The following is an 82,890-nucleotide window of genomic DNA, read 5'->3' as shown; positions in this document are numbered from 1 at the left end:
AGGCCCTCGTACTGGACGTACTTGGGGCTTCGGCCGGTGCGGCGAGGGTGCGTGCCGGGCGCCGTGGGTGCTGTGCGGGACTTTCAAAACACCCCCTAGGTGTATTGACCCGCAGGGTTGTTGACGCGGCTGCCCGGGGCGGGGCCGGACGCTGGTGCCGGCATCCCCCGAGGCTGCCGCGACCAAGAAGGCGACGCAAGACGCCCGGCTCACCCAGGCACCCCAGGTGCCTCGTCCAGATCGACAGGAACGAGCAGCGTGAAGGTAGCCGGGTGAGCAGTGGCCAGGGAGAGCCTGCCGCCGAGCGAGACGGCCAGGTCCCGGGCGAGATCCAGGCCGATGCCGGCTCCCTGTCCGCCCCCGCTGTGCCCGCGGTCGAACAGCAGGGCCGGCTCGCCCGCCAGGCACCCTCGTCGCTCACGTCGAAGGCGAGGGCGTCCTCCAGGTCCCGGATGGCGACCCGGACGGTGCCGCGCCCGTGCGCCCGGGCGTTGTCCAGCAGGATGCCGAGCACCTCCGACACGGGCGCGCCCGCGACCAGGGCATCGGCCGGTGCGTCCCGTGCGGCGCACTCCAGGCGTCTGCCGTCCCGGGCGAACAGGCCGTGCCAGCGTTCCTCGGCCTCCCGCAGCAGCTGCCGTACTGCCCCGCGCACCGTTCAGGTTGCGTTCATGCTCGACGTGCCATCGTGCGGATCATGACCGCAGAGCACGTCCTCGACGAGCACCCCGTCGCCCCCGTACGCCAGTTGGCGAACAAGGTGCCGGAGGTGACCATCTGCTTCTGGATCGTCAAGCTCCTGACCACCGGCATGGGCGAGACCGCGTCGGACCTCCTGGCCCGGACCCTCGGCCCGATTCCGGCGGTCGCGCTCGGCGGCCTCGCCCTGATGGCCTCCCTCGTCGTCCAGTTCACGCTCCGCCGCTACGTCGCCTGGGCGTACTGGACGGCCGTCGCCATGGTCAGCGTGTTCGGCACGATGGCCGCCGACGTCCTGCACGTCGGACTCGGCGTGCCCTACGCCGTCTCGACACCGGCCTTCCTCACCGCACTGGCCGCGGTCTTCGCCCTCTGGTACGCGCGCGAGCGCACCCTTTCCATCCACGCCGTCCGGACCCGCCGCCGCGAGGCGTTCTACTGGGCGGCCGTCCTGGCGACCTTCGCCCTCGGGACCGCCGCGGGCGACCTGACCGCCACCATCGGCTTCGGCTACCTGGGCTCGGTCGCCCTCTTCGCCGCCGCCATCTGCGCACCCGCCCTGGCCCACCGCTTCGGCGCCCTGGGCTCGGTCACCGCCTTCTGGACCGCGTACGTCATCACCCGCCCCCTCGGAGCCTCGCTCGCCGACTGGATGGCGCTCCCCGGCACCCGCGGTGGCCTCGGCCTCGGCCTGGGACCGGTCACCCTCGCCTGGACGGCCGCGATCATCGGATTCGTCGGCTACCTGGCCGTGCCACAAAGGGACAGGGGCGCGCATGCCGCGGCATGAGGCGAGGACGTGCTGGGCCGTTTCCTGTACGGGCCGTTGTCACGGCACGAAGAGCACCAGACGGCACTTGCGATTCCTCGCGTCCTGCCAGGATCCAGAACCGTGCGTCCAGCCCCTCGAAAACGTCGGCTCCCGAGGGGTGTCCAGCACCCGGGCCATAGCATCAGAGCAGGTCAGCGCGATTCGAACTAACGCCTACGGTCCCAGAGTTGAAGTCACGAGCAGCGGATTCCGTCCGTTGACACAAACTCCTGAATCCGTCCCCCGGATGAGACGTTTCCGCAGGCCAGGGACGTGCACAATGGGGCGGGTGGGGCTCGAACCCACGGCCCACGAATTATGAGTCCGCTGCTTGCTCTACGCCGAATCCACCCTGGCAGCACCTTCCCGGTCTCGAGATGCGGCTGGCCGCAGACAGATGAGGACCCTCAGCGAGCCTGGCCGTTCAAGCGACTGGCTGTGTCACAAGCTTGTTGCTGCTCCGCTGGATGCCCGGGGGTGTCTTACTCGCCGAAGAAGCTGGGGCTCTTCTGGACGCAGAAAAAGGGCGCACGGGCAGGCAGCGATACGACATGGCGCTTCGCCCGGCTGGGCCGCGGGCGCACCCGCGGACCAGCCTCGCGTCGTTCGTGTCAGCCTCCGCTGGACGCCGACCACTTCTGGTTGGTGGCGCCGGTGCAGCTCCACAGCTGGATCTTGGACCCGTTCGCCGTGGCCGTGCCGGTCACGTCCAGGCAGAGGCCGGACAGGTCGTTGGTGATGCTGCCGTCCGCGCGGAAGGTCCACTTCTGGCTTGCGCCGCCGTTGCAGTCCCAGGTAACGACCTTGGTGCCGTTCGCGGTGCCGTTCCCGAACGCGCCCAGGCACTTGCCGGCGACCTGGAGCTCACGGCTCGCCGAGTACACGTGCTGCTGGTCGGCGCTCCCCGACGCGCAGTCCCAGATGCGCTGCTGGACTCCGTTTGCCGCGTTGCCGGTGTCGTCCAGGCACCGGTGCGACCCCTGGCCGACGATCTGGCCGGCGGCCGTCTGCGCGCCCCGGGTGAAGGTGACCGTGGCGTGCGGGGGCAGCGTGTAGGAGAACGATCCGGCGTTGTTCCAGGTGGTGGTGAACGTGGTGGCGGAGGAGTTGTTGTTGTAGGCGACCAGCACCTCGCCGCCGTCGGGGTTCCGGTAGACCTGGGCCCAGACGCCGCCGCCGTCGCTGTAGCCGATCCGGGTCGCGCCGGGGACGACGAACTTGGAGAACTGGCCCAACTGGTAGTAGTTGTCGGTGTACGTGGCCTTCCCGGTGGCCTGGTCGACGGTGACCAGGCCGGTGCAGTTGTCGCAGCCGACACCCATCTTCGGGCCGCCGTTCGTGTCGACGGCCAGGTTCCACAGCAGGGCGCCGTTGGCCCAGTTGAAGGTGGACTCCAGAGCGAGCTGGGAGGCGTTCATCGGGGCGATGCCGGGCCCGGTGGAACACTCACTTTCGTAGATCCGCTTGTCCGGGTAGGAGTTGTGGATGGTGGTCATCCTGCCGAGGTCGTTCTGATAGCAGTGCCACGCGGTGCCGTACATGGCGTCGCTGGCCGTCTGGTTGCCCATCAGCGTGTTGGCGTAGTTGGTGTCCACGTGGTCGGCGTCTCCGCCGAGGATCTTCGTGCCGGCGAGGCCCGCCTGCTGCAGTGCCGGAGCGAGGTTGTCGGCGATGAAGGTCGCCTCGTTGCCCGCGGGCCACAGCATCGCGGAGTACGTGGACGGTGAGATCGTCGGCTCGTTCTGCGGGGTGACGCCCCAGACGTCGACGCCCTTGGCCTTGTACTCCTGGAGGAACTTCACGTAGTACTGCGCGAGCGGGCCGTACATGTCCGAGCGCAGGGTGCCGTTGCCCTGGCCGAGCATCGTGTTGGTGGTCTTCATCCAGGCCGGCGGGCTCCAGTTGTTGGCGAAGAGCTTCATCGACGGGTTGAGTGCCTGGGCCTGCTTGATGACCGGGATGACGTAGGCGTCGTCGTGAGCGGTGGAGAAGTTGGCGAGGCTCGGGTCGGCTACGCCGCCGTTGTCGTCGTAGGAGTAGGTGGCGGGGCTGCCCGCCGGTGTGGCCGTGTAGTCGGAGGAGCCCATCGGCGTCCGCATCAGTGACAGTCCGATGCCCGCGCCGCGGGTGAACAGGTCGCGCATCACCCGGTCGCGGGTGGCCGCGCCGAGCTTGTTCTGCAGGAGGTACGCCGAGGTGTCGGTGAAGGCGGCGCCGAAGCCGTCGATGGTCTGGAACGACTGTGTGTCGTCCACCTTCAGGTTCACACTGCCCGAGGACACCGGACCCAGGGCGATGCCCGGCTGCGGGGTCAGCGCCTGGCTCAGGTCGGACGTCGTCAGGGTCACGCCGATCGTGCCGCTCGCGGCCTGCGCGGGCGACGCGGCCAGGGCCGCCACCCCGCCCGCGACGGCCAGCGTCAGCGCCACGGCCTGCGCGCTCAGTCGGCGGACCGGTTGTCTCATGGTCATGGAGGTATCCCTGTTCACTTGTGGTCGGGTCGTCTGCCTTCGGCGCGGGCCGGAGTTCGACACCGCGCGGGGTCATGGGCTCTGAGAAGGGGTCAGACGGGGCTGACGGTCCACTGCATGTTGGTGCTGTTGCCCCAGGCCCACTGCTTGGCGACGGAGCCCTCGGACACGTTGCCGCCACCGTCCAGGAGCCGGAACTGCCGTCTGTTGATCGCTCTCGGCATGACGAGACCTCCATGGCAACTGATGTGCCGAATGGTTGACCGGGGAGATCGCGGGAGCGGAGCTCCGGCGTGACTGTCCGGCACCCCGGGCGGGGCTCGGGGGCGAGCGGTGCGGGGGTGGGCGTTCGGTCGAAGAGGAGACGACGGCTCCGCATCGAGGGAGACGAAGTGTGCGCGGGGCCCGTCGACTCCGATTGCTGGGATGTTTCCGGGTTGCGAGGACGTTACGGCGCCACGGCATGAAATGACAAGGTCCCTTTCGCCACGATTCCAGTGACAGGGGAAGTCGAGAGCGGAGAGAGAGACAGGGGGGTGCGACCCTGCCGCAGCCGTCACGGCATCAACCCCTCGGACTCCGATTTCGCGCTATTACCCGTGCGTAGCACAGCTATTGGCTGCATCTTGAGATTCCGCAGCGCCAACCCAAAGTGCCTTACCCACGCTCCCGGGACCGGCAGGTGGGACACATCTCGAGTCCGTCGGCGAGTCGCCGTGCCCCCTGAGGAGCATCGCCGGGTACCGGACACAGGTGAGGCTGGGATCGCCTCATACATCCCAGCAATAAGTCGCCAGCCCGGACCCATGACATCCACGGTCGCCGCAGCACCAGACCTCTATCGCTGTGGTCCCGCCCCGTCCTCGCCGCCCTCCACGAGGACACGGACGTCCCACGGACCCAAGTCGAGGGACTCGCCCTCCGCGCAGGGCCGACCGCTGACGGCATCCCGGAACGCCTTGGGAAGCCGTACGGGCTCCGGTGCCCAGGACCAGTTGTGCAGGAAGTGGACGCGACGGCCGGCGGTGGCGGTCGCGCTCGTGCGGGTCACGCTCGCGGGCAGGTCCGACCAGGCGTCGAGGGACGACGGACACGCCCACGCCATCAGAGCCTTGGCCAACTCCTCGTCGGGCACGGTGCCGACGCAGGTGATGCGCCCCTCGCCGACCCTGCGTGTGGTGACGGCGGGCCACTGACCCAGGTGGGGGTGGTCGTACCGCGCCAGGACGGTGGCGTCGTCGACGACGAGGCTGTCGGCCCATCGGGTGGCCGCGACCGCCGCGCCGATCGCCAAAGCCGCGTGGACGGCGATGACGGGCACCGCCTCGTTCAGATTGCAGAACTCCGCGTAGTGCACGCCCGAGGCGGTGGCCAGCCGGGCCGGCAGGACGTCGGTGCGCGCACGGCCCTCCTCGTCGCCGTACCCGGTGCGCGGCCCCAGGACGAGGTGACCGCCCGCCTCGGCGTAGGCCCCGAGCCAGTCGAGAGTCCGGTCGTCGGTGAGGTACAGGCCGGGTACGACCAGTACTCGGCGCTGCCGCGCTGCCTCTTCGGGAGGCGTGTCGGCGAGTGTGCGGGCGTGCAGGATGCGCGTCTGGAGCCGGGCGTCCAACGCGCCCCGGTGGAAGGGGTCGAACAGGGCGTCGTACGAGTCGGGGTCGGGGTTGCCGTCCGGGTGGGCGAGTGGCGGGCACTTCTCCATCAGCCACTTGGTCGGGCGGGAGTACACCAGGGTGACGTCCGCGTCCGGGACCAGGTCCACCACGAGGTCTCCGGCAGCTTCGAACTCGGCGCCGATACGGGCCACTTCCGCATGGATCCGTCCGGGCCGGCCGCTGTGCGGCAGCACACCGCCCCAGTAGGTCTCGCCGCCGAAGTGCAGCGTGTGCCAGTGCCAGTACTCGATCATCCCCGCGCCCCGGGACACGAAGGCCCAGGCGGCCTGGCGCAGTTGTCCGTCGTACGGAGGCCGGTTCTCGAACGGGCCGCCCACGCCGCCCGCGTTCGTCTCGGTGACGAGGAAGGGCTCCTGACGGGAGGAGTACATGCGGTCAGCCCTCAGGTACAGCCCCCGCGGGCCCATGACCTTCCACGGGTGACGGACGGGCACGTCCGTGCCGGGCAGTGCCAGCGCGTCCTGTGTCTCGTAGTAGGCGTTGCCCGAGGAGACGTCGAGGGCATCGGTCATCGTGTCGTCGTCGACCGCGGGGCGACCGTAGTCGATGCACGTGGTGACGAACTGCTCCGGGCGCGCGTACTCCCGCACGATGCCGGCCTGCCAGGCGATGTACTCGTTCACCTGCCGGGCCTGGAACTCCCGCCAGGCGATGTCGTACTGAGGTTGTGCGTTGCCGTCGGGCGTCCACAGGTCGGCCCAGGTGGACAGCCGGTGCGACCAGTAGACCAGGCCCCATGCGCGGTTGAGGGTCTCCACGTCGCCGTACTTCGCCCGCAGATGGTCGACGAAGCGCTGGAACACACCGTGGTTGTACAGGAGTTCGTTGCCGGGTTCGTTGTCGACCTGGAATCCGATGACCGCCGGATGGCCTGCGTACCTTTCGAGGATTCTGCGGGTCACCCGCTCGGCGTGGAAGCGGAACGCCGGGTGGGTGATGTCGGCCTCCTGCCGGGCGCCCCAGGGGATGCGCCGACCGGTGCCCCGCTCCCCCGCGATCTCCGGGTACTGACGGGCGAGCCACGGCGGCACCGCGTACGTCGGGGTCCCCAGGAGGACGGAGATGCCGCGCTCGTGGGCGCCGTCCAGGACGGGCTGGAGCCAGTCGAGGTCGAAACGGCCGTTCGCCGGTTCCCAGGTGGACCAGACGGACTCGCCGACCCGGATGACGGTGAAGTGGGCCTCGGCCGTCAGATCGAGGTCGTCCTTCAGGCGGTCGTACGGCTGATACTCGTGGTATTAGGCCGCGCCGAACAGGACGCGGCGCGGCAGCGAGGTCACGACAAGCCCTCTCCGTGGTAGCGGAAGTCGGTGAAGTGGACGGTGCCGCGCTCGGCGAACACACCGGTCACGCGGCCGGTGAAGGGTGACGCCAGTTCGACGGACCAGAAGCGGCCGTCCAGTTCGGCGAGGACTTTCTCGGTGCCGGACTCGTCCACGACCACGAGCCTGATCGTGTCGCCCGGCGGGAGCCAGGCATGCATGTCGACGCCGGCCTTGGCGAGCGAACGATCGGCATCTCCGTCGACCAACTGCGCACCGTCCCGCGCCGCATCGCCGTCGCCGGCGGTGAGCGCAAGTACACGGCCGTACGCGCCGCGGTGCGCGGCCGCTGGATCACCGCCCTGGTCACCGACATCGCCACGGCTCGACACCTGCTCGAGGAGCCCTGAGACACCGCGCCCGCAGTGCACGACGACGGCCTCGACCCGGCCGCCAAGCGCTACGGCATGCGCGCTCCATCGGAGCTCTTCGGCCTCCGAGCGCCATCACGTCGGCTTCGTACGGCGGTGTCGTCACGGCGTCACTCCATCTCCCGCGTAGAGGTAACCGCCGGGGTTGGCGGGGTCCGCGATCAGGAGTACCTGATCACCGGCGCGGGGGATGCGCAGTTTCGAGACGATGGTCTGGAGCGTGACCGGGTCGGCGGTGACCCCGGTCAGCTGGAGAACCAGGTCGACGACCGGGTCGTAGTTGACCAGCTTGCCGGTGTCGCTGAGCGACACGACGACGGCGGGGATCGTCGGTACGCCCATGCCGAGCAACTGCCGCACGGTGGCACCGGAGTTGTACGCACCGATCGACTGCTGGAGCCTGGCGTAGTCCTCGCCGCCGAGCGTCGCGCGCGTCATACGGCCGTAGAAACCCTTGCCGCCGGCCACCTGCTCCACGATCTTGGCGGCCTTCTCCTCGCGGCTCTTGCCCTTGCCGAAGATTCCCATGCTGTGCCTGCCCCTCTGGTCCGTTCTGCCTGGTGGTGTGGACGTTAGGAGGCGGGCAGCGCCTACCGATCCCAGGTTCGACCACCAGTTCCCCCAGGACGTACGCTCTGCCCATGCCGTCCCCGAGCCAGCCGTCGACCGGTGAGCGCCGTCCGCGCGCCATGGTCATCGACGGGGCTTGGCGCGGCCTCGGGCCGGGTCCCCAGGCGCTGAGCGGGCCCGGTGGCGCGCCGCTGACCCGGACGGTCAAACTGATCGTGCTGCCGCTGATCGTCCGGCCCGCGCTGCGTCCGGAGCTCGCCGCCGACTTCGTCGACGCGCAGGGGGCGGAGCAACTCGACGCGCTGATACGGGAGTCCGGCGCGGTTCTGGAAGCGACGGCACGGTGGTTCACGCTGCTGAAGAAGACCCGCCGGGCGCTGGGGATCGTGGCAGGCAACCCCCAGGACCTGTATTTCCAGCGGTGCTTCGAGCTGGCGAACGAGCACGGGGCGCCGGGGCCCGGCGCGGACGCGGTGGCGAGGGCGGTACTCGAAGACGTCGTGGACGCTTCCGGCGGACGGACGGTGGAGGCGCTGAAGGAGCATCTGGCGGACGCCGTCCGGCGCGCCCGGCTCGACGCCGAGCTGGCAGCGGCGTGGGACGGACGCGAAGCGGTACCGGGCGCCGCCGATACGGGCCTGGCGGCCGAGGTTCTCGAGGCCTGCGGTGCGGCGGGGGCTGATTCGCCGGCCTTCGCAGCCATGGTCCGGGCCGGGCAGGGCAGCCTGCTCGGGCGAGCCCTGTGGGCGGCGCACCCGGCCGACGTCTGGGACCGCGCCGACGTACCCCCGCACCTCGGACTGACCGCACACCACGTGCCCCCACGCCCCGAGGTCGGCCGGAGCGCCTCGACCGCCACCCTCCCCGCGCCGTTCGACCGCACGCTCTTCGAACGGCTCTTCACCGTGCTGCAGGCGTCGACCCACCGCGAGCAACTGCCGACCGTGCCGGAGCTCGTCCGGCGGGAGGTCGAGCGCAGCTGCGCCCCGCTGGGCCTGTACGACGAGAGCCTGCGCGTCACCGTCGTGCTCGGCGGCCGACTCGCGGTGGGCCTCGATCCGCTGGGCGCCGGGACCTCCGTGGCGGGGTCGACAGCGGCACACCGCATCGTCAACAGCCGCTGGCAGCGGGAGGCTTCGGTCCTCCGAGCCCGCAGGATGACCGTCTCCCCCCGCCCCGACCCGGACGGCGGTGTGCTGAACGCCCTCGCCCAGGACCTGCGCACCCCGTGGGCCGCGTACATGCGGCGCCTCTGGGTACGGCTGCACGGGCGCGACGTCCGCGACGCGGCACTGCCCGACGCGGCATCGGCCTGGGGCGTGCTCGACGGGGTGGCCCGCTCGGTGATGATGGACCACCGCGCACGAGTCCGTACGGCACTGCGCACCCTGTCGGCGACCGCCGAGCCCGCCGCCGAGCCGAGGAGCGCGTGATGCCTGAACGGCGCTGTGCCATCACGCGAGCCGAGGACGGCACCGTGCACATCGCGGGCCCTTCCGCCGGTCCCAGCTTCACCCGGGCCGTTCTCGAAGTCGCGGGCGCCGTCCTGACCTGGCCCGTTCTCGACCCAACAGGTTTTCCGGCAGCGGAGATTCACGACGTGGGGCTGGCCCAGCAGTGGCTGTGGGCGGTCTACGGCGAGCGCACGGCCGCCGCTGTCGACACCCTCGCGTCGGAAACCTCGGCCGCCGAGCTGACGCTGCCCGAGCAGCCGACCGCTCTCGCCGAGGGTGCCGCCCGCCTCGCTTTCGGGCACTGGGCGGCCCGCTGGTGGCCGACGTCGTACCTGGACGGGATTCCCGCGCTCGAACGGGACGTGCTGGGGCTGGAGTTGGCCGCACTGACCCACGAATGCCAGCAACTCATCGACGAGTCAGCAGAGTTGGAGGGCGCCGATCTGCTGGAGGAGCATCTGGCCGCGCTCGACTCGCTGATCCGTTGGCGGCAGTCAGCGGCCCCGCCTCGCCAACTGGACCGAGTCCTGGAGCTGATCGACGACGCGGCCGACAACGTCGGGCTGGACGGGGAGGCGCTACGGCGCCTCCGGTCGGCCCTGGAACAGGACCATGGGCCGACCGCCGCGCCGCTTCATCTCACCGAACTCTTCGTACAGCAGCAGGAGTTCGCTCTCGCAGCAGGTAGTCTCCGCCCCGCGACCGGCCGCGTGATCGCCCGGGGCTCGGGGACCAACGACTGGTGCCGCTACCCTCCCGGCTTCGTCGACGCGGCCGAGGAAGCCGTGTCCTGGACGGCGTACGCGCTCGGCGCCGGGCGGCGGATCGAGGTCGAGGTCGTCGCCGACATCGCGGCCCCCGTGGGCGGGGTGCACCTGGCGGCGGAGGTCCAGGTGGACGGCAGCCCGCCGAACCGCGTTGCGCTGGCCAGGCGGGACGACGTGTGGACCGGCCGGGCGGACCTGGACATCCCGGCCTCGACTGCACCGAGCATCGAAGTCGGTGTCCTGCTGCCGGGGTTCGACCCGGGACCGGGTGCCGATGACGGTGCGGCACGGGAGGCAGTACGAGCCCTGGCCCGGCACCGGCTCAGCATCGCGGCGGCACCGCACGACAGCACGGCCGCACACCCGGCCCCGTTCCTCGCCGAGATCGCGGCTGCCGCTGCCGTGGAGGAGGACTTCTAGCCCATGCCGGAAGACCTGCAAGAGCCGGAAGACCCAGAAGACCCGCAAGACGCAGCGGAACAGCAGGAGCAGGCGGCGGGGCTCAGCTACGGCGAGCCCTTCGACAGCGGCTTCGCGCTCGCCGAGCGCCATCAACTTACCCCGGATCTTCCGGCAGCGCTGGCCGTCTACGGCGAACTCCTCGCCCTGGCCGAGTCGTTCGAGGACTCTCCCGACGTACGACTGCTGCGCGGGCACCTGTTGTCCGACATCGGGTCGGTGCAGCTCGCGGTCACGGATCTGCCCGGGGCGGCCCTGTCCATCGGGCGGTCCCTCGATCTGGTGCGGGGCATCGCGTCCGTGCCGATGGGACCGAACGGCCGTCGGCTGTGGCTGGAGGTCCTGCTGAAGACAGTGCTGGCCAGGGTCGAACTGCTGCGCAGGACCGGGCAGTTCGACGAGGCGCAGAAGGCGATGGACGAGGCGACGGCCCTGTTGTCGGAGTTCGACGACATCGAGGGGCTGCGCACCGCCGAGATCGGCCTGAGCCGAGTGCATCTGCTGATGGACCGCAGCGCGTGGGGCGCGGCCGAGGAGCTGGCCTCCGCGCTGCTGGCCGACGCGCCGCCGACTGAGCCGTATCTGCTGGACTGTCTTGGGGTCGTCTGCGCCTCGACCGTGCGGTTCGAGCAGGCGGAGGACTTCTTCGCCCGCGCGGAGGAGGCCCATCTGAGACTGGGACACCACGCGGGGCGCCAACAGGTGCTCTCCCACCGGGCGTACGCGGCGCTGCAGGCCGGCAACCTCGACCGCGCGGAGGAATTGTACGCCGAGGCCGCCGAGATCTTCGAACGGCAGGGCCAGGCCGCGGACTTGGCGGTCTGCGAACAGGCCCGTGCAGCCATCGCCGCATACCGCGGGGACGCGGCCGGCGCCGCCGCTCTGACGGCATCCAGTCTGGCCCGCTTCCAGCAGGTCGGCGCCTCGATCGCCGCCGCCGACACCATGCTGATGGGCGCCCGGCACGCGTACGAGAGGGGCGACATCGACGAGATGAAGCGGCTCGCCCAGGGCGCGCGGGACGTGTACCAGGAGCGCGGGGTGTTCGAGCGGTGCGCCCAGGTGGACCTGATGCTCGCGCGAACCCTTGAGGACAACCTGAACCGGACCGACCACGGCGTCCACGAGCGCGCTTCGCTCGCCAATGCGCTCTCCCTCGCCCTGCCTGCCGCCCTGACGCTGGAAGCGGCCCGCTACGACTTCGCGACCGCCCACGCCCGCAGCCAGTGGCTCCAACTGGCGGACGAGGCCATGCAGTTGGTCTTCCGTCTGGCCCTCCGCAGCAACGACCAGGGGCTGATCTTCGAGCTTGTGGAACACCGGTGCGCGGGCGCCTCCCTGGCGCTGAGCCGTACGTCCACAGCCGGCAAGGCGGCGGCGGTCTTCCCGGACGCCGCCATGAAGACGTACGCCCCCGATGGCGACGCTCCCCTGGCACTGGGCGGCATCGCGGCCGAGGCCGCCGCCTCCGTCGGCCTGCGAGTGGCACCACCGCCGAAGATCGTGATGTCGGCGGAGGCGGGCGGCCGTACCGCGCTCCAGGAGTACGTCCAGGCAGCCGAGTTCCGCTATCACCGGCGGATCGTGAGCGAGGATGAGGTGCCGTTCTGTCCGCCGACGATCTGACCGACGCGAGCCGTCCGGTGGTCCAGGTCCGCCTCGCCGACGCCGGTGACCTGCACATGACCTGGACGTGGGCCCGCGGGGCCCAGGGCTTCGGCACCGGGTACACCCCGGGGCAGGACGTGGACGAGGCCATCCGCGCGCTGGCCGCGGAACTGCCGGGCGGCGGCACGGAAGGCATGCGGCGCGCGTTCGGGTCCGGCGCGCTGGCCACGTACGAGGAAGAGCGCCGCCTCTCCCGCATGCTGGCCGAGGTGCTGTGGCCGGCGGGCCTGACCGACCAGATCCGCCAGGTGTCCGCCCACCTGGGCCGTCCGCTGATGCGGCTCCAGCCCTCGCCCCGGGTGGCCCAGGTCCCGTGGGAGCTGCTCGCCGTGGACGGTGACGACAGCGACGAACGGCTGATCGACCTCGTGGACATCGCCACCACGGCACCGACATCGCTACGACGGGCCGGCACCACCCCGACCGGTCAGAACCCGCACTCGGACGCCGTGGTGCTCGTCCTGGACCCCCGCGTCCCCGGCTTCCGCGCCGATTCCCCGCTCGGCTCGGTGCTGGGGCAGCCCGGCTCGGACCCGGCGCTGCTGTCCCTCGTACGGCGCAGGTTCGACGCGGGCACCGTCGTACCCTCCGTCGCCACCCCCACCGAGGCCTTCCGCCGCACCGACCTCGACCGCGACTGGCTGGGCGAGGCGCTGCGCAAGGGCGCCCGTCGCCTGATGTACGTCGGTCATGTCAGCGGCGCCCCCGTCGAGGGCGGGCAGAGCGAGGACGTCACCCTCCATCTGTGTTGCGGCCCGGAGACCACGGGGATGACCGAACCGGTGCGCACCCACCGCCCGTTGTCCGCCAAGGACCTGCTTCTGGGTACGCTCCCGCTGCGCGCGGACGGCGTGCCGGGCGCTCAACTCTGGCCCGCACCGCCGCGCGTCGCGCTGATCGCCTGCGAGAGCGGCGGCGATCTCCGTTTCGCCGAGTCCTTCGGCCTGGCGACGGCGATGATCCACAACGGTGCCCAACTGGTCACCGCCACCCGCTGGGTGCTCCCCACCAGCTTCGCCTTCCACCGCCTGGCCGGCCTGCCGGAGTCCGTACGGCCACTCACGGAGGCCGTGGTCGCCGTGGACGCGGCCCACGAGGACCACGACCCGGTCCGCCATCTCGGCGCCTGGCAGCGACAGCAGCTCGACCAGTGGCGCGCCGGCGGCCGGATCGAGCACTCGCCCCTCCTGTGGGCGGCCCTGACCTGCATCGTCAGGTGAAGGGCCAGGGGTGGTGGAGGCAGTAACCGCCCAACCCGATCGCGGCGATCCCGGTGGCCAGCAGGGTGACGACGAACCTGATGTGGAACGTGCGCTCGCGGCGTTCGTGGTCGGGATCGGCGGTGAGGAGGGACGGGTCGGCGGGCGCGTAGCGGAGGGGAACGTCACGGCCGAGGGATCGTGCGACGTCCCGGATGCCCTGCGTGCACAGCGCGGTGACCTCGACGCCTTCGTGGGTGGTGAAGGCGACGACACTGGCGTGGCTGACGCTCTCGCCGCCTTCGCCGTCGGAGTGGACGTCCCTGGTGACGGCGACCACGCGGCCCTGGACGGTGACGCCTGCGGCCAGTTGAGCGGCGCGGGTGCGGGCGTACTCGCCGTCCCGGCTCAGCGCGACGACGAGGAGCAGCAGGCCACCGGCACAGATCAGCCCCCACTGCCAGCCCCACGCGAAGAACGACTGGACGACCAGGCCCAACACCAGCAGGATCACCATGCAGTTCGGCCCGCCGGTCCCGGAGGTCCGCCCCTCGCTGTCCAGCATGAGTTGGAAACGCTCCGGCCGCCGCCGCGGAAACCGGACCGGGAACTCCTGCCCCACCCAGGCCGCCAGTACCCGGTCGCCGCGCTTGTTCTCGTGGCGCAGCCTGAACTCCCGCCCGGTGCCGGGGTCCTGGTACACGATCGTCACCGGTATCCCGTGGTTCCCTGACTCACCGTGTCCCGGCGGATGCACCTCGACGACCCGAGCCGTCGCCCACACCGCCCGCTGCGGCCGGGTCAGTCCGGCCAGGGAACACGCATAGCCCACCAACGCCAGCCCAGCGGGCACCGTCCACCACAGCCCGAGCATCTCCTGCAGGTCCATGCGGCGAGGCTCTCGCTGCCGGGACTCCTACCGATCCCAGGTTCGGGTCGGCCGGCCATCCCTTTCGATCCGGCCGGCCGACGCGAGGCAACAGCTCATCACTGCACCGAGCGAGCAGATCGTCGAAGCGCTTGTCGATCGGCAGCGCAGGGGCCCGGAACGGGAGCCGGTCGAAGGCGGCTGGGGACGCGGAACCCACGAGGAAACCCCTAAGTAGGTGAGCAGGGTGAGCGCACTGATCGAAGCGCTTCGACGCTGCCACCGCGCCCCGCGAACTGTCAACGGCTTTGCGCCAAGCAAATTTCCCACTTGTTGTCCCCTTGTTTCGCGAGAAACATGTCATTAACGTTCGCCGCCAGGTGAAGCGCTTCGATAGCACCACGCCCAACAAGTCCCCCCGCCCGAAGGGCCAGTCATGACCTCACCCCGTCTCCCCGACCGCCTGGGCGGACTCGCGTTCGGTGGTGACTACAACCCCGAGCAGTGGGACGAACCGGTCTGGAAGGAGGACGACGCACTCATGCGCCGGGCCAGGGTCAACCTGGCCACTGTCGGCGTCTTCTCCTGGGCCCTGCTCGAACCCGAGGAAGGGCGCTACGACTTCGCCTGGCTCGACGCCCACATCGAGCGCCTGCACGCGAACGGCGTGGCCGTCGACCTCGCCACCCCCACAGCCTCCCCGCCGCCCTGGTTCACACTGGCGCACCCGGACGCACTGACGGTCCGGCCCGACGGAACCCGTCTCGTCCACGGCAGCCGGGACACCTACTGCCTCACCGCGCCCGCGTACCGCACCGCGGCCCGTCGGATCGCCGCAGCGCTCGCCGAACGCTACGGCGACCACCCCGCCCTCGCGCTGTGGCACGTGCACAACGAGTACGTCACCCTGTGCTACTGCGACCACACGGCCGCCGCCTTCCGGGTCTGGCTGCGCTCCCGCCACGGCTCGCTGGACACCCTCAACGAGGCCTGGGGGACGGCCTTCTGGAGCCAGGGCTACACCTCCTGGGAGCAGGTCCTGCCGCCGCGCGCCACCAACTGGCACAGGAATCCCGGCCAGGCACTGGACTTCCACCGCTTCTGGTCCGACGAGGTCATCGCCGCCTACCGCGAGCAGCGCGACGCCATCCGTGCGCACAGCGACCGGCCGGTGACGACCAACCTGATGCTGCCCGCGTACCAGAACATCGACCTGTGGGCCCTCGCCCGCGAACTCGACGTCGTCAGCTCCGACCAGTACCCCGGCTCGCCCGGCGTGGACGCGGCCGCCGATGTCGCCTTCCACGCGGATCGCGCCCGCTCACTGGGCGGCGGCCGCCCCTGGCTGCTGATGGAGCAGGGCACCAGCACCGTCTACGACGGCGACCGGATCCTCGCCAAGGACCCCGGTGACATCCTGCGCCACACCCTGGGTCACATCGCGCGCGGCTCGGAGGGCGCCCTCTTCTTCCAGTGGCGGCAGTCCCGGGCCGGCGCCGAGACCTGGCACTCGGCCATGGTCCCGCACGCAGGACCCGACAGCCGGATCTTCCGCGAGGTCGCACAAACCGGGGAGGCGGTCGCCCGGCTCGGCGAGCTGGCGGGCTCGACCGTCTCCGCGCGGGTCGCCGTCCTGCACGGTCCGGACGCCTGGTGGGCACTGGGCGTGGACGGCCTTCCCTCGGCGGAACTCGACTATCCCGCGGCCCTGGAACGGGCGCACCGAGCGCTGTGGGACTCAGGGGTGACGGTCGACTTCGCCCACCCCGACGACGAGTTGGGCCGCTACCCGCTCGTCATCGCACCGGCGCTGTTCCTGCTCTCCGACCGGTCCGCCGACAACCTGCGCCGCTATGTCGCAGGCGGCGGAACGCTCCTCGTCCAGCACGCGAGCGGTTACGTGGACGACCGCCTCCACGCCCGCCTCGGCGGCTATCCGGCCGCTCCCCTGCGCGAGGCGCTGGGCATCCGTGTCGAGGAGTACCGGCCGTTGCGGCGCGACGAGCGGATCACTTTGTCGGACGGCACTCAAGGCACCGCCTGGAGCGAGTCCCTGCACGCCGAGGGCGCCGAGACGCTCGCCACGTACACCCACGGCATGCTCACCGGCAGCCCTGCGGTGACCCGGCACCGCTTCGGCACCGGGCAGGGGTGGTACCTCTCCACCCTCCTCGACGACACCGGCTACGGCGCGCTGGTCGCCCGGCTGCTCGACGAGGCCGGGGTGGGCGCCGAGGCGCCCGGGCTGCCTCCGCACGTCGAGGCTGTCACCCGGCACGCCGCGGACGGCCGTCGCTGGCGCTTCCTGATCAACCACGGCACGGAACCTGTGGCCCTGTCCGAGCCGGCCCACGACCTGCTCACGGGCGGCTCGCTCGCCGAACTGCCCGTCGGCGGCTGCGCCGTTCTTCGCCTCACCTGAGCTCAGTCCGTCTTCTCCCTGCCCGCGGCCCCGTCCGCAGTCCTGCTCCGGCCCGCCCATCCGGCGCCGGAGCCGAGGTCGGTCACGGCGTTGCCGTCCGACCTGCCCGCGCCCGCCTGGTGCACCACCAAGGAGTGGTCCGGCCTGTCCGGCCATCTGTCCGCACGCCTCCCCACGGGCGGAACCTCCGCTCGGCCAACAGAGAAGAGTCAAAGATGAAGGGAACGCATCACCTCACCGAGCGCCGCAGAAGTGGCCCCGGTCGCCTGCTCGGCCTCCTGGTGGCGCTGGTCGCCGCGATCGGGCTGACCAGCACCACCGCCTTCGCCGCACCGCCCCACAACGACGCGGCCACGGCACTCACGCACAAGGCCCTGAGCCCCATGGGCACGGTGGCCGCGATGCAGCCCAGCTGGAACCTGGGCAACACCCTGGACGCCATCCCCGACGAGACCTCCTGGGGCAACCCGGCAGCCACCAAGGCCCTGTTCGACACCATCAGGGCCCAGGGCTTCCGTAGCGTCCGTATCCCCGTCACCTGGACCGACCACCAGTCCTCCACGGCCCCGTACACGATCGACGCGACATGGATGAACCGCGTCAAGCAGGTGGTCGACTGGGCGCAGGCCGACGGTCTCTACGTCGTGATCAACGTCCATCACGACTCGTGGCAGTGGGTCGCCAAGATGCCCACCGACCACGACAACGTCCTGGCCCGGTTCAAGGCCTCCTGGACCCAGATCGCGTCCAAGTTCAGGGACTCCTCGAAGACCCTGCTCTTCGAGAGCAACAACGAGCCGCAGTTCGACAACACCACCGATGCCCAGGGCATCCAGTACAACGACGAACTGAACACCGCGTTCCACACCGTGGTGCGCCAGTCCGGCGGCAACAACGCGACCCGTCTGCTCGTCCTGCCCAGCCTCCACACCAACTCGAGCCAGATCTTCCTGGACGCCCTGTCGACCGAGATGAAGTCGCTGGCCGACCCCAACCTCGTGGCCACCGTGCACTACTACGGCTACTACCCGTTCAGTGTGAACGTCGCGGGCGGCACGCGCTTCGACGCCACCTCGCAGCAGGACATGACCGACAACTTCAACCGGATACGCGCGACCTTCACCTCCAAGGGAATCCCCGTCTACCTCGGCGAATACGGCCTGCTGGCGTACCCCGACAGCAACCACCCGTCCCGCATCGAACGGGGCGAGGCCATCAAGTACTTCGAGCAGTTCGGCCACGACGCCCGCGCCGCCGGAGTGACCACGGCCCTGTGGGACCCGGGAACCTTCGCCTTCCTGAGCCGCGCCACGCTGCAGTGGACCGACCCCGAGCTGTTCAACCGGATCAAGTCGAGCTGGACCACCCGCTCGGGCACCGCCTCCTCGGACCAGGTGTTCCTGGCGAAGTCCGGTGCGATCACGGCCAAGACGCTCACCCTCAACCCCAACGGCCTCACGTTCCGAGGCCTCTGGCAGGGCAACACACAGCTCGCCCAGGGCCGGGACTACACGGTGTCCGGCAACCAGCTCACACTCACGGCGACCGCGCTGACCCGCCTTGCCGGCAACCGCGCCTACGGGACCAACGCGACGATCGAGGCCCGGTTCTCCCGCGGTCTCCCGTGGCAGATCCATGTGATCACGTACGACAGCCCGGTCCTCTCCCCAGCGACCGGCACCACCAGCGGTCTCACCATCCCCACCCAGTTCCGCGGTGACCAGCTGGCGACCATGGAGGGCAAGTACGCCGACGGCACCAACGCCGGTCCGGTCAACTGGAGTTCCTACCAGGAGTTCAACGTGTCGTTCAGCCCGGACTACCCGGGCAACGGCCTCGTCCTCACTCCTGCGTTCCTCAACTCACTGCGTGACAACACGCAGGCGACGCTCGTCTTCCACTTCTGGAGCGGAGCCACCATGACGTACCAGGTGACGAAGTCCGGAAGTACGGTCACAGGCACCGTCGGCTGACGATTCACTCGCCCCGGGTGCCGAGCACGGCACCCGGGGTCCACTCCTGCATCGGGAGGAGCGTGCAGCAGGCTCAGGCGGTCAGCTGCTCGTAGCCGAACCAGTCGAAGTGGACGACGCCCTGGGCCGCGTACAGGCCGATGACACGGCCGGTGAAACCGCCGGCCACCTCGGTCGACAGGTAGCGGCCGTCTAGCGTCGCGAGCGGGGCGAAGGTGCCGTCCGGCCGCTCCACGCCGAGGGAGACGAGATCAGGTCCGGTGCGCGGGTCGTACCGTTCCGGCGGCTCGGTGATCCGCACACCGAGAACGACCGGGCCGGCGGGCACCGGCAGGGTGGCCACGACGGCGCGCACCGAGCCGACGCGCGAGACCACCCGCACCTCGGTGCCGTCCGCCTCGATGTCGTAGTGGTGTTGCTCGTCGAGCCGAACGGCGAGCCCGCCGCAACCCTGCGCCGGATCGACCGAGGCACGCGCCTGGCACGCGTGATGCTGCTGGCGCCGACCGATGAAGACGGCGTCCGGCTCGTCGAGGGAAGTGCCGCGTGCCCGCAGTGTCAGCGAGCCGGGGCGCTCCTTCGTGGTGCAGTGCTCGGCGGACCGGTCGCGTACGGAGATCCAGGACGCATGCAGTTCGGTGAGGTCGAAGTCGTCGTGGTAGGGATCGCCGGGCCCGTCGTCGCCCGGCGCCAGGATGTCGCCGACGACGGGCCAGCCGTCCTCCCAGGTGACCGGAGCGAGGAAGGTCTCGCGGCCGAGGACGTGCCAGCCGGGAGTGCCGCCGTGCGGGCGCGCCCCGAGGAACACCATCCACCAGGAGCCGTCAGGGGCCTGCACCAGGTCCCCGTGCCCGGTGTTCTGGACGGGGTGGTCGGTACCGCGGTGGGTGAGGATCGGGTTGGCCGGACACGGCTCGAAGGGGCCGTTCGGAGAGAGCCCACGGGCGATGGAGATGCCGTGGCCGCGCTCGGTGCCGCCCTCGGCGATGAGCAGATACCAGTAGTCGCCGATGCGGTAGAGGTGGGGCGCCTCGGGGGCCTTGGCGCCGGGCCCGCCGGACCACAGCCTGCGGGGCTCACCGAGGGTGCGTCCTGTGTACGGGTCGAGGGCGACCTGCGACACCCCGGCGACTGTGCACCAGCAGGTGCCGTCCTCGTCCCAGGCGAGGTCCGGGTCGATGCCCGGGACGTCCGGCAGCCAGGTCGGGTCGGACCAGGGGCCCGCCGGATCGGTGGCGGTGACGAGCAGATTGCCGCCGCCCTCGCTGCAGTTGGTGACGATCAGCCAGAAGCGGCCGTCGTGGTGACGCAGCGTGGGGGCGTAGATCCCGCCGGACGACGGCATGGAGGTGGGCAGGCGCAGTTGCTCCGGGCGGTCGAGGGCGTTGCCGATCCGGGTCCAGTGGACCAGGTCGCGGCTGTGGAAGAGGGGGATGCCGGGGAAGTACTCGAAGCTGGAGCACGCGAGGTAGTAGTCGTCGCCCACACGGCAGACACTGGGATCGGGGTGGAAGCCGGGGACGACGGGGCCGGCGAAGCTCGCGCCCGCCGGGTGCTGGTCGGACACCTGGGATCCTTTCATCGGTGGGTCGGTCGGATCGTGCGGGAAGTTCGCGGCGCCTTACGGCAGCACTGCCGGACCAGGGGGTACACGGCGACCACTGACACACCCTCGAGGACTCCCCACCGGCGCTCCCCTGTCACCTTCGCGTCGAAGCGCTTCACACAACAACGAAAGCTAATGCGACGCTTCCAGCGAAACAAGAGGTTGAGTCAGTAGAAGCGCGCTGAGGTACTGGTTGTTGACGCCTCAGCGCAAGCGATGGTGGCGTCGAAGCGCTTCAACTCCGCTCCTCCCACTCGCCGATGGGCTCCGCGGATCACCCGAGGTTCCGGTCGGACCCTACGGCGGTCCAGTGAGCGTGACCCACGTGCACAGACTTCACCAAAGATGTACGAGGTGATTGACGCGCACATGGCCACGCCTTAACTTCTGACCGATTCACCGAACCGTGTTCGATATACCGATCGCCGTTGGCTGTCCTTGAGGGCCCCCGCACACATCCCTTGGAGCACGCATGGCCACCTCCCGCCGCCACTTCCTCGGCCTCGCAGCCACCACGCCGCTGGCCGTGACCGGCGCACTGAGCCTCGGCGCCGGCACCGCGTACGCCGCCGACTCGGCGTACGTGATGGGCTACTTCACCGAATCGACCTCCCTCGGTGAAGGCACCGACTACGGACTCCACCTGGCCGTCAGCACCGACTCGCTGAACTGGACACCGCTCAACCAGAACAACCCCGTCGTCACCCCCACCGAAGGCGACCTCGGCCTGCGCGACCCCTTCATCCTGCGCAAGCAGGACGGCACCTTCGTCGTCATCGCCACCGACCTCAAGGGCACCGACTGGAACTACGTAAGCCAGTACGTGCACGTCTGGAACTCCACCGATTTGCGGACCTTCACCGGTTACCACCGACTCAAGCTGCACGACATGAACACCCACTCCTGGGCGCCCGAGGCGTTCTGGGACGCGGGCCGGGGCCAGTACGCGCTCATCTACTCCGCCGTCAACTCCAGTGGCCACAACGTGATCATGGTCAACTACACAACGGACTTCCTCACCGCCTCAGCGCCCCAGGTCTTCTTCGACCCCGGCTACGACGTGATCGACGGCGACATGGCCGTGGGCGTCGACGGCGTCAACTACCTCTACTTCAAGAAGAACCAGACCCTGGTGGGCGCCCGCTCCACCTCCCTCGACCCAGGCAGCTTCACCGAGTTCAGCACCGGCGTCGCCCACGGCGGCACCGAGGCCCCGACCCTGGTCAAGTCCCTCACGTCCAACACCTGGTACCTGTGGGGAGACACCTACACCCCCAACGGCGTCTTCTACGCCTGGCAGACCACGAGCCTCGCGTCCGGCACCTGGACCGCGCTCGACCAGAAGACCTACACCCAGCCGCTCAACTCCAAGCACTGCGGTGTCGCCACCATCAGCACGACGCAGTACAACAACCTCATCGCCAAGTGGGGTGCCCCGGCCTGGAACCGGCTCAAGTCCTACAACTTCCCGGCCCGTTACATCCGCCACTCCAACTACGTCGGCCGTATCGACGCGTACCCGATCGACCCGCCGACCGACTCCCAGTGGAAGCTCGTCCCCGGCCTCGCCGACAGCACGGGCGTCTCCTTCCAGTCGGTCAACTACCCCACCCGCTACCTGCGCCACTACAACTACGCCCTCCAACTCGACGTCAACGACGGCACGTCGACGTTCGCCGGGGACGCGACCTTCTACCGCACGGCGGGCCTCGCGGACGCGACCTGGGCCTCCTTCCGCTCGTACAACAACCCGACCCGCTACATCCGCCACTCCAACTACGTCCTGCGCATCGACCCGATCTCGACCACGACCGAACGGCAGGACGCGACCTTCCGCGTCGGCTACTGATCACAGACACACGGCCGGCGAGGTGCCCCCACACCTCGCCGGCCGTTCACCTGCCTCTGCCGGGTGTCACCGCGCCGTCGGCGCTCCGGTGTCGTTGCGGACCGTGGACCGGGCCGGTTCGGGCCGGTGGACGCCGCGCGGGCGGTAGCCGAGGGAGTCGGCGCGGCCCAGGAGGTCGGCGAGGTACCAGATGATGGCGAGCCACATCTCGGTGCCCTGGAGCCCTGCTTCCGGGCCGGGGCCCGCCGGTCCGGAGCCGAAGCCGAACCCTCGGCCGTCCTGCCAGCGGGGCAGGATCGCGGCCAGCCGGCTCTCGGCCCAGGAACGTATGTCCGCCGACCGGTAGCCCTCGCCCCGGCTCCCGTTTCCCAGCTGCCGGGTGCACAGCCACAGAGGGTGGGCCACGTCCAGCACGTTGCACGCGTTGTCCCGGCCGGCGCCGAAGTGCCGGGGATCGCGGGCGTGGTCCAGGACCGCGTCCACCACCCGTTCCGGATGCGGAACCGGCAGCCCGAACTGGGCGAACGAGCCGCGGGTGAGCCGGTAGTAGCCGTTGACGACCTGGAGGCGGCCGGTCTCGGCGGACGGGCTGCCCCACATCCCGGTCCACGGGTCGACCCGGGTCAGCAGCCAGCCGAACAGTGACTCCAGCGCACCGGGATGCACACCGCCCTCTCCCTCGTGCCGCAGGTTCCAGTGTGCCGCGGTGGCCCATGCGTCGATCCAGGCCCCGGCTCCCCAGGCGCCGTCCTGCCACGGCAGCCCGTCAAGCCGGGTGACGAGTTGACGACCCGTCATTTCCTTTATGCCGCGCACCGGATGGGGAAAGGACAGGCCCAGCAGGTCGAGGGCGTAGCCGGCGGACAGGAGGTGGTAGAGCGCGGGACCGTCCCCGACGAAGCCGTCCTCGTCGGGCGCCGGCAGCACTTCGCCGAGCTCCGGCGTCAGTCCGGTGTCCGGGTCCTGGGCGGCACTCAACCGCTTGCCGTGTTCGTCCGCGGTCAACTGCTCCGGGGCCGAGCCCGTCAACACGTCGGCGATCTCCACGGCGTCGCAGTGCGCCCGGAGGGTCGGCGTCGCCCCGGGCCGGTCAACGTACCGGTCGCCGTCCCAGCACCGGGCGAGGATGTCGGCGGCCTGAGCGCGGGCGGTGTCCGCGAACCGGGTGAGAGGGTCGGCGCCGGAGGGCGCGAGGGATGCCTTGGCACCGCGGCGGTCGCGCAAGGGACGTGCCGGGTTCCCGGCGGCCACTGTCCAGGCCGGCAGGTCCCTGGTCACCACCGCACCGGCGCCGATCACACAGTGGTCGCCGATGGTGACACCGTCCACCACGACCACGTGCGAGCCGATCCACACGTCGTCGCCGATCGTGATCCCCCGGCTGGTGTGGGGCTGTTGGAAGACGGGACGGTCGGGTGCCATGGAGTGGTTGAAGCCGAGCAGCGAGGTGTGCGCGCCGATCCGCACGCCGTTGCCCAGGGTGACGGTGCCCCGCACGGTGGTGAACGGGTTCAGCGTGCAGTCGGTGCCGGTGGTCAGCTCATCGGTGACGTAGGCGTGAGCGGCGATGTAGGAGTCGCCGCCGAGCCGCAGCCGGTCCGGGAACACCGCGGCGGACTCGGCGACGTAGCACCGCTCACCGACCTCGCTGTCCCCACCGATCGCCCGCTGCCGCTCCCACTGGGCGGCTCGCTGTTCCTCGGTCGCCTCATCGGCGAACAGCCAGGGGCAGTGGTCGAAGTGCCGCACGCCTGGTTCCTCCTGGTCAGTGCTCAACTCGGCCTCAGGACCACGGCCTGGCCCCCCGCGGCGGCCATCGCCACACTCAGTGTGCTCGCCGAGGTGACGGTCCGTGTGCTCACGACGACGGGCGTCTGGTAGGGGCTGCTTCCCGGCGTTCCGTCGGCGTAGACCGTGGCGGTGTAGGTGCCGCTGCCGCTGCCGAGGAAGGTCAGCGGGATCGAGAGGGTTCGGGCCGTCTCGTCGGTCATCGCCCCCAGGTACCAGGTGCTGCCGCTGCGCCGGGCGACGGCGATGTACTCGCCGATCGAACCGGCGAGGGTTCGGCTCTGGTCCCACACGGTGGGGACGGCGTCGAACCAGGGCAGCCCGGGCCACTTCGACGTGGTGGCGTACTTCGACGGAGCGTCGTACCAGTACAGGAAGTTCAGGGGCTGGTAGTACACCGCGGCCATCGCCATCTGGTGGGCGTTGGTCGTCTGGTCCCGGGACTGGCCGTAGCAGATCGTGTAGTCCATCGGACCGCCGACGTTGCGAGCGAAGGGCAGCGTCACGTTGTGGCCGGCGGTCGGGAAGCGCTCGTTGCCCCGGACGCCCTCCAGGCTGATCCAGTTGGGATACGTGCGTTCGTAGCCGAACGGGCGGACGTCGTCGTGCATGTCGATGAGCAGCTTGTACTTGGCCGCCGTCGTGGCCCAGGTGATGATCTGGTTCGTCATCGCCTGGGTGCCGTCGTTGATGAAGCCCAGCTTGACTCCGGCGACGCCCCAGCTGCGGTAGAGGGCGAACAGGGTGTCCGGGCTGCTCAGGGCGATGCGGTTGACGTAGAGGAGGACGCCGATTCCCTTGCCGGCCGCGTAGGACAGGACCGTGGGCAGGTCGATCGCTGAGATCGGCTGCGTCGCGTCGGTCGTGCTGTTCTCCGGCCCGTACCACCCTGCGTCGTACTCGATGTACTGCAGCCCCCGGGCGACCGCGAAGTCGACGCCCGCCAGTCCGTCGGCGGTGGTCAGGTTGCAGCGGAACACCTTCCCGGGCTTGATCCAGGAGGTGTCGGCGAGGGCGCCCGCCGGGGCCAGGTTGAGCACCAGTTCGGCGTTGTCGACCAGTTCGGCGTGGGTGGAACCGATGACCACGGCGCGCCAGGGCGTGGCGAACGGTGCGGTGACGGTGGAGGTCGTCTGGACCGTTCCGGAGCCGCGCGCCGTGTGCTGCATCAGGTACGCGGCAAGGGTGTTGGCGTTGCCGGAGACGGAACTGAGCATCAGGCGGGGGTAGTTGATCCGGGCGGACTCGCAGACGCAGGCGATGAGCCCGTCGGCGTAGGTGGCGGTGAGCGGGAGGTCGGTCAGCGGGCCGGTGTCCGTGGAGGAGGTTCCGGTGGACGGGACGGACCCAGGTGCCACCGGGTTGTAGGCGTCCTCGTCCCGCGCACTGTAGACGAGCGTGCCGTCGGGGAAGACGAAGGTCGTCAGTTCGCCGGCGACGGTGACGGGGCCCCGGTCGAGCAGGACGTAGCGGAACGCGACGCCTGAGGCGTAGGCCCGGATCTGCACCCCGAAGTTGACGGAGGTGGCGGTGTCCCGGAGGTTCCAGCGCATCTCCTGGTAGGTGTCGGAGACGGTCGCGTTGCGTCCGTACACGGGGTTCCACGTCGTGTCGACATGCCAGTGCTGGTAGTTCGTCACTGCGACGTCGGTGCCGAGAGTGGTGCCGTCGCTCAGCCGCAGGCCCATGGCGGAGGTGTCGACCACCGTGACGCCGTCGCGCCTGGCCGACCACGTCAGCGCACCGCCGGTCAGCGACATCGTGATGCTGGTGGCGCCGTCGAGCGAGGTGGCGGTGACGGAGGCGTCGGCGGCCTCGGCCGGATGCGTGGCCCCGACGCCCAGGGCGGCCGCCGCGGCGGTGACGGCGGCGCCCTTGAGAATCCCTCGGCGGGAGGGCTCCCGGCGTTCTGGAACGGTCACGGCGTTCTCCTCGCTACAGCAAGCCCATTCAAACAAACTCGACCAGCAAGTAACAGATTCTTGCTGCGGCGAAGTTCTAACGTCTCATCATCCGCAGCGTCAACCCCTCATACACACAGGACGGATGGTCGAAATTTCGGACAGAGCGGATGGGAGTCAAGAACAAACAAAATCGATCGAAGTTCTTGACGTCATGGCTCCTTCACCTCTCTCATTGGTCCCCGCCAGGTGGCAGGGACCCGCCTGCTCGGATCGGAGAGGGAACAGCATGTTCAAGGGAACATCTCGTCGGCCGGACGGCCGATGGCGCAGAGCCGGCGCCGCCCTTCTGGCGCTGCTCGGCGGCGTCGCGGCCCTCCTGCTTCCGGCGACCGAGGCGCACGCCGCCACGGTGTCGTTCACCACGGGTGCCGCACGCACCGACCAGAACGGCAACACCCTGCAGCTGCACGGCCTCGGCATCATCAAGGTGGGAGACACCTGGTACGGCTTCGGCGAGGACAAGACCGGCGAGACCTCGTCGGACACGTCCTTCCAGGACATCACCTGCTACACCTCGACCAACCTCGCCGACTGGAGCTACCAGGGCCAGGCCCTGAGCAGGCAGAGCAGCGGGGACCTCGGCCCCAGCCGCGTCGTGGAGCGGCCCAAGGTCATCTACAACAAGTCGACCAGCACGTACGTGATGTACATGCACATCGACAGCACGAACTACTCCGAGGCCAAGGTCGGGGTGGCGACCAGCAGCACCCCGTGCGGCCCGTACACCTACCGGGGCAGCTTCCGGCCGCTGGGCAACCTCAGCCGTGACCTCGGCCTGTTTCAGGAGACCGACGGCACCGCCTATCTGCTGAGCGAGGACCGCAACAACGGCCTGCGCATCGACAAACTGTCCGCCGACTACCTGTCCGTGGACAGCGCGGTGGCGGTACTCGGCGCCAGCGGCGGCAACAGCGTCGAAGCACCTGCCATGATCAAGAAGGACGGCACCTACTACGTGTTCGGCTCCCACCTGACGGGCTGGAGTCTGAACGACAACATCTACGCCACCGCGACCTCGCTGAGCGGCCCGTGGTCGGCCTTCCGGAACTTCGCCGCTCCCGGCACCCACACCTACGGCAGCCAGACGGCGAACGTCATCACCGTCCAGGGCACCTCCGGCACCACGTACCTCTACGCCGGCGACCGCTGGGACACCTCCGACCTCGGCTCGTCCAAACTGATCTGGCTGCCGATGACCATCAGGGGCACGACGGTGAACGTCGGTCAGTACCCCACCTGGTCCCTCGATGCCGACGCCGGGACCTGGACCGCCGGCAGCGGGCTGCCCTCCTCGGGGGTCCACACGCTGACCAACGGCAACAGCTCGATGGCGATGGACGTGGCGAGCGGCTCCACGGCGAAGGGCGCCAAGATCATCCAGTGGTCGTCCAACGGCGGCGCCAACCAGCAGTGGACCCTGACGAAGGTGGCGGACAACGTCTACACGCTGAAGAGCGTGAAGAGCGGCCTGTGCCTGGACGTGCCGAACCAATCGACCGACGGCGGCGTCCAGTTGGAGCAGTGGACCTGCAACGGCGGGACCAACCAGCAGTGGTTCCTCGACCTGGTCGGCAGCTACACCGGCAGCACGTACATGCTCACCGGGGTGGGCAGCGACCTGCACATCGGTGTCGCGGGCTCGACCACCCAGGGCGCGGCGGTGGACCAGGAGACGGGCACCGGCGCGAGCAACCAGCAGTGGAGCATTTCCTGACCTGTCACAGGGTCGGTCGCCGTACGGCGGCGAAGCCCCGGTCCGCTCGACGTTTCGAGCGGGCCGGGGCTTCGGGCAGCGGCGGATCGCCGAACGGTCAGCCGACCGCGCGTACGGCGTCCAGGATGAGGGCGGCGACCTCCTTCGGCTGCGAGACGGCGACGGCATGCGAGGCGCCCTCGATCTCGACGACGGTGGCGCCGGCCCGCTCGGCGCCGAAGCGCTCGACCTCCGGGTTGATGGCCTGGTCCGCGCCGGCGATCAGCGCCCACGACGGCTTGGTCTGCCACGCGGCGGCGGAGGCCGTCTCCGTGAAGGCACCGGCCGCGAGCGGGCGCTGAGCGACCGCCAGGACCTTCGTGACGTCCGCGGGCACATCGGCCGCGAAGACGGACGGGAAGGCCTCCGCGGTGATGGTGACCTCGGCGGCGGGGTCACCGTCCGCCACGGGGTACGTCCACTGCTTCAGGTTGCTGACCAGCGGCGAGTCGGGGAAGCGGCCCTGCAGCTCGCCGAGGCTCTCGCCCTCTTCGAGGACATAGGCGGCCACGTAGACCAGCCCGACCACGTTCTCCGTGGTGCCGGCCACGGTGATCAGCGCGCCGCCGTAGGAGTGCCCGACGAGCACGACGGGACCGTCGATCTGGGCGGCCACGGAGGCGACGTAGGCGGCATCGGCGGCGAGGCCGCGCAGCGGGTTGGGCGGGGCGATCACCGGGATGCCCTCGCTCTGGAGTTCGGTGATGACGCCGGACCAGCTGGTCGCGTCGGCGAACGCGCCGTGGATCAGGACGACGGTGGGTATGGAGGTGGTCATGTGCAGATCTCCCGTGTTCAGGCGGTGTGCAGGGCGGCGCGCAGGGTGCCGGTGGCGAGCGTGATGGCGGCTTCGGCGGCGTGGGTGCCTCGCAGGGCGTTGAGCATGACGAAGTCGTGGATGATGCCCTGGAAGCGCACGGCGGTGACCGGGACACCGGCCTCGCGGAGCTTGTTGGCGTACGCCTCGCCCTCGTCGCGCAGCACATCGGCCTCACCGGTGATGACCAGAGCCGGGGGCAGACCGGTGAGCTGCTCGGTGGTGGCGCGCAGCGGGGACGCGGTGATCTGGGCGCGCTCGGCGTCCTCGGTCGTGTACTGGTCCCAGAACCACTGCATGCCGTCGCGGCGCAGGAAGTAGCCGGTGGCGAACTGGTGGTAGGAACCGGTGTCGAAGCTCGCGTCCGTGACCGGGTAGAACAGCACCTGCTGCACCAGCGGGACGTCGCCGCGCTCCTTGGCCATCAGGGTCAGCGCGGCGCTCATGTTGCCGCCGACGGAGTCTCCGGCCACGGCGAGCCGTGAGCCGTCCAGACCCTTGGTCGCACCCTGCTGGACGACCCACTGGGCGACCGCGTAGTTCTGCTCGATGGCGACCGGGTAACGCGCCTCGGGCGAGAGGTCGTACTCGGGGAAGACCACGGCCGCGTTCGCGCCGACGGCGAGCTCGCGCACCAGGCGGTCGTGGGTGTGGGCGTTGCCGAACACCCAGCCGGCGCCGTGGATGTAGAGGATGACCGGCAGGGTGCCCTCGGCGCCGGCGGGCTTGACGATGCGTGCTCGGACGCTGCCCGTCGGGCCGCCCGACACGGTGATCCACTCTTCGTCGACGGCGGGCTTCTCGATCTCCGAGGACTGCACCTCGTCGACCGCCTTGCGTCCCTCCGCCGGGGCCAGGTCGAAGAGGTACGGCGGATTGGCGGTCGCCTCGGCGAAGGCGGCAGCCGCGGGCTCCAGAACCGGCTGAACCGGCTGAACCGGTTCGACGGAGTGGGACATGTGCATCTCCAGAGGTTTCATCGGTGTGCCGGTCCTTCCGGCGGCAAGCTGCGTGAACAAGTGACGCAGAGTGCCGCGGACCGTCGCCCCTCACGCTAAATCCATTCCGCGGGCACACGTTGCCCACGAGTGCACTGCGGCTGGTCCCACAGTGCACGGAATGTGCGGCGCCCGCAGCGCACGGAAAAGCGCCCTGCGCAGAGCGCGGAACGACGCCCGAAGTCACACACGGACCGGCGGCCTCTCCGGCCGGGGCGGTTATCGAACGGGTTCTGGTGCGGCGGCGGCCCGATCATCGAAGTTCTGGCGTGCTGCCAGGACTTGCCGGGCGTGCTCCACGGACCAGGCGCTGATGGCGCTGGTCAGCCGACCGGCCTCGACTCCGAGCTCGGTGAGTCCGTATTCCACGCGTGGCGGAACGGTGGGGTAGACCGTGCGGTCGACGAGGCCGTCGCGTTCCAGCGCGCGCAGGGTCTGGGTGAGCATTTTCTGTGTGATCCCGTCCAGGAGGCGTCGCAGTTCGCTGAAGCGCATCGGTCGCTCGTGCCGACGGAGCGCCGCCAGGACGTACAACACCCACTTGTTGGCCAACATCTCGACAACGGTGCGCGAGGGGCAATCGCGGCGGTAGGTGGCGGCCCACTCCTCGGAGGCCTCACTCCTGATGGTTTCCATGAGGTACCTAGATATCAATCAGGTGCCTACTTCACAAGAGAAACCGCTGTGGTCGAGGATGGTGATCGAAATCGGCCGAGCCGGCCAACAACCGGAGGAGAGTGCCCGTATGACCACCCGTATGCGTGCGGTCAGCCAGCGCAGCTACGGCGGCCCCGAAGTTCTGGAGCTCGTCGAGACCGCCCTGCCGACGCCGGGTCCGGGCGAGGCGCTGGTCCGCGTCTCCGCGGCCGGAGTGAATCCGGCCGACTGGAGGATCCGTTCCGGAATGGTGCGCAAGTTCGGTGACCCGCCGTTCACTCTGGGACTGGATCTGTCCGGAGTGGTGGAGGCGGTCGGCGAGCAGGTGACGCGATTCCGGCCCGGCGACGAGGTGTACGGCTGCGCATTTCCGCCCCACGGCACCTATGCCGAGTACGTAGTCGCACCGGTCGAAGCGCTTGCCGCCGCGCCGGCGAGTATCGACCATGTGCACGCCGCGGCACTGCCGGTCGCGGCGCTCGCCGCCTGGCAGCCGCTCGTGCGGGTCGCCGCGGTCGGCACCGGGCAGCGGGTGCTCATCCACGCGGCAGCCGGCGGGATCGGCCATCTCGCCGTGCAGATCGCCAAGGCGTGCGGCGCCTACGTCATCGGCACCGCCCGGGAGAGCAGACACGCGTTCCTGCGGGACTTGGGCGCCGACGAACTCATCGACTACACCACCACCGACTTCGCAGCGGTCACCCATGACATCGACGTGGTCCTGGACCCGATCAGCGGCGACTACGGACCCCGATCGCTGGACACGCTCACGCCGGGCGGAATCCTCATCGACGTGCGGGGCACCGGACCCGACCGAACCGCCGTCCGGGAGCAGGCCAGGGCGCGCGGTCTGCGGTTCGTCGAGTTCGGGTTCACCCCGTCCGGCGCCGATCTGGAGAGCATCACCGATCTGGTGGAACGCGGCAGCCTCCGGGTCGTCGTCGATCACGTCCTGCCGCTGGAGGACGCGGCCAAGGCGCACGAACTCAGCCAGACCAACCATGTTCAAGGCAAGATCGTTCTCACTCCCTGGTGATCGGGAGGCACCTTGAGGCGTGCCCGGTGGGGCATGCTGAGGGTGCGCTCACGCGCTCTATCGCGGTGACAGGGGGCCCGGTTGGTGTTACGCATTCACTTCACGGCGGAAGACCTCGCCCGGACACGGGTGGCCGCGACGATCGGCGTCGCGGCGGAGATCTACTACAGCCTGGAGCTGCTGAGGGAGAAGCGGGACCTTCTTCACTTGCGCTCATGGCGGTCGGCGGTCGCGGGCCGGATGGGAGCGGACACGCGCCCCCTGACGTCCCTGGTTCCGGTGCGCGGTCCGGGACTTGATCTGCTGGCCCTGATGGGTGATGTGCCTTCTCCGGACCACGCCGTGGACAACCTGCTGCACGCCCCGGCGTCCCGGCTGCGACGCGAGTTCGAGGGTCTCGACTTCCATCCCCGACACCTGTCATGGGCGAGGCGGGTGTCCGAGGGGGACCGCGACGCGCGGCGGGAGCTCGCCGAGGCCGTGCGCGCCTGCCATCGGCTGACCGTGGAGCCCTACTGGGACCGTGGACGGGCCGAACTGGTCGCGCTCTCCACCCGTTGCGCGAACCTGGTGCTGGAGGGAGGCATCGACCTGCTGCTGCGTTCCGTCTGCGCACCACTCGTCCACTGGCGTCCGCCGGTGCTCGAAGCTCCCTACCCGCGACAGGTCGAGGTGCGCCTTCGGGGCAGGGGACTGATCATCACGCCCACGGTCTTCTCGAAGCACCCGGTGAGCTTCCTGTGGGACCCGCTCGACACCGCCCAGCCACCCCGGCTGACCGTACCTGCCCTGCGCCGGCCGCTGACCGGTACCGGACCGGCAGAACCGGACGGCTCCACCGTCCGGAACCTGGAGTCCCTGCTCGGCCGTACGCGAGCCGCCGCACTGCGGGTGACAGCGGAAGGCTGCACGACGACCGAGCTGGCACGCCGTCTCGACGTCACGGCCGCAGCGGCCAGTCAGCACGCCACAGTGCTGCGGAACACGGACCTCATCACCACCAGTCGCCGAGGCGGGTCCGTGCTGCACCTCATCACCCCCCTCGGGCTGGCCCTGTTGCGAACCGGCGCCCTGACGCAGCAGTGAGCCCCAGGAGCACAGCGGCATCAGCCCGGCGGGCCGAGCGTCGCCCCGCTCGGGTGCCACCGGGTTCTCGTGACGAGGTGCGCGACGGGACGAGGTGCACGAGTCGCCGCGCCTGCTGACGTGGCCCCCTTTAAGCCCTGGCTTAAGAGATGGGCCGCAGGTGGCCGCCCCGCCCAGGATGTGAAGCCGCAACCGGCTCATCCCAACTCACCCGCCCCATCCTGGAGTTCATATGCAGACTCATCTCGCCGCCGCGCTCGGTTCCGTCGTGCTGACCGCGGGCACCCTGCTGGGCGCTCCCGCCGCGAGCGCTCAGGTCGCCGACTACCCCGTCACCCCTTACGCCCCGATCCTGGTAGGGAACACATGGACGACGGGCACGATCACCTGGTACAACCGGTCGGTCGTGGTGACGGGGACGCACAAGTCGGTGAGCGCGGCCGGCCCGGAGTACTGCCGACGCACCTGGGCGTACACCTACAACGCGGCCGGCGAGAAGCTGGGCTCGGCCGGCTCCGCCTCTTCCGACACGGCGTGCGGTACGTCCAAGAACTTCAGCTTCCAGGTTCCGGCCGATGTCCCCGGCGGAGCCGCACTCGTGCGCGTCTGCCTCGATGACGGCAATCTCAAGGACCTGCTCTGCCGGCCTTACCGGCGGCCCTGATCGCTCCTGTCGCCTGAAGAGCAGGACAGACCTTCTTATCCATGGAGGGCGCCCGGTTCGCTGAGCGCGGCCGGGCTCGCGCCTTCCGGCGGTGTGGCTGTCCATGCCGGACAGCCGCACCGCCAGGCCCGCCGCGGCGCCGATCAGGGGCAGGCGGTTGCTCGGGCGCCGCCGTCGGACGCCTCGAAGTAGGCGGCGCTCTCCGCGTCCGCCGGGTAGTACGACTCGATCGCGACCTCGTCCAGCGTGATGTCCATCGGCGTACCGAACGTGGTGATGGTCGAGAACAGCCGAAGCTCTCGTCCGTCGAAACGGAGGATCATCGGAATCACGACATCGGATGCGACCGATCGGCTCGAAGCGTCCTCGGAGTCGGGCTCCAGCAGTTCCTCATAGAGCGCGGTGAGTTCGGCGTCGGGAGCAGCGGCGAGCTGACGTCTGATGCGGGAGCGGAACATCAGGCGCACGTCGGCCAGGTTGACGACCAGGGGAGCGAATCCTCGCGGGTCCAGTCCCAGACGCACCAGGTTGATCGGCGGCCGGAGCAGGGCGGGATCGACGTCCGCGAAGAACGGCTCGACCGCACGGTTGGTCATCACGATGTTCCACCGGCGGTCGAAGGCCACCGCCGGGTACGGCTCATGCGCACGAAGCACCCGCTCGACCGCGTCCCGGGCCGCCGACAGCGCGCCGTCGTCGAGCGACCGCTCGGCGTACCGGGGTGCGAAGCCCGCCGCGAGCAACAGCCGGTTGCGCTCACGCAGCGGCACATCGAGCTGGTCCGCGAGCCGGAGGACCATCTCGGCGCTCGGGTTGGACTTGCCCGTCTCGACCAGGCTGACGTGACGAGCCGAGACATCGGCTGCGATCGCAAGATCGAGTTGGCTGAGTCGTCGGCGATGCCGCCACTGCCGTAAGAGCTCCCCGATCGTATGCATGGTCATCGAGCGTACTCATCGTGGAGCCGCGCGCCATGAAATGCGACTTCATCGACAACCGTCGCGGCCCGCGGAAACACTGCTGCCATGACCACAGACCACAAGAGCATCGTTCAACGGGCACTGACGGAACTGATCGAGACGGGCAGCGTCGAGGTGCTCAAGCCGTTGCTGAGCAAGGACTTCATCCACCACCGGCCTGACTCGACGTCCTCCACCAAGACGGAATGGCTCGATGCCGTACAAGCAGCACTCATCCCGCTCGCCGACATGCAGGTCGAGGTCCGCCACCTGCTGGCCGACGGTGATCACGTCGTGCTGCACTCGCGGCGACGGCTGCCCGACGGGCCGGAGATCGCGGTCGTCGATATCTGGCGGGTCGAGGACGGGCTGATCGCCGAGTGCTGGGAGACCATCGAGCCGGTGGCCCGGGCGGCCGCCAATCTCGCGTGGTGGGAGCCCGCCGGGCACTGACCGGTGACGCGGGAGGCTCTGCAGCTCGGCGGTCCGATGCCGTACGGCCGTGGTTCGCCGGCGGTATCCGGGGAAAACCGTTGGGCTGCCCGATCCGCTTCCGTCATGATCGATTAGTGGACACCTATCTGGAAACCGAGCGCCTGGCGCTGCGCCGCTTCACCGCCGATGACGCGGACCTGCTGATCGAGCTGGACAGCGATCCGGCGGTGATGCGCTACCTGAGCGGCGGCCGTCCGACTTCACCGGAACTCGTCCGGGAGCGCTATCTGCCGAACATCCTCGCCAACTACGAGAAGTGGGGCGGCGACCTCGGGCTGTTCGCCGCGCACGAGAAGGACGGCGGAGCGTTCATCGGCTGGTTCATCCTGCGTCCCGAGCCGCAGGGCCCGCTGGACGAGGTCGAACTCGGCTACCGGCTGCGGCAGGCGGCCTGGGGCAGGGGCTATGCCACCGAGGTCTCGCGGGCCTTGCTGGGCAAGGCGTTCACACAGCTCGGTGTGCGGATGGTCTGGGCCGAGACGATGTCCGTGAACCGCGGTTCCCGCAACATCATGGAGAAGCTCGACATGACGCTCGCGGACACGATCCCCGTTCCCCCCGACATGGAGATGATCGAGGGCTCCGAGTTCGGAGGCGTACGGTACGAGATCACCAAGGAGCAGTGGGCGCAGCATTGACGTGCGTCTCGGGCTGAAGCCGCAGGATGTGGGCCGTCTCGATCGTTGCCGCGCCGCTGCGTGGCACGAGGCTCGGCCGGGCATCCGCGGCTTCCTGCTTTTTCGCGCACCCGGGCCGTCAGCCGGCCCGGCTCCACCGGCGGCTGTCTCGCGGGGCCCGGAGGCTCGGCCCGTCCCGGTCGACAGCGAGCGCCCGCCCCACCCTTCGCTCGCTTGAAGCGCCCGCATCCCTTCGATCGCTCGATTCGAGCGTCATGACACTTGATTCGAGTGCGAAGAACCGGCATGGTGCTCGAAACGGTATTCCGGACCATGGTTCCGGGAGCGAAGAGGGTGTTTCATGGACGAGATCGACCGGGCCATCCTGCGGGAGCTGCAGGTGGACGGCCGGATCCCTTACGCCGACCTGGGGCCCAAGGTGGGCCTGTCACCGTCAGCCGCGAGGCTCCGACTGCAGCGCCTGATCGACGCCAAGGCGGTGCAGGTGGTGGGGGTGACCGACCCGATGACCATGGGCAACCAGGCGATGGCCCTGCTCGGCCTGCGCATCGACGGCGACCCCCGGGCGGTGGCCGACGCGCTCTCCGGGCACGACGAGGTCGTGTACGCGGTCCTGACCGCGGGGGCCTTCGACCTGTTCGTCGAGGTCGTCTGCGCGCGGCCGCACGACCTGCTGGATTTCGTCAACGACGTCGTACGGGCCATCGAGGGCGTCACGGCCGTGGAGAACTTCCCCTACTTCGGGATCCACACCCACCGCTTCCTGTGGCACGTCGACTGAAACGCGTCTGCCCACCCCGATCCGCCCCCGCCCCGCGCACCACGCCGAGGACCTCGCCATGCCGCACACCGAGCACCGCACGATCGACTTCTTCGCCGAGGACGCACTCCCCGCGCCGCGGACCACACCGGCCGAGGCCGAGCTCATAGCCGCCCGCGACCTCGGGATCGACGCGCACGCGGAGGCGCTGGGGAGCCAGCAGGATGCCAACTTCCTGCTGCAGGACGGAAACGGGACGGCCGTGGCGGTCCTGAAGATCGCCAACCCGGCCTTCGGCCCCGTGGAGATCGAGGCACAGGACACAGCCGCCGACCTGATCGCCTCGGCCTGCCCCGACCTGCGTGTCGCCACCGTGCTGCGCCACCCCGACGGCACCCCCCGCCGTACGACCATCGACACCGACGGCGGGCCGGCCGTCGCCCGGTTGCTGCGCCACCTGGCGGGCGGCGCACTGTCCGGACCTCGGTACATGTCCCCCGGCACGGTGGCGGCGATGGGAACGATCGTCGCCCGAGTGAGCACCGCCTTGCGCGACTTCCGTCACCCGGGACTCGATCGTGTCCTCCAGTGGGACCTGCGGCACGCCGACCGCGTCGTCGCCGCCCTCGCCGGGCACATCGACGAGCCCGAGCGGCGGAGCGCCGTCGAGGACGCCACCGCCGAGGCCTGGGCCCGCGTCCAGGAGCTCGCCGCCGCGCTGCCGCGCCAGGCCGTGCACCTGGACCTCACCGACGACAACCTGATCCGCCGACCGGGCAGTCGCGTTCCGATGCCCGACGGGGTCATCGACTTCGGTGACCTGACGGCGAGTTGGGCGATCGGCGAGCTCGCCGTCGCACTCTCCTCCGTCCTCCACCACGACGGCGTCGAACCGCATCACGTGCTGCCCGCCGTCCGGGCCTTCCACGCGGTGCGACCGCTGTCCGCCGCGGAGGCCGAGGCGCTCTGGCCGCTCGTGGTCATGCGCGCCGGCGGCCTCGTCGTGAGCGGACGGCAGCAGGCCGCCGTCGACGCGGACAACACGTACGCCACAGGCGCGCTCGACCGCGAGTGGCGCATCTTCGAACAGGCCGTCCGCCTGCCGCTGCCGGTGATGACCCGGCTTGTCAGGAACGCGATCGGTTTCGCCGACGCCCCTGTCACGGCCGACGATCCCGAACTCCCCCTGCTGCGCGACATCACCGGCGACCGCATCGCCGTACTCGACCTGTCCACCGACTCCGATTCCATGGACGCAGGCGCGTGGCTCGACACCGACGCCGAGGAGGCGCACTCGGCCGCCGCGCTCGCGAAAGGCGCGGCCGCGACCGCCACCCGGTACGCCCAGGCGCGGCTGAGCCTGGCCCCGGCCCTGTCGACGCGCTCCGGCGCGACGGTTCCCACCGGCATTGACCTGCGACTCGGTCGGGCGGCGGTGATCCAGGCCCCCGGCGCGGGGAAAGTCCTCTCCGCGGGGGCGGGGATCATGGAGATCACCCACGGCCCCTTTGTGCTGACGGTGTCCTTCCCGGCCGCCGCTGCCGTGGTCACCGCCGGTGCAACGGTCCGGGCGGGCGACGACCTCGTCCACCTCCCCGCCGGGAGCCGCGCCCGCATCGCACTGCGCACGTCCGACAGCCCTGCCGTCCCGCCCCTGGTACGTCCCGAGTACGCCGCCGGCTGGCTGCCGCTCACCGCCGACCCCGCCCCGCTCCTGGGCCTGGCCGCCACGGACCGCGAGGAGCGGACCAACCTGCTGGAGCGGCGCAGTGGCGTGTTCGCGACGGTGCAGGAGCACTACTACGCCACGCCGCCCCGGATCGAACGGGGTTGGCGCCACCACCTGCTGTCCACCGAAGGCCGCTCCTACCTCGACATCGTCAACAACGTCACCCCGCTGGGCCACGCCCACCCCCGCGTCGAACAGGCGGTGGCCAGGCAGCTACGGCGGCTGAACACCAACTCGCGGTTCCACTACGCCTCGGTGGTGGAGTTCACCGAACGCCTCGCCGCCCTGCTGCCGGAACCACTGGACACGGTGTTCCTGGTCAACTCCGGCTCCGAGGCGGTCGACCTGGGCCTGCGGCTGGCCATCGGCGCCTCCGGCCGACCCGACGTGGTCGCCGTGCGCGAGGCCTACCACGGCTGGACCTACGCCTCGGACGCCGTCTCCACCTCCCTCCAGGACAACCCCAACGCCCTTGCCACCCGCCCCGGTTGGGTCCACACCGTGGACTCGCCCAACTCCTACCGGGGCCGCCACCGCGGGACGCACGCGGCGCGCTACGCGCCGGAGGCCGTCGCGGTGATCGACGAACTGGCCGCCACCGGGCGCCCTGCCGGGGCATTCGTCAGCGAGACCTTCTACGGCAACGCCGGCGGAGTCGCCCTGCCCGACGGCTACCTGGCCGAGGTGTACGCGGCGGTCCGGCGGCACGGCGGCCTGGCCGTCGCCGACGAGGTCCAGGCCGGCTACGGCCGACTCGGACACTGGTTCTGGGGCTTCGAGCAGCAGCAGGTCGTCCCCGACATCGTCTGCGTCGCCAAGGCCATGGGCAACGGGCACCCGCTCGGCGCCGTCATCACCTCCCGGCCGGTCGCCGACCGGTACCGCGAGCAGGGCTACTTCTTCTCCTCCACCGGAGGCAGCCCGGTCTCCAGCGTCGTCGGCCTCACCGTCCTGGACGCCCTGCGCGACGAAGACCTCCAGGGCAACGCGGTCCGAGTCGGCGGTCATCTCAAGAAGCGGCTCCAGGCCCTGGCGGACCGCTACCCCGTCATCGGTGCGGTCCACGGCTCGGGCCTCTACCTCGGCCTCGAACTCGTCCGCGACCGCGACCGCGCGAACCTGGAGCCCGCCACCGAGGAGACCGCCGAACTCTGCGACCGCATGCTCGACCTCGGCGTCATCGTCCAGCCCACCGGCGACCACCTCAACATCCTGAAGATCAAGCCCCCGCTGTGCATCGACACCACCGCCGCGGACTTCTTCGCCGACACACTCGACCTGGCCCTGACCCAACTCGGCCACGCGGGCTGATCCCGCACATCCGCGGACACACGTCAGCCTGCGACAGTCACACGCCGACCCGACCTCACGTCTCCTGAAAACGGCCGTCTCCCGTCGAGCACTGGCCGAACAGGCGTCGCCGGCTCTCCCGCCGGTAGTCCTCAAGTGTCCTGTCGACAGGCGGTGCGAGCGTCCATGTCGGCCCCGAAGTCGGCCACCAGGCGGCGTGCCCGCCACTGGTCCCCTATTCGATACGGCCAGTGGTGATGCCCCCGGCTGCTCCGAGCAATTTCTCGCTGCGTTTCACTCACGCAGCTGTGAGCCCAGTGTCCTGCCGTTGTTCCGCAGAGAGCTCGATGACACCGCGTTGCGCACGTTCCTGCTCTCTCAGGACGTCGTGTACGCAGGGGGCGGCAGCACCGCGAACCTGCCGGCGGTCTGGCGTGCGCACGGCGTGGACCGGCTGCTGAGCGAGGCCTACGACCGCGGCACGTTGCTGTGCGGCATCAGCGCGGGCGCCAACTGCTGGGCCGAAGGCTCGCAGACCGACTCCTTCGGACCGCTGACGTTTCTCCTGGACGGCCTGGGCCTGCCGGCCGGCTCGGTCTGCCCGCACTACGACAGCGAACCGGGCCGGCGCACCTCCTACCAAGCAGCCGTGGCAACCGGTGCGCTCCCCGCCGGGTGGGCACTGGACGACGGCGTCGGCGCTCTCTTCACAGACGGCCTCCTGACGCAGACGGTGACCCGCACGCCACGGGCCCACCTGTACCGGGTCGGGCCGGACGCAGAATGCGGAGCCACGGAGCGTGCCCTTCCGTGCCTCCTGCTCACCGACGCGCAGTGATCCTTCTCATCGCCCCCTGACAGACTGCCGGGGGCAATGCGTGTGATCACGAGAAAGGCGCGGGGGTCGCGTCCCGACGGTGGATGAACTTCATGCGCTCGGATTCCGAGAGCCCAGTTCCCCTTCCAGCCACCGCAGGACCTCGGGGGTGACCGGGTCGGTGATGTCGGTGAACTCGTCGTGCTTCTTGAGGAACTTGGCCACGTACGGGCACACCGGCACGATCCTCTTCCCCAGCGCGCGCACGTCGGTGAGTGCGTGCTCGACCAGCTGTGCGGCCAGGCCCTGTCCGGCGTAGGCGTCGTCTATCTCCGTGTGGAAGAAGACGCGTTGGGCGCCGTGGTCGCGGTAGGCGGTCAGGCCGGCGCGCTTGCCGTCGACCAGTATTTCGTAGCGGTGGCGGTCGTCGTTGCGCTCCACGACGGGAGCGGGGGTGGGCTGGCTCATCGGATTCCTTGCGTCGCAGGCGGGTTGATGGGGGTTCGATGGTCGGTGGTCAGCGGTGGGCGGGTCGGCCCGTACTTCCTCGCGGGACCGCCTTCCCCACTCATGGTAGTTTCACATTAAACAACTTGCATCGGTCGTAGGACGATGAAGGAGTCCCAGGTTGAACAGCCCGACGCCGGGGTCCGCGGAACAGCGGATATTCATCGACAAGCAGAGCCCGAAGGCCTACCACGCCCTGGTGCAGACCTCGGAAGCGGTGCGCGGGGTCGCCTCCGACGCGGGGCTCGACCGGACCCTGGTGGAACTGGTCAACCTCCGCGTCTCGCAGCTCAACGGCTGCGCCTACTGCCTCGACCTGCACACCCGCGCCGCCCTGCGAGCCGGTGAGACCACGCGGCGGCTCGGGGTGCTGGCGGCCTGGCGGGACACGGAGCTGTTCACCCCCGTGGAACGCGCGGCCCTCGCCCTGGCCGAGGCGACGACCGAGCCGTCCGACGCCGCCGCGCAGGAGGTCGCCCACGCCGCCGCCCGGGACGCCCTCACCGACGACCAGATCTCCGCAGTGATCTGGGTCGCGGTCACCATCAACGCGTTCAACCGGGTCTCGATCATGAGCAGGCACCCGGTACGTGCGGACCACTGACGCCGCACCCGGCGGCCGCGCCTCCGCAACCTGAGTCCGGTCGGCATGCATGAGTCGGTTCTTCTTCGGGCAACACTTCGTGCGTCCCTCGGCAAGACGCCCCCACGCGCTCGCCGTACGGTCATCGGCACCACCCCCTCCCCCCACACCGCTGGACCGATGAACCGAACCGCAGGAACAATCGCAGACAGGGGGCCCTGTGAAACAGCCTCTCGCCGACGCGGCGGGTGAACACTCGATCGCCTTTCCACTGGAGATCCACGTCACGCCCGCCGGCCGACCGCCGATACCGCTGCCCGCCGAGTTCCGGTACGACCGCGACGACCCGTACGCCGTGTGCCTGGCCGTCGGAGCGCCCACGACCGCGTCCGTCGACTGGGTGTTCGCCCGGTCGCTCCTCGCGGAGGGACTTCGCGGACCCGCGGGCATCGGGGACGTACAGGTGACGCCACGGCGCCGCACCGCCGCAAGGCACCCCTCCTCGCCGGACACCGTCCACGTCCTGCTCAGCACAAGGGAGGGGGACGCGGCCACTCTGGAGATCCGGGCGTCCGCGATCGTCGCCTTCCTGCGGCGGACCGACGCGATGGTGGCGCCCGGCACCGAGCACCACCACCTCGACCTGGACCGTGTCGCCGCCCGGCTCACCACCGGTGGACCATGACGGATCACGCCTGTGGATCGCTGTGGGGCGGATCGGTGAGGTACGGATCGGCGCGGGACGGTCAACGCAGGGCCGCCAGCGCCGGTTCGACGGCCCGGTGGAACGTCGGGTACGTGTAGATCATGTGCCGCAGGCGCTCGACGGGAACCTCCGCGTGGACGGCCACGTTCAGCCCGTACAGCAGCTCGCCTCCGGCCGGTCCCGCCGAGGTCGCGCCGACCAGGACGCCCCGGTCGGCGTCCTCGACCAGCTTGAGGAACCCCTCGCCGCCCGGCCCGTGAATCCAGCCACGGGTGGAGTCGGCATTGGACACCACCGCGGTGCGCACGCGCAGCCCCTGCTTCCGGGCCTGCCGCTCGGTGAGGCCCACGGCCGCGATCTCGGGATCGGTGAACGTGACGCGGGGCAGCGCCCGGTAGTCCGCGTCGGGACCGGGGTTCCCGAGTACGTCCCGCACGGCGATCTGGGCCTGGTACATCGACATATGGGTGAAGGCACCGCGCCCGGTGATGTCGCCGACGGCCCACAGGCCCTCCGCCGCCCGCATCTGCCCGTCCGTGGGCACGGCCCCGGCCGTCGGGTCGAGTCCCACCGACTCGACGCCCAGTCCGGCGAGTTCGACCTGCCGCCCGGTCGCGACGAGCAGCCGCTCGGCGCGCACGGGGTCGGCCACTCCGTCGAGCAGCACGGTGAACTCGGCCCCGTCATGGCTCACTTGCCGCGCCCGCACACCGGTCAGCACGGTCACGCCGTCGGCCCGCAGCGCCCGCGCGGCAAGCTCCCCCGCCTCGGGCTCCTCCTGGGACAGCAGCCGCTCCTGCCCCTCGACCACGGTGACGCGGCAGGTGAAGCGGGCGTAGACCTGCGCCACTTCCACGCCGATGGCGCCGCCGCCGAGGACCAGCATGGATGTGGGCAGTTCCTTGGCGGCCATGGCGTCCCGGTTGGTCCAGTACGGCGTCCCGGCGAGCCCGGGCACCGGCGGAATCCGCGGCCGGCTGCCGGTGGCCAGCACGACGCCCCGGCGGGCCTCGATGGTGCGCCCGCCGACCGTCACCCGCCGCGGACCGCTGAGCCGGCCCCTGCCGCGGACCAGCCGGCCGCCCTTGGCCGTCAGGCGGTCGGCCGCCACCTGGTCGTTCCAGTCGTCGGTGGCCTCCTCGCGGATGCGTCCGGCGACGCGATCCCAGTCCGGCGTCACATGCGCGTCCCCCGCGAGGGCGGGCACGCGCCGCGCCTCCGCCAGCAGGTTCCCGGCCCGGATCATCATCTTGCTGGGCACGCACCCCCAGTACGGGCACTCGCCCCCGACGAGCTCCGCCTCGACGCCGACCACGTCCAGACCGGCCTCGGCCAGCGTGCCCGCGGCGTACTCACCGCCCGGCCCCAGCCCGACGACCACCACATCCGCCCGCTCTTCTGCCATTCCCACGTCTCCCTGCCCGCTGCCCGTGCCGCTGTCCGACGAGCCGTCGGGCACCGACGCTAGAGCGGTGGGACGACACGACGAGTCCCTGAGCGCACGGTTGTCCGCCCGATAGTGAACACCTGGCCGGCGCCCCGGTGCCCGGTGCGCTCACAGACGCCACCCCATGCGCTGCGGAGCAATTCGCCCCCGCCTCCCCCGCCTACCGTCACCTCCGTACCCACAGCACGGCACCGCAGGAGGCCCGCCATGACCACCACGTCCCAGCCCACCAGCAGCCAGCCCTGGCTGCACCAGAAGGGCGCGGTCATCCAGGAGTTCGGGACCGTCAAGCAGTTCCCGCTCGGACTGTCCTACGACGCGCGCATGTACTCCTGCCAGCGGCTGAACCAGGTTCTGGCGGACACGCAGATCCTCTACGGCCTCTACAAGAAGCACCACTGGAACATGCGCGGCGCGACCTTCTACCAACTCCACCTGCTCCTCGACAAGCACGCGGGAGAGCAGCTGGAGCTCGTCGACACGATCGCCGAGCGGGTCCAGACCCTGGGCGGCGTCTCCGTGGGGGATCCCCGGCACGTCGCCGAGATCACCTCGATCCCGCGCCCGCCGGACGGGGTGGAGGAGGTCCCGGCCATGCTCTCGCGGCTGCTCCAGGCCCACGAGAGCATCCTGACCCAGGCCCATGACGCGGCTGCCTGCGCGGCCGAGTCGGGCGACGACGGCACCAACGACCTGCTGGTCTCGCAGGTGATCCGCACCGGCGAGCTGCAGGCCTGGTTCCTCGCCGAGCACCTGGTCGACACGCCGCTGGTGCGCGCCTGAGCTTCACGTTCCGGGTCTTCCGCATGGGGCGCATGAGAGAGCGCGGGCCCGCACCGGCCGGTCGCGGCGCCTACGGAACCGTAGGAACGAAAGGCGAAGCCGCGACTTCGGACCCGATCGCCGAACAGAGGGTGTCGCGGAGCCGGTCAGGCGGCCTCCGACTCGGGCGTCACGGCGTTCGGCTCCCCCGCGCCGAGACCCCCGGCGAGGCGCAGGATGCGCCATTCGCGCGGGGAGCAACCGTAGGTGGCTCGGAACACCCGGCTAAAGTGGGCGGGGTTGACGAATCCCCAGCGCCGGGCGATCGCCGAGACGACGGGTGACGTGCTGCCGGGGCGGGCCAGTTCGCGGGCGCACTCCTCCAGGCGACGCCGCTGGACGAACCGGCCGACGGTGATGCCCTCGCCCTCGAAGAGCCGGTGCAGGTACCGCACGGAGATGTGGTGCGCCTCCGCGACGGCTTCCGGTGAGAGGTCGGGATCCCCCAGATTGCGGTCGATGAACTCGCGGATGCGCGGGACGAGATGGCGCTGCCCGGCCTCCTCCGCTGCGCCGCCGTGCCGGGTCCTGTCGGCGACCAGGGTGGCGAAGAGGTCGACCGCGCTGGAGGCAAGCCCGCTCGCGACGGTCGGGGAGTAGGAGTGCGCCGAGGCGACCAGCGTGCCCAGGAAAGGCATCAGTACGGCGCCGATGCCCTCCGTGGTTCCGATCGCGGTGCCGGTGATCCGGTGGATGTCCTCGTCCGGCAGGCCCAGCACCTGGCGGGGCATGTGGATCACCCGGGTGGTGAACCGCTCCGGGTGGTCGAGCGAGTACGGCCGCGAGGTGTCGTACACCATGAGGTCGCCCTCTCCCACGACCGTCCGGCGGCCGTCCTGAACGAGGGTGGCCGTGCCGGACATCTGGACGCCGATCGCCACGAACGCCCGTGCGGAGCGGGCGATGTGCTTCGACGTACGGCTGGCGCGCTGGGCGTCCGCCTCGATGGTCGAGACCCTGAGGTACCCGAGGCGGCCGGAGGCGATCCGGCCCGCGAACGGCCCCTCGGCACGCGGGACGACCGCCATCGGCACCAGGGCCCTGCCCACCGCGTCCCGCCAGTACCCGACCTTCTCCTCGTCGGGTACCGAAGCAGTCGTCAACACCAGGTTCACCTGGTTCTCCTCTCCACCGTGCGTAAGCGGCGGAGACCTCGGATCCGCAGCGCACGCGGACCGAGGAGGCTCGCATCCCCGCCACCGGAAGCCAAACAGCGGGCGGCCCCGGCCTCCAGGCACAAAGGAGGCAGAAAGATCAGAGCACCGGCCCGGGCGGACAGGGATCCGAGGAGTGCACTGCCGGAACAGCGCAGTGCACTGAGGGAATCGAACCGCCTGCCCCGGCGGGTCTACTGTGATTTCGGAAGCGACACCGGCGACCGGCACGGATCAGTGGGCGTCGAGACCCGCCAGCCGGGCGCGGGCGTCGGCGACATATTCGAGGTCGGCACCGAGACCGACGGAGACGCAGTCGGCGAAGGCGTCCTTCGCCTCCGCCGTCCGTCCGGCGGAGGCGAATGCCTCGCCCAGGCGGACCAGGCAACGGCTCAGCAGGGCCGTGTTGTTGTTGGCACGACAGAGGTCGACTGCGGTCTGCGCGTGGGCGACGGCTTCCTTCCCGCGCCCCAGAGCCGTATAGGCACGGCCGATGCCCGCATGGAGGTTGAGCCGGCCGATGTCGGCGATGTGGGGTTCCAGACAGTCGCCGTTCTCCGCCAGAAAGGCGAGTGTGCGCAGGTCGGCGGCGAGGGCCTCCTCGGTCCGGCCCGCGTTGAGAAGAGCGATGCCGTAGCCGCTCATGGCCTGCAGTGTGCCGTGGATGTCGTCTGCGGCCTCGAACAGCCGGGCGGACTCGCTGATGGCGTCGATGGACCGCTCGGCGTCGCCCAGCAGCCGGTGGGCCCAGGCCGCGTAGCTGTGGGCCCACGCCTGCTGGGCCAGGTCACCGGCACGTTCGGCCGCCGCCAGCGCCTCGGCGGAGCGCACGAGGCCGTCACCGGGGCGGCCTTCGCACAGGAGCAGGGCCCACGCGTGGTAGTTGAGCTGAGTCGCCTCGACGAGGGCGTCACCCAGGGCCTGCGCGGAGCGGACCGCGGTGCCGAAGACCTCGGGCCAGTGCCCCCAGAAGACCCACTGGTCGGAGAACCAGTGCAGGGCCTCGGCCACCTCCACCACTGTGGTGTGATCCCCGGCCGCCGCGGCAGTGCGCAGGGCCGCCAGCCAGTTGACGCCCTCGGCCTGCAGCCACTGGCGGGCCTTGTCGGCGGTGGCGAGGTCGACCATGCCCTGCCAGTCGGCGGCCGGAGCGCCATGGTCGGGCTCGAACCAGCGGCCGGCCACGATCGCGGTCTCCAGCAGCCAGCGGTGCAGCGCCGCCCGGGCCGGGGCGATGTCCTCGACGCTCTCCTCGGCCTCCAGCCGGGCGCGGGCGAAGAGTCGCAGCAGGTCGTGGAGCCGATAGCTGTCGCGGTCCGCGCCGAGCAGCCCGGTCTCCACGAGCTCCTCCAAGGCGTCCTCGGCGTCGAACAGCTGCTGTCCTGTCAGCTGCGCGGCGCAGGCAGCGCCCGCGTCCGGGCCCGGGATCAGCGCGAGCCGGCGGAAGAGACGGGCTGCGGTGGGGGTGAGCTGGCGGTACGACAGGTCGAAGGCGGCCGCGACCCGTACGTCCCCGGCGGAGAGCGCGTCCAGGCGCCGTTCCTCCTGCGCGAGGCGGTCGGCCAGCCGGCGTACGGTCCAGCCGGTGCGGGTGGCCAGCCAGTTGCCCGCCACCCGCAGCGCGAGCGGGAGGTGGCCGCAGCTGCGCGCGACGTCGTCGAGGGCGGCCGGGTCGGCGCTCGCGCGCTCCGTTCCGACGAGGGCGGTCAGGAACGCGGCGGCCTCCTGCGTGTCGAGTTCCCCGAGCGGCAGGCGGTGCACGCTCTCCAGGCCGGTGAGCATGCGCCTGCTTGTCACGACCACCATGCCCGCGCCGCTGCCCGGCAGCAGGGGGCGTACCTGGGCCTCGTCGCGGGCGTTGTCCAGCACCAGCAGGCACCGCCGGTCGGCGAGCAGTTGGCGGTACAGCGCGGGATGGCCCTGCGGTCCGGCCTTGGCGAGTTCCCGGTCGGCGACCTGGAGGGCCTTGAGCACGCCGAGGAGGAGTTCGGCCGGCTCGGGCGGGTCGTTGTCCATGCCGCGCAGGTCCACGACCAGCTGCCCGTCCGGGAACTGCTCGGCCAGCTCTCGCGCGGCACGCAGGGCCAGCGTGGTCTTGCCCGTGCCGGGCGGCCCGGACACGGCCACGACCACCGGCTGCGCGGCCGGACCCCGCGCGGCGGGGCTCCCGTGATCGGCCGAACCGTCGGAGGCGTACCCGCCCGTTGTCCCGTCCTGATCGTCCCGCCCGTCGGAATCGTGCCGGGCCGCCGCCTGCCCGGCGAACTGCGCGAGCCGGGCCAACTCCCGCGTCCGGCCGACGAAGTCGTCGATGCCACGCGGGAAGGACCGCACCCCCACGGGGCTGTATCCGGGGCTGCGCCCGGCCCGGGCGGCCGTCAGCAGGCGTTCGCGTGCCGCCTCGGCGAGCCCCAGACCGTCCGCGAGCGCGGCGACGGTCCGCCGCTGCGGAGCCGCCCGTCGCCCCCGCTCCAGGTCCCCGATGCCCCGCACGCTCACGCCCGACGCCTCCGCCAGGCCCTCGATCGTCAGTGACGCGGACAGCCGAAAGTCCCGCAGCAGCCCCCCGAAGGCCGCCTGCTCGCCGTTCAACATGTCCCCTTCTGATCACCATGCTCCCGTCGAAGCCCCCGAGCATGGTCGGAAGAATTCTAGAAGAGCCCGAAAGGGTCACCGACAGCGCGGTCCGTCCATGATTCGACCCGGTTCGAAACCATTGCCGCACGTCACATGCCCCGGCAAGACTCCTGCCGACCGAGCGCCAGGGGCCGCCAGGCCCGGGACAGGGAGGCCGACCGCCCTGTCCACCCATGGAATTGAGGAAGCATGCGCACACTCGCGACCACGCTGGGCGTATCCGCCGCCACCCTGCTGCTCGCCACGACGGCGGCTCCGGCCGAGGCCGCACCGGCCGCTCCCGCGTCCCCCACCGCCTACGTCCAGCGCTGCACCGACCTCGGCAACGGCGACCTGTGCATCGACGTGACCGGAAGGGTCGGCGGACAGGGCACCATCGGGGTGGGCTACTGGAAGCGGGCGGGTGACTCCATTCACGTCCGGCTCGGCTGGCAGAACAACACCGGCGGCGGCGCGAACTTCCACTCGACCGTCTACGGCCCGCTCGTCCCCGGCAGCAACACGGGAACCGACACATGGCGCACCTATCTCGCCGCCGGCTGCGTCCACCCGCTCATCGAGGTCATCGGGCAGGGCACCCTCAAGGGCAAAGAGGTCTGCGTACCCTCCTGAACCCTCGCTCCCGCCCGTGCAACCTCCTCGCAACGTCGCCGGGAGTTGGATGGGCCGCCGGAGCGGCCGCCCCGCGGCCGACTGGATCCGGCAGCTTGCGAGGAGAGCCGATGGACGTGATCCCCCGCGTGGAACTGACCCCGGCGGCCGCCGATCTGCTGCGGCTGCTGCGGGCCGCTCATGGGCCGCTGATGTTCCACCAGTCCGGCGGCTGCTGCGACGGCAGCGCCCCCATGTGCTACCCGGAGGGTGAATTCCGTACCGGCGGCTCGGACATCCTGCTCGCCGAGCTGGAGGTCGAGGGGGTGAGCGAGCCGGTGGGCTTCTGGATGTCGAGGAGCCAGTACGAGGTGTGGAGCCATACGCGGCTGATCGTCGACGTCGTGCAGGGCCGGGGCAGCGGCTTCTCACTGGAGGCACCCGAAGGAGTGCGTTTCCTGATCCGTTCCCGCGTCGTCGGCACGTAGTCCCCCGGGCGGCCGCCGCCATCTGGTGCACTTCCCCTGTGTCCTGCGAGAGTTGACGAGACATCAGGGGGGACTGTGACACGTCGCAGCGGACGGTTCAGAACGGCACTGACGGTTCTCGCGGCCTGGAGCGCGCTGGCCGGAGCGGCCCTGGTGGGGGCGGCACCGGCCAGCGGTGCGCAGAGCGCGGCGGCGGCTGCGGCCGACCTCGCACCCGGCGTCACGTACACCGAGTTCGACATCCCCGCGGCCAAGGGGGTGACGCACGCGCATGTGGTCGGCGTCGACCTCGGCAACCCGCATGTGCGCCTCGACCTGCTCCACCCCGGGGCCGTCGCCGCCCGTGCGCCCGTCTCCCGGCTCGCCGACAGCCAGGGCGCCGTCGCGGGGGTGAACGGCGACTTCTTCAACATCACCGAGACGCAGCATCCGGGGGTCGAGGCGACCGGCGCGACCGTGGGCCCGGCGATCGCGAGCGGGCGCCCGCTCAAGGCGGCGGTGCCGGACGGTCAGCGGTTCGGGCCGGCGCTGCCGCCGGGTACCAGCACCAAGGACGTACTCGGTGTCGGCGTCGACGGCCGGGCCCGGCTCGACGGCCTGGCTCTCGACGGTTCCGTGAGCACCCCGGAGGGACGGCTTCCGCTGGGCGGGCTCAACCAGTACGCGCTGCCGGAGAACTCCATCGGTGCGTTCACCTCGGACTGGGGCAGCGTCTCCCGGGTACGGGCCACCTGCGGCACGGACACCGACCGGGCCGCGCCCTGCAGTGCGGACACCTATGAGGTGACGGTCCGAAACGGTCGGGTGGTGTCGTCGGCCGGCACACCGGGCAGCGGGCCCGTCGCGGCGGGCACGACCGTCCTGGTCGGCCGTGAGGAAGGCGCCCGGCAGCTGCGGAAGCTGTCGACGGGCGTGCCGGTCCTCGTACGGCACCGCCTGGTGGCGCGCACCAGCAAGGTCTCGTACCGCTTCGCGCTCGGCGGTTACCCGGTCCTCGCCCACGGTCAGCCGCTGCCCGGTCTCGACAACACGACCTCGGCGGTACGGACCGCGGTGGGCATCTCGGACGGCGGGCGCCGTCTGCTGCTGCTCGCCCTGGACGGAGCCCCCGAGTACCGCAGCGGTCTCACCATCGCCGAAGTGGCGGCCACCATGAGGAAGTTGGGCTCCGACGAGGCCTTCAGCCTCGACGGCGGCGGCTCCACCACGTTGGTCGCCCGAGAGCCGGGGGCGCAGGCGGTCAGCGTGCGCAACCATCCGAGCGGAGGCGCGGAGCGTCCGGTTCCGAACGGCATCGGGGTGTTCTCCACACCGTGACGGACCTCGCCGCGCTGTCCGTGGACGAGCGCACCAGCCTTGCCGCGGCGGCGGCCGAGCGGCTCCTGCCGCACTTCGACCACTTCCACGAGCGGACCGGAGCGGGCAGCCCTGATGTCCTCAGGGGCGCGCTCGCGGAGGTCCGCAACCGGCTGGCGGGAGGCCCCGAGGTGACGCTGCGGACCCTGCTGGACAGCTTCGACCAGATCCAGGCCGCCGCCGCTCACCTGAGGAAAACGGAACCGGAGCCGGCCGGCGGCGCGCTTGACGCGGCCTCCCGGAGCGCCCATCTTGCCTGGTACGCGGCCGCCGCCGTGACGAACGCGGCTCACGCCTGCGTGCACGGCCGCGTGCACGAGGCACGCCTCTGCCTGGAGTACGAGGAGAGCGCGGCGAAGCTCGTCGGCGACGTCACGGATTGAGGCTGCTCACGATGTCCGCCGTCGCCGTAAGACCCTCGTGGATGGTCGGCGCCATGCTGGTACTGGCCAGGTAGAAGCCGAGCAGGACGCAGACCAGGGCGTGCGACAGCTTCAGCGCGCCGTTGCGCAGGAATACCACCGCGAGAATCAGCAGCAGGACCACCACAGAGATGGAAATGGCCATCGTCAACCTCCTCCGCCACGTCGACACCGCGGCTTTCGGCCGCAAGTGTCGCGTAGCGGGGGGTTCGTCCGGGCGGCTGACGTGTCCTCCGAACGTGTGGTGTCCGTGCCCCTTCGAACACGGGTCTCCGCGCCTGGTGTCTACACCCGTTCGTGCGTGTCGAGGAACGACTCCAGACCGGCGAGGTCGTCGGTGTTGAGGTAGTCGACGTCGGCGGCGAGGAGCTCGCTCCACAGCGCGTCACGGGCCGGGCCCGCGAGGTCGGGGGTGGCCCAGAACCGCACCTTCTGGCGGCGCGCGTGCGCCGTCGCGATGATGCCGCGCAGCTTCTCGCGCTCGGCGTCGGGGAACGGACCGTCCCCGAGCCAGCTGAAGTTGAGCGTCCAGTTGTCGCTGATCAGCGGGACGAAGGAGGCGGGAGCCGCGGTGCCGAGGTCGGTGAGGCGGCCGTCGTAGAAGGCGCGCCGGACACGCTGGGCCTCCATGGGTGCGCGGGCGGCGCGGTCGCCGGAGATCACGGCGGTGACCGGGCCGGGGAACACCCGCCCGTGGGCGTACGTCGTGAACAGGTGCCGGTAGCGGCGCAGATGTCGGTCGAGTTCGAGGTACGTCGACGAGCCTTCGGTCTTGATGTCGATGAGGAGTTGCAGGGGCTTGTGATAACCCCGGTACACCGAACCGCGGTTGGCCTTGACGCGGGCGGCGAGCGGGGCGAGGTAGAGGGATTCGAGGGTGCGGGTCGGGTCGAGGTCCACCGGGTCGTGGGCGACGAGGAGTTGGTCGCCCACCAGGTAGATGTCGGCTTCGACGCTGCCGAAGCGGTGGTCGAGGGCGTCGAACAGGGGGCGCGGGTGCTCGTAGTCGTTGTGGGCGTGGGCGCGCCACAGCGGGCGCGGGCCGTGCTTGTGTTCGCCCGCCAGTGCGCGGGTGGCGGGCAGGGCGACCGTGCCCGCGAGGGCGGCGCCGAGGGTGGTGAGGGCTCTGCGACGAGTGGTGAGGGCCATGCTCTGCCTCCCGGGAAGGGCCGTACGGGACCTCAGCGAGTATGCGAGTGCCGATGGCTCAAGGGGCAGGTGTGTGACGGGAGTTGGCTGGACTGCCGTCATGCGTTCACTTCACCGGAGCAGGGCACACGAAAAAGCCCGCCCCAGGTGGGGCGGGCTTCTCCGGGGCTTGCCCGGGCCTTTCAGGAGTACGTCAGGGGGCCTGGAGGTCGACCAGTTCGGCCAGTGCCTCACGGTGGGCGCCCGCGGTGCCGTACGCGATCGAATCCGCCTTCGCCCGCTTGAGGTACAGGTGGACCGGGTGCTCCCACGTCATGCCGATGCCGGCGTGCAGTTGCAGCGCCTCTTCGGCCGCGTGGACGGCGACGGGCGCCGCGTACGCCTGGGCGACGGCCACCGCCACGTCGGCGTCCTCGCCCGTGGCGAGCGCGTCAGCCGCGTTGCGGGCGGCGGCACGGAGGTTGACGACCTCCAGCCACAGCTGCGCGAGCCGGTGCTTGAGCGCCTGGAAGCCGCCGACGGGCCGGTTGAACTGCTTGCGTTCCTTGAGATAGCGGACGGTCTCCGTCAGTGTCCAGTCGGCGAGCCCGAGTTGTTCGGAGGCGAGCAGTCCGGCTCCGGCGCGCAGGGCGCGGCGTACCGCGGGCTCCGCGTCCCCCATCCGGCGAGCCCGGGCTCCGTCGAAGGTGACCGTGGCGACCGGCCGGGTGAGGTCCAGGGAGACCTGCGCGGTGATGGTGGCGGCGTCGGCGTCGACCGCGTAGAGCGCTCCGTCGTCCGCCGGGACCAGCAGCACATCGGCCGCCGCCGCGTCGGCGATCCCCGTCAACTCCCCGTGCAGGGCGCCGTCTTCATGGCGTACGGCCTTGAAGGCGGTCCCCGGCGCGACGTTCAGCGCGACCGCGAGTGCGCCGATCGTGCGGCCGGACGCCAGGCTGGTCAGCAGCCCGGCGGCCTCCTCGCTGTCGCAGGCGAGCAGCGCCTCCGTCGCGACCACGGCACTCGTCAGATACGGCACGGGTGCGACGGCGCGGCCCAACTCCTCCAGGACCACGGCCACTTCGCGCGCGGTCGCGCCCTGGCCGCCCTGCGACTCGGGAACCAGGAGACCGGCGAGTCCCATGCCGTCCGCCAGCGCCTTCCACAGGGCGCGGTCGTGCGGGGTGTCGGACTCGATGCGGGCGATCACGCCCGCCGCGTCGCAGTGGTCGGCGAGGAGGTCGCGGAGGGCGGCGCGCAGCGCCTCTTCCTCCTCCGAGTACAACAGGTCGGGCTGGGTGCTCTGCGTTGTCATCGGGCGAGGTCCTTCCAGGCGACGTCCTTGTCGGTGCGTGGCTCGGACGGCAGTCCCAGGACGCGTTCGGCGACGATGTTCAGCAGGACCTCGCTGGTCCCGCCCTCGATGCTGTTGCCCTTGGAGCGGAGGTAGCGGTAGCCGGCGTCGCGGCCGGTGAAGTCGACGAGTTCGGGGCGGCGCATGGTCCAGTCCTCGTACAACAGGCCTTCCTCGCCGAGGAGTTCGACCTCCAGGCCGCTGATCTCCTGGTTGAGGCGGGCGAAGCCGAGCTTCATGCCGGCGCCCTCGGGACCGGGCTGGCCCATGGCCATCTGCTGGCGCAGCCGCTCGCCGGTGAGCCGGGCGACCTCGGAGTCGACCCACAGCTTCAGCAGCCGCTGGTGCAGGTCGTGTGTGCGCAGGTCGGTGCGCTCGCGCCAGGTCTTGGCGACGGGGCCGATCATGCCGCCCTCGCGCGGGATGCGCATGCCGCCGATGGCGACGCGCTCGTTGTTCAGCGTGGTCTGCGCGACCCGCCAGCCGTCGCCGATCTCACCGAGGCGCCGCGCGTCGGGAATGCGGACGTCGGTGAGGAACACCTCGTTGAACTCGGCCTCGCCGGTGACCTGGCGCAGTGGCCGCACGTCGACGCCGGGGTCGGTCATGTCGCAGAGGAAGTACGTGATGCCCTTGTGTTTGGGCAGGTCGGGGTCGGTGCGGGCGATGAGGATCGCCCAGCGGGCCACGTGGGCGCTGGAGGTCCACACCTTCTGCCCGTTGACGACCCAGTCCTCGCCCTCCCGGACCGCGCGCGTGCCGAGCGCCGCGAGGTCGGATCCGGCGCCCGGTTCGCTGAACAGCTGGCACCACACCTCCTCGCCGGTCCACAGGGGCCGCAGGAAGCGCTGCTTCTGCTCGTCCGTGCCGAAGCCGAGGATCGTCGGGGCGGCCATGCCCAGGCCGATGCCGATGCGCCGCGGGTCGTTGTCCGGGGCGCCCGCGTCCTCCAGCTCCGCGTCCACGACGGCCTGGAGGGTGCGGGGGGCGGCGAGTCCGCCGAGGCCCTCGGGGTAGTGCACCCAGGCGAGCCCGGCGTCGAAGCGGGCCCGCAGGAAGTCGAGGCGGTCCGTAGCCCCGGGCGGGTATGCGGCCAGCAACTCCTGGGTGCGGCGGCGCAGTTCGGCGGCGTCGACCGTGGTGGCGGTCATGCGGCGACTCCGTTCTCCAGGGCGGGCAGCACGGCGACGCGTCCCGTGGTGACGCCGTCGGCGACGCGCTGCACGGCGGCCGCCGTACCGCTCAGCGGTACGCGCTCGCTGATCAGCGGCTTGATGGCGCCGCGTGCGGCGAGTTCGGTGAGCTGCTCGTGGCAGTGCTGGATCAGCTTGGGGTTCTTGGTGCCGTACAGGCCCCAGTGCAGGCCGAGGATCGAGTAGTTCTTCACCAGGGCGTGGTTGAGGGCGGGGCTGGGGATCGATCCGCTGGCGAAGCCGACGACGACGATCCGGCCCTCGAAGGCGACGACCTTGGCGGACTGGGCGTAGGCCTCGCCGCCCACGGGGTCGTAGATCACGTCGGCGCCGCGTCCGCCGGTGGCCTGCTTGACCGTGGCGATGACGTCCTCGGTGCGCCGGTCGATCACGACGTCGCACCCCAACTCACGTGCCACGGCGGCCTTTTCGGCTCCGCCGACGACGCCGATGACCGTGGCGCCCGCCGCCTTGCCGAGCTGGACGGCGGCGCTGCCGACGCCTCCCGCGGCCGCGTGCACGAGCAGGGTCTCCCCCGCCTCCAGGTGGGCGCGGCGGTGCAGGCCGAACCAGCCCGTCTGGTAGCCGATGTGCAGGGCGGCGGCCTCTGCGTCGTCCAGGGCGTCGGGCGCGGGCAGCAGTGCGGCGGCGTCCGCGAGCGCGTACTCGGCGAAGCCGCCGTACGGGAGCGCGGGGTTCGCGATCACGCGGCGCCCGTCCTCGGTCTCGCCGCAGATCTCCACGCCGGGCGTGAACGGCAGCGGCGGCTGGACCTGGTAGTGGCCGCGGATCATCAGCGCGTCCGGGAAGTTGATGTTCGCCGCGCGCACCTTGAGCAGCACCTGGCCCTCGCCGGGCACCGGCTGCTCCACGTCGCTCAGGCGCATCACCTCGCTCGGCTCGCCGTTCTGGTGCACTTGCCATGCCTGCATGCGGGGCCTCCACGGGACTGCTTCGTCTGACCGGGCTCGATCGCATACTAAGCGGTCGCTTGCCCATCAGGGAACAGTCGCGTCCGTCACTCCCGCGCGGGGCGCGCCCGTACGTGCATCCGCTCGCCCTGCGGCCCGAACAGACTGAGGAATTCCGCCGGCCCCTCCCCCGTCGACCCGAACCAGTGCGGCACCCGCGTGTCGAACTCGGCCGCCTCCCCCGCCGAGAGCACCACGTCGTGCTCGCCCAGCACCAGCCGCAGCCGCCCGGAGAGGACGTACAGCCACTCGTACCCCTCGTGCGTCCGCGGTTCCGGGTCCGGCACCGCTTGCCGCTGCGGTTCACGCACCTTGTAGGCCTGGAGGCCGCCGGGCTGCCGGGTCAGCGGCCAGTACGTGCGGCCGTGGCGCACGATCGGCTCGGCGCGCACGCGCGGGTCGCGCACCGGCGGGGCGCCGACCAGTTCGTCCAGGGGCACCTCGTGGGCCTGCGCGATGGGCAGCAGCAGTTCGAGGCTGGGCTTGCGCAGGCCCGACTCCAGGCGCGACAGGGTGCTGACCGAGATGCCGGTCGCCTCGGACAGCGCCGCGAGGGTCACCTCCCGCTCCTTGCGCAGCCGCCGAAGCCGTGGACCCACGCCCGCGAGAACCTCATCCGTACTCATGCCATTATTGCAGAATCGGCAAAGACATTTGTCAATCCCGCGAGGTTCGGGCGACCTTCTCCATGGAGGTGGTCACCATGACCGAGCAGTACGAAGTGGTCGTCGTCGGCGGCGGAGCGGCCGGACTGTCCGCCGCGCTGGTGCTGGGCCGGGCCCGGCGCCACACGCTGGTCGTCGACGCGGGCGAGCCGCGCAACGCGCCCGCCGCGCACATGCAGGGCTATCTGTCGCGCGACGGCATGCCGCCCGCCGCGTTCCTCGCCCTCGGACGCGAGGAGATCGCGCGCTACGGCGTCGAGCTCGTCCGGGACCGGGCGGCGGAGGTCACCCGGACGGGGGACGGCTTCACCGTGCTTCTCGCGAGCGGACGGACCGTGCGGGCACGCCGGCTCGTCGTCGCCACCGGTCTCAGGGACGAGCTGCCGACGGTTCCCGGCGTCGCCGAGCGCTTCGGGCGGGATGTGCTGCACTGCCCGTACTGCCACGGATGGGAGGTGCGCGACCAGGCCTTCGGGGTGCTGGCCACGACCCCGGCGGGCGTGCACCAGGCGCTGATGGTGTCCCAGTGGTCCAAGGACGTGACGCTGTTCCTGCACACGGTCACCGCGGGCGAGCTCTCGGGCGACGACCGGCGCCGGCTCGCCGCGGCCGCCGTCACCGTGGTGTCCGGGGAGGTGACGGAGCTGCTGGTCGAGGACGACCGCCTCACCGGGGTCCGGCTCGCGGACGGCACCTCGCACGACCGCGAGGTGCTGTTCGTGGCGCCCCGGGCCGTGCCGCGCAACGGCCTGTTCGAGCAGCTCGGCGCCAAGCTGCGGCAGACGCCGTTCGGCACCTACCCCGTGGTCGACGAGACAGGCCTGACCACCGTGCCCGGCGTGTGGGCGGCGGGCAACGCGATCGGCTTCGCGGAACAGGTGGTGAACGCGGCGAGTGCCGGGTACCGGGCCGCCGCGACGGTCAACGGCGACCTGATCATGTCCGACCTCGACGCGGGCGCCTAGGGGGTGTACACCCGTAGGCGTCCGCGCCCGGCCGTCGACGTACAGGTGTGGAGCGCGCGCCTCCGTTGCACCATGGCTGCATGCTGCTGACCCGGCTCGCCCATGTGTCCCAGGAGGTCGCCGCCGCCTCGGCACGGTCCCGGAAGATCGCCCTGCTCGCCGAGCTGTTCCGGGATGCCGACGCGGACGACGCGCCGATCGTCATCCCGTATCTGGCGGGACGCCTGCCACAGGGGCGGCTCGGCATCGGCTGGAAGGTGCTGAGCCGCCGCGTGGCCCCCGCCGCGGAGCCCTCACTGACCGTGCGCGGGGTGGACGCCCGGCTCACCGAACTGGGCGGTGTCTCCGGCGCCGGATCGCAGGCCGAACGGGCGCGGCTGGTCGGGGAGTTGATGGCGGCGGCCACCGAGGACGAGCAGCGTTTCCTGTTCGGGCTGCTCACCGGCGAGGTGCGGCAGGGCGCGCTGGACGCGGTCGCCGTGGAGGGGCTGGCCGAGGCGACCGGCGCGCCGGCCGGGGATGTCCGGCGGGCGGTGATGCTCGCGGGCTCACTGCAGACCGTGGCACAGGCGCTGCTGGCCGAGGGGCCGCAGGCGCTCGACGCCTTCCGGCTCACCGTCGGCCGGCCGGTGCTGCCGATGCTGGCGCACACCGCCGCGTCGGTCGCCGAGGCCGTCGGCAAGCTCGGCCCCTGCGCGGTCGAGGAGAAGCTCGACGGCATCCGCGTCCAGGTGCACCGCGACGGCGACGTCGTACGCGTCCACACCCGCACCCTCGACGACATCACCGACCGGCTGCCCGAACTCACCTCCGCCGCGCTGGAGTTGAAGGGCGAGCGCTTCATCCTGGACGGTGAGGTGATCGCGCTGGACGAGGACGGGCGGCCGCGCTCCTTCCAGGAGACCGCCGGGCGGGTCGGCTCCCGGGCGGACGTGGCCACGGCCGCCGCCGCGGTGCCCGTCTCGCCCGTCTTCTTCGACGCGCTGAGCGTGGACGGCAAGGACCTGCTCGACCTTCCGTTCACCGCCCGGCACGCCGAGCTGGCGCGGCTGGTGCCCGAGCCGATGCGGGTGCGGCGCACTCTCGTGCAGGGGCCCGACGACCTCGCCGAGGCGGAGAGGTTCCTCGTGGACACGCTCGCCCGCGGGCACGAGGGCGTCGTCTGCAAGGCGCTCGACGCCCCGTACAGCGCGGGGCGGCGGGGTGCCTCCTGGCTGAAGGTCAAGCCCGTGCACACCCTCGACCTGGTGGTACTGGCCGCCGAGTGGGGCCATGGCCGGCGCACCGGCAAGCTGTCCAACCTGCACCTGGGCGCGCAGAGCGAGGACGGGTCGTTCGCGATGCTCGGCAAGACGTTCAAGGGGATGACGGACGCGATGCTGACCTGGCAGACCGAGCGGCTCGGGAAACTGGCCGTCGAGGACAACGGCCATGTGGTGACCGTACGGCCCGAACTCGTCGTCGAGATCGCCTACGACGGCCTGCAGAAGTCCACCCGCTATCCGGCCGGCGTCACCCTCCGCTTCGCCCGCGTCGTGCGCTACCGCGAGGACAAGACGCCCGCCGAGGCCGACACGGTCGAGACGCTGCTCGCCGCGCACCCGGAGGTGAAGCCGTGACGGAGAAGCGCAGCGCGGGCCTGCTGTTGTTCCGGCACACCGAGGACGGCATCGAGGTGTTGCTGGGCCATATGGGCGGCCCGTTCTTCGCGCGCCGCGACGCCGGGGCGTGGTCCGTTCCGAAGGGCGAGTACGAGCCCGACGAGCCTGCCTGGGACGCCGCGCGCCGGGAGTTCCGGGAGGAGCTGGGGCTCGCACCGCCCGACGGGAAGGCACTGCCGCTCGGCGAGGTCCGCCAGGCCAACCGCAAGATCGTCACGGTGTGGGCGATCGAGGCGGACCTCGACCCGGCGACCGCGGTGCCCGGCACCTTCACCATGGAGTGGCCGCCCAAGTCGGGCCGCACACAGGAGTTCCCCGAACTGGACCGGGTGGAGTGGTTCGGCCTGGAGCGGGCCCGCGAGGTGATCGTGACGGCCCAGGCCGCGTTTCTCGACCGGCTGCTGGAGCACTCGGGGGACGCACGCTGACAGGACACCCGCCGCGTTGCGCAGGCCCGTGCCGCGCGGGAGGGTCGAGGAACAGCCCGTCTTCAGGAGGTCGGCCATGCCCATCGCGACGGTGAACCCGGCGAACGGCGAGACGCTCAGGACATACGAGGCCCTGAGCGGCGCGGAGATCGAGCACAGGCTCGCGGCGGCCGAGTCCGCGTTCCGCGCCCATCGCACCACACCCTTCGCCGAACGGGCGCGGCTGCTGCACAGGGCCGCCGATCTGCTGGAGGAGGACCAGCAGGACATCGGCCGGGTGATGACGACCGAGATGGGCAAGCCCGTCAAGCAGGCCCGCGCGGAGGCCGCCAAGTGCGCGAAGGCGATGCGCTGGTACGCGGACCACGCCGCCGGGCTGCTCGCCGACGAGGAGCCCGACGACGGGGACGTCAAGGACTCCGGGGCCGCCCACGTGCGGGTGCGCTACCGCCCGCTGGGCCCGGTGCTCGCGGTCATGCCGTGGAACTTCCCGCTGTGGCAGGTGATCCGGTTCGCCGCGCCCGCGCTGATGGCCGGCAACGTGGGCCTGCTGAAGCACGCCTCGAACGTGCCGCAGACCGCCCTCTACCTGGAGGACCTGTTCCGTCGGGCGGGCTTTGCCGAGGGCTGCTTCCAGACGCTGCTGATCGGCTCGCGCGAGGTGGAGGGCATCCTGCGCGACGAGCGCGTCAAGGCGGCAACACTCACCGGGAGTGAACCGGCGGGCCAGGCGGTCGCCTCCGTCGCCGGGGACGCGATCAAGAAAACGGTCCTGGAGCTGGGCGGCAGCGACCCGTACGTGGTGATGCCGTCGGCCGACATCGACCGGGCCGCGCGGACCGCGGTGACGGCACGGGTGCAGAACAACGGGCAGTCGTGCATCGCCGCCAAGCGGTTCATCGTGCACACGGACGTGTTCGACACCTTCACCGAGCGCTTCACGGCAGGGATGAGGGCACTGAAGGTCGGCGACCCGATGGACGAGGACACCGACGTCGGACCGCTCTCCAGCGAACAGGGCCGCGACGACCTGGAGGAACTCGTCGAGGACGCGGTGGAGAACGGCGCGACGGTGCTGTGCGGTGGCGAGCGCCCGGACGGGCCGGGCTGGTACTACCCGCCGACCGTCCTCGCCGACATCACCCCCGACATGCGCATCCACCGGGAGGAGGCGTTCGGCCCGGTCGCCACGCTCTACCGCGCCGCCGATCTCGACGAGGCGGTGGCGATCGCCAACGACTCGCCGTTCGGGCTGAGTTCCAACGTGTGGACGCGCGACGAGTCCGAGGTGGACCGGTTCGTCCTGGATCTGGAGGCGGGCGCCGTGTACGTCAACGGGATGACGGCGTCCCACCCGGCGTTCCCCTTCGGCGGGGTCAAGCGGTCCGGTTACGGGCGTGAACTGGCGGGACACGGAATCCGCGAGTTCTGCAACATCACCACCGTATGGCACGGAGCGTGAGCGTTCCGCGGCTACGATCCCCCCTGTGAACCGCGAAGTGACCCTGCCTCTGATCGTCGACGACCGCGGAACGTTGCAGGTGTCGGCTGCCGACGTGAGCAAGCTGCTGCGCACGGTGGGCGGCCGGTGGCTCCATCTGGTGGAGGCCGGTCAGGACGGGCTCGACGAGGACACGGTGGCGGCGCTCACCATCGAACTCGCCAAGCTCGCCGACCGCATCGACGTCGCCTGCATCGCGCACAGCAGCGGCACGACCGACTGACGAGACGTCAGCCGGTCCGCTGGTCGAGCTCCCACAGCGCGTGCCAGAACGTCGACTCGTAGCTCTGCAGCAGCCGGCCGTACCGGTACACCGCGTCCTCGTCGACCCGCCCGGCGTCGAGCCCCGCCTGCACGGCGGCCTGGGCCTTCTGCTCCAGTTCCGGCGCGGGCTCGGCGAAGAGGTCGAAGAACCCGCACGCCTCGTCCGTGAAGCCGTAGTGGTGGCGCAGGGCCTGGGCGATCGCCGCGCAATAGCCGCCCCACGCCGAGAAGTTGGCGCTCAGCGCGAGCACCACGTCAGCCGGTGAGCCGTTCAGCGCCAGCCACACCACGTAGGCGGGATAGGCCTGGCAGTCCGCGAGTGGCTCGTAGGCCGCCGTCCGCGCCTCGTCCGACCCGCAGGCGGCGGCGTACGCCCCGAGCCGCTCCCGGGCCAGGCTCTCGCCCTCCGCGAGCAGCGTGAAGAAGGCCGCGCACTCGGGCTCCGCCGCCGACCGCTCGGCCAGATGGCGGAAGGCCCGCAGGTCCGCGGCGATCACATGGTGCTGCTCCAGTCCGAGGGCGGTGAGCGTGGAGCGCTGCGCGGCGCCCCGGGCGATCAGCGGCAGGAGCCGGTTGGCATGGGGGTCCGGAGCGAGTTTCCCGGTGGTGTCGTCCAGCAGTTCCCTGGCTGTCCGCGGCATCGCGACTCCTTGGATTCGGCTGTCTCGTCCTCGTTCGACCAGGTTGCCATGTTCTGTGGGGGTTCCCCGGTCTGGAGTAGTCCGACGCGATATCCCCGCGCCGCCGGGTGATCGTGGGTGGACCACCCTCCCTTTCCGCCCGGGGGACGAGAGGTTCCCCGGAAGGCGAAAGTAGGCGCGCTCCATGGCGACTCTGTGCAGACCCGCGGTCTCCGTTCCGGAACATGTGATCACGATGGAGGAGACGCTTGAGCTGGCGCGCTCCCGTCACCCGGACCACCCCCAACTGCCGTTGGCCCTCCGCCTGATCGAGAACACCGGCGTCCGCACCCGGCACATCGTGCAGCCCATCGAGGAGACGCTGAGGCATCCGGGCTTCGAGGAACGCAACAAGGTCTACGAGAACGAGGCGAAGGCCCGCGTCCCCGCGGTCGTGCAGCGGGCGCTGGACGACGCCGAGCTGCTCACCACCGACATCGACGTGATCCTCTACGTGTCGTGCACCGGGTTCATGATGCCCTCGCTGACGGCGTGGCTGATCAACGCGATGGACTTCGGCAGCGACACCCGGCAGATACCCATAGCCCAGTTGGGCTGCGCCGCGGGCGGCGCCGCGATCAACCGGGCCCATGACTTCTGCACGGCCTACCCCGAGGCCAACGCCCTCATCGTGGCCTGCGAGTTCTGCTCGCTGTGCTACCAGCCGACCGATCTCGGCGTCGGCTCGCTGCTGTGCAACGGCCTGTTCGGGGACGGCATCGCCGCCGCCGTCGTCCGCGGCAAGGGCGGCACCGGCATCAGCCTGGAGCGCAACGGCTCCTACCTGATCCCCAAGACCGAGGACTGGATCATGTACGACGTCCGGGCCACCGGATTCCACTTCCTGCTGGACAAGCGGGTGCCGACCACCATGGAACCCCTCGCGCCGGCCCTCCAGGCGCTCGCCAGGCAGCACGGCTGGAACGCCTCCGACCTGGACTTCTACATCATCCACGCCGGTGGCCCGCGGATCCTGGACGACCTCAGCAAGTTCCTTCAGGTCCCGCCGGAGGCCTTCCGGTTCAGCCGGGCCACGCTCACCGAGTACGGCAACATCGCGAGCGCCGTCGTCCTGGACGCGCTGCGCCGGCTGTTCGACGAGGGTGGCGCCGAGCACGCCGCGCGCGGACTGCTCGCCGGGTTCGGGCCCGGCATCACCGCGGAAATGGCCCTGGGCCGCTGGAACTGCGCAAGCGAAGAGACGGCATGACCGACGAGACCCTGACCGAGATCCTTCCCCCGGTCCGTGACTGGCCCGCCCTCGACCTGAGCGGTGTCGACTTCGACCCGGTGCTGTCCGAGCTGATGCGCGAGGGTCCGGTCACCCGGATCCGGCTGCCCAATGGCGAGGGCTGGGCCTGGCTGGTGACACGCCACGACGACGTCAGGTTCGTGGCCAACGACGCCCGCTTCAGCCGGGCGGCGGTCATGGAGCGGCAGGTCACCCGCCTCGCCCCGCACTTCATCCCGGCGGCCGGCGCGGTCGGCTTCGCCGATCCCCCGGACCACACGCGGCTGCGCCGCTCGGTGGCGGCGGCCTTCACGGCGCGCGGGGTGGAGCGGGTGCGCGAGAACGCCCGGCGGATGCTGGACGAACTGGTCGGCGAGCTGCTCCGGGAGGGCCCGCCCGCCGACCTGACAGCGGCGATCCTGAGCCCCTTCCCGATCGCCGTCATCTGTGAGCTGATGGGCGTCCCGGCCGCCGACCGACAGGCCATGCACAGATGGACCCAGCTGATCCTGTCCTCCACGCACGGCGCCGAAGTGAGCGAGCGGGCCAAGGACGAGATGGGCGCGTACTTCGCGAAGCTCGTCGGCGACCGGCACGGCAGCACCGGCGAGGACGTCACCTCGCTGCTCGGTGCGGCGGTGGGCCGCGGCGAGCTGACCGTCGAGGAGGCCGTCGGACTCGCCGTGCTCATCCAGATCGGCGGCGAGGCGGTCACCAACAACTGCGGGCAGATGTTCTACATCCTGCTCACCCGCCCCGACCTGTGCGCCGAGTTGCGCGCGGATCCGGCCCTGCGCCCGCAGGCGATCGACGAGCTGCTGCGCTACATCCCGCACCGCAGCGCCGTCGGGCTCTCACGGATCGCCACCGAGGACGTGGACGTCAGGGGCGTGCGGATCCGCAAGGGCGACGCCGTGTACGTCTCGTACCTGGCCGCCAACCGTGACCCGGACGTCTTCCCCGACCCCGACACCATCGACTTCTCGCGTGGCCCGAACCCCCATGTGTCGTTCGGCTTCGGGCCGCACTACTGCGTGGGCGGGATGCTGGCCCGGCTGGAGTCGGAGCTGATGGTCGACGCGCTGCTCGACCGGGTGCCCGGGCTGCGGCTCGCGGTACCGCCCGGCCAAGTGCCCTTCAAGAAGGGTGCGTTGATCCGGGGGCCCGAGGCCCTGCCCGTGACATGGTGAGCGGCCGATGACAGCGCCGGAAGGGCTGCTGGTGCCGCCGGGCCACGGCCGCACGGTCCGGACGGCAGCCCAGCACGTCACGTTCAAGGTGACCGGCACGCACTCGCGCAGCGCGTCCAGCTTCGAGGTGGTCGTGCCGCCCGGCTTCGACGTCGGCGCCCATGTGCACACCCGCAGCGAGGAGTTGTTCTACGTCCTCGAAGGCGAGCTGGACGTGCTCGCCTTCGAGCCGCGGGTGCGCACCCTCGACAGCTGGCGTCGCTGGGAGTCCTCGTCGGGCAACCGCGTGGTGCGGGCGACCCCCGGAACGGTCATCGTGGTGCCGCCGGGGTGCCCGCACGCCTTCGCCAACCCCACCGACGTACCGGCGAAGATGTTCTTCCAGGCGTCACCGCCGCCCGACCACGAGCACTACTTCGAGGAGCTGCTCGACATCCTGTCGGCCGGCGGCCCGCCCGATCACGCGGCGATCGAGGAGCTGCGCTCGCGCTACGACATCGAGCAGCTGACGCCGCTGCGCCATCGCTAGCGGATCGGCATGCCCGCCAGCGTCCGGGCGATCACCAGGCGCTGGATCTCGCTGGTGCCTTCGAAGATGGTGTAGATCGCCGCGTCCCTGTGCATGCGCTCGACCGGGTACTCGCGGGTGTAGCCGTTGCCGCCGAGGATCTGGATCGCCTGGGCGGTGACCTTCTTGGCGGTCTCGCTGGCGAAGAGCTTCGACATGGAGCCCTCGGCCGCGGTGAACGGCTTGCCGTTGATCGCCATCCAGGAGGCGCGCCACACCAGGAGGCGGGCCGCGTCGATCGACGTCCTCATGTCGGCGAGCTGGAAGGCGACGCCCTGGTTGTCGATGATCGGGCGCCCGAACTGCTCACGCGTCTTCGCGTACTCCAGGGCCTCCTCGTACGCCGCCCGGGCCGTGCCGACCGCCATGGCGCCGACGGCGGGGCGGGACGCCTCGAAGGTGGCCATCGCGGCGTTCTTCACGCGCTCGCCGCCGCCCGCCTTGGCCCTCTCCCGGGCACGGGCGAGCCGGGCGTCCAGCTTCTCCTTGCCGCCGAGGAGGCAGGAGCCGGGGATGCGGACGTTCTCCAGGACGACCTCGGCGGTGTGCGAGGCGCGGATGCCGTGCTTCTTGAACTTCTGCCCCTGGGACAGACCCGGCGTGTTCGGCGGGACGATGAAGGAGGCGTGGCCCTTGGAACCCAGCTCCGCGTCCACGACCGCGACGACGACGTGCACGTTGGCGATGCCGCCGTTGGTCGCCCAGGTCTTGGTGCCGTTGAGCACCCACTCGTCCTTGGCCTCGTCGTAGACCGCGCGGGTGCGCATGGAAGCCACGTCGGAGCCGGCGTCGGGCTCGGAGGAGCAGAAGGCGGCGACCTTGACATCGTTGGCATCGCCGTACATCTGGGGGATCCAGGTGCCGATCTGCTCCTCGGTGCCGTTGGCGAGGACGCCCACGGCGGCGAGGCCGGTGCCGACGATGGAGAGGGCGATGCCCGCGTCACCCCAGAAGAGCTCCTCCATGGCCATGGGTATGCCGAGGCCCGTGGGGTCGAAGTACTGCTGGGCGTAGAAGTCCAGGGAGTAGATGCCGACCTTCGCGGCCTCCTGGATGACCGGCCACGGCGTCTCTTCACGCTCGTCCCATTCGGCGGCCGCGGGGCGGATCACATCGGCGGCGAAGCCGTGCAGCCAGTCCCGGACCTCCTTCTGTTCGTCGTTGAGCTCCATGGTGAACTCGGCCATGTCCCCTCCAGCGCTGCGTTCGCCTGTTACTTGCGGTAACTGGAGTCTGTTACTCGCCGGTAGTAAAAGTCAACTCCTGCGTCTCACTCGGTAGCCCGTTCGATACGAACGGGGCCCCAAGTGCTAGTTTGCGCAGGCGTCACCGAATCAGCACGGGTGGGGAGAGATCATGGACACCACACAGCGGACCGACCAGCAGAGGTCCGCCGACCGCCGCCGGCGTGAACTGCTGGAGGCCGCCGACCGCGTGGTGCTCCGCGACGGCCCCCAGGCCTCGATGAACGCCATCGCAGCCGAGGCGGGCATCACCAAGCCGATCCTCTACCGGCACTTCGGTGACAAGGGCGGACTCTACGCCGCTCTCGCCACGCGGCACACCGACGCCCTCCTCGGAGCGCTGCGGGCCGCACTGGACGCCCCGGCCGAACGCAGGGAGCGGGTCGAGGCGACGCTCGACACCTACCTGGCGGCCATCGAGGCCCGCCCGCAGGTGTACCGCTTCCTGATGCATCCGGCGGAGGGCGGCCAGCCCGGCGACCCCGGCTTCGACGTCGGCAAGCACTCCGCTCCCCTGCTGCGCCGCATGGGCGAGGAACTCGCCGAGGTCATCGAGGAGCGCGTCGACCTCGGCCCCGGCAGCCAGCAGCTCGCCCGGGTCTGGGGTCACGGCATCGTCGGCATGATGCACGCAGCCGGCGACTGGTGGCTCGGCGAACGGCCTTGCACGCGGGCCGAGTTGGTGCGCAGCCTGGCGGACCTGCTGTGGGGACGGCTCGCCGCGGCGGGGGACAAGGTCGGCGGGCCCGGGTTCTGAGGCGCCCCCGAAGGGGCGCGGGGAACGGCGCGACCAGCCACAATCAACCCGCACCCGCCAGGCGACTCACCGCCCCCACGGCGCCCGCGCGGCCTTCCGGAGAACACGCCTCTTGCGCCACCCCGAGAGGCGATCCACGTAAACGCCCCCGGCGAGATGATCGCACTCGTGCTGAAGACACCGGGCGAACCACCCCGTGCCGTGCACGGTCACCGGCTCGCCCGTCGCCGTGAACCCCTCGACGACCGCGTGGTCGTACCGTTCCGTCCCCGCCTCCAGCCCCGGCAGGGACAGACACCCCTCGGGACCGCGCAGGACCACACCGTCCGCCTCGACAAGGCGTGGGTTCACCACATGCCCTACGTGGCGGACGTCCTCGTCGTCCGGGCAGTCGTACACGAAGACCCGCAGCGGCACGCCGACTTGGTTCGCGGCGAGGCCGACGCCCTCGGCGGCGTACATCGTGGCGAACATGTCCTCGACGAGGCGGGCGAGTTCGGGACCGAAGTCGGTGACTTCCGCGCACTCCGTGTGCAGCGCGGGGTCGCCGAGCAGGGTCAGGGGCCGGACGCGCCCTCGGGCGCCCGGGATGGAGCTGTGTCGCATGGCGGCAAGGGTACGGTCCTCAATGACGCGCGACGAGCGCGCGGGCACCGTGGAGGTGCCGCGATTCGGGCACGTGAGTGGATCTCGATAGGCTGAGGCCCACACGGTGCCGGGGGCAGGGGCGCGGCGCGTACGCAAGGAGGATCGAGAACGATGTCAGGCAACTCGGACCCGCTGACGCCGCGGGCCAAGCTGGCCGTGACGGCGGGCAAGGCGGCAGCGGCCGTCTCGCGCGCCGCCGGACGCGGCAGCGGATCGGTGATCGGCGGCCGGGTGGCACTCAAGCTCGACCCCGACCTGCTGGCCAGGCTCGCCACACACCTGGACGTGATCCTGGTGTCGGCGACCAACGGCAAGACCACGACGACCCGGCTCATCGCGGAGGCACTGCGCGCCGCCGGACCGGTCGTGTCGAACGCGCTGGGCGCCAACATGCCCGCCGGTATCACCTCGGCACTGGCCGGCGGCTCGGACGCAAGGTTCGCGGTCATCGAGGTCGACGAGAAGTACCTCTCCGGTGTCGCGCGCGCCCCCGACCCCAAGTGCATCGCGCTGCTCAACCTCTCCCGCGACCAGCTCGACCGGGCCGCCGAGACGCGGATGATGGCCGAGCACTGGCGCGAGGGGCTGGCCGGTTCCAAGGCCGTCGTGGTCGCCAACGCCGACGACCCGCTGGTCGTGTGGGCCGCGTCCTCCTCGCCCAACGTCATGTGGGTGGCCGCCGGACAGATGTGGAAGGACGACGCCTGGTCCTGCCCGTCCTGCGGTGGTGTGATGCAGCGCCCCGGCGACGACTGGTTCTGCGGCGACTGCGGTTTCCGCCGCCCGACGCCCACCTGGGCCCTGTCCGGTGACCACGTCCTGGACCCGCACGGCTCCGCCTGGCCGATCCACCTGCAGCTGCCGGGACGCGCCAACAAGGCGAACGCGGCGTCGTCGGCCGCCGTCGCCGCCGTCTTCGGCGTACCGCCGCAGGTCGCCCTGGAGCGCATGTACCAGGTGCAGGCCGTGGCCGGACGCTACGACGTGGTGCAGTTCATGCAGCGCGACCTGCGTCTGCTGCTCGCGAAGAACCCGGCCGGCTGGCTGGAGACGTTCTCGCTGATCGACCCGCCGCCGACCCCGGTCATCCTGTCGGTGAACGCGCGCGGTGCGGACGGCACCGACACCTCCTGGCTGTGGGACGTCGACTACACCCGGCTCACCGGGCATCCGATCTTCGTCCTCGGCGACCGCAAGCTCGACCTCGCCGTGCGCCTGGAGGTCGCGAACCAGCACTTCCAGGTCTGCGAGAACCTCGAACAGGCCGTGCAGATGGCACCGCCGGGACGCATCGAGGTCATCGCCAACTACACCGCTTTCCAGGACCTGAGGCGTCGTGTCGGCAACTGATCCGCGCAATCCAGTGAGGACGAAGAGAATGAGCGACAACAGCCTGCGCCTGGTGTGGATCTACCCGGACCTGCTGAGCACCTACGGCGACCAGGGCAACGCCCTCGTGGTCGAGCGCCGGGCCCGCCAGCGCGGTCTCGACGTGGCCCGTCTCGACGTGCGCAGCGACCAGCCGATCCCCACCTCCGGCGACATCTACCTGATCGGCGGCGGTGAGGACCGGCCGCAGCGGCTCGCGGCCGAGCGGCTGCGCCGCGACGGCGGTCTGCACCGCGCGGTCGGCAACGGAGCGATCGTCTTCTCGGTCTGCGCCGGGTACCAGATCCTCGGCCACGAGTTCATCAACGACCTCGGGCAGCGCGAGCCGGGCCTCGGCCTGCTCGACGTGGTCTCCGTGCGCGGCGAGGGCGAGCGCTGCGTCGGCGACGTACTGGGCGACATCGACCCGCGCCTGGGCCTGCCTCCGCTGACGGGCTTCGAGAACCACCAGGGCGTCACGCACCTCGGCCCCACCGCGCGTCCCTTCGCCAAGGTGAAGCTGGGCAACGGCAACGGCACGGGGGACGGCACGGAGGGCGCGTACAACGACACCGTCTTCGGTACGTACATGCACGGTCCCGTACTCGCCCGCAATCCGCTGATCGCGGACCTGCTGCTGAAGCTGGCGCTCGACGTGAACGCGCTGCCGCCGATCGACGACCGCTGGTACGAGGCGCTGCGCAACGAGCGCATCGCGGCGGCGACGCAGCCCGCGTAGGGGGTCGCAGCGCTGCGCGGGGCGGGCCGGTCCGGGTCTCCACGAGGCGCGCTCGAGGGATACCTCAAGCGCGCCCGAGGCGCTTGCGGCACGGTGGTCACCGGGCCCGCTTGACGGACTCTCCGCTCACTTGTGCGGCCGAGTCCACCAGGCGGACGCCTGCTACGGCACCACCCCATCCCGCCGGTAGGGTGACCGGGATTCAGCCGGACAGCGTGGTCCGGTCCCCGGCCCACGTTGAGAAGGTATTTCGGGCTATGCGTATTGGTGTCCTCACCTCAGGCGGCGACTGCCCCGGTCTGAACGCCGTCATCCGGTCCGTCGTACACCGCGCCGTCGTCGATCACGGTGACGAGGTCATCGGCTTCCGTGACGGCTGGAAGGGCCTTCTGGAGTGCGACTACCTCAAGCTCGACCTCGACGCGGTGAGCGGCATCCTGGCTCGCGGCGGCACCATCCTCGGCTCCTCCCGGGTCCGGCCCGAACATCTGCGGGACGGCGTGGAGCGGGCCAAGGGCCATCTTGAGGAACTCGGTCTGGACGCGGTCATCCCGATCGGCGGCGAAGGCACGCTGAAGGCGGCCCGGCTGCTGTCCGACGGCGGTCTGCCGATCGTCGGCGTGCCCAAGACCATCGACAACGACATCGCGGTCACGGATGTGACGTTCGGCTTCGACACGGCCGTCGGCGTCGCGACCGAGGCCCTGGACCGGCTGAAGACGACGGCCGAGTCCCACCAGCGCGTGCTGATCGTGGAGGTCATGGGCCGCCACACCGGCTGGATCGCGCTGCACTCCGGCATGGCGGCCGGCGCGCACGCCATCGTCGTACCGGAACGCCCCTTCGACATCGAGGAGCTGGCCGCCAAGGTCGGCGAGCGCTTCGCGGCGGGCAAGCGGTTCGCCATCGTCGTGGCCGCCGAGGGCGCCAAGCCCCGCGCGGGCACGATGGAGTTCGACGAGGGCGGCAAGGACGTCTACGGCCACGAGCGGTTCGCGGGCATCGCCCGCCAGCTCTCCCTGGAGCTGGAGCACCGCCTCGGCAAGGAGGCCCGCCCGGTCATCCTCGGGCACGTCCAGCGCGGTGGCACCCCCACCGCGTACGACCGCGTCCTCGCCACCCGCTTCGGCTGGCACGCCGTGGAGGCCGTGCACCGCGGCGAGTTCGGCCACATGACCGCGCTGCGCGGCACCGACATCGTGATGGTCCCGCTCGCCGAGGCCGTCGAGACGCTGAAGACGGTCCCCGAGGACCGGTACGCCGAGGCGGAGTGCGTGCTGTAGGACCGATACGAGTGAAGCCGCCCCCGGTCGCAGCAGCGGCCGGGGGCGGTTCTACTCTGGTGCGGACAGACAGCGCACAACCAGTACGAATCAGGAGCCGGCGGATGGATCACGGCGAGCACGGCATGACCATGGATCTGCCGCCGTTCACGCTGGGGCGGGGGCTCGAGTGGTCCGCGGACCCGTTCTTCCTCGTCGCCTGCCTGGTGGGCCTCGGCCTGTACGGCTACGGAGTGGTCCGGCTCGCACGACGCGGCGACAAGTGGTCCGTGGGCCGGACGGCGTCCTTCGTCGTCGGCGTACTGACCGTGATGCTCGTCATGTGCACCAGACTCAACGACTACGGCATGGTCATGTTCAGCGTGCACATGGTGCAGCACATGGTGATCAGCATGCTGTCGCCGATCCTGATCCTGCTCGGGGCACCGATCACGCTGGCGCTGCGCGCCCTGCCGGTCTCCGCGACACGAGGCAAGAAGGGCCCCCGGGAACTACTGCTGCTGTTCCTGCACAGCCGCTACATGCGGATCATCACGCATCCCGCGTTCACGATCCCGCTGTTCATCGCGAGCCTCTACGCGCTCTACTTCTCGCCGATCTTCGACTTCCTGATGGGCTCGAAGGCCGGGCACATCGCGATGATGTGCCACTTCCTCGCCGTCGGCCTGGTCTTCTTCTGGCCGATCATGGGCGTCGACCCCGGTCCGAACCGGCCCGGCTACCTGATGCGGATGCTGGAGCTGTTCGCCGGCATGCCCTTCCACGCGTTCTTCGGCATCGCGTTGATGATGGCGTCCCAGCCGATGGTCGAGACGTACAAGAACCCGCCCGCCTCGCTCGCCATCGACGCGCTCTCCGACCAGACCGCGGCGGGCGGCATCGCCTGGGCCTTCAGTGAGATCCCGTCCGTCCTCGTGCTCCTCGCACTGTTGTTCCAGTGGTACGGCTCCGAGCAGCGGCAGGCCCGCCGCAAGGACCGGGCGGCGGATCGCGACGGGGATCAGGAGCTGGCGGAGTACAACGCCTATCTGGCCTCACTGAACGCACGCGGGAACTGAGGAAACTCCCCTCCCTTTCACCTCCTGCAATACATACTTCCCCTCTTCCCCAAAAGCGCTCATCGGCTTCATCGACAATACGGTAACCGCCCTTGACGGTAAGGCGTTTCCGCTCAGTAGCATGAAGCACAAAGCCCCGCCTCGGATCCGACTCCTTTGATCCGACTCGATCTACGGGGATCACGGGGGAACCGCAGGGGGAGCGGTCATGACATTGCGCTCAGGAATGCAAAGGGCTGGGATATCCATAGCCCGCAGGACCGCTCTGCTGGCGATTTTCGCGCTGGTGATCGCCGGTATCAACGGCTGCACATCCGATCAGATGTTCGCCGTACGAGCTGTCGCGGCCAACGTTCCGTCGCTCTCGCCCTTCTTCGACGAGAGCAAGGGTCTCGGCAAGGACGTGACCGATCTGCAGGCCGACCAGACACCCGGCGGCGTGCAGGCGAGCAACAGGCCGGGCCTGTACGGCGGCTCGGAGGAGCAGCCGACCGACGGATCGTCCGACGACGGCAACGGGCAGGGCAACGGAGAGGACGACGGCTCGACGGGTGTGTTCGGCGGGTCCACGAAGCCCGGCACGTGCCTCGTGACGAAGCTCAGGAAATTCCTCACCGACCCCGGAAACTCAGCGAAAGCACGGGAATGGGCGAAGGTCCTGGATATACGTCAGGACCAGATCGGTAAATACATCGACAAGCTCACACCCGTGGTTCTGCGCCACGACACACTCGTGAAGAATCACGACTTCAAGGACGGAAAATCCGTCTCCTACGACTCCTTGCTCCAGGCGGGAATCGCGATTCTGGTCGACCAGCAGGGACTTCCCGCCGTGAAGTGCTCCTGCGGTAATCCTCTGCGTCCGTTCACACACAGCGCCGACAAGATCTCCGTGGACTTCGAGCACGGCAACAAGAAGTGGGCGAGCTACAAGCCGCACGACGCGATGGTCGTCCAGGCACCGCCGGGGGACGCCAAGGTCGACCGGCTTCAGCTCATCGACGTCCAGAACCCCGACACGGTGATCGCCCGCGACGCGGGCATGGACACCGAGGACGAGACCTTCCAGAAGGACGCCCCGCGGACCGTGCCGGCCGTGACGCAGCAGCGGTACGCCGACGCCGCCAACGCTCTGGCCGCGGAGGGGCTGACCCCGGCGTACCAAGGTGAGCAGCCCGCCGACGACGCGATCGTCACGGGCAGCAACCCGCCCGAGGGCACTGACCGGACCTGGGGGGAGTCGGTGACGCTGCTCGTGGCGTCCCAGTCCCCAACACCGACGGAGTCGACGACCGGCCCCACGACTGCCGGGCCCACAAGCCCGACGACCAGCCCGACAACGGTTGACCCCACAAACCCGACAACCAGCCCGACAACGGTTGACCCCACAAACCCGACAACCAGCCCGACAACGGATGACCCCACAAACCCGACAACCAGCCCGACGACAGGCGGGTCGTCGTCCACGGGCGGCTCCGACGACGGCGGCACCGGCGGGCTGCCGACAGACAACATCTCAGCGAGCGCGAGCGAAACGACCTCCCCCGATCCGACCCTCAGCGAATCGCCGACGTCGAGCGAGGTCGTTTCAGCCGAACCCGGCATCAGCGACACCGCGCCGGGCGAGCCCACCTCGGGTGAGTCCTCCGTGAGCACGGCCTGACCGTACCGATTCCACGCAGAACCCGGGAGCACACCGGATGGCACCAGGATCACCGCAGTCGGGAGTGGGCCGGATCATCGCCGGCCGGTACCTGCTGCTCGACCGGATCGGCTCCGGCGGGATGGGCCATGTCTGGCTCGCCCACGACCAGCGTCTCGACTGCGACGTGGCGCTGAAGGAGATCAGGTTCCGCAACCCCGCGGAGGGGCCGGAGGAGCACGAGGGCCGGATCGCCCGTGCCCGGGCCGAGGCCCGGCACGCGGCGGTGCTGCGCAGTCACCCGCACGTGGTGACCGTCCACGACGTCCTGGAGGACGAGGGACTGCCGTGGATCGTGATGGAGTACGTGGCGGGCGCGGAGGATCTGCGCGCCGCGCTCCCCCGCCGCGGGCCGCTGGCTCCGTACGAGTGCGCCCGGATCGGTCTGGCGGTCCTGGACGCCCTGACCGCAGGCCATGAGCACGGCATCATGCACCGGGACGTCAAGCCCGCGAACATCCTGCTGGCGCCGGACCGTACGGGCACCCCGGGGGCCCGGATCCTGCTCACCGACTACGGCATCTCCGTCCAGCCGGACTCCCTGGAGACGCGGTGGACACGCACGTCCGCCCTGGTGGGAACGCCCGGCTATCTCGCCCCGGAGCGGGCGACGGGCGGCCCGCCGACCGCCGCGGCCGATCTGTTCTCGCTGGGCTGCACCCTCTACTACCTCGTGGAGGGTGTCGGCCCCTTCGACCGTGAGACGGACCTCGCCGCCATCACCGCGGTGGTGCTGGAGGACCCGCGGCCGGCGCAGCGGGCCGGCGCCCTGGGGCCGCTGGTCGAGGCGCTCCTGGTCAAGGACCCCGCCCATCGGCTCTCCGCCGAGGACGCGGCGGCGGCCCTGGCCCGGATCATCACGCCGGAGCTCCGCCCGCCGACCCCCTTCGACACGGGCTCGCAGCCGCCCTGGGCCGGGCTCGCCACCTCCGACGGCTCCCGGGGTCAGGGCGGAGCGACCCCGGCCCCGTACACCCCGACCGCCCTCGACTCCAGCGGTCGCGTGTTCTACGACCCGTCGGCCCAGGACATCGGCGCAGCGGCGCCGTACACCCCGACGGCCCTCGGTTCGGACACGCCCGCCGCATGGACCCCGACTCCCCCGGGCTTCGGTCCGCCCCTGGGATACGGGACACCACCGCCCGGCACCCCGTGGCCGGGACCCTCGGGCCGACGCCGCCGCAAGCGCCCACGTCTCCTGCTCACCCTCTCCTCGGCACTCCTCGCGCTGGGCCTGGCCGGCGGAGGTTACTGGTACGCGATGGGGCACCAGGTCGTGCTGCCGTACGGGCACGCGGTCGGCCTCGCCGAACCGCTCAAGGTGCGCGACTGCGTCTCCTCACCCGACGACACGCCCGAGCACGTGACCAGCAGCTCGCACCTGGAGGTGGATACCGGCTGCAAGCAGAACATCGGGCAGGTAATGGCGCTGTACAAGGCTCCCTCGGTCGAACTGGCCCGGTCCCAGGGTCCGGCCCGTTGCGAGGGGCTGACGCGTGGCACCGCGGGCAAGCTCGGTGGAAACGTGCGCAGTCTCGCCGTCGTCCCGACCGGGCCGGGCTTCAAGGCCACCGGCGGCGAGGTCGCATGTCTGCTGGTCGGGAAGGCGAACCACGTGTTCGGGCCGCTGGACGGCTTCCGTGCGTACGGGATGGTCTTCAACAGCGCGGCCCAGATCCAGAAGGGCGACTGCGTCAACCCGGTGGACGGGGATGCGCGCACGCACCGGGGCTACAAGCTGGTCTCCTGCGACAAGCCCCACCAGGATCAGGTGGTCGACTTCACCTACCTCGACGGCCCCGTCTCCGGCGACGGCAACGCCCAGGATGCGGCGGACGCCCAGTGCGCGAAGGACGTCCCGTCCGGGCCCCATGGTCTGTTGAGCAAGAACGTGTGGGCCGACGGGTACTACCTGGTCGTCTGTGCCGCCCCCGGTGGATGATCCGCCCACCCCTGGCGAACGCGGCCCCGCCGGGCGAAAATGGCCCCAAGGCCATGGCCCGCGTCGCGGACCCGCCTGGAGGAGGGTTTCGCGATGCCCGGTTCCACGCCCGGATCGACGAAGACGATGGGGGTGCTCACCGTCAGCGCCCTGGTAGCGGTGACCGCCTACACGGTGGCGCTCGGCAGCAACGGCTGGCTGTGGTTCGGCTGGGTCGTGCTCGGTCTGATCACACTCGGGATGGTGGCGTCACGCAGCACATGATGCAGTGACGTTCACTCACGCTCCCTCGGCAGGCGCGCCGCCGAGTGCACGCCCGGCTGGTACTTCGGCAGCCGCGCCGTGATCTTCATGCCCGCGCCGAGCGCGGTCTCGATGACGAGGCCGTAGTCGTCGCCGTACACCTGGCGCAGCCGGTCGTCGACGTTCGACAGTCCGATGCCGTCCGAGACGCCGACCTCCCCGGCCAGGATGCGGCGCAGCCGGTCGGGGTCCATGCCGGTGCCGTTGTCCTCGATGACGACCAGGGCCTCGGCTCCGGTGTCCTGCGCGGTGATGCTGATGTGGCTCTTGTCCGTCTTGCCTTCGAGGCCGTGCTTCACGGCGTTCTCCACCAGCGGCTGGAGGCAGAGGAAGGGCAGGGCCACCGGCAGCACCTCGGGGGCGATCTGCAGGGTGACCGAGAGGCGGTCGCCGAAGCGGGCGCGGACGAGGGCCAAGTAGTGGTCGATGGCGTGGAGTTCGTCGGCGAGGGTGGTGAAGTCGCCGTGCCGGCGGAACGAGTAGCGGGTGAAGTCGGCGAATTCGAGGAGCAGTTCGCGGGCGCGCTCGGGGTCGGTGCGGACGAACGAGGCGATCACGGCGAGCGAGTTGAAGATGAAGTGCGGGGATATCTGGGCGCGCAGGGCCCTGATCTCGGCCTCGATCAGGCGGGTGCGGGACTGGTCGAGGTCGGCCAGTTCCAGTTGGACGCTCACCCAGCGGGCCACCTCGCCCGCGGCCCGGACCAGGACCGCCGACTCGCGGGGCGCGCAGGCGACGAGCGCTCCGTGCACCCGGTCGTCGACGGTGAGGGGGGCGACGACGGCCCAGCGCAGCGGGCAGTCGGGGGCGTCGCAGCTGAGCCGGAAGGCCTCGCCGCGGCCGGTCTCCAGCGGGCCGGCGAGCCGCTCCATGATCTCGGTGCGGTGGTGCTCGCCCACCCCGTCCCAGACGAGGACGGTCTCCTGGTCGGTGAGGCAGAGCGCGTCCGTGCCGAGCAGGGTGCGCAGCCGCCGGGCTGACCTGCCGGCCGTTTCGCCGGTGAGGCCCGCGCGCAGCGGGGGCGCGGCGAGGGAGGCGGTGTGCAGGGTCTGGAAGGTGGCGTGTTCGACGGGGGTGCCGAGGCCGCCGAGGCTTTCGGGGCGCGCGGTACGCCGGCCCAGCCAGAATCCGGCCGCGAGCAATGGGAGTACGGCCACGCAGAGGCCCGCCAGGAATCCGCTCATGCCTGGGCCTCCCGCTCCTTCGCGTGCACGGCGGCGCGCCTCTGGCCGTCCGTCAGTTCCTCCGGCAGGTGGAACCGGGCGAGGATCGCCGCGGTGCCGGCCGGTACCCGGCCCGCCGTGGCGAGCGACACCAGCGTCATCGTGACGAACCCGAGCGGCACCGACCACAGCGCGGGCCAGGCGAGCAGCGCGTGCAGGGCACCCGAGCCGGGGTAGCCCGCCATGGTCGCGCCGACCGCGACCAGCGCGGAGCCGCCGCCGATCAGCATCCCGGCGGCCGCGCCCGGCGGAGTCAGTCGCCTCCACCAGATGCCGAGGACGAGCAGCGGGCAGAAGGACGAGGCGGAGACGGCGAAGGCGAGCCCCACGGCGTCGGCGACCGGCAGCCCGCCCACCAGCACGCTCGCCATGAGCGGGACGGCCATGGCGAGCACCGTGCCCAGCCTGAAGTGCCGTACGCCGCGGGAGGGCAGCACGTCCTGGGTGAGGACGCCTGCCACCGCCATGGTCAGTCCGGACGCGGTCGACAGGAACGCGGCGAAGGCCCCGCCCGCCACCAGCGCGCCGAGCAGGTCCGCGCCGACTCCCCCGATCAGACGGTCGGGCAGGAGCAGGACGGCGGCGTCCGCGTTGCCGGTGAGGGCGAGTTCGGGGGCGTAGAGCCTGCCGAGGGCGCCGTAGACGGGCGGGAGGAGGTAGAAGGCGCCGATCAGGCCGAGTACGGCGACCGTGGTGCGGCGGGCGGCGACGCCGTGCGGGCTGGTGTAGAAGCGGACGACCACATGGGGCAGGCCCATGGTGCCGAGGAAGGTGGCGAGGATCAGGCCGTAGGTGGCGTACAGCGGGCGTTCCTGCCGTCCCGCGGCGAGCGAGGTCGACATGCCGCCGTTGGTGCCGCGGTCGGCGGCGGGGACGGGGGTGCCCCGGGCGAAGGTCAGTTGGGTGCCGTGGGTGATGTGGTGGACGCCGGCGGGCAGGCGGACGCGTTCGCCGTCGTGGCGGCGGTGGTCGATGGTGCCGGTCACCGTGATGTCGAGGGGGCGACTCAGCTTGAGGTCGAGGCTGTCGTCGACCTTGACGACGCGTTGTTCGCGGAAGGTCGTCGGTTCGTCGAAGGCGGGGCGGGGTGCTCCGTGGGCCTGCCAGGCGAGGACGAGGAAGAGTGCGGGGACCAGCAGGGCTGTCAGTTTGAGCCAGTACTGGAAGGCCTGGACGAAGGTGATGCTGCGCATGCCGCCGGCGGCGACGGTCGCGACCACGACGACCGCGACGAGGACCCCGCCGAACCAGTCGGGCGCGTCGGTCAGCACCGCCAACGTAAGCCCCGCGCCCTGGAGTTGAGGCAGCAGGTACAGCCAGCCGACCCCGACGACGAAGGCACCGGCGAGGCGGCGCACCGCCTGCGAGCCGAGCCGTGCCTCGGCGAAGTCGGGCAGCGTGTACGCGCCGGAGCGGCGCAGCGGGGCGGCGACGAACAGCAGCAGGACGAGATAGCCGGCCGTGTAGCCGACGGGGTACCAGAGCATGTCGGGGCCCTGGACGAGCACGAGGCCGGCGATGCCGAGGAAGGATGCGGCGGAGAGGTACTCCCCGCTGATCGCGGCCGCGTTGAGGCGGGGGCCGACGGTGCGCGAGGCGACGTAGAAGTCGGAGGTGGTCCGGGAGATGCGCAGGCCGAACGCGCCGACCAGGACGGTCGCCACGACCACGAGGGCGACCGCGGGGACGGCGTAGTTCTCGTTCACCCGGCTCAGCGGTCCTGGTCCTCGACGAGTCGGACGAAGTCCCGTTCGTTGCGTTCGGCGCGGCGCACGAACCAGCGGGCGAGCAGTACCAGCGGCGCGTACAGGCCGAAGCCGAGCACGGCCCACTCCAGGCTCGCACTGTCGGGCATCGCGGCGAACACCAGGGGCAGCGGTCCCACGAGCAGCACCAGCACCGCGAACACCACAAGCGCCACCCGGAGTTGACTGTGCATCAGGGAGCGGACGTAGGTGTGGCCGAGGGTGGTCTGTTCGTCGATCTCGGTGCGGGGGCGGTAGTAGCCGGACGTCCGGCGGGTGCGGCGGGGCACTCCGGTGACGACGACGCGGCGTTCGACGGGATCGTGCGGCATGTCGGCCCTCTCCTCAGTTCGCGGTCCGGCGCATCAGCAGGTCCCGCAGTTCGCGGGCGTGCCGGCGGCTGACCTGGAGTTCGACCGTGTCGACGAGGACGCTCACCGTGCCCGCGTCCAGGCGGAGTTCGTCCACGTGGCGCAGGGCGACGAGGTGGCGCCGGTGGATGCGGACGAAGCCGCGCGAGCGCCAGCGCTCTTCGAGGGTGGACAGCGGGATACGGACGAGGTGACTGCCCTGGGCGGTGTGCAGCCGGGCGTAGTCGCCGTGCGCCTCGGCGTGGGTGATGTCCTCGACGGCCACGAAACGGGTGACGCCGCCGAGTTCGACGGATATGTGGTCGGGGTCGGGTTCGTGCACGGGTATCGGTGGGGCGGCGTCCATCAGCTGGGCGACCCGGCGGACGGCTTCGGCGAGGCGTTCGCGGCGGACGGGCTTGAGGACGTAGTCGACGGCCTTGAGATCGAAGGCCTGGACGGCGAAGCCCTCGTGGGCGGTGACGAACACGACGAGGGGCGGTTTGGCGAACCCGGTGAGCAGCCGGGCGAGGTCGAGTCCGTCGAGCCCCGGCATGTGGATGTCGAGGAAGACCACGTCGATCGCCTCGGGCCCGTCGGGGCCGGACTCCAGTGCCCGGTTGATGCGGCGCAGCGCCTCGGTCGCGTCGCTCGCGCCCTCGGCGATGCCGACCCGGGGATCGGCGTTCAGCAGGTACAGGAGTTCCTCCAGGGAGGGTTGTTCGTCGTCGACGGCGAGCGCGCGCAGCATGAACGTGGAGTGTAACGACCTGGGGTGCAATAGGGAGCGGCGTCGCGGCGTCCGGCACGGCCGCTCGCGGCGTTGCCGAAACGCCCTAGTAGCTCCGCTACGAGGACCTTCCGGCGCCTTGCGATCGACCGCACCGGACGCCGCTCCTTGACCCACTCCCTATTGCACCCCAGGTCGAGGAATTCGGGCGCCTGGACATGTGCGGGGCGTGGACGTCGTCGCTGGATACAGTGCCGCCATGAGCAGCAAGCCCGCGATGTTCGACGAGCTCGACCGCAAGATCATCACGGCCCTGATGGCCAATGCCAGGACGAGCTTCTCCGAGATCGGCGCGGCGATCGGCCTGTCGGCGACCGCGGTCAAGCGCCGGGTGGACCGGCTGCGCGAGACCGGCGTGATCACCGGGTTCACGGCCACCGTGAAGCCCGCGGCGCTCGGCTGGCGCACCGAGGCGTACGTGGAGGTGTACTGCGAGGGCGCGGCCCCGCCCCGGCGGCTCGCGGAGGTGGTCCGCAACCATCCGGAGATCACCGCGGCGATGACCGTGACCGGCGGTGCGGACGCGCTGCTCCATGTGCGCGCCACGGATGTGGGGCATTTCGAGGAGGTGCTCGAACGGATCCGTACCGAGCCGTTCATCCGGAAGACGATCAGCTACATGGTGCTGTCCCATCTGCTGCCGGAGGCTCCGGAGGCGGGCGCGACCCGGCCGGCCCCGGACGACGCAGGAAACGTGCGCTGACACGACAGGCCACGCAGCAATACTGCGTATGCGCGCAGCTTTCTTCACTTGTCGCCGGTATCTCCCGTTTCCTACCTTGGAGGCACCCCCCGTCGACACCGCAGGAAGCGGAGGAACCTCTCTGTGCCCGACAGCCGTGTGCCGCGCCCCCGGCGCTTCCTTGTCTGCGAACCCAGACACTTCGCCGTGCAGTACGCGATCAATCCCTGGATGCATCCCGACACGACGGTCGACGTCGATCTGGCCCACGACCAGTGGCAGGCCCTGATCGGCGCCTATCGCGCCCATGGCCACACCGTCGACGCCGTGGAGCCGGTCCCCGACCTCCCGGACATGGTGTTCGCGGCGAACTCCGCACTTGTCCTGGCGGGCCGCGTCTTCGGCTCCTTCTTCCACGCGCCCCAACGGCGGCCCGAATCCGCCGTGTACGAGACCTGGTTCAAGTCGGCCGGTTACGACGTGTACCGCCCCGAGTCGGTGTGCGAGGGCGAGGGCGACCTGATCCCCGCCGGCCGCTACCTCCTGGCGGGCACCGGATTTCGTACGACGCCCGAGGCGCACCGCGAGGTGCAGGAGTTCTTCGGCGTCCCGGTGATCACCCTCCGGCTGGTGGACCCGCGCTTCTACCACCTGGACACCGCCCTGTTCGTCCTCGACGACGGGCCCGGAGCGAACATCGCGTACTACCCGGAGGCGTTCTCCCCCGGCAGCCGCGAAGTCCTCGCCCGGCTCTTTCCCGCCGCGGTGCTCGCCACCCGCGAGGACGCACTGACGTTCGGCCTCAACTCCGTCTCCGACGGCCGCCACGTCTTCATCTCCCCGCGGGCCGAGGCGCTCGCCGATCAGCTCGACCACCACGGTTACGTCCCCGTCCCCGTCGACCTGTCGGAGTTCCACAAGGCCGGCGGAGGCATCAAGTGCTGCACTCAGGAGATCCGTTCATGACCGCTCCCGCCCGTACGCGTACGTCCGCCGACCTGATCAGCGCCGAGGAGCCGGTCCTCGCGCACAACTACCACCCGCTGCCGGTGGTCGTCGCAAGCGCCGAGGGCAGCTGGGTGGAGGACGTCGAGGGCCGCCGCTACCTCGACATGCTGGCGGGCTACTCGGCCCTCAACTTCGGTCACCGCAACCCCGCGTTGATCGAGGCCGCGCACCGCCAGCTCGACCGGCTGACGCTGACGTCGCGCGCCTTCCACAACGACCGCCTCGCCCAGTTCGCCGAGTCCCTGGCCGCGTTGACGGGCCAGGAGATGGTGCTGCCGATGAACACCGGCGCCGAGGCGGTGGAGTCCGCGGTCAAGGTGGCCCGCAAGTGGGCGTACGAGGTCAAGGGCGTCGCACCCGACCGGGCGACCATCGTGGTGGCCGCCGACAACTTCCACGGCCGCACGACCACCATCGTCAGCTTCTCCACCGACGAGACCGCCCGGGCCGGCTTCGGCCCGTTCACCCCGGGCTTCCGGATCGTCCCGTACAACGACCTCGCCGCGCTGGAGGCGGCCGTCGACGAGACGACGGCGGCGGTGCTGATCGAGCCCATCCAGGGCGAGGCGGGCGTCGTCATCCCGGACGACGGCTACCTGACCGGCGTCCGCGAACTGACCCGGCGCGCCGGCTGTCTGTTCATCGCGGACGAGATCCAGTCGGGCCTGGGCCGTACGGGCAACACCCTCGCCGTCGAGCACGAGGGGGTCGTCCCCGACATGGTGCTCCTCGGCAAGGCGCTCGGCGGCGGCATCGTCCCGGTCTCCGCGGTGGTCGCGCGCCGCGAGGTGCTCGGAGTGCTGCGGCCCGGCGAGCACGGGTCGACGTTCGGCGGCAACCCGCTGGCCGCGGCGGTCGGCTCGGCCGTCGTGGAGCTGCTGGAGACCGGTGAATTCCAGCGCAGGGCCGCCGAGTTGGGCGTGGTTCTGCGGGGCGGACTGAAGTCGCTCGTCGGCAGGGGCGTCGTCGGATTCCGTTCGCGCGGCCTGTGGGCGGGCGTCGACATCGACCCCGCCATCGGCACCGGGCGCGAGATCAGCGAAGGCCTCATGCGGGAGGGAATTCTGGTCAAGGACACCCACGGTTCGACGATCCGGCTGGCCCCTCCGCTGACGATCACGGGCGAGGAACTCCAGTCAGCTCTTGGGGCACTGGAGAAGGTTCTGACGCAAGGGGTCTGATACCGGCCAAGAGACCACAGAGCGTCACACCGGAATGGTTACGCCCGGCGACGGCCGCGCCTACACTGATCGCTCCCTGGGGGAGTGAAGGAGCGTCGGCGTGTTTTATTACGTGCTCAAATACGTGCTTCTGGGTCCACTGTTGAGGCTGGTCTTCCGGCCTCGGATCGAGGGCCTTGAGCACATACCGTCGTCGGGCCCGGCGATCGTGGCCGGCAACCATCTGTCGTTCTCCGACCATTTCCTGATGCCCGCCGTTCTCAAGCGGCGCATCACCTTCCTGGCGAAGGCGGAGTACTTCACCGGCCCCGGCATCAGAGGCCGGCTGACCGCCATGTTCTTCCGCAGCGCCGGGCAGATCCCGGTGGACCGCTCCGGCAAGGAGGCGGGTCAGGCCGCGATCCGTGAGGGTCTCGGCGTGCTGCGCAAGGACGAACTGCTCGGCATCTACCCGGAGGGGACGCGGTCGCACGACGGGCGCCTCTACAAGGGCAAGGTCGGCGTCGCGGTCATGGCGCTCAGGGCTCAGGTGCCGGTGATCCCCTGCGCGATGATCGGCACGTTCGAGGCGCAGCCGCCGGGCCAGGTCATCCCGAACTTCCGGCGCGTGGTCATCCGCTTCGGCAAGCCGATGGACTTCTCCCGCTACGCCGGGATGGAGCACGAGAAGGCCATCCTGCGGGCCGTCACCGACGAGATCATGTACGCCATCCTGACGC

The 82,890-nt window shown here is 70.6% G+C and carries 76 protein-coding genes (1 of these 76 running past the window's edge); 45 read left to right on the top strand and 31 right to left on the bottom strand.

Going from position 1 to position 82,890, the window contains the following annotated elements; genetic code table 11:
* Window positions 1-697: 697 nt before the first annotated feature.
* The gene (locus ACN6LB_RS03875; protein WP_445024555.1) at window positions 698-1,489 is read left to right on the top strand and encodes a COG4705 family protein; all 792 of its coding nucleotides are present in this window, start codon (window positions 698-700) and stop codon (window positions 1,487-1,489) included.
* Window positions 1,490-2,121: 632 nt separating this feature from the next.
* Here the strand turns inward: ACN6LB_RS03875 and ACN6LB_RS03870 are convergent.
* The 4 genes from ACN6LB_RS03870 to ACN6LB_RS03855 form a co-directional block, all read right to left on the bottom strand.
* Complete coding sequence (locus ACN6LB_RS03870) at window positions 2,122-3,981, bottom strand: ricin-type beta-trefoil lectin domain protein (protein WP_445024554.1); 1,860 nt, start codon at window positions 3,979-3,981, stop codon at window positions 2,122-2,124.
* Between the two features lie 92 nt (window positions 3,982-4,073).
* The gene (locus ACN6LB_RS03865; protein WP_445024553.1) at window positions 4,074-4,205 is read right to left on the bottom strand and encodes a hypothetical protein; all 132 of its coding nucleotides are present in this window, start codon (window positions 4,203-4,205) and stop codon (window positions 4,074-4,076) included.
* Window positions 4,206-4,819: 614 nt separating this feature from the next.
* The gene (locus tag ACN6LB_RS03860) at window positions 4,820-6,868 is read right to left on the bottom strand and encodes a beta-galactosidase (protein WP_445024565.1); all 2,049 of its coding nucleotides are present in this window, start codon (window positions 6,866-6,868) and stop codon (window positions 4,820-4,822) included.
* A gap of 65 nt (window positions 6,869-6,933) precedes the next feature.
* Window positions 6,934-7,140, bottom strand: a complete 207-nt coding sequence (locus ACN6LB_RS03855; protein WP_445024552.1) for a hypothetical protein — start codon at window positions 7,138-7,140, stop codon at window positions 6,934-6,936.
* On the opposite strand from ACN6LB_RS03855, the gene ACN6LB_RS03850 reads away from it, so the two are divergent.
* On the top strand, window positions 7,135-7,329 hold the full coding sequence (locus ACN6LB_RS03850) for a sugar-binding domain-containing protein (protein ID WP_445024551.1): 195 nt from the start codon (window positions 7,135-7,137) through the stop codon (window positions 7,327-7,329). The two genes, ACN6LB_RS03855 and ACN6LB_RS03850, sit on opposite strands and share 6 nt — an antisense overlap.
* 123 nt (window positions 7,330-7,452) lie before the next feature.
* Here ACN6LB_RS03850 and ACN6LB_RS03845 read toward each other — a convergent pair whose 3' ends face one another.
* Entirely contained in the window at window positions 7,453-7,878 is a 426-nt protein-coding gene (locus ACN6LB_RS03845; protein WP_445024550.1) for a hypothetical protein, read from the bottom strand.
* Between the two features lie 113 nt (window positions 7,879-7,991).
* On the opposite strand from ACN6LB_RS03845, the gene ACN6LB_RS03840 reads away from it, so the two are divergent.
* Genes ACN6LB_RS03840 through ACN6LB_RS03825 form a run of 4 tightly spaced genes read left to right on the top strand, consistent with a single transcriptional unit; the run spans window position 7,992 to window position 13,488 of the window.
* A complete protein-coding gene (locus tag ACN6LB_RS03840; RefSeq protein ID WP_445024549.1) occupies window positions 7,992-9,353 on the top strand; it encodes a hypothetical protein in 1,362 nt (453 codons plus the stop codon).
* Window positions 9,353-10,561, top strand: coding sequence for a hypothetical protein (locus ACN6LB_RS03835; RefSeq protein WP_445024548.1), 1,209 nt, complete (start codon window positions 9,353-9,355; stop codon window positions 10,559-10,561). Before ACN6LB_RS03840 ends, ACN6LB_RS03835 begins: the two co-directional genes overlap by 1 nt.
* A gap of 3 nt (window positions 10,562-10,564) precedes the next feature.
* On the top strand, window positions 10,565-12,226 hold the full coding sequence (locus ACN6LB_RS03830; RefSeq protein ID WP_445024547.1) for a hypothetical protein: 1,662 nt from the start codon (window positions 10,565-10,567) through the stop codon (window positions 12,224-12,226).
* Window positions 12,227-12,243: 17 nt separating this feature from the next.
* The gene (locus tag ACN6LB_RS03825) at window positions 12,244-13,488 is read left to right on the top strand and encodes a CHAT domain-containing protein (RefSeq protein ID WP_445024546.1); all 1,245 of its coding nucleotides are present in this window, start codon (window positions 12,244-12,246) and stop codon (window positions 13,486-13,488) included.
* On the opposite strand, the gene ACN6LB_RS03820 is transcribed toward ACN6LB_RS03825, so the two are convergent.
* Window positions 13,481-14,356: a DUF3592 domain-containing protein gene (locus ACN6LB_RS03820; protein WP_445024545.1), complete on the bottom strand. Its 876-nt coding sequence runs from the start codon at window positions 14,354-14,356 to the stop codon at window positions 13,481-13,483. The genes ACN6LB_RS03825 and ACN6LB_RS03820 overlap by 8 nt on opposite strands.
* 415 nt (window positions 14,357-14,771) lie before the next feature.
* On the opposite strand from ACN6LB_RS03820, the gene ACN6LB_RS03815 reads away from it, so the two are divergent.
* Window positions 14,772-16,757, top strand: a complete 1,986-nt coding sequence (locus ACN6LB_RS03815; protein WP_445024544.1) for a beta-galactosidase — start codon at window positions 14,772-14,774, stop codon at window positions 16,755-16,757.
* 2 nt (window positions 16,758-16,759) lie between these two features.
* On the opposite strand, the gene ACN6LB_RS03810 is transcribed toward ACN6LB_RS03815, so the two are convergent.
* Window positions 16,760-16,888, bottom strand: coding sequence for a hypothetical protein (locus tag ACN6LB_RS03810; protein ID WP_445024543.1), 129 nt, complete (start codon window positions 16,886-16,888; stop codon window positions 16,760-16,762).
* A gap of 84 nt (window positions 16,889-16,972) precedes the next feature.
* Here ACN6LB_RS03810 and ACN6LB_RS03805 point away from each other — a divergent pair, with 84 nt between their 5' ends.
* Window positions 16,973-18,730 (top strand): cellulase family glycosylhydrolase, encoded by a 1,758-nt coding sequence (locus ACN6LB_RS03805; RefSeq protein ID WP_445024542.1) that lies wholly within the window; start codon window positions 16,973-16,975, stop codon window positions 18,728-18,730.
* A 73-nt stretch (window positions 18,731-18,803) separates the two neighbouring features.
* Here ACN6LB_RS03805 and ACN6LB_RS03800 read toward each other — a convergent pair whose 3' ends face one another.
* A complete protein-coding gene (locus ACN6LB_RS03800) occupies window positions 18,804-20,312 on the bottom strand; it encodes a glycoside hydrolase family 43 protein (RefSeq protein ID WP_445024541.1) in 1,509 nt (502 codons plus the stop codon).
* Window positions 20,313-20,808: 496 nt separating this feature from the next.
* On the opposite strand from ACN6LB_RS03800, the gene ACN6LB_RS03795 reads away from it, so the two are divergent.
* Window positions 20,809-22,185, top strand: a complete 1,377-nt coding sequence (locus ACN6LB_RS03795; protein ID WP_445024540.1) for a glycoside hydrolase family 43 protein — start codon at window positions 20,809-20,811, stop codon at window positions 22,183-22,185.
* A 66-nt stretch (window positions 22,186-22,251) separates the two neighbouring features.
* Here ACN6LB_RS03795 and ACN6LB_RS03790 read toward each other — a convergent pair whose 3' ends face one another.
* Together ACN6LB_RS03790 and ACN6LB_RS03785 are read right to left on the bottom strand one after the other, a co-directional pair.
* Window positions 22,252-23,934: an acyltransferase gene (locus ACN6LB_RS03790; protein ID WP_445024539.1), complete on the bottom strand. Its 1,683-nt coding sequence runs from the start codon at window positions 23,932-23,934 to the stop codon at window positions 22,252-22,254.
* Between the two features lie 23 nt (window positions 23,935-23,957).
* Complete coding sequence (locus ACN6LB_RS03785) at window positions 23,958-25,895, bottom strand: glycoside hydrolase family 97 catalytic domain-containing protein (protein WP_445024538.1); 1,938 nt, start codon at window positions 25,893-25,895, stop codon at window positions 23,958-23,960.
* Between the two features lie 268 nt (window positions 25,896-26,163).
* On the opposite strand from ACN6LB_RS03785, the gene ACN6LB_RS03780 reads away from it, so the two are divergent.
* Window positions 26,164-27,651 (top strand): RICIN domain-containing protein, encoded by a 1,488-nt coding sequence (locus tag ACN6LB_RS03780; RefSeq protein ID WP_445024537.1) that lies wholly within the window; start codon window positions 26,164-26,166, stop codon window positions 27,649-27,651.
* Between the two features lie 97 nt (window positions 27,652-27,748).
* Here the strand turns inward: ACN6LB_RS03780 and ACN6LB_RS03775 are convergent, their stop codons facing one another.
* The 3 genes from ACN6LB_RS03775 to ACN6LB_RS03765 form a co-directional block, all read right to left on the bottom strand.
* Complete coding sequence (locus ACN6LB_RS03775; RefSeq protein ID WP_445024536.1) at window positions 27,749-28,468, bottom strand: alpha/beta fold hydrolase; 720 nt, start codon at window positions 28,466-28,468, stop codon at window positions 27,749-27,751.
* 17 nt (window positions 28,469-28,485) lie between these two features.
* Window positions 28,486-29,487, bottom strand: a complete 1,002-nt coding sequence (locus ACN6LB_RS03770; RefSeq protein ID WP_445024535.1) for an alpha/beta hydrolase — start codon at window positions 29,485-29,487, stop codon at window positions 28,486-28,488.
* Window positions 29,488-29,724: 237 nt separating this feature from the next.
* Window positions 29,725-30,141: a winged helix-turn-helix transcriptional regulator gene (locus ACN6LB_RS03765; protein ID WP_445024534.1), complete on the bottom strand. Its 417-nt coding sequence runs from the start codon at window positions 30,139-30,141 to the stop codon at window positions 29,725-29,727.
* 109 nt (window positions 30,142-30,250) lie between these two features.
* Between ACN6LB_RS03765 and ACN6LB_RS03760 the strand changes: the two genes are divergently transcribed.
* The 3 genes from ACN6LB_RS03760 (at window position 30,251) to ACN6LB_RS03750 (ending at window position 32,948) form a co-directional block, all read left to right on the top strand.
* Window positions 30,251-31,198, top strand: coding sequence for an NADP-dependent oxidoreductase (locus ACN6LB_RS03760; RefSeq protein WP_445024533.1), 948 nt, complete (start codon window positions 30,251-30,253; stop codon window positions 31,196-31,198).
* A gap of 84 nt (window positions 31,199-31,282) precedes the next feature.
* Window positions 31,283-32,284: an ArsR/SmtB family transcription factor gene (locus ACN6LB_RS03755; RefSeq protein WP_445024532.1), complete on the top strand. Its 1,002-nt coding sequence runs from the start codon at window positions 31,283-31,285 to the stop codon at window positions 32,282-32,284.
* Between the two features lie 232 nt (window positions 32,285-32,516).
* Window positions 32,517-32,948 carry a hypothetical protein gene (locus tag ACN6LB_RS03750; RefSeq protein ID WP_445024531.1) on the top strand — a complete coding sequence of 144 codons (432 nt, stop codon included), beginning with the start codon at window positions 32,517-32,519 and terminating at the stop codon, window positions 32,946-32,948.
* Between the two features lie 143 nt (window positions 32,949-33,091).
* Here the strand turns inward: ACN6LB_RS03750 and ACN6LB_RS03745 are convergent, their stop codons facing one another.
* Window positions 33,092-33,886: a helix-turn-helix domain-containing protein gene (locus ACN6LB_RS03745; protein ID WP_445024530.1), complete on the bottom strand. Its 795-nt coding sequence runs from the start codon at window positions 33,884-33,886 to the stop codon at window positions 33,092-33,094.
* An 87-nt stretch (window positions 33,887-33,973) separates the two neighbouring features.
* Between ACN6LB_RS03745 and ACN6LB_RS03740 the strand changes: the two genes are divergently transcribed.
* From ACN6LB_RS03740 to ACN6LB_RS03720, 5 genes are all read left to right on the top strand, one after another.
* A complete protein-coding gene (locus tag ACN6LB_RS03740; RefSeq protein ID WP_445024529.1) occupies window positions 33,974-34,360 on the top strand; it encodes a nuclear transport factor 2 family protein in 387 nt (128 codons plus the stop codon).
* Between the two features lie 116 nt (window positions 34,361-34,476).
* The gene (locus ACN6LB_RS03735) at window positions 34,477-35,040 is read left to right on the top strand and encodes a GNAT family N-acetyltransferase (RefSeq protein WP_445024528.1); all 564 of its coding nucleotides are present in this window, start codon (window positions 34,477-34,479) and stop codon (window positions 35,038-35,040) included.
* Window positions 35,041-35,380: 340 nt separating this feature from the next.
* Entirely contained in the window at window positions 35,381-35,821 is a 441-nt protein-coding gene (locus ACN6LB_RS03730) for an Lrp/AsnC family transcriptional regulator (protein ID WP_445024527.1), read from the top strand.
* 58 nt (window positions 35,822-35,879) lie between these two features.
* Complete coding sequence (locus ACN6LB_RS03725; RefSeq protein WP_445024526.1) at window positions 35,880-38,840, top strand: aminotransferase; 2,961 nt, start codon at window positions 35,880-35,882, stop codon at window positions 38,838-38,840.
* Window positions 38,841-39,036: 196 nt separating this feature from the next.
* The gene (locus tag ACN6LB_RS03720; protein ID WP_445024525.1) at window positions 39,037-39,657 is read left to right on the top strand and encodes a Type 1 glutamine amidotransferase-like domain-containing protein; all 621 of its coding nucleotides are present in this window, start codon (window positions 39,037-39,039) and stop codon (window positions 39,655-39,657) included.
* 90 nt (window positions 39,658-39,747) lie between these two features.
* Here the strand turns inward: ACN6LB_RS03720 and ACN6LB_RS03715 are convergent, their stop codons facing one another.
* Window positions 39,748-40,104, bottom strand: coding sequence for a GNAT family N-acetyltransferase (locus ACN6LB_RS03715; protein ID WP_445024524.1), 357 nt, complete (start codon window positions 40,102-40,104; stop codon window positions 39,748-39,750).
* A gap of 160 nt (window positions 40,105-40,264) precedes the next feature.
* Between ACN6LB_RS03715 and ACN6LB_RS03710 the strand changes: the two genes are divergently transcribed.
* A complete protein-coding gene (locus tag ACN6LB_RS03710) occupies window positions 40,265-40,747 on the top strand; it encodes a carboxymuconolactone decarboxylase family protein (protein ID WP_445024523.1) in 483 nt (160 codons plus the stop codon).
* 199 nt (window positions 40,748-40,946) lie between these two features.
* On the top strand, window positions 40,947-41,411 hold the full coding sequence (locus ACN6LB_RS03705; protein WP_445024522.1) for an SsgA family sporulation/cell division regulator: 465 nt from the start codon (window positions 40,947-40,949) through the stop codon (window positions 41,409-41,411).
* A gap of 61 nt (window positions 41,412-41,472) precedes the next feature.
* On the opposite strand, the gene ACN6LB_RS03700 is transcribed toward ACN6LB_RS03705, so the two are convergent.
* Window positions 41,473-42,837, bottom strand: a complete 1,365-nt coding sequence (locus ACN6LB_RS03700) for a dihydrolipoyl dehydrogenase family protein (protein WP_445024521.1) — start codon at window positions 42,835-42,837, stop codon at window positions 41,473-41,475.
* A 249-nt stretch (window positions 42,838-43,086) separates the two neighbouring features.
* Between ACN6LB_RS03700 and ACN6LB_RS03695 the strand changes: the two genes are divergently transcribed.
* On the top strand, window positions 43,087-43,662 hold the full coding sequence (locus ACN6LB_RS03695) for a Dps family protein (protein WP_445024520.1): 576 nt from the start codon (window positions 43,087-43,089) through the stop codon (window positions 43,660-43,662).
* 146 nt (window positions 43,663-43,808) lie between these two features.
* Here the strand turns inward: ACN6LB_RS03695 and ACN6LB_RS03690 are convergent, their stop codons facing one another.
* Together ACN6LB_RS03690 and ACN6LB_RS03685 are read right to left on the bottom strand one after the other, a co-directional pair.
* Complete coding sequence (locus ACN6LB_RS03690) at window positions 43,809-44,816, bottom strand: AraC-like ligand-binding domain-containing protein (RefSeq protein WP_445024519.1); 1,008 nt, start codon at window positions 44,814-44,816, stop codon at window positions 43,809-43,811.
* 273 nt (window positions 44,817-45,089) lie between these two features.
* Window positions 45,090-47,450 carry an ATP-binding protein gene (locus ACN6LB_RS03685; RefSeq protein WP_445024518.1) on the bottom strand — a complete coding sequence of 787 codons (2,361 nt, stop codon included), beginning with the start codon at window positions 47,448-47,450 and terminating at the stop codon, window positions 45,090-45,092.
* A 231-nt stretch (window positions 47,451-47,681) separates the two neighbouring features.
* Here ACN6LB_RS03685 and ACN6LB_RS03680 point away from each other — a divergent pair, with 231 nt between their 5' ends.
* The 4 genes from ACN6LB_RS03680 to ACN6LB_RS03665 all read left to right on the top strand — a co-directional run bounded on the left by ACN6LB_RS03680 (window position 47,682) and on the right by ACN6LB_RS03665 (window position 50,310).
* Window positions 47,682-48,104, top strand: a complete 423-nt coding sequence (locus tag ACN6LB_RS03680) for a hypothetical protein (RefSeq protein WP_445024517.1) — start codon at window positions 47,682-47,684, stop codon at window positions 48,102-48,104.
* A 110-nt stretch (window positions 48,105-48,214) separates the two neighbouring features.
* Complete coding sequence (locus ACN6LB_RS03675) at window positions 48,215-48,571, top strand: DUF779 domain-containing protein (protein WP_445024516.1); 357 nt, start codon at window positions 48,215-48,217, stop codon at window positions 48,569-48,571.
* 75 nt (window positions 48,572-48,646) lie between these two features.
* Window positions 48,647-49,888 carry a phosphodiester glycosidase family protein gene (locus ACN6LB_RS03670; RefSeq protein ID WP_445024515.1) on the top strand — a complete coding sequence of 414 codons (1,242 nt, stop codon included), beginning with the start codon at window positions 48,647-48,649 and terminating at the stop codon, window positions 49,886-49,888.
* Complete coding sequence (locus ACN6LB_RS03665; RefSeq protein WP_445024514.1) at window positions 49,885-50,310, top strand: hypothetical protein; 426 nt, start codon at window positions 49,885-49,887, stop codon at window positions 50,308-50,310. The genes ACN6LB_RS03670 and ACN6LB_RS03665 overlap by 4 nt, the downstream gene beginning before the upstream one ends.
* Here ACN6LB_RS03665 and ACN6LB_RS03660 read toward each other — a convergent pair.
* From ACN6LB_RS03660 to ACN6LB_RS03635, 6 genes are all read right to left on the bottom strand, one after another.
* Window positions 50,300-50,494: a hypothetical protein gene (locus ACN6LB_RS03660; protein WP_356136438.1), complete on the bottom strand. Its 195-nt coding sequence runs from the start codon at window positions 50,492-50,494 to the stop codon at window positions 50,300-50,302. The genes ACN6LB_RS03665 and ACN6LB_RS03660 overlap by 11 nt on opposite strands.
* A 140-nt stretch (window positions 50,495-50,634) precedes the next feature.
* A complete protein-coding gene (locus tag ACN6LB_RS03655; protein ID WP_445024513.1) occupies window positions 50,635-51,498 on the bottom strand; it encodes a phosphatidylinositol-specific phospholipase C/glycerophosphodiester phosphodiesterase family protein in 864 nt (287 codons plus the stop codon).
* A 193-nt stretch (window positions 51,499-51,691) separates the two neighbouring features.
* Entirely contained in the window at window positions 51,692-52,792 is a 1,101-nt protein-coding gene (locus ACN6LB_RS03650; RefSeq protein ID WP_445024512.1) for an acyl-CoA dehydrogenase family protein, read from the bottom strand.
* Window positions 52,789-53,982, bottom strand: coding sequence for an acyl-CoA dehydrogenase family protein (locus ACN6LB_RS03645; protein ID WP_445024511.1), 1,194 nt, complete (start codon window positions 53,980-53,982; stop codon window positions 52,789-52,791). Before ACN6LB_RS03645 ends, ACN6LB_RS03650 begins: the two co-directional genes overlap by 4 nt.
* Window positions 53,979-54,956, bottom strand: a complete 978-nt coding sequence (locus ACN6LB_RS03640; RefSeq protein WP_445024510.1) for an NADPH:quinone oxidoreductase family protein — start codon at window positions 54,954-54,956, stop codon at window positions 53,979-53,981. Before ACN6LB_RS03640 ends, ACN6LB_RS03645 begins: the two co-directional genes overlap by 4 nt.
* 86 nt (window positions 54,957-55,042) lie before the next feature.
* Window positions 55,043-55,621 (bottom strand): helix-turn-helix domain-containing protein, encoded by a 579-nt coding sequence (locus ACN6LB_RS03635; RefSeq protein ID WP_445024509.1) that lies wholly within the window; start codon window positions 55,619-55,621, stop codon window positions 55,043-55,045.
* A 77-nt stretch (window positions 55,622-55,698) separates the two neighbouring features.
* On the opposite strand from ACN6LB_RS03635, the gene ACN6LB_RS03630 reads away from it, so the two are divergent.
* The 5 genes from ACN6LB_RS03630 (at window position 55,699) to ACN6LB_RS03610 (ending at window position 60,438) form a co-directional block, all read left to right on the top strand.
* Window positions 55,699-56,625, top strand: coding sequence for an NAD(P)/FAD-dependent oxidoreductase (locus ACN6LB_RS03630; RefSeq protein WP_445024508.1), 927 nt, complete (start codon window positions 55,699-55,701; stop codon window positions 56,623-56,625).
* 80 nt (window positions 56,626-56,705) lie between these two features.
* Window positions 56,706-58,244, top strand: coding sequence for an ATP-dependent DNA ligase (locus ACN6LB_RS03625; protein WP_445024507.1), 1,539 nt, complete (start codon window positions 56,706-56,708; stop codon window positions 58,242-58,244).
* Window positions 58,241-58,714 carry an NUDIX domain-containing protein gene (locus ACN6LB_RS03620; RefSeq protein WP_356136421.1) on the top strand — a complete coding sequence of 158 codons (474 nt, stop codon included), beginning with the start codon at window positions 58,241-58,243 and terminating at the stop codon, window positions 58,712-58,714. Before ACN6LB_RS03625 ends, ACN6LB_RS03620 begins: the two co-directional genes overlap by 4 nt.
* 76 nt (window positions 58,715-58,790) lie before the next feature.
* On the top strand, window positions 58,791-60,176 hold the full coding sequence (locus ACN6LB_RS03615) for an NADP-dependent succinic semialdehyde dehydrogenase (RefSeq protein ID WP_445024506.1): 1,386 nt from the start codon (window positions 58,791-58,793) through the stop codon (window positions 60,174-60,176).
* 25 nt (window positions 60,177-60,201) lie between these two features.
* Window positions 60,202-60,438 carry a DUF6213 family protein gene (locus ACN6LB_RS03610; RefSeq protein WP_356136417.1) on the top strand — a complete coding sequence of 79 codons (237 nt, stop codon included), beginning with the start codon at window positions 60,202-60,204 and terminating at the stop codon, window positions 60,436-60,438.
* Window positions 60,439-60,445: 7 nt separating this feature from the next.
* Here the strand turns inward: ACN6LB_RS03610 and ACN6LB_RS03605 are convergent, their stop codons facing one another.
* On the bottom strand, window positions 60,446-61,120 hold the full coding sequence (locus ACN6LB_RS03605; RefSeq protein ID WP_445024505.1) for a transcriptional regulator: 675 nt from the start codon (window positions 61,118-61,120) through the stop codon (window positions 60,446-60,448).
* 184 nt (window positions 61,121-61,304) lie between these two features.
* Between ACN6LB_RS03605 and ACN6LB_RS03600 the strand changes: the two genes are divergently transcribed.
* Genes ACN6LB_RS03600 through ACN6LB_RS03590 form a run of 3 tightly spaced genes read left to right on the top strand, consistent with a single transcriptional unit; the run spans window position 61,305 to window position 64,109 of the window.
* On the top strand, window positions 61,305-62,369 hold the full coding sequence (locus tag ACN6LB_RS03600) for a type III polyketide synthase (RefSeq protein ID WP_445024504.1): 1,065 nt from the start codon (window positions 61,305-61,307) through the stop codon (window positions 62,367-62,369).
* The gene (locus ACN6LB_RS03595) at window positions 62,366-63,580 is read left to right on the top strand and encodes a cytochrome P450 (RefSeq protein WP_356136411.1); all 1,215 of its coding nucleotides are present in this window, start codon (window positions 62,366-62,368) and stop codon (window positions 63,578-63,580) included. Before ACN6LB_RS03600 ends, ACN6LB_RS03595 begins: the two co-directional genes overlap by 4 nt.
* A gap of 7 nt (window positions 63,581-63,587) precedes the next feature.
* The gene (locus ACN6LB_RS03590) at window positions 63,588-64,109 is read left to right on the top strand and encodes a cupin domain-containing protein (RefSeq protein ID WP_445024503.1); all 522 of its coding nucleotides are present in this window, start codon (window positions 63,588-63,590) and stop codon (window positions 64,107-64,109) included.
* Here ACN6LB_RS03590 and ACN6LB_RS03585 read toward each other — a convergent pair.
* Window positions 64,106-65,335 (bottom strand): acyl-CoA dehydrogenase family protein, encoded by a 1,230-nt coding sequence (locus tag ACN6LB_RS03585; protein ID WP_445024502.1) that lies wholly within the window; start codon window positions 65,333-65,335, stop codon window positions 64,106-64,108. The genes ACN6LB_RS03590 and ACN6LB_RS03585 overlap by 4 nt on opposite strands.
* Before the next feature lie 169 nt (window positions 65,336-65,504).
* Between ACN6LB_RS03585 and ACN6LB_RS03580 the strand changes: the two genes are divergently transcribed.
* The gene (locus ACN6LB_RS03580; RefSeq protein ID WP_356136405.1) at window positions 65,505-66,149 is read left to right on the top strand and encodes a TetR family transcriptional regulator; all 645 of its coding nucleotides are present in this window, start codon (window positions 65,505-65,507) and stop codon (window positions 66,147-66,149) included.
* Window positions 66,150-66,215: 66 nt separating this feature from the next.
* On the opposite strand, the gene def is transcribed toward ACN6LB_RS03580, so the two are convergent.
* Entirely contained in the window at window positions 66,216-66,755 is a 540-nt protein-coding gene (gene def, locus ACN6LB_RS03575; protein ID WP_445024501.1) for a peptide deformylase, read from the bottom strand.
* A 153-nt stretch (window positions 66,756-66,908) separates the two neighbouring features.
* Here def and ACN6LB_RS03570 point away from each other — a divergent pair, with 153 nt between their 5' ends.
* The 7 genes from ACN6LB_RS03570 (at window position 66,909) to ACN6LB_RS03540 (ending at window position 75,153) form a co-directional block, all read left to right on the top strand.
* Window positions 66,909-68,147 carry a MurT ligase domain-containing protein gene (locus ACN6LB_RS03570; protein WP_445024500.1) on the top strand — a complete coding sequence of 413 codons (1,239 nt, stop codon included), beginning with the start codon at window positions 66,909-66,911 and terminating at the stop codon, window positions 68,145-68,147.
* A 28-nt stretch (window positions 68,148-68,175) separates the two neighbouring features.
* Window positions 68,176-68,904 carry a type 1 glutamine amidotransferase gene (locus ACN6LB_RS03565; protein WP_356136399.1) on the top strand — a complete coding sequence of 243 codons (729 nt, stop codon included), beginning with the start codon at window positions 68,176-68,178 and terminating at the stop codon, window positions 68,902-68,904.
* A gap of 257 nt (window positions 68,905-69,161) precedes the next feature.
* Window positions 69,162-70,187, top strand: coding sequence for a 6-phosphofructokinase (locus ACN6LB_RS03560; protein ID WP_356136397.1), 1,026 nt, complete (start codon window positions 69,162-69,164; stop codon window positions 70,185-70,187).
* Window positions 70,188-70,291: 104 nt separating this feature from the next.
* Window positions 70,292-71,245, top strand: coding sequence for a cytochrome c oxidase assembly protein (locus ACN6LB_RS03555; protein WP_356136395.1), 954 nt, complete (start codon window positions 70,292-70,294; stop codon window positions 71,243-71,245).
* A gap of 208 nt (window positions 71,246-71,453) precedes the next feature.
* A complete protein-coding gene (locus ACN6LB_RS03550) occupies window positions 71,454-72,908 on the top strand; it encodes a DUF6777 domain-containing protein (RefSeq protein ID WP_445024499.1) in 1,455 nt (484 codons plus the stop codon).
* Window positions 72,909-72,945: 37 nt separating this feature from the next.
* A complete protein-coding gene (locus tag ACN6LB_RS03545; protein WP_445024498.1) occupies window positions 72,946-74,889 on the top strand; it encodes a serine/threonine-protein kinase in 1,944 nt (647 codons plus the stop codon).
* 93 nt (window positions 74,890-74,982) lie between these two features.
* Window positions 74,983-75,153, top strand: a complete 171-nt coding sequence (locus ACN6LB_RS03540) for a hypothetical protein (protein ID WP_356136389.1) — start codon at window positions 74,983-74,985, stop codon at window positions 75,151-75,153.
* An 11-nt stretch (window positions 75,154-75,164) separates the two neighbouring features.
* On the opposite strand, the gene ACN6LB_RS03535 is transcribed toward ACN6LB_RS03540, so the two are convergent.
* Genes ACN6LB_RS03535 through ACN6LB_RS03520 form a run of 4 tightly spaced genes read right to left on the bottom strand, consistent with a single transcriptional unit; the run spans window position 75,165 to window position 79,261 of the window.
* On the bottom strand, window positions 75,165-76,376 hold the full coding sequence (locus tag ACN6LB_RS03535) for a sensor histidine kinase (RefSeq protein ID WP_356136387.1): 1,212 nt from the start codon (window positions 76,374-76,376) through the stop codon (window positions 75,165-75,167).
* Window positions 76,373-78,121, bottom strand: coding sequence for a sodium/solute symporter (locus ACN6LB_RS03530; RefSeq protein WP_445024497.1), 1,749 nt, complete (start codon window positions 78,119-78,121; stop codon window positions 76,373-76,375). The genes ACN6LB_RS03535 and ACN6LB_RS03530 overlap by 4 nt, the downstream gene beginning before the upstream one ends.
* A 5-nt stretch (window positions 78,122-78,126) precedes the next feature.
* Window positions 78,127-78,492 carry a hypothetical protein gene (locus tag ACN6LB_RS03525; protein ID WP_356136383.1) on the bottom strand — a complete coding sequence of 122 codons (366 nt, stop codon included), beginning with the start codon at window positions 78,490-78,492 and terminating at the stop codon, window positions 78,127-78,129.
* A gap of 13 nt (window positions 78,493-78,505) precedes the next feature.
* The gene (locus ACN6LB_RS03520) at window positions 78,506-79,261 is read right to left on the bottom strand and encodes a LytR/AlgR family response regulator transcription factor (RefSeq protein WP_356136381.1); all 756 of its coding nucleotides are present in this window, start codon (window positions 79,259-79,261) and stop codon (window positions 78,506-78,508) included.
* Between the two features lie 238 nt (window positions 79,262-79,499).
* On the opposite strand from ACN6LB_RS03520, the gene ACN6LB_RS03515 reads away from it, so the two are divergent.
* From ACN6LB_RS03515 to ACN6LB_RS03500, 4 genes are all read left to right on the top strand, one after another.
* Window positions 79,500-80,003 carry an Lrp/AsnC family transcriptional regulator gene (locus ACN6LB_RS03515; protein ID WP_445024496.1) on the top strand — a complete coding sequence of 168 codons (504 nt, stop codon included), beginning with the start codon at window positions 79,500-79,502 and terminating at the stop codon, window positions 80,001-80,003.
* Between the two features lie 123 nt (window positions 80,004-80,126).
* Window positions 80,127-80,948 (top strand): dimethylargininase, encoded by an 822-nt coding sequence (gene ddaH, locus ACN6LB_RS03510; protein ID WP_356136377.1) that lies wholly within the window; start codon window positions 80,127-80,129, stop codon window positions 80,946-80,948.
* Window positions 80,945-82,171: an ornithine--oxo-acid transaminase gene (rocD, locus tag ACN6LB_RS03505; RefSeq protein WP_445024495.1), complete on the top strand. Its 1,227-nt coding sequence runs from the start codon at window positions 80,945-80,947 to the stop codon at window positions 82,169-82,171. The genes ddaH and rocD overlap by 4 nt, the downstream gene beginning before the upstream one ends.
* A 100-nt stretch (window positions 82,172-82,271) precedes the next feature.
* Window positions 82,272-82,890, top strand: the 5' portion of a protein-coding gene (locus ACN6LB_RS03500) for a lysophospholipid acyltransferase family protein (protein ID WP_445024494.1). The gene runs 107 nt beyond the window's last position; only the first 619 of its 726 coding nucleotides appear in the window; the start codon lies at window positions 82,272-82,274; its stop codon lies beyond the right edge, outside the window.

Source organism: Streptomyces sp. SAS_270, from assembly GCF_052543295.1.
This window is presented reverse-complemented; position numbering and strand designations above follow the sequence as displayed.

What these genes read in the sequence shown, in the direction of transcription:
- ACN6LB_RS03875 (WP_445024555.1), top strand. Translation starts at nt 698, where the DNA reads ATGACCGCAGAGCACGTCCTCGACGAGCACCCCGTCGCCCCCGTACGC.
- ACN6LB_RS03870 (WP_445024554.1), bottom strand. Translation starts at nt 3,981, where the DNA reads ATGACCATGAGACAACCGGTCCGCCGACTGAGCGCGCAGGCCGTGGCG.
- ACN6LB_RS03865 (WP_445024553.1), bottom strand. Translation starts at nt 4,205, where the DNA reads ATGCCGAGAGCGATCAACAGACGGCAGTTCCGGCTCCTGGACGGTGGC.
- ACN6LB_RS03850 (WP_445024551.1), top strand. Translation starts at nt 7,135, where the DNA reads ATGCATGTCGACGCCGGCCTTGGCGAGCGAACGATCGGCATCTCCGTC.
- ACN6LB_RS03855 (WP_445024552.1), bottom strand. Translation starts at nt 7,140, where the DNA reads ATGCATGCCTGGCTCCCGCCGGGCGACACGATCAGGCTCGTGGTCGTG.
- ACN6LB_RS03845 (WP_445024550.1), bottom strand. Translation starts at nt 7,878, where the DNA reads ATGGGAATCTTCGGCAAGGGCAAGAGCCGCGAGGAGAAGGCCGCCAAG.
- ACN6LB_RS03840 (WP_445024549.1), top strand. Translation starts at nt 7,992, where the DNA reads ATGCCGTCCCCGAGCCAGCCGTCGACCGGTGAGCGCCGTCCGCGCGCC.
- ACN6LB_RS03835 (WP_445024548.1), top strand. Translation starts at nt 9,353, where the DNA reads ATGCCTGAACGGCGCTGTGCCATCACGCGAGCCGAGGACGGCACCGTG.
- ACN6LB_RS03830 (WP_445024547.1), top strand. Translation starts at nt 10,565, where the DNA reads ATGCCGGAAGACCTGCAAGAGCCGGAAGACCCAGAAGACCCGCAAGAC.
- ACN6LB_RS03820 (WP_445024545.1), bottom strand. Translation starts at nt 14,356, where the DNA reads ATGGACCTGCAGGAGATGCTCGGGCTGTGGTGGACGGTGCCCGCTGGG.
- ACN6LB_RS03815 (WP_445024544.1), top strand. Translation starts at nt 14,772, where the DNA reads ATGACCTCACCCCGTCTCCCCGACCGCCTGGGCGGACTCGCGTTCGGT.
- ACN6LB_RS03805 (WP_445024542.1), top strand. Translation starts at nt 16,973, where the DNA reads ATGAAGGGAACGCATCACCTCACCGAGCGCCGCAGAAGTGGCCCCGGT.
- ACN6LB_RS03800 (WP_445024541.1), bottom strand. Translation starts at nt 20,312, where the DNA reads ATGAAAGGATCCCAGGTGTCCGACCAGCACCCGGCGGGCGCGAGCTTC.
- ACN6LB_RS03795 (WP_445024540.1), top strand. Translation starts at nt 20,809, where the DNA reads ATGGCCACCTCCCGCCGCCACTTCCTCGGCCTCGCAGCCACCACGCCG.
- ACN6LB_RS03780 (WP_445024537.1), top strand. Translation starts at nt 26,164, where the DNA reads ATGTTCAAGGGAACATCTCGTCGGCCGGACGGCCGATGGCGCAGAGCC.
- ACN6LB_RS03775 (WP_445024536.1), bottom strand. Translation starts at nt 28,468, where the DNA reads ATGACCACCTCCATACCCACCGTCGTCCTGATCCACGGCGCGTTCGCC.
- ACN6LB_RS03770 (WP_445024535.1), bottom strand. Translation starts at nt 29,487, where the DNA reads ATGAAACCTCTGGAGATGCACATGTCCCACTCCGTCGAACCGGTTCAG.
- ACN6LB_RS03765 (WP_445024534.1), bottom strand. Translation starts at nt 30,141, where the DNA reads ATGGAAACCATCAGGAGTGAGGCCTCCGAGGAGTGGGCCGCCACCTAC.
- ACN6LB_RS03760 (WP_445024533.1), top strand. Translation starts at nt 30,251, where the DNA reads ATGACCACCCGTATGCGTGCGGTCAGCCAGCGCAGCTACGGCGGCCCC.
- ACN6LB_RS03750 (WP_445024531.1), top strand. Translation starts at nt 32,517, where the DNA reads ATGCAGACTCATCTCGCCGCCGCGCTCGGTTCCGTCGTGCTGACCGCG.
- ACN6LB_RS03745 (WP_445024530.1), bottom strand. Translation starts at nt 33,886, where the DNA reads ATGCATACGATCGGGGAGCTCTTACGGCAGTGGCGGCATCGCCGACGA.
- ACN6LB_RS03740 (WP_445024529.1), top strand. Translation starts at nt 33,974, where the DNA reads ATGACCACAGACCACAAGAGCATCGTTCAACGGGCACTGACGGAACTG.
- ACN6LB_RS03730 (WP_445024527.1), top strand. Translation starts at nt 35,381, where the DNA reads ATGGACGAGATCGACCGGGCCATCCTGCGGGAGCTGCAGGTGGACGGC.
- ACN6LB_RS03725 (WP_445024526.1), top strand. Translation starts at nt 35,880, where the DNA reads ATGCCGCACACCGAGCACCGCACGATCGACTTCTTCGCCGAGGACGCA.
- ACN6LB_RS03715 (WP_445024524.1), bottom strand. Translation starts at nt 40,104, where the DNA reads ATGAGCCAGCCCACCCCCGCTCCCGTCGTGGAGCGCAACGACGACCGC.
- ACN6LB_RS03700 (WP_445024521.1), bottom strand. Translation starts at nt 42,837, where the DNA reads ATGGCAGAAGAGCGGGCGGATGTGGTGGTCGTCGGGCTGGGGCCGGGC.
- ACN6LB_RS03695 (WP_445024520.1), top strand. Translation starts at nt 43,087, where the DNA reads ATGACCACCACGTCCCAGCCCACCAGCAGCCAGCCCTGGCTGCACCAG.
- ACN6LB_RS03685 (WP_445024518.1), bottom strand. Translation starts at nt 47,450, where the DNA reads ATGTTGAACGGCGAGCAGGCGGCCTTCGGGGGGCTGCTGCGGGACTTT.
- ACN6LB_RS03680 (WP_445024517.1), top strand. Translation starts at nt 47,682, where the DNA reads ATGCGCACACTCGCGACCACGCTGGGCGTATCCGCCGCCACCCTGCTG.
- ACN6LB_RS03675 (WP_445024516.1), top strand. Translation starts at nt 48,215, where the DNA reads ATGGACGTGATCCCCCGCGTGGAACTGACCCCGGCGGCCGCCGATCTG.
- ACN6LB_RS03660 (WP_356136438.1), bottom strand. Translation starts at nt 50,494, where the DNA reads ATGGCCATTTCCATCTCTGTGGTGGTCCTGCTGCTGATTCTCGCGGTG.
- ACN6LB_RS03655 (WP_445024513.1), bottom strand. Translation starts at nt 51,498, where the DNA reads ATGGCCCTCACCACTCGTCGCAGAGCCCTCACCACCCTCGGCGCCGCC.
- ACN6LB_RS03650 (WP_445024512.1), bottom strand. Translation starts at nt 52,792, where the DNA reads ATGACAACGCAGAGCACCCAGCCCGACCTGTTGTACTCGGAGGAGGAA.
- ACN6LB_RS03645 (WP_445024511.1), bottom strand. Translation starts at nt 53,982, where the DNA reads ATGACCGCCACCACGGTCGACGCCGCCGAACTGCGCCGCCGCACCCAG.
- ACN6LB_RS03640 (WP_445024510.1), bottom strand. Translation starts at nt 54,956, where the DNA reads ATGCAGGCATGGCAAGTGCACCAGAACGGCGAGCCGAGCGAGGTGATG.
- ACN6LB_RS03635 (WP_445024509.1), bottom strand. Translation starts at nt 55,621, where the DNA reads ATGAGTACGGATGAGGTTCTCGCGGGCGTGGGTCCACGGCTTCGGCGG.
- ACN6LB_RS03630 (WP_445024508.1), top strand. Translation starts at nt 55,699, where the DNA reads ATGACCGAGCAGTACGAAGTGGTCGTCGTCGGCGGCGGAGCGGCCGGA.
- ACN6LB_RS03625 (WP_445024507.1), top strand. Translation starts at nt 56,706, where the DNA reads ATGCTGCTGACCCGGCTCGCCCATGTGTCCCAGGAGGTCGCCGCCGCC.
- ACN6LB_RS03615 (WP_445024506.1), top strand. Translation starts at nt 58,791, where the DNA reads ATGCCCATCGCGACGGTGAACCCGGCGAACGGCGAGACGCTCAGGACA.
- ACN6LB_RS03605 (WP_445024505.1), bottom strand. Translation starts at nt 61,120, where the DNA reads ATGCCGCGGACAGCCAGGGAACTGCTGGACGACACCACCGGGAAACTC.
- ACN6LB_RS03600 (WP_445024504.1), top strand. Translation starts at nt 61,305, where the DNA reads ATGGCGACTCTGTGCAGACCCGCGGTCTCCGTTCCGGAACATGTGATC.
- ACN6LB_RS03595 (WP_356136411.1), top strand. Translation starts at nt 62,366, where the DNA reads ATGACCGACGAGACCCTGACCGAGATCCTTCCCCCGGTCCGTGACTGG.
- ACN6LB_RS03590 (WP_445024503.1), top strand. Translation starts at nt 63,588, where the DNA reads ATGACAGCGCCGGAAGGGCTGCTGGTGCCGCCGGGCCACGGCCGCACG.
- ACN6LB_RS03585 (WP_445024502.1), bottom strand. Translation starts at nt 65,335, where the DNA reads ATGGCCGAGTTCACCATGGAGCTCAACGACGAACAGAAGGAGGTCCGG.
- ACN6LB_RS03580 (WP_356136405.1), top strand. Translation starts at nt 65,505, where the DNA reads ATGGACACCACACAGCGGACCGACCAGCAGAGGTCCGCCGACCGCCGC.
- def (WP_445024501.1), bottom strand. Translation starts at nt 66,755, where the DNA reads ATGCGACACAGCTCCATCCCGGGCGCCCGAGGGCGCGTCCGGCCCCTG.
- ACN6LB_RS03570 (WP_445024500.1), top strand. Translation starts at nt 66,909, where the DNA reads ATGTCAGGCAACTCGGACCCGCTGACGCCGCGGGCCAAGCTGGCCGTG.
- ACN6LB_RS03565 (WP_356136399.1), top strand. Translation starts at nt 68,176, where the DNA reads ATGAGCGACAACAGCCTGCGCCTGGTGTGGATCTACCCGGACCTGCTG.
- ACN6LB_RS03560 (WP_356136397.1), top strand. Translation starts at nt 69,162, where the DNA reads ATGCGTATTGGTGTCCTCACCTCAGGCGGCGACTGCCCCGGTCTGAAC.
- ACN6LB_RS03555 (WP_356136395.1), top strand. Translation starts at nt 70,292, where the DNA reads ATGGATCACGGCGAGCACGGCATGACCATGGATCTGCCGCCGTTCACG.
- ACN6LB_RS03550 (WP_445024499.1), top strand. Translation starts at nt 71,454, where the DNA reads ATGACATTGCGCTCAGGAATGCAAAGGGCTGGGATATCCATAGCCCGC.
- ACN6LB_RS03545 (WP_445024498.1), top strand. Translation starts at nt 72,946, where the DNA reads ATGGCACCAGGATCACCGCAGTCGGGAGTGGGCCGGATCATCGCCGGC.
- ACN6LB_RS03540 (WP_356136389.1), top strand. Translation starts at nt 74,983, where the DNA reads ATGCCCGGTTCCACGCCCGGATCGACGAAGACGATGGGGGTGCTCACC.
- ACN6LB_RS03535 (WP_356136387.1), bottom strand. Translation starts at nt 76,376, where the DNA reads ATGAGCGGATTCCTGGCGGGCCTCTGCGTGGCCGTACTCCCATTGCTC.
- ACN6LB_RS03525 (WP_356136383.1), bottom strand. Translation starts at nt 78,492, where the DNA reads ATGCCGCACGATCCCGTCGAACGCCGCGTCGTCGTCACCGGAGTGCCC.
- ACN6LB_RS03520 (WP_356136381.1), bottom strand. Translation starts at nt 79,261, where the DNA reads ATGCTGCGCGCGCTCGCCGTCGACGACGAACAACCCTCCCTGGAGGAA.
- ACN6LB_RS03515 (WP_445024496.1), top strand. Translation starts at nt 79,500, where the DNA reads ATGAGCAGCAAGCCCGCGATGTTCGACGAGCTCGACCGCAAGATCATC.
- rocD (WP_445024495.1), top strand. Translation starts at nt 80,945, where the DNA reads ATGACCGCTCCCGCCCGTACGCGTACGTCCGCCGACCTGATCAGCGCC.